This is a genomic window from Alteromonas antoniana (assembly GCF_019249295.1).
Lineage (GTDB): Bacteria > Pseudomonadota > Gammaproteobacteria > Enterobacterales > Alteromonadaceae > Alteromonas > Alteromonas antoniana.
This window is the reverse complement of sequence record NZ_JAESDH010000006.1, coordinates 57672-173014: the sequence shown is the minus strand read 5'-3', so window position 1 is coordinate 173014 and position 115343 is coordinate 57672. Positions and strand designations below refer to the sequence as shown.

Here is a 115343-nt window from a genome sequence, read left to right as displayed (position 1 = left end):
ATAGGTTCCGTGCTATGGTAAACCCAGTGACTGTAAAGCGAAAGCCATTTGACTATGTTAACTCCACGATTGTTCCTGCCGATGTCATTATTTATCGCGATGTGCAGTGTATTGAGCGGCTGTACCATTCCCGATACCACGCCGCTGAAAACATCGCGGGCAGTAGAAGAGGGCGCATACGCTGCTGATATCTCGCCGGATGGATCGGTTAGCGTGGTGTCGGGAGTAAACAATGGCATCAACGTGTGGGAGACTGGCGCACAGACACCGACGTTTCAGTGGAGTCATCAGGGCGGAGCCGACAATACCGTTGTTCTGGTACACATTTCCGCAGACAATCAATACGCCGTAACCGCAGACCGCACCGCTTTTGCATTGTGGAATATGAACAATGGTGAGCCTGAGGGCTTCTGGCGAATCGATGAGTCGACAATACGCGATGTCGCGGTGACTGATTCGGGACGAGGCATTCTGGTGGGCCGCTCAAACGGCAAGGTAATGTTTTTCGAGCCTCAGAGCCAGCGTCGCCTGGAATTTATGGGGCACCAGGAAAAAGTGAACAGTGTCGATATCTCCCCTAACGGCAGGTTTGCCTTAAGCGGCGGCAATGACTACACGGCGTACCTGTGGAGTACCGAAAGCGGGCAAATTATTCATACGTTCCATCATCCGACCCGAGTCACGCTGGTGGCCTTAGATGACCAGGGCAGATACATCTTTACTGCCGACAGCCAGCAGAAATCTCAAATCTGGGACGCACAAACAGGTGAACCCATCAGCAACTTGCAGTATATTGCGCGTCAGAAAATATTCACCGACGCTGTTTTCTCAAAAGATGGTAAGTACTTGCTAACCGGGTCGCCTTCCCGTCGTATCTTCCTGTGGGATGTGCAGTCTGGCGAACAACTGGAATCTTGGGAAGTGGAACCCAGAAAGGATCAGAGTCCGCCAACGGCTGTGGTCTATGGCGTCGGCTTTATCGATGATCACCGCATACTATCGTTAAGCAGCAGCGGCCTTGCAGAAACCTGGGAAGTAAATCATGACAAGTAATGACGCCGCAGACGCCTTGAAACAGGCACAGCAACAAATTGAAGAGCTTGAGACAAAGGTGGCTTTTCAGGAACATACCATCGACAGCCTCAACGACGCATTGACTGCACAGCAAAAGCAACTGGACGATTTGTCGTTTAAGATGAAGCACGTTATTGACCGCGTTAAAACCATGCAAACGTCGAACATCGCCAAACAGTCAGAGGAAACGCCGCCTCCGCACTATTAATACTCACTCTGACGTTCACTCACTCAACGTCATGGATTGAACGCATTTTTAAAAAGGGGATATGGCTTCGAGCGATAATGCGTTTCGCCCCAAAAAACCTGGCATGCCGTCTAAGCGCTTCGCACCGAAAACTCGCATAATTACAGCTTTCGCACCTGCACCCTGAACGCATGCTTCAAGCGCCAGCAGCGTCACCAGCTTTATCTGTTTCCGGTTCGGAGTCCGTCTGCACATCATCCAGGGTTATGCTGTTTTCCAGACTGCCCTGCATAGCTTTGATAAACGCGTTTTTTAATACGCCGCCGAGGGTACTGAGGGTGTCAGTTTCAGGCTCGCTGAGTGACCCTTCTATCGGGATCCGCGTTGCTATTTGATCCTCCGACTGGTTTTCAAACAGCTCGGTCACAAACGCTGACGCCATTTCACCGATAGCCTCCAGGGGACCGTCACCATCGCGTACGATATCGCCTTTCCAGGAAAACACTTCTACATTATGGATAACCGGCTTTGCGTAACCCGTAATGCTGCCATTATCGGCCGCCAGCTCCATAGCGAATTCCAGCGAACCGGCTTCAAGATCAAATGGCGCGTAAGTGTCCAGCAGGTTCCTGAAATTAACCAGCGCCACATCGCTGGCCTCCACATTAATATCAAACGTGGGTTTTGCGGTGCTGGGATCCATTGAGCCAGATGCCGAGATATGCCCTTGTTCAGCGGTCTGACCCGTAGCATTCAGCGTCGCTACCATGTTTTTGGACAGGTCACGGCTGTTAACCACATTACGCAGGATCAGTCGGATATCGTGTAATGAGATATGTATTTCAGGAGAGGTGTCAGGATTGTGAAAGGCCACTATGCCGTTGTAGATGTCGAGGCGGTCGATTTTCAGTGGAAAAAGCTGGTTGGCGATAGTTAACCAGTTTTCGTTTCTGCCAACCTGACTTCTAGCCTGATCCCGGCCATCAACAAAGTTGATTTCCGGTTCGCGAATGATTACCGAGCCGACTGCAGAGCCGTCAAGCAATGCAGACCAGAGTAATGAAAACTCAACATAATTTGCCTGGAACAGCGGTTTATCTACTTCACCGTTATCTTTATACAGCAGCACATTTTCCAGTGAGTAGGCGCCCCGCCATAACATCAGATCGACATCGCCTACTCTGCCGCTGTACGAGCCAGGCTGACTGAGTGTTTTATTGATGTACCACTGGGCAGCGTAAGGCATGGCCATGCGCACTGCGAGCAACAGCAATGCAATCACCAGAACCGTGTACAGCCAGAATTTGCGTGTCATACACCTCGCCTCGTCAGATAGCCGTATTACGGCAGTCCGGAAAGTTATTGTACTGGCAGGTAGCTTCAATTCCCGTGCCACTGCCGTTTTCATAATCAGTTGGCTCCAGCGACAGATAACTGGCTGAAGGTAGCGAATATTGTGAAATACTGCCTTTGCCTTATCCGACGTGGCTTGCGTAACGCGTTACTTCAGCAAAGCGTATAAGCGCGTACGACATGTTTACGTTGGGCGGCTTAAAGGATGGGGGGATGAATTGGTCGCGGATATAGCGGGAAACCTTTCACACACTTGGTAAATTGGTAACGATGCTGTTATTCCGGTTTGAATAAACCGATCACGTTCTCCTGTTCCCGGGTTTGAGACTTAACAGCGTCATCTGTCTGTGCCTCAGAATACCCGCATTTAACGCATTCCAGTTTCTCAACGTTGTTTTCAAAGTACAACGAAATGGTATCCAGCGCCTGACACTTTGGACAGGTTGCGCCGGCAATGAAGCGTTTTTTCACTCGTTTTTGCATAATACCTCAACGCGTGGGAGCAGATTAATTACAACTGCATGGCAGCAGCAAAAGATAATTCATCAGGAAAGTTATCCTGATGAATGAGGCTGTAATTATACCGCAATTTACCGGCGCATGGCATTAACACGGTGTAATCCCGCAGCGTTGTCGTGGCAAAAAGGTGATATCGGGGAGAAAAGATGCGAAAAACCCTGTATGACAGGCAGATTGTCTAAGCAAGAGTATTAATCGAATCTGGTAGATTTGATATGATACGCGACCCTGATAATGGCCGGATGTAAGTACCCATGATAAAGCTGACAGATGTTACCCTGATGCGGGGACGCAAAGTCCTGTTAGATCACGCATCTGCGCAGGTATTTCCCGGCCACAAAGTTGCGCTAATCGGCGCCAATGGCTGTGGGAAATCCAGTTTATTTGCCCTGCTCAGAAAAGAGCTGAGTGTGGATACCGGTGAGTGCCACGTGCCCTCGCAGTGGCGCATCGTGAGTGTTGCGCAGGAAACTCCCTCTTCGGATCGGGTTGCCATCGACTACGTTATTGATGGTGATAAACACCTGCGCGCTCTGCAGGCAGAGTTGACCGATGCGGAAGAGAAAGAAGACGGCGACGCCATTGGCCGCGTCCATGGTCAGCTTGAGCAGGCCGGAGCCTATGACGTAGAAGCCCGTGCAGCGACAATTCTGGCCGGTCTTGGATTCAGTTCCCGTCAGCTGACTGCGCCGGTCAGTGATTTCTCGGGAGGCTGGCGTATGCGCCTGAATCTGGCGCAGGCACTGTTGTGCCCCTCTGACTTATTATTATTAGACGAGCCCACTAACCACCTCGACCTGGATGCCGTGATCTGGCTGGAAAAATGGTTGCAGCGTTACGACGGTACGTTGCTGCTGATATCACACGATAAGGCATTCATTGACAGCACCGTACAGCATATTCTTTCGGTAGAACAGCAACAACTGGTGAACTATACGGGGAACTATTCTGCTTTCGAAACCCAGCGTGCTGAGCGCATCAGACTGCAGAATATCGAGTACCAGAAGCAGCAGGATAAGATTGCGCATCTTGAATCATTTATTACGCGGTTTAAAGCCAAGGCCAGTAAAGCCAAACAGGCGCAAAGTCGTATAAAACAACTCGAGAGGATGGAAACCCTGCTGCCAGCCCATGCCAGCAGTCCGTTTAATTTTGAGTTTGAAGCGCCAACCGCGTTGCCTAACCCGCTGGTGCAAATGGAGTCAGTGAAACTCGGCTACGGCGATCACATCGTGCTGGAGCAGGTGCAACTGAATCTGGTGCCGGGAAGCCGTATCGGTCTGCTGGGTCGCAACGGACAGGGTAAATCGACGCTGATCAAGCTGCTTGCCGGCGTGCACAACCCTATGTCCGGGATATTTTCCACAGCCAAAGGACTGAACGTCGGCTACTTTGCACAGCACCAGCTGGAAACCCTGGATCCAAAGGCATCCGCGCTACTGCATCTGCAACGGCTGGATGAAAAGGCCACAGAGCAAAGCCTGCGTGATTTTCTTGGCGGCTTTGGCTTCCACGGTGATGAAGCGCTGGGCGCTGTGGCGCCGATGTCTGGTGGCGAGAAAGCCAGATTGGTACTGGCTCTGATTGTGTATCAGAAGCCCAATCTGTTGCTGCTGGACGAACCGACTAACCACCTGGATCTGGAAATGCGCCATGCACTGAATATGGCGTTGCAGGGTTTTAGTGGCGCGATGGTGCTGGTGTCTCACGACAGGTTCTTACTGGCCTCGGTGTGTGAAGACTTTTATCTGGTTGATGGCGGCCGTGTTGGCGCATTTGATGGTGACCTGGACGATTACCGGCAATGGATCCTGGCGCAGCAAAATGAAGAAAAAGCAGCTGAAAAACCGGAGCAGCCAAAAACTGATCGTAAGGCAGAAAAGCGTCGGGAAGCGGAGTTCAGGCAGTCAGTGGCGCCATTGAAGAAGGCCATAGAAAAGCATGAAAAGGCGATGGAAACCTTGTCCGCAAAATTGTCAGACGTCGAACAGGCTCTCACGCGAACTGAGTTGTACGATGAGGCCAACAAAGCTGAGCTGATGACGTTGTTGGATAAACAAAGCTCGACTAAACAGGCGCTGGAAGATGAGGAAATGGCGTGGCTGGATGCGCAGGAATCACTGGAGCTGGCCAGAAAGGAGTACGACCATGCCAGCTAGTCTGACTCAGGAAGCGTTCTGGCAGTACAGCGTTCGATTATACGAGCGAGAAGATGTGGCATCACACTGTCTGTCGTTGCAGGATAACTATCAGGTCAACGTTAACTTATTACTTTTGGTTTGCTGGTGTATGAAGAGCAACGCGATAGTGACGTTGCCAGCTATACAATCGCTGTCTGATGCGATAAAAGACATCGATAATCAGCTACTTGCACACCGTGGAACTCGTCGCGCCTGTCATCCCGATAACGGTGGCGATAAAGCGCTGTATGATGAGCTTAAATCTCAGGAGCTGGAACTGGAGAAGCGATGCCAACAGGTGTTAGCGGAAGCATTCAATGCCATAGAAGCGCAACAATTTGAAGGGGATGCCGTGAACCCCAGTATTGTGGCTCTGATACATTTTTACGGATTAAAAAACAGGCAGGATGCAAGAGCCAGCCTCACGTATTTAATGACACAGGCAAAACTGGCCTGATGCCACGGTTGGTACAAGAATAAACTATGACGAAGATAAGCTTATCTCACGGACAGATTATTAAGAGTTGTTTTCGTGCCCCTGCCTGGGCCAGAAACCGGCACATTCAGACGATTTGGCCGCGCTTTATTCAAAAGCGTATGCCGCTGAAATACACGATGGAAAGGCTGGAACTGCCGGATAGCGATTTTATCGATATTGCATGGGGACCTCAGCCTGAAAAGCCCACCGGCATAGTGGCTATGTTTCACGGACTGGAGGGCAGTATTCGTTCTCACTATGCAAACGACATGATGGCTTCTCTGAGCCGACATGGCTGGCAGGTTGTGATGATGCACTTCCGGGGATGCAGTGGTGAGCCAAATCGCTTGCCGCGCGCCTATCATTCTGGCGAGACAGAGGATCCTTCCTTTTTTCTTGAGTGGTTGAGTACGCGCTTTCCGGCACTGCCAAAAGTGGGGATCGGCTTCTCGCTAGGTGGCAATATGTTGCTTAAACTGCTGGGAGAAAATCCCGCTCAGAAATGGCTGAATGCCGCTGTGTCCGTGTCGGCGCCTCTGAAGCTGGCAGAATGTGCACAAAGCATTAACCAGGGCTTTTCGCGGGTATATCAGAAATATCTGTTAGCCAGTATGAAAGCTACGCTGAAGCGAAAAATGGAAACGATCGACTACCGTAGTCTTATTCAGCTGAAACGGGAAGATGTCGATGCCATTCAGGACTTCAGGCAGTTTGACGAACAGGTAACGGCACCGTTGCATGGTTTCAGAGATTCGGCTGACTACTATGAAAAATGCAGTGCATTTCACTATCTCAGCGCGATCCACTGCCCTACGCTGGTACTACACAGCATAGACGACCCGTTTATGAACCACCTGATCGTGCCTGAGGAGCAGGATCTCGCTCGGCCGGTCACGGTGGAACTGAGTGAGCAGGGCGGCCATGTGGGTTTTATGCAGGGAAATGTACTCAAACCCACAGTATGGCTGCACGACAGAGTCACAAAGTTCGTAAAAGCGCATCTTCCGGTTTTGGACGATGCGAAGTATCAGGAGGCAAAATGATAATTCCTATTCAGGAGCTGTCGGCAGAGACATTAAGAAATATTGCTGAGTCTTTCGTTTTGCGCGAAGGAACGGATTACGGTGATGTGGAAATGAGCTTTGACGACAAAGTTGAGCAGGTTCTGGCGAATCTGAAAAGCGGTGAGGCCGTTTTACACTATTCAGAGCTTCATGACAGTATTGATATCAAGTCAAAAGACGCCTTAATGGACGAGGACGATAACGCAGAGTCTGATACCAGCCTTTAACGCGTAACTCTCCGTATGCCTTGCTGGCAAAAGTTTATCTAAAAGTAAGTGGTAACAAACAAAAGAGAAGCGACCCGACCGGTCTGAGGAGAAATGCCGGTCAGGTCGCGTTGTTACCAATCACCGTTAGGTAACGGCGGTTGGTATAACCACAAGCGGGTGATCCGCAGTGTCACCCCCGGTTAAGGTTAAAACGCGTAGCGCGCAGTCACCTGCATGATGTCAATCTCATCAATGACTTCGTAGCTGGCACCTACAGCCCATTGCGGCGTAATGTAGTAGTTTCCACCAAACTTAAACGTTGCATCGCCTTCATCAACGTCGTAGTAGCCAATTTCACCCATCAACTCAACCTGTTCGGTGATCATCGAGCGTAAGCCCGCACTCACGCTATATCCGGTGTCGTCATAGCCGTCTGAATCAACACGTTCCAGATTCGCGCCAAAGTAGGCATCCGTGGTGCTGTTCACTGGCAGGCGATAGCCACCGCCCACAGTCAGCATATTAAAATCAAAGTTACCCTCCTCAAAGAAGCGGTACTCGCCATTGAGGTAGACATTCTGATTCAATGCGTATTTTCCTTCTATTGCCAGACCGTCTGGCTCAAACGACTCATTACCGTCAAAGTCCATCTGGGTATAGCCGCCTTCTACGTACTGCCAGTCTGGCGAGGCTGCCGCAACGCCTGACACGGTGATTGCCAGTGCGCCAGCCAGTAAACTAATCGATTTACGCATATTCAAGTACTCCTTTTATCTCTTGTTCCTGATGACATCAGCAAATCTCCTGCCAGTCACAGAAATCTCATCCGCAACTCATGCTAAAGCATTAAAATTTAAAAGTATTTTATTTTTCTCATACTTTCAGATTAGACGTTACATGTGCGCAAAGGCGAAGAGAACAGGTCTGGCAGACGACATTCTGTCGCAAAAAAACAACACTCACGTGGTGTGGCGAGTGTGATGATGAGGTAGCGCGTGTCATTTAACGACGATTCGCGCTCTGAAATCAGTCTCTATTCTTATGATTTTAAATAAAAAAATAAAAAATACAGGCGCTATGTCGTCAGTTGGATCAGCACTTGCAATCAATCGGTTCCACTGAGGAGGAGGACTTATGGCAGGAAGACAGAAACCCGTTCAGAATCGTAACGCCGCTACGCAATTAGTGCGTGGAGTGCCGCGTACGCTGCGCGCGTCGATGCAGTCTCTTGCTGTCTGTGCCACGCTCTCAATGATGCTGTTAACTGCGAACAGCGCCGCGCAAGACATCGACTCCGATAAGATGCCGGGAGAAGCCGCACCTATATTACAGTCGGTGATTGATGATGCGATGCAATCTGCTCAGGATGATTACACGGCAGACGATCACGACCTGCATCAGAAGTTAAAGTCAATGGATTATCAGGCTTACCGGGCGATCCGATTTGATGCACAGAGCAGCCTGTGGCGGGACAAGAATGACTATGAAATCCAGTTCTTTCATCCCGGCTTTTTGTATGAGAAGCCGGTATCGATCGTCACCGTTGACAGAAAAAACCAGACACAGCCACTTTCATTTAACAGCGACATGTTTCGCTATGAAGACAGCGCAACCAAGCTGAAAGGCCTGACTACTGAAAAATCAGGATTTGCAGGGTTTCGTGTCCACTACCCGATAAAAAACGATCAGTATAAAGATGAGTTTGCTGTGTTCTTAGGTGCCTCGTACTTTCGCCTGGTAGGAAAAAATCAGGTCTATGGTATTTCAGCGCGCGGACTGGCAATTGATACCGCCTTACCGAAAGGCGAAGAGTTTCCCCACTTTACTAAATTCTGGCTGATTGAGCCGGTAGCCGGTGAACCCATTACGGTGTATGCACGCCTGGAAAGCCCGTCGGTCGCCGGTGCCTATAAATTTGAAATTACGCCCGGGACGGATACGACCGTGGCCACTCAGGCGTGGCTTTTTGCCAGAGAAGACGTTGAGAAACTTGGCATCGCGCCGTTCACCAGTATGTTTCTGTATGGTGAAAATACGGAAAAAGCCCACGACGATTACCGTCCGGAAGTCCACGACAGCGACGGTGTCATGATGAAAACCCACAATGACGAAGTCATTTGGCGGCCGCTGACGAATCCAAAAACCTTACAAATTACCTCGCTAAGTGATACCCATCCGAAAGGGTTCGGCATGCTGCAACGCGATACGCGCTGGGAGAACTACCTGGATGCCGAGGCCAATTATCATCTGCGCCCGGGGCTGTGGGTTACGCCGGAACACGGTTTTGCAAAGGGTCGACTGGAACTGGTGGAAATTCCAACGCCATCAGAGACCCACGACAATATCGTGGCGTATTGGGTACCGGAAAAGCCGCTACTGGAAGGGGAGTCGGCCTATTTCGCCTACACACTGGCTACGGTAGAAGGCAGTAAAACCGCCGCTGAGCTGGCGAATGTCGTGCATACGCGTCAGGGAGCAAGTGTTCTGCCCGGCGAAGAGGTCACAGAGGAGACCCGAACCCGACGCTTCGTCGTCGACTTTTCGGTTCCCGAAGATAAGCAAATCGATCCACAAGGGTTGTCACTGTCGCTGTCTGCAGCGCAGGGCAAGACCGTTCAGCCCCGCACCTACCTGGTGAACGGCGGCAAAAACATCAGAGTCACATTTTTACTTGAGCCAGATAGCTCATCGGCGGTTGATATGCGCATGTACATCAACTATCAGGACCAACGTATCAGCGAGGTGTGGAATTATGTCTACCAACCGAAATAATCCTTTGGTTTCTTCCGATGCCCCGTCGTCGGTCGCAAACCGCGATTCAGTCTTAATGACGGTGGCACAAAAAGCGCGTCTGTTTATTATGGCGCTGCTGGTGATCCCAACTACCGCGTTAGCAGGCTGGAGTTTGTATGAAATCTTCCGTCCTAATGGCGTTACTGAATTAGAAATTGCGCAGCTCGGGCTGGCGCTGATGCTGTTTGGCTGGTTGTCGATGGCATTTTGGACCGGCATTATCGGTTTCGTATTGCAACTGTTGCGAATTGATCCCCTAAGCCTGAAAAAGCAGCTTGCTACACCGGCGGGAACCGCACCGCTTTCTCAGCGCCATGCGGTGGTGATGCCGGTATACAATGAAGACACCCAGCGCATTATGGTGGGATTTGAGGCCTGTGTCAGGGAGTTGGTGCAATCTGATGAAGCCGACAAATTCGATTTCTATATGTTAAGTGATACCCGTGATGAAGCTATGGCAGAGGCTGAGCTTCGTGCGTGGCAGCGGCTTACCACTCGTCTGGGCGCTTACGCAGATCAGCTTTTTTACCGCCGTCGCGAACAGAACAGTCACCGTAAGGTGGGTAATCTGAAAGACTTCTGTGAGCGTTGGGGAGCACGTTACGAGTCGATGATTGTACTGGATGCCGACAGTATTATGACCGGTGAAAGAATGCTGGATCTTGCCCGCCGCATTGAAAAAAATACCGATACCGCGCTGATTCAGACGATCCCTATGCCGGTACGTCAGGATACATTTTTTGGACGGTTCGTACAGTTCGCTGCACACCTGTACAGCCCAATGCTGGCAACCGGTTTGTCGTTCTGGCAAACCGACAGTGCAAACTACTGGGGTCACAATGCCATTATCCGCATTGCCCCGTTTATGCAGCATTGCGGCCTTCCGACATTGTCCGGCCGCGCGCCATTTGGCGGCGAAGTATTAAGTCACGATTTTGTGGAAGCGGCGCTGTTGCGTCGTGCAGGCTGGCAAGCTTACTTGCTGACCGATACCACGGGCAGTTATGAAGAAGTCCCCAGTAATATGGTGGACTACGCAGTGCGGGACCGTCGCTGGGTTCAGGGCAACATTCAGCATCTTGGATTGTTGAGTGTGAAAGGCCTGAAAACCACCAGCCGGCTGCACTTCCTGTTTGGGGCGTTCGCCTACATCTCCTCTCTGGTGCTGTTTTCCATGTTAGCACTCGGTACGGCGGACGCCCTAATTCGAGCAACGTCTGCGCCGCAGTTTTTCAGCTCTCAGTATCAGTTGTTCCCAGACTGGCAAATTGCCCGACAGGACATGATGATGGTCACAATGTGGGCCACCGCAGCACTGCTTTTCCTCCCCAAAATACTCGGTATTGTCCTGGCATTGATCCAGCGCCGGAATGACTTTGGAGGGGCACGAAAGCTGTTATCCGGTGCGGTTGTCGAACTAGCAATGGCCGTACTTATCGCGCCTCTGATGATGTTTTACCACAGCTATTTTGTGCTTAGTGTGATGGTGGGGCACTCTGTAAAATGGGAAGCGCAAGCCCGCGAGGGACGAATGGTGCCCTGGTCAATAGCGCTGAGACATACTCAGTTAATGAGCTGCCTGGCAGTGGCCTGGGGTGTTACCACCTGGTACTTCACGCCATCGCTGTTTATGTGGCTATTGCCCGTACTCAGTGGAATGGTGCTGGCGGCACCGATCATTCGCCTTAGCAGCAGCGCAGGCTTCGGCCAGGCCGCTCGCCGTCTGGGGATATTTGTCATTGATCAGGAAGCGCGTGAATGTATGGCGTTAAAGCGGGTACGGGTCGGTATGAAACACTTTGCCTTAACACGTCAGCAGGCGGTCGTTCCTGCATTACCTGAGCCGCACTGGACACCTATGGTCACGCAGGCACTTGATGCAAGTCCGCTTCCGATGAGACCGGCAATCAATCCGGCAAACAGCTAAGGAAGAGGTAGAAAATTTCTGTAGTTACCCGGCGATTTCTGAAAATGCCGGGTCAGGATGTTATCCCGTGCGCGATGATGGGAGCTTACCTACCGTTGCGAATTGGTCTTATGGAGCCAAACGCACAAAAGAAAAGTAATGGCGTGCTGGCGTCGCAGGGAAAAGCTGCCGGCACCTGTCGCGCCGGCATCTCGGGTTTTATTTCGTAAACGTTGCGGTAAAGGTTACCGGGACTGTGGTTGTGATGCTTTTCAGTCCGGCGATTTCTCGTAGAGACTCTACGCCGCTCTCAAGTCCGAAGTCAGCGACATTCAGCAGTGAAGGCTGTGTTGTGCTTACTGACACCGTGTTTTCATCGACGTGGCTCACGGCAATGTGGAACGTTACTGGTGCTGCCATGCCGTGCAGGCTTAGCATGCCCTCTACCGGACCAAGCTGCACATCGCCGGCTTTCCCGGAGAGCATCGCTTCGGGCAAAGAAGCTTCAAACGTGGCCGATGCAAATTCCGAAACGTTAAACAGCATCTCTTTCATACGGGAGTTGCGAATATCAATCCCGGTGTCTACCGACGACAAATCGATGTCGACTGTCAACTCACCGCTGCTGGTCACGCTACCTGATAGCGAGGTGAATTGATGCACCTCTGTTACCTGAGCATTTTTCGTAGACAGGAAATGCAACGCGGTTTGCTCCGCGTCCAGTTCCCAGTCTGCGGAGGCGCTGGCTGCCACAGAGGATAAAGCGAACCCGATTGCAGCACGTTTGATATTACGAGCCAGCGAGGTGTTGCGGTTATTACTGATTTTCATACTGAATTATCTCCTGCCATGGCACCCGCTGATCGCCCATGACGACAAAGTCAGGGTTTTCCAGCGTGTGACGTTCGTTGTAAGTCAGCGGCTCAAAATTTGCCGCCATAATACGGCCGCCTGCTTCAGAAATGATGCATTGCGACGCGCCTGTATCCCATTCACCGGTAACGCCAATACGCATAAAGACATCCGCTTTACCCTCAGCAATAAAACACGCTTTTAATGAGCAACTGCCCAGTGGCAGCGTTTGATACACTCGTTTGGCGCATAAACGTGATAACACTTTATCGCGAGACTGGCGGCGACTGATCGCAATCATGACCACGCTGCTTTTGGGATCCTCAAGCTTACGCACATGTATCTGGCGCTCACCCAGCGGACACTCTTTAAACGCGCCCTGCCCTTCGCTGGCGTAATACAATGTTTGTCCCGGTGGCCAGAATATTACGCCAATAACCGGTTTATTGTTCTCTATAAGGGCAATATTTACTGCAAAATCGCCACTGCGTGCGATGAACTCCTGCGTACCATCGATAGGGTCAATTAACCAGTAACGATCCCAGTGTTCACGCTCATCAAGCCCGGCATTCTGATTTTCTTCGGACAGAATAGGAATATGCGGCGTGGCCTCTTTCAGGCGTTTATTAATAATATCATTGGCAAGATAATCGGCGCTGGTGACCGGCGAGTCATCGTCTTTCTGATAAGCGTCGAAATCGCCGTTATCGTATATGGCAAGCACCGCTTCGCCAGCTTCGCGGGCAATCGATTTTGCCAGTGTCAGAAGGCTTTCGTGGGAATCTTCAGGCATAGGTTATTGCTCCTTAAGCCACTTTTGCGCAAGCAGAAGGGCGGCAATACATCGCGCTTCAATAAAGTCTTCACGCGCCAGCAGCGCATCCGCTTCTGCAAGGGGCCAGGTCACAACCTCAAGGGGTTCCGGCTCATCGCCGGGAAGCCGCTTCTCATAGAGGTCCCTGGCAATCACAATGTTCATGGTGGCATTAAAAAAGGTAGGTGCCATGCTGACCTGATGGATATCGTGAAGTTCATTGGCACCGAAGCCCGCTTCTTCCTGCAGCTCACGGTTTGCAGCTTCAAGCGGGCTCTCACCGGGGTCAATCAGGCCTTTCGGAAAGCCTAACTGGTAGGAGTGGGTACCGGCGGCATATTCACGAATGAGGACCATGGTGTCAGCGTCCAGCATGGGAACGATCATTACCGCACCGCGATTGGTTCCGGCCATGCGCTCAAACTGGCGTGTGGCGCCGTTAGAGAACTCCAGGTCAACCTGCTCGACTCTGAACAATTTACTCCGGGCAACAATTTCCCGGTGATGGATTTGGGGGAGTGGCTTGTCTGGATCAATATTTCGCATGTCTCTCGCTACAACTTTCGTTATCATGGCGGTCTGTCATTAAGCTTACTGTATTATAAGGAAAATCGCTTGCCATTTCTGCCCTGGAATGAAATCGATACTGTCTTGCTGGATATGGACGGTACCCTGCTTGATCTACGGTTCGACAACCACTTTTGGATTGAGCACCTGCCGAAAAAGCTTGCAGAAAAAACCGGAGAGCCACTGGAAGTTTGCCGGGCGAACATGCTGGCCCATTACGAGCGGGTGTCGGGCAAAATTCAGTGGTACTGTCTGGATTACTGGGCAGAGGAGCTCCAGCTGGACATCATGGCAGCCAAGCGCGAAGTCGAGCATTTAATTGCCATGCGGGAAGATACTATCCCCTTTCTGGATGCGCTTCATGATAGCCACAGAGAAGTGGTTCTGGTGACCAATGCGCATCCTGGCAGCCTGTCGCTGAAGATCGAGCATACCAAACTGGACAGCCACATTGATAACCTCATTTCTACCCATGAATTTGGTGTGACCAAGGAGTCACAGCTGTTGTGGGAAAAACTTCAGGCACGGCTGGGATTCGACCCGGCAAGAACGCTGTTCGTGGATGATAGTCTGACCATTCTGCAGGCAGCAAAAGATTTCGGTATCAAACATCTGTTGGCGGTGAGCAACCCTGACAGCCAGCTGCCGGCAAGAGACATCGATACGTTTCCCGCTGTTTCTGACTATCGCTTGTTACTTGACGATATCCGGCAGCATCCCGGTAGCGCTGGGCATAAGGAGTAGTGTGATGGCTGATTGTTTTGTCGGTTCCAAAAATCCGGTGAAAGTAGAAGCCGCAGAGTTTGCGATTGGTGACATGCTGGAAATGCCTCTGTTTACTGTCGGCCTGGACGTCAAAAGTGGCGTTGCTGAACAACCGTTGACGTCACAGGAAACGCGCCAGGGCGCAATAAACCGTGTGGAAGCCTGCATGGCATTGATGAGAGAAGATTACCCTGATGCCTGGTATGTCGCGATAGAAGGCGGTGTGGATGTCTTCGAAGATGGTCCCGCAACCTTTGCTTATGTTGCGATTTGCCATCGGGATAAATGGTCAGTCGGTCGCAGTGCAAACCTGCCATTGCCGCCCTCAGTATTCCAGGCGTTACAGGAAGGTAAAGAGCTGGGGCCAGAAATGGACAGATTATTCGATACCAAGAATATTAAACAGCAAGGGGGCGCGATTGGCCTGCTGACCCACCACCGAGCCACCCGTCAGTCGGTTTATGAGCTTGCGATTACGCTGGCGCTGGCGCCGTTTAATTTCCCTGATTTGTATTAGTAAAAAAACGCGCCGGCATGAACTCAACGCCGACGCGCGAACTGACCCCTGGTTCGGCTGGTTGCATTTATCCCTCTTGTCAGCTTTCCTGATTACTGGGAGTCGCTGGCTGCTCACGCAATATGAGAGGTTGCAGCGTTACGTTCCAGGCAGAGGCGAACGCCTTTGCCTGCGGATCCTGCCTTGCACCACCCTGTCGCAAGGCTCGCTGAGTGGCTATTGATTACGTCGCCTCTTCTGTAGCTCATGACGAAGTAAACCCGATAGTCCCACATCCGCGGGAAGATAAACATTACGCTGTCCGAATGCGAGCCGCATTTTCCCTCTCTATTTTGCACGGCTTTGTATTGACGGGTGCTGACAAAACCGCGTCTTGTCGCACTTCTGACATGAAAAACTTATCTTTGAGTTCGTAATCTTTACTGCATTTCCTGTTCCCGGGTGAATACCGTATTTATCAAATTTATTTCTTAAGTAACTGATAAAAAGGAGATAACCGTTTTTTTCCGGTTTTGGCCTTGTAGTTGCACTCTCACTGACACGTTAAATTCAGGAGGAATGACTGATGAGCGAGACAGTAACAACTTACAACCCCGCGACCGGGGACAAGCTGGACCATTATCACTTATTGTCAGAAGAAGACGCAAAAGCGGCAGTGGATCGAGCCCACGAGGCGTATCTTACCTGGCGAACTACCAGTTTTGATTTACGAGCAAAATTATTGAACAGCCTGGCTGACCTGATGGAATCGCGCAGCGATGACCTGGTAAACCTGATGACAAAGGAAATGGGAAAAATTGCCAGTCAGGGTAAGCAGGAAGTGGAACTTTGCGCGGAAATCTGCCGGTATACCGCAGAGCATGGTGAAGAGTTTCTTGAAGACGAGAACAAAGTATTTGAAGGCGGTCGTGCTGTGATCAGCTACCAGCCGATAGGTGTGATCCTTGGTATTCAGCCATGGAACTTCCCGCTATATCAGGTTATCCGATACAGCGTCTCAAATATTATGGCCGGCAATACGACGGTGCTTAAACACGCGCGCAATGTATTCGGCATGGCAGTAGCCATTCAGCAGCTATATGAAGATGCAGGTTTTCCGAAGAATGTGTATCAGTCGCTACTTATCGACGGTGAAACCGCCAACTCGCTGATTAATCATGACAGCGTTCGCGGCGTAACCTTTACCGGCAGTGATGAGGTTGGTAAACAAGTCGCAAAAGAAGCGGCCAGTTTATCGAAAAAGACAGTAATGGAGTTGGGTAGTAACGATGCCTTTCTGGTATTAGAAGACGCCGATATCGATCATGCTGTGAAAATGTGTATTCAGGGCCGGGTTATTAATAACGGTGAAACCTGTGTTGCCGCCAAACGGTTTGTTGTCGTCGATGCGGTTTACGATGAATTCAGGGAAAAGTTTGTTGCACAGTGTAAGAAGCTGAAAATGGGCGACCCGACCAAAGAAGATACCGATCTTGGTCCGATGGCCCGTAAGGACTTGCGCGACGATCTTCACGATCAGGTGATGGAGTCGGTAAACGCGGGTGCAACTCTCACGCTGGGCGGCGAAATGCCGGACTCAGACGGGTATTTCTATCCGATTACCATCCTTGAAGATGTCGAGCCGGGAATGCCCGCCTACGATGATGAGCTGTTTGGGCCGGTAGCGTCGCTGATCCGCGTACGTGATGACCAGCAAGCCATGCGCGTTGCCAATGACTCTCGCTACGGATTAGGCGGTGGCATTTTCAGTCAGGATACAGACAAAGCGCTGAGACTGGCAAAAGATGAATTCGACACCGGTATGGTGAATATCAATGGCTACAATCTGGCGAAACCAAACCTGCCGTTTGGTGGTGTCAAAGACAGTGGTTACGGCCGTGAGCATGGCGGTTTTGGTATTCGCGAATTTGTGAACATTAAGTCGATTATGGTTGCTGAGTAATCCTACGCACCATGCTTAACGAAAAAAGCCGGGATAGTCCCGGCTTTTTTATGCGTGTTTTACGTATTACTCACTGGCGCAAGGCTTGTATCAAACCGGGAATAATACGTGAACAGCTCACTGGCAGATATTACAGATCAATCTGGATATAGCCCTCAGGGCCAGGTTGTCCAAAGAACCGGGACGCCTGATGCACTTCTTCTGGCAGGCTGTCATCGGGTTTGAAACGTCCCTTAACTCCCCTCACATTGAAATCTGGTGCAATGACGGCGTTCATTGTCAGACCCAACATATTGGGCTCGTCTACATCAATAGCAATATCATCGCCATTGCAGGCAAGCTTCGCGGTATAATTGCCAAAATCAATCGGGCCTTTGGTACCGGCTACGGTTGCGTTCAACCAGTCGCCAAAGCCTTGAAGCGACTCGCATGACGGGCCGAAAGACAAGGTCTCCAGACGCACACGGAAGCGGCCACCGGCGTTAACCGGAAGCGGCAACGGAACCTGTGCCAATACTCTGTCTACTGGTAAAAACAGTAAAAATCCATCAGATTCTACGTGCTGTAAATCAAATACGCTGGTGGATACCGGACCTTCAAATGCGATGGCATCAGCATCACGGAAATTGCCGGCATCCAGTGTCACACTGATATCGCCGATAAGCAGCGCCCACGGATTAACATCCCATTTGATGTCATACACCGGCAGGCCATTCACCACGAGCGTTTGCGCTTTACCCTCCCACACGGTACCAGTCACACCAGAGACAGACACATTGCGGGGTAGCTCCATTCGCCCCACTACCTGGCTGGCTGGCAAATACGCAATGAGGAAGAAAAGGAATGCCAGTATGCCACCGACAATCCATCCAATACGTGACTTCATGCTTTTCCTAACTGTAATCGACGAATTTTGATGTGGCCTTCCACATCGGCTTCAGCTATATCAGCCTGTAATATGACGATGCCCATTTTTTCCATAGTCTGGAGCCAGGCCAGGACGTCATTGAACGGGGCCTGATCTACCCATACCTGCAGTTCGTCCCCTTGCGGCTGCATGCGGGAAATCGCTATGTTGTGCTGATTTGTCGTGCGATTCACTGCCTGCGGTAAACTGCCGGAAAAGCTGGTGTTTCCCGTAGTACTGCGACGAAGTTGCTGAGCGCGAGTGGCGCTGTCCTTTACCCAGGTCAGAAGTGATTGCTGGTTGTCCAATAACTGTCGTTGTTGCTCGATACTGGTGGTAAGTGGCGACCAAATGCCCCAATAAAAAATGGCAACCACGACAAACACGCCGCACAGGATGACAAGTTGCTGCTCGCGTTCGGTGAGGGCGCGGAATTTATCAAGTAATGCCTTCACGAATTACTCCTTATTGATACGCTGCCAATCACGCCGTCGTCACGATTATTAATCGCTCCCTGCTCAACAACAAAGCCTGCGCCTTCCGCAATGCGGCGAAACTGCTCGAGAGCCTCAAAGCTGTCGCCTTCAGCCTGGATCCGGATTTCAGTGCGGTTAGCGTCGAAGCGCAGCGTTTGCGGCTTCACATTGGTGGCGTCGAATGCGCCAGCCAGCTGATCGAGCATTACCAGCATTGAAGCAGAGCCGCCGCCCTGTTCCAGTTTGGCTAACTCTGAACGGACCTTGCGGCGAACGTCGCGATACATACCGATATTCGGAAACCCGGCGTCTACGGTGTCACTGATTTGCGTGCGCAACGCCTCGTTCTGGTCTTTTAGCTGATACAGCGTGATGCTTTTGTCTACCAGCGCCGTAGTCAGGGCCAGCACTGCCAGAACGGCGGCAACGCGCCACTGATGCCAGACGCCGCTGCGCTTTTTGCGTACTTTGTACTCGCCCTGCAGCAGATTGAATTTGCACTGCATGGCTTCTTTTGCCAACACGTGCATAGGTAATTCCAGCGGCGCGGATTGCTGCTCGGTATTGGGGATGCCGGAAATGTCCAGTTCAGAGTAATTCGCGATGCTAACCGGGGTTTCACTCTGCTTTGCGTAATGGGTGAGTAACGGCAGCATCCACTGGGTTTCGCCCTGCATCCCCTTCCAGCTGTCTTCCCGCAGTAAGATCTGTTCGCCGAGTGTCAGTAGCGCCCAGCCGCCTTCGTGTTCCGGTACTGCAAGGACATCTGGCAATATGGTGTCGCAGTAAAGTCCCGCCGATGCCAGCCAGGTTTGCCAGGCGTCCATCTGCTCATGGGAGACGACAGCGACAGCCTGATGATTCGCCTGTTTTGGCCCCATGGCAAAAAACTGCTTACTGATATCGGTCGCAAGCTCATCTTCCAGCATGAACGGAATGGCGGACAGAATTTTACGGCTGGCTTTTGGCGGCAGCTCCACCCACTTCATCAGAATATCGCTGGTAGGCGCCAGGGCTATCACCGGGCGCTGGCCTGCGCGTTCAGACAGTGTGCTTAACTGCTGGGCATCCGCAAGCTCGCCGGAGGCGATAATTTCCTCTTCGGAACTGGACCAGACCAGCCAGTGGACCGGGTCTGTGGCTTTTGAGCCCAGCCTGACCAGAAGTTGTTCCATTAATCTACTCCTCCAAACTCGCGCCGCAGCACGCTGACCACACCCGACTCTTTGGCATTAAATAAGGTCGACATGCTAAATGATGCCTTATTGTAGCGGGTCTTGGTATGCAAAATAAAATACTCTGTGGTGACGGCTATCCAGTCACGCTGCTCCTGAGTCAAATCCAGGGCTTCTATGGCCGGTTCTGCTAAAAAAGCGCCGGCATCATCCCAGCCCTCTTCAGGACGGCTGGACAATAAATTGGCAGCCTGTTGTAGCGACAGGCCGGTGATCCCGGCAAGTAATGCTGCGCGCTCAGGCGGGATCGTGTTTACGTTAATTTTCAGCGTATCTACTTCAGGCAACACACAAATCAGCGGCTCAAGCGCAACCAGCAACCCCGCTTCTACCCCATTCACCAAACGCAATTCAGATTGTGCGGTCATCAGCGAATTGGCTGCCAGATACGGATGTTCCCGCGACTCATATTCGCTGTCTTCAGCGCCGTAAGGACGCATCATGTCGTCTTCATCCAGCCAGTCTGCCAGACTGTCACGCAGGGTATCAGCAGTATAGCTGTCGATATTCAGTTCGGTGGCAAGCAGCATAGTATGAAACGCCTGCATCGCCTGGGTCACGTTTTGCTGGCCGCTATTCGGCGATGTCGTCCCGCCCGCCAGTGCGTTTAAATTAAAGCAGCTTTGCATGTCTTCCAGCCGCGCATTCAAACCACCCCCATCCAGTGGATAGGTGAACTCCTGCGCCCAGGGTTGCTGCAGTGTAATTTTATCGCCGGTTTCCTCCATTAGCGTACTGATCGATTTACGGGCGAAGGCTTCTGCTCCCATGGCGTACCAGTACGCCTGATTGTTATCTTTGATATTCATGGTGCGCTGTACCTGCAACTGCAGGCGACTACCCATTTCTGTCGCCAGTACCGCAACCAGCGCGACGATCATCAGCACGATCATCAGTGCCACACCTTGTTGTCGCTGTATTGACTTCACAGTGACGCTCCGCTTAAAACAAATTCACGCCGAATGCGTCCGAAATCGTCGCTGACAATTTCAATGGCGACTGCGCGGGGGAGTGCGGTGCCGGTGTAGCTTTCAGACCAGTTTAATTCGTCATCGTCCATTGACCTGGTGCGGGTGGCCTCATTGGCAATAAATTCCACTTTGAAATCAGTAACGTTTTCCAGCAACACCCGGGTTTTGGGCTCAAAGCCAATTACGTTATCGACGTAATTGCTGTAATTTCTTTCTAATTTGCCTTCATTCAGGCGGTAAGCCACAGGCTGCATTGTGCTGCGCGGCAGCATCATTTGCGGGTTATCCCAGCCACTACGGACGAAACCAATAAAACCGGCATCGCTGTCTTCACGAGTGCCTCCGGTCATAACGATTTCCTGCTTTTCGCCGTTGTGACGGACTGCGCGCGGCACAGCCTGCTGAATATCACGCTCTATGGTGATCATAGTGCGCTGTAATTGCTGCAGTTTTTCAAAGCGCGATTCGGATAATTCGTTACTGTCGATCACGGTGGTCAACAACCCCGTGGAAGCCAGGCCTATCAGTGTGAAGATAGCCATGGCGATCAGGATCTCAAGTAAGGTGAATCCGCGGGCGTTCAATTTGTCAGCGCCTCTTTTTTGGGCTTGGCGACAAAGGTGGTTACCGTTACCAGGCTACTTTCATATTGTTCATCCAGACCTACCGTAACATCGACTGCACGTAAGTCATCGTCATTGGTTTTCTTTACCGTTTGTTGCCAGAACCAGGTGCGATCTGCCATTTCCATGCTGCCTTTTTCATTGTTTTTAGGCGGCCAGGTGTCGGTAAGTTTAAGTTGATTCATGCGGTTGCTGGCAACCCAGTTGGCAAAGGTAATTTCCTCTATCTGCCCGACGCTGCTCAAGTGATCTCCCGCGGCTTTTAAAATGGCAGAGCCGGTCAGCGCGAAGATCAGCAGCGCGACCATGACTTCTAACAGGGTCATTCCCGAAAACCGTTTCATGGTTCCGGATCCTCCAGCGGGCCTTCCAGTTCCAGCGGCGGCATGTCTTTATTCATTAGCCGGAAGTACGCCGGATCCTCGCCACCAAAATCGGGCTCATAATTAAACGTCAGGCTAAATGGCGTGATTTCGCCGCTGGACATAATCAATATTTGTGGCGGCGGCAGCTTCTTGTCTTCCTCGTTACCAATCTCGACGCCTTCGTCGGACACGCTTAAGGTCTCGTCAAACAGGTCACGGTCAAACAGGCGGTCTTCCACGTCCCAGGGCAAATCATCGAGGTTCAGAGTGAATGAAAAGGGCTCAGGTAATTCGTGGGGTTCGTAAATCTCTTCACCTTCCAGGCGCTGCCATTCGTCTTCGTCGTCCAGATAAACAAAGTAGTACTCGCGGTCAGCTTCTTCTATGCGAAGGCCAAGCTGTTGCTGGTTAAGCACTGCAAAGTCACTGGCCATATCGACAATAACCTGAACTCGTTTGGCCTGCGCTTTTAATAAATCGCTTTGGCTGGCACCAAACGCGTTAAACATGACGTAACCTGCCGCCAGCCCCATGAGCAACAGCACCAGCATGACTTCTAAGAGAGTAAAGCCACGCATTGGCGCGGCTTTACGGCAGGAGTATGGCATGTGTTATCAGACTAGTTCAGGTATTCGTTTACGTTCCAGTTGCCAATATCATCGTCTGTTCCTGGCTCACCATCCGGGCCATTTGAAAAGATGTCGATATTGCCCAATTCTCCCGGGCTGATCAGCGCGTACGGGTTGCCCCACGGATCTTCCGGCAGACGTTTGATAAAGCCTTCATCAGGATAGTTACGCGGGATTGGGTCGATAGTAGGCGCAGTGACAAGCGCGTCGAGACCCTGTTCAGTCGTTGGGAAGCGGTTGTTTCTAAGCTTGTACATTTCCAGCGCGCTTTCCAGTTGCTGAATGTCCACCGCGGCCTTTTTCAGTTGCGCCTCTTCCTGGTTGCCCAGAATTTGCGGCGCCACCATTGATGCCATGATACCGATGATAAGCAGTACCACCATTACTTCTATCAAACTGAATCCAGAGGTACGGGTTAGATTTTTCATTAAATATTCACCATGTTGTTCAATGCGAGTATGGGTTGAAGAATCGCCATTACGATAAACAGGACGATGCCTGCCATAGACACGATCAGTAATGGTTCAAAGACTTTAAGTGAGACACCAACCAGCGCCTCAAATTCCCTGTCCTGATTATCTGCTGCTCTGCCCAGCATCTGCTGAAGCTCACCGGACTTTTCGCCCGAGGCAATCATATGCATCATCATCGGCGGAAACATCTTTGTGTTATCCAGCGCGGCGCGCAGGCTGGAGCCTTCTTTTACGTTAATTGCCGCATCCGAGACCTGATTCTTGATGTGCTGATTTTCCAGTACGTCGCTGGAAATACGCATCGACTCAAGCAGCGGCACGGCGCTGGCTGTAAGAATACTCAGGGTTCGGGCATAACGGGCGGTGTTCAGGCCGCGCGACACCTTACCAATCATCGGCAGGGTCAGCAGCAGGCGGTGGTAGCGTAATTTCATGGCTTTTTGCTGTAGCAAACGCTGCACCAGCACCACCAGAATGGCAAGCACAGCCACCATGATCAGGCCATAATCCTGTAACCAGGTGCTGATACTGATCAATACCTGCGTGATAGTGGGTAAGTCCTGACCCATGTGGTCAAACTGCCCGACAATTTTGGGCACCACCACGGTGAGCAACAGCAACACGATGCCCAGCGCGAAAAACATCATCAGCGATGGATAAATTAACGCCTGAATAATCTGGCTACGGGTTTGCTGACGCTTTTCAGTATAGTCGGCTAGGCGGTTTAATACGGTATCAAGATGTCCGGATTTTTCGCCTGCCGCCACCATGGCGCGATACAAATCGTCAAATACGCTGGGAAACTCAGCCAGTGCATCCGCCAGGCCGTGACCTTCTACCACCTTACTGCGCACGGCCATCATCATATTTTTCTGACGTGGTTTTTCACTCTGTTCGGCGACAGCCAGCAAGGCTTCTTCAATAGGCAGGGCAGATTCAACCAGCGTGGCTAACTGGCGGGTTAACAGAGCTAAGTCTGAAGCAGAAATACGCGGCTTAAACAGCGTAAAACGGGCTTTGTTACCCGATGAGGTGCGCTCAGCGACCTGCTCCACTTCCATGGGGATCAGGCCTTTCTCTCTTAACTGTGCGCGAACCTGTCGGGCGTTATCGCCTTCAAGCACGCCACTGGTATTTTTGCCACGGTGATTGACCGCCTTATAAGCAAATGCGGCCATATTAGTCTTCTCTGGTTACCCGAAGGACTTCTTCCAACGAGGTAATTCCTGCCAGTACCTTGCGGCATCCGTCTTCGCGAATGCTTGGCGTCGTTTTGCGGATATGTTTTTCGATAGCCTGCTCACCATGGCCTTCATGCATCATGTCGCGAATGGCCTCATCGACCATCAGTAATTCATGAATACCCGTTCTTCCACGGTAACCGGTTTGATTACAGGCGGCGCACCCTTTCGGCGAGTATATTGTCGGCCTGGAGGCAATATCATCCATGCCCAGAATCGCCACTTCCTGTTCGGTAGGAGAATGAGGAGTCTTACAGTCAGGACACAGTGTACGCACTAACCGCTGCGACAGTACCGCAAGCAAACTGGATGACAGCAAAAACGGCTCAATGCCCATGTCTTCCAGTCGCGTAATAGCGCCTGCGGCGGTATTGGTGTGCAGGGTAGACAACACTAAGTGGCCGGTCAAACTGGCCTGAACCGCAATTTGCGCCGTTTCAATATCCCGGATCTCACCGACCATCACCACATCCGGATCCTGACGCAGTATGGCGCGCAAGCCCCGTGCGAATGTCATATCTACCCGTGGATTGACTTGTGTTTGCCCGATGCCGGCCAAATCAAATTCAATAGGATCTTCCACGGTCAGAATATTGCGGTCTTTTGAGTTAATTTCAGACAAGCCAGCATACAGGGTGGTACTTTTACCCGACCCTGTTGGCCCGGTGACCAGAATGATGCCATGAGGTTTGCGGATAAGCGTGGAAAAATGGTCGCGATTGACCTTCGTCATGCCCAAATCTTCCAGATTCAGGCGCGCATTGTTTTTATCCAGCAAACGCAATACCACGCGCTCGCCGTGACTTGATGGCATGGTGGATACCCGCACATCTACCGCGCGGCCCGCAATACGCAGTGTAATTCGGCCATCCTGGGGAACGCGCTTCTCAGCAATATCCAGCTTCGCCATTACCTTGATACGTGACACCAGCATCGATGACAGCTTGCGGTTCGGGCGCAGGATCTCGCGCAGCACGCCGTCTACCCGAAAACGCACCACCAACTGGTTTTCAAACGTCTCGATATGAATATCTGACGCCCCTTCCTTGATCGCTTCGCCCAGCATGGCATTTATCAGCTTGATGATCGGTGCGTCATCTTCACTGTCCAGCAGATCTTCGGTGTCAGGCAGTTCTTCCGCCAGGGAAAACAGGTCGCTCTCGTTGCCGAGGTCTTCCATTAACTGCTTGGCAGCAGAGCTGTCACGCTGGAAAGCCGACGTTAACAGATGCTCGAACTGATCAGCCTCTATTTCCTTTGGTACAAAAGGTTCGCCGAAAAAGCGGCGAATTTCCGCGAAAATAGAGAAGGGCGTTTCAACGGTGTAGTAGAGTACAGCCGGTGTTTCATTGGTTTCCAGTAATACGTGATTACGCTTGGCAAAACCAAAGCTTAGCTGACGAGGACCGCCGTCCTCATCAGGAATCATTTCTTCGTCAGTCATGGCATCAAGCGCTTGTTCCTGCGCTTCAACAGCCACGCTGGTGAGCTGTTCGTCGTTATTGGCCATGATTATTCGTTACCCTCTTCTACCTCGTCCAGATTCTCTTTTTCTGTGAGGTATTCCTCAAAGGTCGGTGGCAACGCCAGTTCATCATCCCAGTCCGGCATGCTTGGGCCATCGGAGAATGGCATCAGTGACACGCCTTCCTGCTGACGCTTCAGCTGCAATGCGCGAATATAATTGTATTTGCGATGACTGATTGAATTCATGGTAGCGCCGTCACGAACAATCGTCGGCTTTAAGAACACCATCAGGTTACGTTTACGTTTGCTGGTAGACGTTGTTTTGAACAGGTGTCCAAGAATAGGAATATCGCCCAGCAATGGCACCTTGGAGACTGACTCCTGAACATCTTCGTCAATCAGACCGCCCAGCACGATAGTGCCGCCATCATCCACAATCACCGTGGTTTTGATTTCACGTTTGTTGATTGAAATGTCTACCGAGGTTGCACCGCTGACACTGGAGACTTCCTGTTCAATCAGCATTTGTACCGCGTCACCTTCATTTATTTGTGGTGTGACTTTCAGTTTGATACCCACTTCCTGACGATCGACGGTCTGGAACGGGTTAGAGTTGTTGTCGCCGGTGGTGGTGCCGGTAATGATTGGCACTTCCTGACCCACAATAAAGAAGGCTTCTTCATTATCCATGGTCGTCAGATGCGGGGTGGCCAGAATGTTTGAGTTGGTGTCTGTGCTTACTGCCTGTACAACCGCACCCCAGCCATTTTCAATCACGCCGGCGATCAGGCCGTTGGCGCCACCCAACAGGTTTGCCAGTGGTGTCAGGTTACCTTCAATCGTTTCCGTCGAACGCACTACTTCGCCGTTGGCGGTAACATTGGTGCGTTGGACTTCGCGGTCTTCTGCCTGGCGTAGCGCTACGCCCAATGCACCCACAGGTACAACACCGTTATTAAACTGCGTACCACCGCCTTCTTCAGACACCCACTGCACACCCAGTGTGGTGCCGTCGCCTTCAAAGATTTCAACGATAATGGCTTCTACCTGCACCTGCGCACGGCGAATATCCAGCTGGCGAATGACATCTTCCAGCGAGCGCATCATGTCTGGCTCGGCGGTAATGACCACGGCGTTGGAATCTTCGTGGGCGTCGATACTGATTTCGCGGTTAGAGCTGCCACGACGACTTTGCTGACCGTTTTGTTCTTCTGCCTGAATACTGGCCGACACACCCTGCAGTACCTTCACCAAATCTTCCGCTTTGGCGTAATTTAAGAAAATAACCCGGGTATTGCCGTTAGATTCCAGTTCCTGGTCCATACGCTGAATCAGGTTAATCAGTCGCTGACGGGCTTTCACATCACCGCTGACAATCACAGAGTTAGTACGATCGTCAGCTACAACACGCGGCTCTGACTTGGCACCTGTATTGGCTTTGCCCTGAGACTTGTTGATAGAGTCAATGATACGCACCATTTCAGACGCGGACGCATAGCGTAGCTTAACGATTTCGACTTCTTCGTCGCCAGCGCGGTCCACGCGCTCAATGATTTCAACTAAACGGTTTACTACGGCGGCACGGCCGGTCAGCATCATGACGTTAGACGGGTCGTGGCTCACCACGTTTCCGCCGCCAGCCTGATCGTTCAGCTGGCGTAAAATCGGCGCCAATTCACGTACCGGAACATTATATACCGGCACAACCCGGGTGATAAATTCGTCACCGTCGCTGGCTTTGTCTTCTACCACCGGAATGTTTGACGTTTTGGCGTCTTTGGAACGAACCACTTTCAGAATACCGCTGGGCATTTCCACCACGGCGAAGTCGTACACCTGCAACACGTTGAGGAAGAACTGATAGTATTGGTCTTCGTTCAGCATGTCGTAACTGCGCACGCTGATTTTGCCGCGCACGTTGGGATCGACGATGATCGTGCGCTCTAAGTTTTTACCGACGATATTAATGAATTCGTTGATGTCGGTATCTTTAAAGTTTGGCATGTATTCGGCTGCCGTCGCCGAGGCGCACAGTACTGCTGCGCACAATGCAGTACTTAGCTTAGAAAACAATGAATGGCTGGCTCGCCTCATAATTCTGTCATCCTATTTCTTATTCTAGCTCGGGCTCTGGCAAATCCAGATAGATGGTTGCGTATTCGCCATCCCGAATAATTGTCAGCTCGATGGTCTGAGAGTTACGCAGTTCTGATAACGCTTCCTGCGACTGCTGTAAATCCGTCAGATCCAGTCCGTTGATCTGCGCAATCACGTCCCCTGCCTGGAGCCCTGCAGACTCAAACAAGGCAGGATCTTTCCCCGGTTTTACCTGATAGCCCAGTAGCTGACCATCTTCGGTTTTCGGAGAAATGGAAATATAGTCTGTGAAGTTTGCCGGATTGCCTCGCAAGGTTTCGGTGACTTCTACGGCGTCTTCACTCAGGCGACGATTGTCTGGCTCATCATCTTCTACCGGTCGGACGACTTGCCGCTGGCGTTTACGGTTCGCTTGTTCATAATCGATACCATCGAGCATCAGAGTTTCGTGCTGGCCGCCGTTTTTAATAATTACGCGGTCACGAAACACCTGTTGCAGCGTAGCGTTGGTACCCTCAATCTTTTCACCCAGCCCATACACGTTCTGCACATTACGGTTTTCGATAATCGCGGTGCCTGCTTGTTCCAGCGAACTTGCGACAACGCCGGTCAGGGTAAGGTTCAACCGGGTTTCCGGTGCATCGGTTACCTGCGTGGTTTCGACAGGCTGTGGCGATGCTGTTGCGTCGCCAAATAAATTTAGCTGTTGTAAACGCCGTACATTGACCCCACTTTGGCCACTTGCCGTAACCGTAGTGTTAGTCGCTGACACAGAAGGTGTCGCTGACAGCGTTGGTTCAGGTATAATTCGCCACACCATGCTGGCGGCGAATGCGAGCAAATACAGACTGAGCAGCACTACAACCAGCAAGTGCAATTGTTTTTGATGCTGGTTGAAAAAGGTGACCAGAGATTGTGAATTGATTTTATCGAGTGTCATGCTGTCACGATGGTACTGCTTTAAAAGTGAAAATTAGGTTAACCGCGCTTTAGCCGACCCATCATAGCCTAGTAGGGGTGAGGGTCACAACACTAAAGCCAGACAGTTACGAAATTATTACATGGGCCAACACGAAACTGACAATACATCACAAAAAGTACGGCTGGACAAGTGGCTGTGGGCGGCACGCTTTTTTAAAACAAGAGCGCTGGCCAGAGACATGGTGCAGTCTGGAAAAGTGCATTACAACGGGCAGCGCAGCAAGCCGGGTAAGGTAGTGGAAATCGGTGCTATGGTTAAAGTACCGGCAGGTTGGGATACCAAAGAAGTCGAAATTCTCGGGCTTAGCGAAAAGCGACTTAGCGCCACACTGGCACAGGAACTTTACACTGAAACGCCGGAGAGCGCAGCCAAGCGTGAAGAAAATCAGGCCGCCCGCAAGTTACAAACGTTTCATAGTCCTAAGCCCGAAGGCAGGCCGGACAAAAAACAACGTCGGGAAATTATTAAGTTTAAACATCAGTAATCGTGTGCGGCAAATAGCGGAATCGCTTATGCGATATCGCGACACAAGCGGGCATCACGTTTAGCATAACCGTGCCGAAGCTAGCATAACCATGCCGCAGCATTACCGATGTCAGTATCATTGAACAGGATATGAATTTACATGAGTCAATTTGATCAGCTTCACCGCTTTATCTTTAACAACGTCAGTGTTCGCGGCGAAATGGTCAGGCTGGACAACAGTCTGAACCATATAGTGCACAGCTATGAATATCCGGTACAAATTCAGCGCCTGCTAAGTGAAATGGCTGCAGCCACCTGTCTGCTTACCGCCATACTGAAATTTAAAGGTGAAATCGGGTTACAAATCCAGAGTCAGGGGCCGGTGCAGTATGCCGTCATTAACGCTACCCATGACCAGACATTACGCGGTGTGGCGCGTTGGGACGAGGAGTTGAGCTCACTGCCAGAATCTTTCGAGGCATTATTATCGAAAGCTGTGCTGGTGATCACTATCACTCCCGAAGAAGGCGAGCGTTATCAGGGCGTGGTGGCGCTGGACAAGCCTACGCTGGCGGAGTGCATTGAAAGTTATTTTGATCAGTCTGAACAATTGGCCACGTCGGTACGGTTAATGACGGATCTGAGCCAGCCCGACAATGCGAAAGCGGCGGGGTTGCTGTTGCAGGTCATGCCAAAAGAAGCAGGTGCGACTGACAGAACCCAAACCAGTGAATTTGATCACCTTTCAACGCTGACCGATACGTTGACGGAAGAAGAAATGTTTGCCCTTCCTGCACAAGACATTTTGTATCGTTTGTACCACCAGGAAGAAGTAGAGATGTTTCCTGCGCAATCGGTTTCGTACGCCTGCACCTGTTCCCGGGAACGCAGCGCGGAAGCGCTACGCAATGTAGATAAAGCCGAGTTAATGGACATCATTAGCGAAGAAGGCGCAATCAAAATGAACTGTCAGTATTGTCACACGGAATACCGGTTTGATGCGATTGACGTAGAGGCCATACACGGCGGCCATTTTGGTGAAACGCCAAGCGGTCAGTAGATATTAGCGTTATATCGCTTCCGGTGAGTTAACAATTAGCCGTCGATGCGGTTATTCAAAAAGGCACGTTTAACGTGCCTTTTTTCGTTTGTGTACTGTCGTTACGGAACAGTCTCTGTGTTCGCCACTCATCATTCTGATGGCGTGTTGAAAGTTTTCTTTATTGGTTACAGTTTGCGTGGTTTGTTTTATTTAATATTTATCAGTGTCTTATGTTTATTTCTTCTGGTTTGGCTCCACTTTTAATCCCTCTTTCTGTAACTTGTTCCGTAATTTAGTTAAATAAATAGTCGCTATGCGGAAGTTTGATGTTGCTGTGGCCCTTTAATTATATACAATTGGCGTAGGCGGTAATTTTGAAAGTCTGATTGAAAACTTTAACGTGGGATAACGAAAATGACAGCAGCGGCTACATTGGATAATGCCAAGGCAGTGTCACCTATGGTGGATCTGTCGTCGGCTGAATTAATAGAGATTGCGTTACAGCGAGGGGAAGGAAAGCTGGCTGCTAATGGCGCACTGGTGGTTGAGACCGGAGTAAGAACCGGCCGTTCACCGGCCGATCGCTTTATTGTGAAAGAAGCACAAACGGAGAACGATATCGACTGGGGAAAAGTAAACCGCCCCTTCGATAGCGACAAATTTGATGCGCTCTGGAGCCGGGTAGAAGCTTTCCTGAATACACAGGAACACTTTCTGTCGCATTTACAGGTAGGCAGTGATCCTGCTCACGCGCTTCCCATTAAGGTTCGAACGCAAACAGCGTGGCAACATGTCTTTGCCCGCAACCTGTTTATCACTCCAGAGCAGTGGAATCCAAACGCTGACTCCCCCTGGCAGGTAATGAATGTGCCGGGGTTCACGTGTGTGCCGGAGCGCGACGGCACTAACAGCGACGGTGTGGTGATCATCAACTTTGCCGCTAAAAAAGTGCTGATTGCCGGTATGCGTTACGCTGGCGAGATGAAAAAAGCCATGTTCTCTGTTCAGAACTTCCTGCTGCCGGGCAAAGAAGTTTTACCCATGCACTGCTCAGCGAACGTGGGTGAAGACGGGGATGTGACCTTATTCTTCGGGCTGTCTGGTACCGGGAAAACCACACTGTCAGCGGATCCTAAGCGCTTTCTTATCGGCGATGATGAGCATGGCTGGGCACCAGGTAGTGTGTTTAATATTGAAGGCGGGTGTTACGCCAAATGTATCGACCTGTCACAGAAAAACGAGCCGGTAATTTGGGATGCGATTAAGTTCGGCACCATCTTAGAAAATGTCGTGTTGGATGAAACGCGCACACCGGATTATCACGACACGTCTCTGACGCAAAATTCACGTGCGGCATATCCACTTGAGCATATCGCTAAGCGTGTCGAAGAGAACCGGGGCGGCGAGCCGCGTTCGGTCGTATTCCTGACGTGTGATGTCAGTGGTGTACTGCCACCGGTGTCCGTATTGTCTGAAGAAGCGGCTGCATACCATTTCTTAAGTGGTTACACTGCGAAAGTCGGCTCAACCGAGATCGGCTCAACGGCCGATATCGAATCTACCTTCTCTACCTGCTTTGGTGCCCCGTTCTTCCCGCGTCCGGCAGGCGTGTACGCGGAGCTTCTGATTAAACGTGTTAAAGCCTTTGGTGCCAAGGTCTATCTTGTGAACACCGGCTGGACCGGGGGCCCTTACGGCACCGGCAAGCGTTTCGACATACCGACTACCCGGGCCATTATTGATGCCATCGTCAGTGGCGAGCTGGCTGATGTAGAAACACAGCATATTGACGGACTTAACCTTGATGTCCCAGTGGCTGTTCCGGGTGTTGATCCTACACTGTTGGTGCCTAAACAAAACTGGGCACAGCCAGAAAAATATGACGAATATGCAGATAACCTCATCAATGCGTTTAATGATAACTTCGTAAAATACGATGTCAGTGACGCTATTGTGAAGGCCGGTCCCGGCAAGTAACCCTTCCCAACGTTCATCACCCTCATGTGATTGAATTTTGCCCGCTCAATTGAGCGGGCTTTTTTTTATCCTGCATTCAGGTTAATCGATAACGGTCATTTACCGGTTGGTACAGGATACGCGGCCAACGTCCGATCATTATCCAGTAATACCGACAACCATCTGTAACATGGGGAAAATCGGCCGGTATGACTTCGGTGGCAGTATAAAAACCGTAATGATGGCTGACCTGCATGTCATCGCTATGACTTCACAAATGGCAGAATTTGGCTTGTCATACAAATAGGTTTTGTAGTCTAATGTAAACGTTTCCACCTGTTGTGACGGTCAATTGCCTTTATCAGCATATCGTCGTACTGTTGGAAGAAGCAGCCAATAATTCAAATCAAAACGCTACCCTGCCCGGTTTTAACGCCACATTACATTCTGAGTGCATCGTGCTCAGAATGGCTGACATTTTCTGTAACTGTGAATAAAGGAGACTGGATGAGTCGTCGTCCCGCCACCACCGTAATTTTTGCCGGATTTTTCCTGCTGGGTATGCTGTTTATTCTGTGGGGGATCCTGCTGCCGGATATTGCCCGCGATCTAGCAATGTCAGAAGTGGTCAGCGGCGCGCTGTTTTCGCTTTTTTCACTGGGTATGATGAGCGGCGCCATTCTCGGCGGGAAGTATGCGACCCGGTTTGATTTTCTGTTCTTGCTGGCCTCGCTGCTTGTCATCGACACTGTGCTGTTGCTTATTCTCTCTGTGCTCACGCAGTGGCAATCGGTACTGGTCATGGTATTTTTTATCGGCGTCATCAGCTCAAGTATGATCACCATCGGCCACACATTGATTGCACAGATGTTCGCCGAAAAGCGCTTTGCCATGATGGGTGTGATGGACTTTATGTTCAGTCTTGGCACGTTCGCGTCTTCTTTCTTTGTCACGCTGCTTTACATGGCGGAGCATAACTGGCGCCTGCCCATACAGGTGCTGAGTCTGGCGATGCTGGTGGTGGCGGGCTATGCCTTGCTGGTAGCGCGCACGCAGCGCAAAGTCACAGCCGGTAAACCGAAACCGCCAAAGCAGTCGCTGGTATTTAAAGATATTATCGCCCAACCGGTGTTTCTGTTCCTTGCATTAGCCAGCTTCGGGTACGGCGCGGTTGAGTTCGGTAATGCCAACTGGTTTGTCAGCTATGCGCAAAACGGCATTGGCTACAGTGGTGAGGTGTCTCGTAATCTGCTGGCTTGCTTTACGGCCGGGATGGTTATCAGCCGGCTCGGCTTTGCGCTGTTGCTGCGCTGGTTCAGCGTACACCGTCTGATTGTGGTGATGGCGACACTGGGACTGACAGGCGCACTCGTCATTAAGCTTGCTGATGACCTGTACGGACTGGCAGGTGGCAATCTGTTGCTGGGCCTGGGTATCGGCGGTCTGTTTCCATTGATGCTGTCGGCTGCGATGAGCCTGAGCCCCGAAAAGGGCCCCGTGCTTTCCGGAATCAGTATGGTGGGTAACACAATAGGCGTTCAGGTGGCATCATTCAGCACCGGACTGTGGGCAAATTTTGCCCCTCTGACAACGGCATTCTGGGTTATCCCTATCGCCGGCGTCTGGCTGTGGGTCTGCGCATTCGGGTATAGTCGTCTGCTTAAGGCGAACGCCGCAGACAGGCCTGACGAAGAGTAGTGGTCAGCGGCGAAAAGGCAGCCAGAATTCGGCGACCAGGCCGCCTTCCGGGTGATTCCGCAATGTGACATTGCCATCGTGCGCATCAATGATGCGTCGGGTAATGGCCAGACCTAACCCTGAACCGGTTGAGCCTCTGGCCTTGTCTCCCTGAGCAAAAGGCTGAAAAACCGCATCCAGATCTTTTTCCGGAACACCGGGACCAAAATCCCGGACTGAGCACACTACCCGTTTTTGCTGCGTATCCACCCGGCTACTGATAACGATATGGTCTGAGCCGTAGCGAAAGGCATTTTCAATCAGATTATCCAGTACCCGTTTAATCGCAATACGGCGCAGGCTTAGCGACGGTATATTCTGCAATGCCAGTTCGATATGGTGACTTTCTTCAATATGACGTGCCTGGGTTAGCTCCTCAATTAATTCGTTGAGATTCGTATTCTCTCTGACTTCTTCCCGGTCTTGTCTGGCATATTCAATGAACTGATCGATAATGGCGTTCATGTCTTCGATATCATTAATGATACCTTCCTGGATCCACTCCTGGTCCTCCGGCATCATTTCCGTCGCCAGGCGGATCCGGGTCAGGGGTGTACGCAGGTCGTGTGAAATGCCGGCCGTCATCAGCGCGCGATCGTTTTCAAGTTGTCGTATCCCCTGATTCATGCGGTTAAAGGCCCGGGTAACCTCTATCATTTCGCTGCTGCCCTGCTCAGCCAGTGGAGGAGGGAATTCCCCTTTCCCGACCTGCAATGCGGCACGCTGCAGCGCCTGAAGAGGCCGGTTCATTCTGCGCACAAACAGCCATCCGCCTGCCACACTCAGTATACCAATGACCATCAGATACATTGTCAAAGGCGATATGTTGGCTTCGCTTAGCCCGGAAATAGGCACCGCGATCCAGTGATCAGGAAAGCGCTCCAGCGCTATCCAGACCAGATAGGGGGAGTCGCTGCCGGTTGTCGTACTGATGCGGACTTCCGCTTTTTCTGCCAGCTGTTCGCTGACCTGCGCTGACATAAAGCCGTAGTACGTTGAGTTACGCAGCCCCTGTTGCATGGATTGTTCAGGGGAAAGGACTTTGATGCCGGTACGCTCGGTGAATACTTGTTGCTTAGCGGGTTCTGCCGTAAGCATGTCGCTGGCCAGGATCCCTTTGACCTGAGTGGCAAGCAAACTGTTTATCTGTTCGTAACTGGGACGAATGAAGTAGTAGGTCACTGACAGGTAGGACACAACCTGATTAATCAGCAATAAAATGCCGATTAATAATACCGTCTGACCGAAGGCACTTCTGGGGACGAATCGCATTAAGAACGTCTCGTCTTATACCTGCTCTCCGTCGGGCACAAACACGTAACCTAATCCCCAGACTGTCTGGATATAACGAGGGCTGGCAGGATCTTTTTCTAACATGCGTCGCAGACGCGAAACCTGTACGTCAATGCTACGCTCCAGTGCACTGTAATCACGTCCGCGTGCCAGGTTCATTAACTTATCCCGGGACAATGGTTCGCGGGGATGCGTCACCAGCGACTTCAGCACCGCGAATTCACCACTGGTCAGTGGCATTGGCGTGCCGTTAGCACTCATTTCACGGGTTGCCAGATTCAGTTTGTATTCGCCAAATTCAACAATTTGCTCATCACGGGAGGGGGCTCCCGGCGCTTCGGAGGTTTTACGGCGCAATACTGCTTTCGCTCGTGCCAGCAATTCGCGCGGATTGAATGGTTTGGGAAGGTAATCGTCTGCGCCCATTTCCAGGCCGATAATGCGGTCAACTTCATCGCCTTTCGCAGTCAGCATGATGATAGGCATGTCGTTTTCTGACTGACGGATACGTCGGCAAATAGACAGGCCATCTTCACCGGGAAGCATAAGATCCAGCACCATCAAATGAAAATTCTCGCGCTCCAGCAAGCGATTCATCTGCTCACCATCTGCTGCTGTTCGAACCTGAAAGCCCTGCTCTACCAGATATCTCTCCAGCAGGCTGCGCAGGCGCATATCGTCATCTACTACCAGAATTTTTGAGGTTTCCTGACCCATTCTTTTATCCGCAAGGTTTCTTTTTCCTGTCTCACTATAACCACATAAGGGAAAAGACAAAAGCACAGAAGTGTTGCGGAACTTGCCGCTTTGTTACAAATGGTTTCATACTTGACTTGCAGACCGCAGACCGCAGACCGCAGACCGCAGACCGCAGACCGCAGACCGCAGACCGCAGACCGCAGACCGCAGCTATCGGAACATCAGAATTTCAGGCTTAACAGCGCGTTTGGGTTCATCAGGCCGGCCAGCGTATCTTTATACACCGACAATACATTATTCACGCCTTCAAATTTCTGTTCGTAGTAGGTTTGCGTCGTATTATCAGAAAACAGCTTCCAGGATTCCGCGTAACGCGAGAGAAAGCCTTCATGGCCCCATTCCTGCTGCAGATGCTTGACGTGTGCAGGCGCGAAGAAGATGTCTGCCTTGAGGCCGGCGCGATCGGGTTTGGTTTTTGACTGCCAGTCGGTCGCGCCGATCAGCGTGATACGATCCAGTGCGTTTCCCAAATGACGTTTCAGCGTGGCAAGCATCTCGCCATTGGCGGCAAAATCAAGTAACCAGTAACTGTCGTCACCAGAAAGCTGGTCCGCGTCGCTGTAGGTTATGACATCATCATAGCAGTTAGAGTCGCATACCATGTCCCGGTTTGCTTTGGAAGTGAGCCCGATAATGCGAAAACCGGACTGGCGGTTATCCCGCTGGTGGCGCATCAGACAAGCACAACCGGTGGCGGTTTTACTGGACGCGCTGGAAATCAGAATGACCGATTGTTCAGCATTATTGTGTACGAATTCGTCAAGAACAAACGACGTCATAAATAAGGGACGAAAGGCCTGTTGCCAGACTTCTCTGTCAAGATTGTATGCTGGGTCTGCTGAACATCGGAGGTATTGATCGTACACCGGACTGATACTGTTACGGTTTGGATGAACGTCCTTAAAGCCGTGTTTGGCTACGTTACCGGCACGAATCACCCAATGGGATGCCATCGGCAGGTAACCGAAAATACGCTCACCTTCCTCAATATCCGGGTGCATGGATCGCTGCACGACCGCAAAGCCCCAGACCGGGATAATCCCGTAACCAGCGCCAGCGGGGAAAAAGCCCCAATACCCCATTTTTTCGCCCATAGAGGCGTACGTGATGTTGTTTGCGGAGAACCCGAATTGTTCTATTTTAAGGAGAACATCATTTTCTCCGAGAACATCGTCACTGAGTGAGTCCTGAACGACTTTTGTGTCGTTCAGATCCTGCTTGTCTACCCAAATTTGTTGCGTCGAAAGGCTCATGAAAAGTCCTGTTTATTTCGACAGACGTGAGTAAAAGCACAGTTCCGTTTATATGCTTTAGTCCGAAGGTCGGCGTTAATAAAGAATATAACAACCTGTATAGAATAATTTTTAGCACAACATATTGATCGAGAATAAATTTCTTTTAGTTATGTTGTGCGATAAATGGCACGCTGAAAGCGTTCATGAACGGCTACCGAGTGGCGTGACGATGAAGCGAATCTGAAGACCTCCTGTCACCAGTGCTTACTTGTCAGTGTTCTAACCCAATAGCGTTGTTGGCAGCGTGTACTACGCGATGTAACGACCACACTACGTGAAGTCACGGGGCCTTGTCTACCGTTGCACGGATTCTTCACAAGCCAAACGCCGGCTGTCGCCGGCAGATATCGTCACACTTTATCATATCGCGTTTGTTGCTTTGAGATCCGCAGCTACAGCGATATCTCCAGTGCGGGCAGGGCAAACATGGTAAGCCCATACACCAGCGCATACCCTACAGTGTATGATATCAACAGCAGAAGCGTAAACTTGCTGTAGCGGGCAAATGTCAGTCCTTTTACTTTACTCATCGTCACAATACCTGCAGCGGAGCCGATTACCAGCAACGAGCCGCCTACGCCAACTGCATAGGTCAGTGTCATCCATTCAGCCGTGTTCATGGTGATATTGGCCTTAAGCAGTGCCGCGGTCAGTGGCACGTTATCAATCGCGGCGGATATGACGCCCATAACGAAATTCGCCAACACCGGAGGAAACATTTCATAGACAGAAAGGAAGGCGGTTAACGCGTGAATATGTTCAAGCATACCAACCAAAAGCAACACGCCTAAAAAGAACAGCAGCGTATCGAATTCGATATAGCGAATGTAATCAAGAATGGGATCGTTATCGTCATCGTCTCCCATAAAGGTGGCAATCAGGAACATGACGGCCATACCCGCTAAGAAGCTCAGCATGGGCGGGATTCCGTACAGCACATTACCTGTAAGCGTTAAAATAATGGTTAACAAAAACGTGCCCGCAATGACATAGTCTACCGGCCGGGTAGCATGGCGTGTTTTGCGCAGTGTGACTCGCCCTGTCATGCCAAATGACAACAGACTTGCCATTACCATGACGGCGCTGAACGAGGGCAGTAATAACCACAATAACTGGGTGATAGTGACTTTGCCCTGCATGAATATCATTAGCGTTGTCACGTCACCGGTAATCAACGACACACCACCGGAGTTGACGGAAAACACCACCAGAACGGCAAAGCGCAGTGTCTGGTTAAACGGCAGGCCTAAGGACAATACCATCGCAACAGAGACCAGTGTGGCGGTAATATTGTCAGCCAGTGAGGAGAAGCAAAAGCTGAAAATCGCGGTGATAAACAGCAGTGCTTTTAACGAAATTTGCCGTGGCATCACCACGTTCAGCATGTTTTCAATCAGACCCTTGCGGTTCAGATAGGCCACGAACGTCATGGCGGCCACCAGAAACAGCCAGAGTGTGGATATCTCAGTGATGTTGTGAGTGAGATCGTGTTCTACACCTGGGAGGAGGGGGCCATGGTCCGCGCTGATAAACAGCAGGATCCAGGCAAGGGTGCCGAAAAATAAGGTAACTTTGGCTTTGTTAACGTGAAGTACTTCTTCAAAAATTACGCCGATTAGGGCCAGAACGGCAATGGCAATTAACACATAATCCAACATGTGAGAGTCCGGTTACCGCTTTTCACTGACCTTGCATTGATGGCCGATGCCAGCAGAGGGCTGACCAAACACGCAACGAGACACGCGAAAGACAGTGAAAAACGAAAATAAAAACCACCAGCAGGGGGCTGGCGACCTGACGTGACCGTCAGCACCAGGGTAAATCCGCCACGCTGCAGGCGGTAATGCTTGTGCATGCGTGGGATCTAAGCAGGAAATGCCTGTGTGCCTGCGTAGTTTACGCCGGTTGCGGCATGATTCAAATGACAGGCGCGACAATTTGTGGGATTTTCAGGTTATGTTCGCCATAGCGGCTTATTATGCACCGCCGTTATGAGATGTGATCAGCACCTATCATTGCAGATTGGCCTTACGCAGCCGCGAATGTCTAAAGGTCGGAAAACAGCATAATGAATGGCTGTGTCTGGTTTGCAAACGCGACTATCTGTCGCTAACCCAATCCATCTGATGGCCGGCGCGACGCTTTTTCTCCAGCAGATCTTCAATCAGCGGCGTCAGGATAAGCTCCATGGCCAGCCCCATTTTTCCGCCTGGCACCACAATGGTGTTAATCCGTGACATAAAGGCGCCATCAATCATCTGCAGAAGATAAGGATAATCCACATTTCTCATTTCCCGGCGAAAGCGCACAACGACGAAACTCTCATCCTGAGTGGGGATTTCTCTGGCGCTGAACGGGTTCGAGGTGTCTACCGTAGGCACCCGCTGAAAGTTTACGTGTGTGCGCGAAAATTGCGGCGTAATGTAGTGAAAATAGTCATCCAGACCGCGAACAATGCTGCTCATCACGGCTTCCCGGGAGTGTCCGCGATCGGTAGTGTCGCGCACGATTTTCTGGATCCATTCCAGGTTCACGATGGGAACCATGCCAACCAGCAAATCGACATATTTGGCGACGTCATTTTCTTCGGTTTTCACGCCACCATGCAGGCCTTCATAAAACAGTAAATCGGTATTTTGCGGCAAGTCCTGCCACGGTGTGAAGGTGCCCGGCATTTGATTAAACGGCACGGCATCATCAAAAGTGTGAAGATACTGTCGAAACTGCCCGGTGCCGGTGCTCCCGTATTCCCGAAACAGGCTTTCCAGTAACTCAAAATCGTTTGCTTTGGGGCCAAAATAGCTGATGTGTCTGCCCTGTTCCTGCGCCTTGCGGATCTCTACTTCCATTTCCGGTCGGGTAAAACGGTGAAAACTGTCACCGCCAACCACCGCCGCATTTACCTTAAGGTTACGAAAAATATGGCGTATCGCGTTGGTGGTTGTGGTGGTGCCGGCACCGGAAGAACCCGTGATGGCAATAATTGGATGTTTTACAGACATAGTGTCTCTTAGGGCAAAAACCGGACTCTAGTTATAAGCCTCTGCCAATGAATAATCAAGGGCAGTCCAAGGTCAGTCAATAAGGAAAACTGTCGGCAACGGTGTCGAATCAGGCGCTATCGCCCGCTTTCCCGTCACCTTTGCCGTTATTCACTGTGGAGTGGTGATGTTTCAATAGCTTGATAATCAGCTCTGCCTCTTCTTCGTCCAGATCCAGCAGGCCGCGAATTTTCTCAAGGTGCTCAGTTTCGTGTGCGGTTAGCTTGCCATCGGAGATCGCCGCTTCTACGACTTCACGGAACCGGTCACGGCGGCGCTGTAACTGTGCGGTAAAGCTGGAAGACAGGATACCCGCTGGCAAAGCATACAAGCCAACGCCAAGTAATGTGATCAAGCCACCAAAAACACGACCCAGTGGCGTTATGGGCACTACATCGCCATAGCCCACGGTGGTGAGCGTCACCAGCGACCACCACATCGCGGCAGGAATACTGCTGAACTCTTCCGGTTGCACAGAGTGTTCAATGTAATAAATGCCGGTCGCGGCAAACACCATCACAATAAACAGCACACTTACTGCGGCAAGCAGCGTTTTCGCTTCGCTTCGCAGAACTTCCATCAGTGTCTGCATAGAGCGGGAGTAGCGCCCCAGCTTAATCAGACGGGTGAGCCGGAATAGCCGCAACATACGCAAATCAATGGCGATAAACATACTTAAATAAAACGGAATAATCGCTATCAGATCGATAATGGCCATTGGCGAGCAGGCATACTTCAGTCTGATTTGGCTATCGCTTTGTTCGCCGTTATTGAAATCGGGTGACTCCGGACTGGTCCAGATTCTGGCGATGTATTCGATGGTAAAAATAATCACAGAAATCGCTTCGAATATCCGCAATTCAGGCAACCAGTCGGCCGCTATCCCAGGCACGGTTTCCAGCATCATGGCCACAACGTTTAACGCGATAAGGACAATAAGCAGGTAGTCAAACAGTCGACTGGGCCATTCGCCAGACTGATTTTCATGGTAGGGGCGTAAAATACGAAAGCAGGCTTGTCTAAACGGCTGGTGCCTCATGGCGGTGTCCTGTCCGTGTGCTGATTTGTATGCACAGCAATTTATGTATTATTCTGAGTTGAGCGGATGCCGGCACAGTATCATCTCGCCAGAGTGACGGGCGTTTATGTTCCTGTACTGTCGCCTTGTCGTTCATTGTTGCCATATTGCAAAGATAATGTCTACTGCCGCTAAATGGCAGCGCCGACGAAGCAGCTTATGGAGTCAGTCAAATAAAGCATAATCAGGCCACCACCACAGCGCCTTATCGCTGCGTCATTATTGATACCGAGTTTACGGCCTGGGAAGGGTCCGCGCAGCGACACTGGTCTGGTGACAATGAGCACAGGGAGCTGATCCAGATTGGCGCTGTGAAGCTCACAATGACGCCCTCATCCTGTCTGGTGTCTGAGCGGCTTAATATTCTGGTAAAGCCGGTAATAAACCCAGCCTTAAGTGACTACATCATCAATCTCACCGGGATCTCGCAATCTATGGTCGACGAGCACGGCGTCGATGCGGCGTCGGCAATGACTACGCTTTATCACTTTTGTGAAGACGGGCACCTTCCGGTTTGGAGTTGGGGAGCGGATGAGCGTGTACTTAAAGAAAACGCTACACTGGGCGAGTTCGCGCTGCCAACGTTTACTAAGGGTATCAGGAATCTGCAAGCGTTACTGCAGCATTATCAGGTGCCTGAAAGTGAAAAAGCCAGCGGTGAGCTGGCTTCTGCACTACAACTGCAGTTAAGCGGACATGCACATAACGCACTGTATGACACCGAAAGTATTGCGGCTGCGATGTCACACTGGCTGGCTACCCAGACTGTCGATCTGCAATGGATACGGCAGGCCCGTTAACCCTCTGTCCCCCATAGGGAGAAGCCTTTCAGGGCGGTGGTTACTTACGCCTGACTTTCGCGCGCAATCGCACGGTGAGCGATGTCAGTGCGATAGTACACATCCTGCCAGTTTATCTTAGCAACCAGTTCGTATGCCTGTTGCTGCGCCTCGGTAACATTGTTACCCAGTGCTGTTGCACACAGCACACGCCCTCCGCTGGTCACGACGTTGCCGTCTTTTAATGCGGTGCCAGCGTGAAATACCTTACCGTCTAACTGGGCGGCATCGTCAAGGCCACTGATTACGTCGCCTTTATTGTAACTGCCCGGGTAGCCCCCGGCAGCCAGCACGACACCCACAGCAGCACGATCATCGAAAGCGATGGTTTTGCCATTTAACTGGCCCTTGCAGGCATCGATACATAGCGGAACAAGGTCAGATTGCAGACGCATCATGATAGGTTGAGTTTCCGGATCGCCGAAGCGGCAATTGTACTCAATTACCTTTGGCGTACCGTCTGCCATGATCATCAGGCCCGCATAAAGAAACCCTACATAGGGATGACCTTCCGATGCCATACCGTTTACGGTAGGCATGATTACCTCATCCATAACACGCTGGTGGATGTCCGGGGTGACAACTGGCGCAGGTGAGTAAGCGCCCATACCACCGGTGTTTGGTCCCTTATCGCCGTTTGCAGCGCGTTTGTGATCCTGGCTGGTGGCAAACGGCAGTACGTTTTTGCCATCCACCATCACGATGAAAGAGGCTTCTTCGCCGTCCAGAAACTCTTCAATGACCACACGACTGCCCGCGTCGCCAAACGCATTGCCTGCCAGCATATCTTTGATGGCGTCTTCCGCTTCTTCAAGCGTCATGGCGACAATAACGCCTTTACCGGCAGCCAGGCCATCCGCTTTCACCACAATGGGTGCGCCTTTCTCGCGTACATACGCAAGGGCAGGCTCAATGTCGGTAAAGTTCTGATATTCAGCTGTGGGAATATCGTGGCGTGCCAGAAAATCTTTGGTGAACGCTTTAGAGCCTTCTAACTGAGCGGCTGCCTGAGTCGGACCAAAAATGGTCAGACCGGCAGCGTCAAAGGCATCCACTACCCCTGCTACCAGCGGCGCTTCTGGCCCCACAATGGTCAGCGCAATGTCGTTGTTCCGGGCAAAAGTTAACAGGCCTTCGATATCTTCAACGCCAATGGCGACATTCTTCAGTTTCGGCTCGTGTTCAGTACCGGCATTCCCCGGTGCTACAAAGACGGTTGAAACGTCAGAAGATTGTGCGGCTTTCCAGGCAAGCGCATGTTCGCGGCCACCGCCGCCAATAACAAGTACGTTCATCAATGATTCCGTTTATGCTTCAGGTTTTACAAATTTAAGTGTCATGCGATTACTCTCGCCAATAGCAAGGTACTTCGCACGGTCTTCTTCTTTTAATGCCAGTGTGGGCGGCAACGTCCAGACACCACGTGGGTGGTTAGCGTTATCCATCGGGTTGGCATTGATATCACTGCTGGCTTCCAGTTCAAAACCGGCAGCTTCTGCAGCGGCAACCACAAAGTCACGCTTCATGTAGCCGCTTTTCTCCATATCCTCATCACTGCCTGATGACGGCATTTCGTGCTCTACCACGCCCAGCACACCGCCAGGCTTGAGCGCTTTAAAAAACGCTTTAAACGAATTTTCCACACCGTCTTTTCCGGCATTCATATACCAGTTATGCACGTTACGGAAAGTCAGTACCGCATCCGCCGTGCCGGCTTCAGTGATTTCCAGCGCGGCCTCAGGGTGAAATGCGCTAACGGTGATACCGGCGTAAGGAGGATGTGTCTCTACACGCTCGTTAAACTTCTTCAGTGCGTTTTTATAGTAATCACGCGTGCTGTCGTCCACAAAGAAATGTGCGGCAACCAACTTACCATTGTCTTTCAGAAGGTTCGCCAGAATATCGGTATACCAGCCGCCGCCTGGCCAGATCTCAATGACTTTCATATCTGGTTCAATACCGAAAAAGCGCAGCGTTTGCTGCGGGTTACGATATTCATCACGGGCTTTGGCTTCAGCGCTGCGATGCTCGCTTTTTACGGCTTCAGTAATGGGATCGGCGTTGACTGAAGTCACAGCCATTGCCAATGTCACGGCGGTCAAAATTCGCTTCATTGTCTTCATGGTTATTGTTTCCTTTTTTCTGTCTGGGGTCAGGAGCTTGATATAATCGGGCTTCACTTAAGACAGCATAAAGTGAGGCGTAATTCATACCCGTTGTTGGTATCAAATGATCACCTGGCTGTGCACCATTCTTCATCATCACTGGATAGCAACATACGGATAGCGCGTTCGCTTTCGCGAATGTCATTAGCCTAACCGAGCAGCAGGAAAACACCAGCTTTTCGTCGGCAGTCGGTCGTGTTTGCCTGACGACCGGCTGCCACACGTAATTTTGGCTTAGTGACGGAAGTGGCGCATGCCGGTGAAGACCATGGCGATGCCATGTTCGTCTGCGGCGTCAATTACTTCCTGGTCGCGCATCGAGCCACCTGGCTGAATAACGGCTTTTATGCCCGCCTCTGCTGCGGCGTCAATACCATCACGGAACGGGAAGAAGGCATCAGATGCCATCACTGAGCCCGCCACTTCCAGATTTTCATCCGCCGCTTTGATGCCGGCAATTTTCGCAGAGTATACGCGGCTCATCTGGCCTGCGCCCACGCCGATAGTCATGCCGCCTTTGCAGTAGACAATGGCGTTCGATTTCACGTATTTCGCCACTTTCCAGCAGAACATCAGGTCACGTAGTTCGTCTTCTGTAGGCTGGCGTTTAGTCACGACTTCAAGGTCATCCATTTCCACCATGCCAAAGTCACGTTCCTGCACCAGCAAACCGCCATTCACTCGCTTAAAGTCATACCCGTCGGTAAGTTGGCCATGCCAGTCACCACATGCTAACAGACGTACGTTTTTCTTCGCTGCGACTACCTCTTTGGCGCCATCTGAAACAGTAGGCGCAATAATCACTTCAACGAACTGACGGTCAACGATGGTTTGCGCGGTGGTGGCATCCAGTTCACGGTTAAACGCAATGATGCCGCCAAATGCCGAGGTTGGGTCGGTTTTGAATGCGCGGTCGTAGGCTTCCAGAATGCTTTCGCCAATCGCCACACCGCAAGGGTTAGCATGTTTCACGATAACACAGGCTGGCTGGTCGAATTCTTTCACACACTCAAGTGCGGCGTCAGTATCAGCAATATTATTAAATGACAGTTCTTTACCCTGAAGCTGTTCAGCAGTCGCCACAGAAGCTTCCTGAATGTCATTCTCAACATAGAACGCCGCAGACTGATGACTGTTTTCACCATAACGCAGGTCTTGTTTCTTGCTTACCTGAATATTGTAGGTACGCGGGAATTCACTGTGCTCGTGGTCACAGTCGTCTTCACACTCAACGGCATCAACCTTTGCTCCGAAGTAATTGGCTATCATGCCGTCATACTCTGCGGTGTGTTCGAAGGCTTTAATAGCCAAATCGAAACGAGTTGCATAGGTCAGTGAACCGCTGTTGTCGTTCATTTCTTCCAGCACACCGGCGTAATCTTTGGCGTTAACCACAATGGTCACGTCTTTATGATTTTTCGCCGCAGCACGCACCATTGTAGGGCCGCCGATATCGATGTTCTCGATAGCGTCTTCCAGTGTGCAGTCTTCTTTAGCCACGGTTGCTGCAAACGGGTACAGGTTCACTACCACCAAATCGATAGCAGCAATGTCGTTTTCTTCCATTACCGCTTCATCCTGTCCGCGACGGCCCAAAATGCCACCGTGAATTTTCGGATGCAGGGTTTTCACACGACCGTCCATAATCTCAGGGTGCCCGGTATGAGCTGACACTTCTTTTACCGCCAGGCCAGCTTCGCTTAACAGCTTGGCAGTGCCGCCAGTCGATAGCAGTTCAACGCCAGCCTGGCTAAGCGCAGTGGCGAACTCAACAATGCCGGTTTTATCAGAAACACTTAAAAGCGCACGTTTGATGGGTTTAGGTGTATGCATAGTGTGTATAGCTTTCTTTATCGAGAGTGTGAAACAAAAAGAGCACCGAAAGGTGCTCTTGGGTTGGGCGAAGCCCAGAAATCTTAGTTCATGCCGTACTGCTTCAGCTTCTTACGCAGTGTGCCGCGGTTGATGCCCATCATGATGGCCGCGCGGGTTTGGTTGCCGCGGGTGTAGGTCATGACTTCTTCCAGCAGCGGTGCTTCAACTTCTGCCAGAACCAGTTCATACAGGTTGTCGATATTGGCATTGTCCAGTTGCTTGAGGTACTTGTTAACCGCCTGCTTTACAGAGTCGCGCAGCGGCTTTTGAGCTTGAGTTTGTGAAGGCGTAGTTACTGTCGTGGTAAACGGAGAAGTCACATTTTGATCGAACATAATACTTTCTTGCTCTTTAGTTAGTCATCACTATGCTGCGGGGGAAATCTGTCGGGTTTCCCGCTTATGCAGCGATTGAAAATAATCGTCAAGTGCGTTGAGCTGGTCATCAGCCTGCTCAATGGCATTAAACGTTTTACGAAACTGACGTTCCTTATCATGCTCCGCGAGATACCAGCCCACGTGCTTCCGGGCTATTCTTACCCCGGTAATGTCGCCATAAAAGGCGTGCACGTTCGCAACGTGTTCATGTAACACCTGATGTTGTTCAGACAATAAAGGTGATGGTAGGTTCTCTCCGGTTTCCAGGAAATGCAGGATTTGTTTGAAAATCCAGGGATTTCCCTGAGCACCGCGACCAATCATCACGCCATCTGCACCAGTGTATTCCAGCACTTCTTGTGCTTTCTGCGGCGACGTTATATCGCCATTGGCAATAACCGGAATAGACACAGCTTCTTTAATCTTGCGAATTGTGTTGTATTCCGCCTCACCCTTGTACATACAGGCACGGGTTCTGCCGTGAACTGCCAGCGACTGTATGCCGTTTTGCTCTGCAATGCGGGCAATATCTACCCCATTACGGTTTTCTGTATCCCAGCCGGTACGAATTTTTAATGTCACCGGTACGTCTACTGCGTCCACCACGGCTTTCACAATAGATTCCACCAGGTCGGGGTATTGCAACAGCGCCGAACCAGCCAGTTTTTTATTGACCTTCTTCGCCGGGCAGCCCATGTTGATATCGATGATTTGTGCACCGTTACTCACATTAAACTGCGCCGCTTGCGCCATCAGCTCCGGATCCGCGCCGGCAATTTGTACCGAACGAATACCGCTTTCCCCGGCATGGTCCATCCGTGACATCGATTTTGCTGTATTCCACACCCGAGGGTTGGACGACAACATTTCTGACACCACCAGGCCAGCACCCATTCTTCTGCATAGCTGTCTGAAGGGACGATCAGTCACTCCAGCCATCGGGGCCAGCATCAGATTGTTATCCAATTTGTATGGTCCGATTTGCATAATAATACACCAACTGCTGTGCAGAAAATAATCACCCGGCTGAAACGGGGCGCTAAGTGTACGCGTTTTCGCAAGGCTTGAAAAGGCTAAAAATCACACAAAATTTATGTTTTCGGTCTTGACAGAATGATTTCATTAGGCATTTTGTATGATTTTACCCGAAACGTGCGCGCCCCCGTAACTAAAGGGGCGCAGCCGTGTTAGCGGTTTGTGAAAAGGGTGTATGTCAAGGTGTATTACCCTGTGACATTGTTGTTCAACGCGGGTGACAAGTCAGACCGGCGACAGGTAAAAAGCCGGCGTAAAAATCAGACGGATCTACGAATTCCTGAGACACGTGCCCAATCGCCATCGATGGCGCTGGGTTCGAGATCAAAATCACGGGAATATGCTGCTTCGATGCGTTCGACCTGCTCAGCCAGTATTCCGGAAAGCACCAGTCGCCCCCCTGGTTTGCAGTAAGCGGTGATCACATCCTGAAGGTCAATCAGCGGTCCAGACAAAATATTCGCCATCACGACATCGGCTTCAAGCGCCGGCTGATCCTGGGGCAAAAATACCTCAAGGCGCTGCTCTACATCGTTGCGCCGCGCGTTTTCCATCGATGCCTGCAGTGCTTGAGGGTCAATATCGATACCTACCACCCGCGTAGCGCCAAGTTTCAGAGCAGCAAGCGCCAGGATGCCCGAGCCGCAGCCAAAATCGACCACGGTATTGCCAGCTAACTCCAATCCATCTAACCAGCGCAGACACAATGATGTTGTGGGATGCGTGCCGGTACCAAACGCCAGACCCGGGTCGAGCATCACGTTCACCGCATTTGGGTCCGGAACATCCCGCCAGCTTGGACAAATCCACAGACGCTTACCAAATTGCATGGGATGGAAATTGTCCATCCATTCACGCTCCCAGTCTTTATCTTCCAGTGGATCTAACTTGTACACAAAGTCTGGCCCCAGCAGCTTTGACTGCGTTAAGCGTTTGACGATGGCCTTCATATCGTCGGTGGCCTCAAACAATCCCACTACCTGTGTATCTGGCCACAACAAGGTTTCTCCGGGTTTGGGCTCATACATAGGGGTATCTTTCGCATCGACAAAGGTGACGGCTTGTGCACCATTGGCTGAGAGCATACCGCCAATGGATTCTGCATGCTCGGCAGACGTATTAATGCGCAGTTGTAGCCAGGCCATGTGTGATTTCCCAATAAGTAAAGACACCGGATTGTAGCAAACGCAGGGAGTGTCGAGAAACTATTAGGGCTAACATGCTCTGAGAAAAGCTTCACGGCAATGAATGCAGGTCGGCTGGTATTCGCATTTTGGCAAAGGTAGTCAATTGGACGTTGCGTTCACCAATCAAGGCGATACACTGAAGTTAAGATTTAACCAATTTGCCCGATATGCAGCACGTTGTTTTACTGTTGTTTTGCGTCTTATTATCTGTTCCTGCTGCTGCCCGGCAAATTGATGTCCTGGTAGGGTGGGACAAGCCACCCTACGTGGTTGCCGAGTCGCATAGTGGCTTCGAGCTGGAGCTGGTGCGCCAGATTCTGGCAGAGCTCGGTCATGACATCCTTCCTATTTATGTGCCTTTCGGGCGAACTCCCCGGTTGATTAATGCACGTGGGGCCGATATCGGTCTGACGATGAATGCCCGTCACCCTATCGACGATGCGATTCTGAGCAACGTATATGTCGTTTATCAAAATGTGGCGGTCACTCTCAAAAAGCGTCATCTGATGATAAGCGAAATTAATGATTTACGGAGCTATTCCGTCGCCGCCTTTCAAACGGCCAGCCATGTTCTGGGGAAGGAGTACCGCGAGGTGGTCAGTCAGCACCCCAGCTACATCGAAATCCCTCAGCAATTCAGGCAGGTAAGGCTATTGTTAGCAGGAAGTGTCGATGTGGCAGTCATGGACAGAAACATTTTTTCCCATCTGCGCAGCAAAGAGCCCGCTGAGCTTCAGGCAGAAGTGGACATCCATACGCTGTTTGGGGTAAGTCCTTACCGTGCCGCCATCGTTGACGATGAATTACGCCGCCAGTTTAATCAGACACTGGCGACGTTTATGGAAGATGGTCGCTATCAGGCATTAATCGACCAGTTTGGGCTGGTCAACCTGATGAACGATATTCCGGCTAACCGGTTTAGCGAGCATCCATAAATTCACGAATATCCTTCACCAGCTTATTCAGCGACGGCTCATGGATATACATCATGTGGCCGGCTTCATAATAGTGCATTGACACCCGGTCAGTATCGATACCGTGGTGTTGCATGGAATATTCTGTAGCGAAAAACGGGGTTGCCATGTCGTAGTAACCATTGGCAATGAACACACGAAAATCTTTGTTCTGGCGCATCGCGCGGGACAGATTCGGTGTCATCGCTAAAAAGCCCTGACTGCGTGGGCTGCGGCCTACAAGCCAGTTCCAGTTACTGAACACTTCACCTGACAGCACGTTATACTTTTCTTCACGCAGCGTATCCAGTTCGGTGGCCATGTAGTGCTGTAATGCTGCAGTGTAAGCACCATCAATAGCGTAGGAAGACGGATCAGCTTCAAAACGACTGGTAACTTTCACGGCATCTTCACCCAGGTAGCGACTATCAAGGCGGCCTACCACCTGTCCGCGATCACGCAACAGTTCTTTCATAAACAAAAATTCATTGATGCGCATGTCCGTCTGCTTCAGATAGGTCTTACTCAAACCGGTAAAGCGATGAAGCTGATCAATCACATGTTGCTCTTCCTGTTCGGAGGCCAGGCCGCCTTTCAGCAGCACCGTCGCGTAGTCAGTCAGTGCAAAATCCCGAACCTGTTCAAGAAAGCTTTCGAGACTGTCAAACGCGCTCTTATCAGGTAGCGCATTGTGGTACCAGGCTGTCGCCGCAAAGGTGGGTAAAAACGTGATGTGAGGTAAGTCGTTGCCATCAGTGAAATCCCCTGTCTGGAAGTCCAGAATTGAAGAAATCAGTAATACACCATTCAAGTCGATGCTGCCCCAGCCTTCCTGCAGCGTTTTGACCATCGCCGCTGCCCGCGTTGTACCGTAGCTTTCTCCTGCCAGGTATTTGGGTGAATTCCAGCGTTTGTTCTTTGTGATGTACACGCGGATAAACTCAGACAAAATATCGGCATCTTCCTGCACACCCCAGAAATCTTTACCTCCAGCTTCACCTAATGGCGTTGAGTAGCCAGTGCCTACCGGATCGATAAACACCAGATCAGCGATGTCCAGCAGACTGTCTGGATTCGTTTCAAGCGGAAATGGCGGTGCACCCACCTGCTCGGCATCGCTGGGCAGTACCACTTTTTTGGGACCAAACAAGCCCATATGCATCCACACACTGGATGAGCCAGGGCCGCCATTGAACACAAACATTAACGGACGGGTGCTGCGGTTATCCACATCGTCGCGAATATACGCGATGCTGAATATACTGGCGCTTGGCTTACCTTCTTTATCTTTGAGGTGAGTATCGCCAGCATGCACCGAATATTTCACCGTTTTGCCGTTGATCCGTGCTTTGTGCTGGGTCACTTTCATGACAGGTTCAGCATCGGCGGGGGGGGCTTTTTCTTCTGCGGCAGTGACGCCGGCGGACAGCATCAGACTGCCAAGCAGCATGACTATCGTAAGGTACTTGTTGGTTTTGAACATAGTATTGAGTTCCGGGTTATTGTTTTTATTAAAGACTGCCAGAGCCGGCGCAGCGCAACAACGTATCGTCGTTAAAAATAGCAGTAAATCAGATTGATGGTTGCTGATATGTTGTTCTGGTCAAAGGCGTATTTGCATCCTCTCCGATGAAATGTGGAACATGCGAGTCTCGACGCCGCGTCAGGCCCCGGACTACACTTACAATAAATACGGCCGTTACCGAAATGAGCGGAAAACGACGTTGCGCCGTAGAACGCTCAACATACCGAACAAAAGTAAATGGGAAGCTGCTATGAAACAAGGCGCGTTGCGAGCTGGCGTTATTATCGGTTTATTCTGGTGTCTGTTGGGATGTTCTGCATCCGGGGTGTCATCACCGGACACCCCGCAGGCGAATACCGAGGCTGCCACGGCGAAAGACACTGCTTGGCTGGATGAAACCGCGGTAGCCCAGGCCGCAGCCATTCAGCGTCGGGAGCTGACATCGGAAGCGCTGGTGCAAGGATATCTGGCAAGGATCCGCGACCTGGACGGCAACATCAATGCGGTACTCTCAATTAATCCTGACGCCCTTCAGGAAGCCAGAGACCGTGATGACGCCATCGCTAAAGGACGCTCGCTGGGGCCGCTTCACGGGATCCCCGTGTTGGTGAAAGACAATATCGAGACCCGGGAGCTGCCGACAACGGCAGGATCAATGGCGCTGATAGACAATGATACCGGCCGTGACGCCCCCATTATTGCCCGCCTCAGAGCTGCGGGTGCGATTATTCTGGGTAAAACAAATTTGTCGGAATGGGCAAATTTTCGGTCTGAATCATCGATAAGCGGATGGAGTGCAGTCGGCGGGCTGACCCGCAATCCCCATCTACTGAACCGCACCGCCTGCGGTTCTTCGTCGGGATCAGGCGCGGCAATGGCTGTCAGGCTGGCCTCCCTGGCTATCGGCACCGAGACCAACGGCTCCATTATCTGTCCGTCGGCAATGAATGGTGTCGTCGGGTTTAAGCCGTCGGTGGGCTTTTTGTCCCGTCGGCATATCGTACCTATTTCACATACGCAAGACACCGCCGGCCCGATGACTACGAGTGTGCTGGACGCAGCAGTCATGTTTCAGGCAATGTCCGGCGCTGATAATCAGGACAAGCTAACCATACAAGCCCCCACATTTATGCCTCCCGCCGACAGCCTGACAACGGGGCGTCTGGAAGGCGTACGTATAGGCGTGATGCGGTATCGACAAGGGGACAACCCGCACGTGTTATCCGCATTTAATGACTCGCTTGCTGTATTGGAAGAACACGGTGCGCAGCTGGTGGATATTGCGGACTTTTCACAGCCTGAGAGTTTCTGGCCTGATTCCTATCAGGTACTGCTAAGTGAATTTCACCACAACATCAATGCGTACCTGGCATCGTCCCCTGCCGACTTGCCCGCCCGGTCTCTGACCGAACTTATTGAATTTAATGCCGGTTCGGACAGAGAAATGGTCTTATTCGACCAGGATATTTTTACCCAGTCGCTTGCCGCACCTGAGATAGACAGTCCCGCCTATCGTGATGCGTTGTCACTTATCCGCACTACGGCAAGAGACAAAGGCATTGACGCACTACTTAAAGACAACAATGTCGATGTGCTGGTTGCGCCCTCAAACAGCCCCGCTTTTCTTATCGATACCATTTACGGAGACCATGCTCCGATGGGATTTATCGGCATTGGCTATCTGGCTGCCATTGCCGGCTATCCACACCTGACGTTGCCGGTGGCAGAAGTAAAAGAATTACCGGTAGGGCTTAGCGTTATCGGAGGCCAGTGGCAGGATATGAAGGTACTGATGGTGGGTTATCAGCTTGAGCAGGCACTGGGTTTTACGCCTCAGGTACAACTTATGGAAAGCCGGATGCAGGCTCATCCTCAGTGGTTTTCTTCGCTAACTGATGGTGAACGTGAAACAAAGTAGTGAGCTGATATGCAAGCGCAAGGTTGCCCAGATAAGAAGCGTCAATGTAGCGAAAAGGGAAATAAAAGATAAACGGGTAATGGGAGCATTGCGGAGCAGACGAGCTGTTTCCGCAATGCCGGGTGGGAACACAGTTTAGTTAGCTGGGGCGCTTCACCCACGCACTACACCAGCCCTCAGCGGCAACCAGCTTGCCAGGGAAAATTGCACAGGGACGGTGCTGCTCACCGTCACTGCCCTGAATGTACATGCAATTCGCACATTTCTGGCCTGAAGTCGTAGACGATGGCGTATAGTTCAACGCTTTTGCCGTTGGGTCGTCAGCTTGCAGCTGCTCCTGAGCATTTGCACGTAATGCAACGCCACCCAGTGTCATACCAATGACGGTAGATCCTGTTAACTTGAGGAAATCACGGCGATTTACGGATTTCATAGGTCTCTCCAAGCTGATCGAAACGATAATGATTCTTTTTTATTCAACGCTAAACACGCAAAACCCGCCAAAAGGCGGGTTTTCAGTCTTTATACTTATACCTGCAAAATCTGGATCTGGCAAAGGCAAAGCCAGATTAGTTTGATCTGCATTAATAATCGTGCAACCGCTCCGCAATAAAAAAGAAAAACAGCGTTTTTGCTTTTAATTAGATACTCAGGTTACCTTTCAGTTCCCTGCGGTGATTTTTTCTTAACAGGTTGATCAGGCTTGGCATATTCAAACTGCGCCAGGCGTTGGGTTTGATGATAGCTGTCGAGACCGGAAATACAGGCCGAGCCCAGCGCTTCAATATCCACATAGCCGTCATTGTGCATGGCATCCCCTTTCACAATAACCTCCTGGATGTTCCCAATTACCAATACCGTGTCATTTTCCAGCGTGAAATGCTCAGAATACGTCAGTCCAATTTGTAGCCGGCTTTCCAACACGTAAGGCGCAACGCATTCTGGTGAATACCATGGGGTTAAACCGCATTCAGAAAACTCGCTGACGTCCGGTTCAAACCGCGCTGAGGTCTGGTGAGCCTTATCAATCCAGTCAGTGCCGACATGATTAATGGTGTAGTGCTTAGCTGATAGTATATTTTCCAGCGTGTCGCGAACCACAGTGTGGGGGCGTATCAGCATACCCAGCAAAGGCGGGTTAGCGCCAACGTGAAAAACAGAGCTGATGATTGCCAGGTTTTCCGCTTTGTCACTGCGTGTGCCCACGACGTTTGCCGATTTGAACCCCGACAAACTGTTGATAAAATTTGCCCGGTACCGCTGCGCCATGGCATCGATATCGGCGGTTGAAAAATGATGTTCAGATGGCTCAGTCATTTTCCCGCTCTGCGTGCAATTCCAGATCCTCACCGCTACCGGTAACGGTAATTTCAATGGGCTGACAGCAGATCTGGCAATCCAGCACCTGAACTTGTCCTACATCGTTTATTTCGTCAACTTCGAAATCATTCGGTGCCATACAGTAAGGGCACGAAAATGTCATCGCTCGGGTAAGGCTCATAAAGTACCTCGCCTTTTAAAAAAGAATAAACTGGTTTACGCCCTGTTGCCGTAAAGAGATTGAATCCGTCACAAAAAAGTCTGATGAGCAGAGAGCAAAAAATTGGAGTATGTCCCCTTTGCTACCGCAATGCCCGGTTGACCTTTCATCACCTGATCCCGAAAAAAATGCATCGCCGCGCCCATTTCAAAAAGCGCTACACGAAACAAAAGCTAAACGAAGGCATTGCAATTTGCCGGCAGTGTCATGATGGTATTCACCGGTTTTATTCAGAGATGACGCTAGCGAAAACGCTGAATACGCAGAAAGCGTTGCAGCAGGACGTGGATCTGGCTAACTATTTTGACTGGGTGAGCAAACAGCGGATCCGGCTTGATTATTAGAGCTGTATAAATATACACTATTGTTGGCAGCCCCCTCGACCCGGTTAGTTCCGGTTGTCAGGGTTGCAGGTGTGCTCCCCGGGATCCGCGGGGATGGCAGTATTACAACACGAGAGAATTCATCCCGTTATGCGCAAAACGTTACCGGCTCGCTACTACCTTGACCATTTCCATGAATTCCTGCGGTTTTTTGAAGGCCAGAGTGGTGTTCTTCTTGATACTGCCAGCCGCGATTTTATCGATAACTTCATAGCCCTTCCCGAACCTCAGCAATGTATCGTTGTGCGGGCGGCCTCAAGAAAGTATGCAGTGATAAATCGCAATCACTTCAACTACGATGAGATAGCGCAACCGCAGGAACAGATAGATGTGTTGATCGCGCAGGAGTGGTTTTTGTCGCTGGACGCGGCACCAATCTGGGATGTGGTGTCGGTATTGAATAAGGCCGACATTATCGAGCTACTGGCTAACTATCAGGATATCCGTGGACTTTCAGGGCAAAGCAAAGCGGCGCTCAGTCAGCTTCTGGAGCGGCAAATTACTCAGCATGGCTGGCCTGATAGTTTTTCCTGCTCGCATTATCTTTACTGCGCCTTCGATCAGCCATTGCGTTTTTTGCTGTTTTTATACTTCGGCAATACCAAGGGGCGGCTGAATCAATTTTCCATGCGCGATCTTGGCATTATGCGCACTCGCGCCGACAGCGCAGCAAGTGCTGATGTTGCCAGGTTTGATAACGCCGAAGAGGCAGCCGCGGCCTGGTATTACGCTTATCATACCGACACGCTCCCGTATCTGAGCAGTGCAGAGCTGCGCGCATTGGCAGAGCAGACTTTGCCTGAAGCTGACAGCGCCGTTGGTCAGCAATTACAGGACCGGTATTGCCTCAAGCTGGGCCAACTGTTGCTAACCGAATTTCCGCCACTGGCGCTCTCGGTACTGGCCAGGGGGCAGGGTGATCAGGCAAAAGAAAAGTGGTTACGAGAGCTGTATAAATCCGGCGACAAGGCGCAGGTGAAATCTGCCCTTGAAGAGATTATTGATAATCCCGGCTCCGATACCCTGTTAACCTTTGCAGAAGATTTTTACGCCAGAAAGTTTCATAAAAAACGTACCAGCGCCCTCACTGACATGCTGCGCAATGCCAGTCGCACACTGGCGCTGGATGAAAGTCAGAATCAGCAGGTGGAGCGTGGGGTCATTGCCTGGTACAAGCGCAGAGGAATAACAGCATGGAGAACAGAAAACCGGTTGTGGCGGGTATTATTCGGTCTGACATTCTGGGACTTATTATATTCGCAGGAAGCACTGGTAAACGAATTTGACCGCCGGCCTCAGCCGCTCAGACATAACGATTTTTACGACCAGTATCATATTCAGATAGATGCGCTACTGGATGCGCTGCCAACCGCCGATAGTATGCTTGAACACGTTACCCGACAGGCAGCTGCTCACTTCGGAAAGGTTAACAGTCTGTTTATGTGGAGCCAGTCCTTGCTGGACACTCCCCGGATATTGCTGACGCAGGGAGATTATGAAGCCGTAAAGCGGTTACTTGTGATGATGTGTCGCGACTTTAAAACTCTGCGCGATGGTTTTCCTGACATTATGGTATTGGACACTACCCTTCGGTTTGAAGAAATTAAAGCGCCGGGGGATCAGCTTCGCAGAAATCAGCTGATGACTATTCAGCGACTACAGCAGGCTGGTTTTGATGTGACCATTACGCAGGTTAACTGGTACCGCGATCCAATGCAGCCCTATGCGGTGGTAGATATTGAAACTACCGGCGGAAATGCCGCTTACCACCGGATAACGGAAGTCGGGATCGCCAAGGTCATAAACGGAGAAGTGGTGGACGAATGGCAGTCGCTTATTAATCCGCAGCGTCACATCCCATCTGCAATAACACGTCTGACCGGAATTTCTGATGAGATGGTAGCAACGGCACCGATTTTCGCCGAGGTGGCCGAAGCCATTGCGCAGTTCACGGAAGACTGTGTGTTTGTGGCGCATAACGTGAATTTCGATTATGGCTTTATTAAGCAGGAGTTTGCGCGACTGGAGCAACACTATCGCCGCCCGAAGTTATGTACTGTCAGAGAGATGCGTAAAGCGTGGCCTGGGCTGGCTTCGTATTCGCTGGCAGCACTGACCTCTCATTTCGATATTGCGATGGAGCGTCATCACCGCGCGCTGTCAGATGCTAAAGCCGCCGCGTCGCTGCTGCTATTGTCCCAGCAGAAGCGTGACTGAACCACTTTTGAGAGCCTGCGTATAGGTAATCACGCAGTCATTCTGATGTAATGTAATTGATGAATAAAAAAGCCCTGACAAGTCACCTTGAAGAACATGAAACTTCAAGGATAATTGAAATGGCGTGGGAAGACCGGACGCCGTTTGAAGCCATCGAGTCGCTTTTCGGGCTATCTGAAAAGCAGGTTATCGCTCTGATGCGCGCCAGGCTAAAGCCACAGGCCTTTCGTAACTGGCGGGCACGGGTAAGCGGCCGCAGTACAAAGCATAAAGCGCTGCGCCCTGAAGGCGTCTCACGAGGATACTGCGTGTCACAGTACAAACCACAGGGCGCAAATAAATAAGCTCTGCCAGCGGCTTATTAATCAGGGTCTAGGCGGTTTTGGCGGCAATGTCACTGCGGGCAGCAACAGTGCCATCAGTTGCCGTTTTAATGGTGTGGGAAACACCCGCGCGTTATCTGTTTTCTCAATTGCTTCAGCGTGCCTGACTAATTCAAGCAATCGCAGGAAGCGTTCGTCGCGCGCATAGAACGTTTCAAGATCAGCCATGATGATTTCAATCATCTCGCTGACAGGGCGTGCGTCCTGCTGAATAATTTGTCTGGCGACTTCGCGTTTGACAAGGCTCTCCCATTCGGCGCGATAGCTTCCGGATAATCGCTCCGGAAACTCACGAAGTTCTGCGATATCTTTGTCAATACTGACCCCTTGCGCAGCACTATCGTAGTACAGCCTGAGAGCAAGCAGTACGTCGATGGAAAGTCGTGATATTGGTAAATGACGGGACATCAACTGCACCCGCGATGACATATATCCTCCTCTTGTTGTTATATACAAAGGCTGACTGAAAACGCATCCTTTGAAACGGCCTGCTGACAGTGATTTTTTTGTTTATGCAGTGTCGCAGAATTAATGATAAAGGATGAAGAGCGTGATATCAGCCAGATTAAAAAAACGTAACCATGATGCTGTGAACTGACGCATATATGTATGCGTAAATCACTATGCACTGTTGACAGTGTGTACGCGTTCTTGCTGTTTGGCCCACCTTTCGGTGGGCCTTTTTTTTAGCTTTCGACACTGCACCAGACAATCCATAACCGGGCGAGTCGGCGATGCCGTGATTGAAGCTAAACCTAAAGAGCGTTAATCCTTATCGAGTGACACCGCGATGCCGGTAAGTAAGCGGGTTGTGCTGTCTACTACGTCAAACCTGACAAACCACTCCATATCATCAACAGCGTTGATGCGGCCGCTAAGTTCTGCAGAAAACCCATGACCGGTTCCTAAAAAATCTTCGGTCAGTTCTGCCCGGGGACCAATGCCTTCACTGACATAAGAGTAATGGGCAAAGTAAGACAGAGGGGTGTTATTAATGGCGAAGTCGCCTGTAAGACCGGCAACGGTTTTGGAATCAGGTTCATCCAGGCGTCGGATGAGTTCGAAAAACAGCGTGTGGTTCAAGCCGGTTTTATAACGGTATTCACCACGCAGAAAATTACCCCCCGTCATTCTCTCCAGGCTTAGTTCGTAACTGTGGAAATCATTGATCTTTGTGGTGTACTCCACCTCGATGTAATTGGCTTGTTCGGGTAAGTGCAGTGCTTTCGCCGGGTCCGTTTCATCCAGTTCTCCCACCACAATATCCAGCAGACTGTCGCTGTCCAGCTCAACTACCTGACGTATACCGGCAATCCAGCCATCTTTTGATAAGCCCGAGGAGGATACCCGGCCTTTGTACGTGGGTATGATGCCGACTTCGGTTTTTCCCCATGAGGACGTGTGGCGAACGTAGGCGCGCCGGACGTAGATTTTCTGACTGTTGCCGTCGCCAATGGTGTTGTGACTGGAGCCGAAATCATCGCCTGTTACGATGAAACTGTTCACACTCCAGCTGCCATCGTCATCAAAGGTCCACTGTGGATAATAACGGATACGGTATTGATTTCGATGATCCCGGTCTGAACGGTCATCAAAACGCGCCTGCAAATCCAGCCTGTGAGAATACCCGGCAGCGCTGTCAGTGTCGCTGTTCTGAGCCAACGCCACCACCGGACTTGCACAAAACAACACGGCGGTAAGGAAGCGATACATAGTTATTAACGTCCCTGAAAAATAAGAAGTCATCATTATACGAATGATTGTGGCAGAAAGCTGAACGGGAATAAAAAAAAGCCGGCATCAAGCGTGCCGGCCTATGAAGTGGGGTACTAAGCCCGGAGGGTATAAACCAGAGAGGTTTAAAATCACATGAGAACGTAAAAAGACAAGAGCTGCCCTTTCACGTCTTGGATAGTAGCTTAAGGAATTAATTTGCAAAATTTAATAAAATTGATTGTTTTAATCGAATTTATAGAAAAGAAGCAAAATGCACGATAAAGACCATAACGCAGATACGGTAAAATAAAGTGGCAGAGTGGGGAAACCAGATTAAGATTACATTAACCCCCTTATGTAACGTAGCGTGCGGAGTTGTCCGATGGGTAATCATGGTTCAATTAAAACGAAACTGCTGATCATCATGATTGCTCTTGTCAGCGTTTGTGCCATTGTGCTGGGAAGCATCGCGCTCTTTAGCCTGAACAGCCTTTCGAGTCGACAATTACAAAGTATTGAAAGTGAGCTGGAAACGCAGATCGTAAAATCGATGCAGCAAAGTGCACAGCGTGCGGCGCAGCAAGCATCCTCACTATTAAACGCCAGTTTCACGCCGGTCCAGGCGCTGGCATCGATTTATGCAGACACCGCGACACCCTCGGCAAACCTGTCCAGAGAAGATGTGCAACAAATGGTGGCCTCTACCTTATTGTCAGTTGACGCTGCCAGTGCACTGTATGCGCAGTTTGAGAACAATGCCTATGACGGTCGCGATTCTGAATTCCGTAATGCCGGTGTACACAGCACGCCAATAGGCAGCCTTGAAGTCTACTATGTAAAAGAAAACGGCCAGGCTGTGCTCTATCCGGTGGATGATCCGCAGGAGAAGTATCTGGATACCCGCGATGAGAACGGGGTTAGAGAGGCCGAGTGGTACCTGTGCAGCAAAGATCTGCGGCGGGCCTGCGTACTTGACCCCTATCTTTATGAAATAGAGGAAGGTAACGAAGCACTGATGACGACGTTGACCGCACCTGTGTTAAAGAATGGTCAGTTCCGGGGGGTAGTGGGCATTGATATTAATTTGCCGGTGTTGCAGCGATGGGTATCTGACTACAGCAAAACATTGTTTAACGGCGCCGCTGAGCTCACGCTATTGAGTCAGCGTAATATGATTGCTGCATCAAGCGCTTACCCTGACGATCTTGGCAAGTCCCTCGAAAAAGTCGCGCCCGCACTGAGCAGCGCATTAAAAGGCGGTGCAGAAACGCAGATGGGGGACACTTACTGGCGTGCGACCTACGCTTTCGATATCGCCAATACTCAGGAGCGCTGGACCATGGTGGTAGCAGTCCCTACGTCAGTGGCGACGGCATCACTGCAAACAATGGAAAAAGAAGCTGAGTCCAGTTATGGCCAGGCACTGACCACGCTTTTGGTACTGGCCGGATTGTTTATTGTTATCGCCATTGGCATTTCTTTGTGGGTTGCGCGCTCCATTTCTCAGCCAATTTCCGCGGTGGCTTCGTCCGTATCCACCCTCGCCTCCCAGGAGGGCGATCTCACCCAGACGCTGCCTGCCCAGCGATATGCAGAGCTGATAACGCTAGCAAACGGACTAAACGCCTTTATGCAGAAGCTGGCAGAAATGATACGCGTGTCTAAACACAGTGCACAGGCGCTGGTCAGCGAGTTAGATCAGTTAACGTCCAGTGCGACGCAACTTGAGAGTCGTACCGGCAAACAGCAGCATGAGCTGGACAATATCGCTACTGCCGTTACGCAGATGTCGGCAACCGCAACGGAAGTGGCATCACTGGCAGCCGGCACGGCGGCAGATACCCAGTCGTGCAATACCATGCTGCAGGGTACTCAGCAGGCGTTGTCTTCTAACGTAGAGCATGTAAATGGGCTGTCCCGGGAAATCCGTCAGTCTGCCAGCGAGGTAAATGACGTTGCCAGCAAAACCGACGATATCACCAGTATTCTCACCACAATAGAATCTATTGCTGAGCAAACCAATCTGCTGGCACTGAATGCAGCGATAGAAGCTGCCAGAGCAGGCGAGCAAGGACGTGGCTTTGCAGTAGTGGCCGACGAAGTTCGTAATCTGGCGGCCAGAACCCAGACATCCACAGAAGAAATCTCTCAACTTATTACGGAATTGCAAAGCCGTGTTAAACGCTCGGTGACGTCACTGGAGGCAATGCAGAGTTCAGTAGCTGATACTGTATCGCAAACCCAAACCAGCTTTGACAATGTCAGCGATACGCTGGCGCGGTTAGCCAGTATCAGCGACAGTGTTAGCCAGGTTGCCACGGCCGCTGAGCAACAGAGCCACGTGAGTAATGACATCAGTAAACGCGTTGTTATGGTCAGTGATGATAGTCAGGACTTGGCAAAACTGGGCAAGGTACTGAACGACGTGAACGCCCATATCAACGCGCTTATCCATGATATGAATACGCAGCTTAGCCGCCTTCGTGTGTAGCGTTTGATTGCGCTCTGCCATGGTGCAGACAGCGATTTAGATCAGACTGATATGCTCTGTCATGCTCAGCTACATCTTACTTCTGGTGTTAACTGACAGCAAAGCTTGCGAGGGGTGGAACAGAAGAACGTCTTTGACCAAGGTAGCCACAGAAATAAAAACAGGCGCATTGCGCGCCTGTTTTTGTCATTGTCAGGCCATGCCCAACTTCTTTTCCAGATAGTGGATGTTGGTTCCACCAGCAAAGAAGTTTTCATCAGCCATAATTCGGCGTTGCAGCGGAATGTTGGTTTTGATCCCGTCAATAACCAGCTCATCCAGCGCGTGACGCATTCTGGCAATCGCTTCGTCACGGCTTTCACCGTAAGTGATCAGCTTACCAATCATCGAGTCATAGTATGGCGGTACAGTGTAACCGGCATAAATATGTGAATCCCAGCGAACGCCCAGGCCGCCTGGCGAATGAAACATATCAATTTTGCCCGGACTTGGCACAAACGTCTGCGGATCTTCCGCATTGATACGACATTCAATGGCATGACCACGGATCTGAATTTGCGACTGGTCTATGGATAGCGGCTGACCTGCTGCAATGCGCAGCTGCTCTTTAATCAGGTCGACGCCGGTGATCATCTCAGATACCGGGTGCTCTACCTGAATACGGGTGTTCATTTCGATGAAATAAAACTCGCCGTTTTCATACAAAAATTCAAATGTTCCGGCGCCACGATACCCTATTTCGATACAGGCACGGCGACAGCGATCGCCAATTTTATTGCGCATCTGCTCAGAAACACCAGGTGCTGGCGCTTCTTCAACCACTTTCTGGTGACGACGCTGCATGGAGCAATCGCGCTCACCTAAGTGAATGGCATTGCCCTGACCATCGGCAAGCACCTGAATTTCCACATGACGTGGATTCTCCAGGAATTTCTCCATATACACGGTAGGGTTACCGAAAGCGGCACCGGCTTCTGCCTGTGTGGTTTCGATAGCCTTGATGAGCTCGCCTTCATTGCGAACAACACGCATACCGCGACCACCACCGCCACCGGCAGCTTTTACGATAATCGGATAACCGATGCGCTTAGCAATGGTTTTGTTACGCTCATTGTCTTCTGTCAGAGGGCCGTCAGAGCCGGGTACACAGGGTACGCCAGCTTTTTTCATCGCATTGATGGCCGACACTTTGTCTCCCATCAGATTGATGGTCTCCGCTGTCGGGCCGATGAAAATAAAGCCGCTTTTTTCTACTGCTTCAGCGAAATCGGCATTCTCTGCAAGAAATCCATAACCAGGATGGATTGCAATGGAGTTGGTGACTTCCGCCGCCGCAATGATGCGTGGAATGTTAAGGTAACTTTCTGTGGCTGACGCTTTACCAATACAGATAGATTCGTCAGCTAACAGAACGTGCTTGAGGTTTTTATCCGCAGTGGAATGCACCGCAACGGTTTTGATGCCCAGTTCTTTACAGGCACGCAAAATGCGAAGTGCGATTTCCCCACGGTTTGCAATGAGTACTTTATCTAACATGATAATGTGCCCGGTTATTCAATGATGAACATGGGTTGGTCAAATTCTACCGGATCCTGATTTTCCACCAGGATTTCTTTAACCACACCGGCTTTGTCAGATTCAATTTGATTCATCATTTTCATGGCTTCAACGATACACAGCGTATCGCCCACTTTCACGCTCTGGCCAACTTCAACGAACGCTTTTGCCGTTGGTGAGGACGCGCGGTAGAAGGTGCCTACCATCGGTGATTTGACGACGTGGCCGCTGGGAGCCGCCGGTTCTGCCGGAACTTCCGGTGCTGCAGGTGCAGACGCCGGCGCTTGCGGAGCCTGAGGCGCTTGCGGTGCTGCGAAGCTGTAATTCATAGGGGCTGCGACGCCAGAAGGGCCGCGGTGAATGCGCACAGACTCTTCGCCTTCGGTGATTTCCAGCTCGGCAATGCCGGATTCTTCAACCAGTTCGATGAGCTTTTTAATTTTTCTGATATCCATGATCTGTCTCGTATTACTTTGTCGTTGTCTGTAAGTTAATGGCAGCCGTCAGAGCCAGGGAGTATCCGATAGGACCCAACCCCAGAATGACGCCTGCGGCTATATCTGAAAGATAAGAATGATGACGAAAAGGTTCGCGGGCGTGCACATTGGACAGATGCACCTCGACAAAAGGAATCGATACACTCAACAGCGCATCCCGCAGCGCAATGCTGGTATGAGTAAATGCGCCGGGATTGATGATGATAGCGTCAACGGTGCCAAGAGAATCATGTATGCGATCAATAAGCGCATACTCGGCATTTGACTGAAAATGAGACAAGCTGACTCCGGCAGAGTCTGCCTGTGCCGTTAAGTCATCGACGATGTCCTGTAATGTCTGGTGACCGTATTTATCCGGTTCACGCTGTCCTAACATATTTAAGTTAGGCCCGTTAAGTAACAAAATATTCATTAAAATGATGCTATCTTTCGACAAAGATCGGGTTATTTGTCATTTCAACAAAAAAACACTGCTGTTGCACGAAAAAAAGCCAGTTACAGCCTTATCGTTTTTAATTAACGAGTGATTATAGACGTACATACAAATTTCGCAGCAAAATACTGGTCTAATCAGGGGATATCGCCGCAAAGTTCATGTGCATATAGACGTTAGTCTACAAGCACAGCAAACTAGGGCATCGAAAGCTCTGTATTGAAGCTGACAGGAACAGAGTCATACCGGCCATGAGGTTTTGCGATGTATACGCCAAAGTGCAAATGAGGCTGTGATGAGAAGCCGGTGTTGCCGGTATAACCAATCAGCTGACCGGTTTTGACCGTATCACCGCGAGACACTGCCACTCCATCAAAGCGCAAGTGATAGTATTCACCGGTTGTGCCATCATCGTGCAGAATCGCCACATAGTTCGCATGTTTTGCCAGCGACTTCGACGGACCGCCAAGCTGCCCGTCGGCTTTGGTATCAATAACAATGCCGCCTCTGGCCGCCAGTACTGGGGTTCCTTCAGGTGCATCAAAGTCAATGGTGTAACGGGACGCCCCCTGATGACTGTAATTGCCATTGAAACCCTGGATAACCGGATAGTGTGATACGGGTTGTAGTGGAGGAGCGTAGCGGATGTCGTCATTGTGAACGGCTGCCAGTGTGCCTGGCGTCCAGCGGACCCGCATATCCTGCCAGAAACGCCGGACGTTGCGAACGCTGCCAAGCAGGCGTTGCTCCGAGGCGCGCAAATCAACAGTAACGTGAGGCTTACCTACCAGTTGCGGAGCATATAACGAGAGAACCACGGGTAACCCGGACACGTTCTCAACAAGCAGAGTCGCCCGGCTTCCGTCCGGCTCTGTGGAAAGACAAAAGCGGTCATCAAAACAGCGCTGACTTCCGTAGGCCGGCAGAGCCAAAACAATCGCTATCCAGATGAAAAGAATACGCAAAACCTGCCCCCTGACTCCTACCCTGCTGTTTGCAGAACGATAAAGCTGAACCACCAATCGCCAGGGCTCTGGCAGTACAGAGCCCTATTGACGCGGCTAACAGATAACAGCGATTATGTAGATTACGCCGGCTGGCTGACTCTAGTTGTTATCTAACACCTTTTTAATGTGGGCAGCAAACGGATCTGCCCGCATGAAGCCGGTAACCCGGGAGCCTTTTATTTCATTCCCCTGTTTATCGAAAAACAAAATGGTGGGTAAGCCAAGCACATCAAATTCTTCGTTAAACGCCAAATTGGTCGGCGTGTTATCGGTTAAATCAATTTGCATCCACACGGTGTCACTGAGTGCGTCAACGACCTGCGGCGCCGGGAAGGTATACTTCTCAAACTCCTTACAGGCCACACACCAGTCGGCGTACAAATCGACCATCACGGTTTTTCCCTGCGCGTTAGCGGCAGCCACTTTGGTGCGTAAATCGTCAACACTTTTTACTACCATAAACTCAGGATGAGCGTTTGATGCTGTCGCTGAGGTTCCTGCAGTGCTTCCGTGACTGCTGCCAAAGAGTGTCTGGTAGCCAATCATTGCGCTACCAAACAGACCTAAGAAAATGACCAGTGTACGGACACCTTTCGCGAGCGAAGGCGATGACGCCTGATTCATCACGCTGTAATAGGTGAAAGCCATCAGGCCGACGCCAGCCCACAATAAATCGGTATAGTTGCTGTTCCACAAACGCTCAACAAACAGCACTGCTACTGCCAGCATCATGAAGCCGAAGGTCACTTTCACGATATTCATCCAGTTGCCCGCTTTGGGCAGTAGTTTTCCGCCCGTCATGCCGAACAGAATAAGCGGGATCCCCATGCCCAGGCTCAATACGTAGAGGGAGATAAAGCCAAGCGCCATGTCACCGGACTGTGCGATAAACAACAGAATGCCGGTCAGCGGTGCCGTTGTGCATGGCGATGCCACCAGGCCGGACAGCACACCCATGACAAAGACGCCAATAACGTTGCCACGTTTCTGATCGTTGCTTAAGTTGTTCAGACGGGATTGCCATGACGAAGGTAATTGCAGCTCATACGCGCCAAACATCGCCAGCGCAAGTGCCAGGAACAACACAATAAATACCGAAAGAATAATCGGGTGCTGAAGCGCCGCCTGAAACTGTACCCCTGCCGAAGCCACCACAAGACCAAGCAGCGAGTAGGTGATCGCCATACCCTGTACGTACACAAACGATAACCAGAATGCTTTAGACAGTTTAATTTCTTTGCCCTGGCCAATTACAATGCCGGACAGAATGGGATACATCGGAAAAACACAGGGTGTGAACGCCAGGCCTACGCCCAGTGCGAGGAATATCAGCAACGTCCACAGCAGGTTTTCATCATCCGCCAGCCGCTCGGCCAGCGTGAACTGTTCCGATTGCGTGCTGCCGCTTTGCGCTGCATCGCTTCCGGCCTCTGCGGGAGCTGGCTCAGACCCCGCGCCCACCGCTTCAAGGTAAATCACTTTGGTGGTGGGTGGATAACACAGCCCGGCATCGGCACATCCCTGGTAACGTAGCTTTACCACGCCATCCTTTACCGATTCCTCGATAGGAACCGTAAAAGTGACGCTGTCGTAATACACTTCCGTGAGGCCAAAAAACTCATCCTGTTTTTCTTTACCTTCAGGTAACGATGGCTCGCCAATGGTGGCGTTTTTGGTGACCAGCTTAAACTGATGCTTATACAGGTAGTAGGCATCAGCAATGTCAAACGTCACCGTCAGCACGTCATCGTTTTGCTCAAAGTCGAAAACAAAGGCTTCTTCAACCGGTAAAAACTCGGGCTCGTCACTGAACAGATCGGCCATCCCTCCACTTTCGACTTGCGCTTTGCAGGCAAAGGGGAAGGCGATGAATATCGCCATCAGAACGAGTAAATAATGTCTTGGCTTCATGCAAGTTTCCTGATTACTGCTTATTAATTAACAGACGTTGTCAGCCAGTTTACGTAGGCATCGCTGCCAGAAATTTCATCCATAACTAACCATTCCATCACATCATACGGGTGCAGATCTTCAACACAGATATAGGCATCGTTGACCTTGTCATCAGTGGTTTTGATTACCAGCTGAAATTCTTCGCCTTGCTGTAAAGCGCCTTCCCACTTATAAAATGACGTTACCGGCCCGGCAATATTGACGCACGCTGCTAGGTGGTCTTCCACGAGTCTGGCTGCGATCTCGCTGCCGGTTTTTTTATCGGGTACGGTGCACAATGCAATTTTAACTGACATGTTTGCTCCTTAAGACCTTGCGGGCTTTGATATTCTTTCAGAAATTCAGTGTAACATGAGAACGACTTGTCGGCGCGACAGCACCGTTGGTCGGTTCTGCACGTAGGTATGATTGTGATTATGAGAAACTCCCCCATGTAGGAGTAAAGTGTATTGCCAGCGTCTGGCGTGAAGCATGTGTTTGTGTGCTCATTACTATGTTGTGCTGGTATTACACAAAACTGGCCCCGGATCCGGGCCAAAATGAATTTTATGAGGTGCTGATTTGCGCATTCTTTTTTTATTATTTGCCATTATGCCTATCCTTGAGATAGCGCTGTTGATTCAGGTAGGCGGCATCATCGGTGGCTGGAACACGGTTGCCCTGGTTATTATCACAGCTTTTGTTGGTGCTTATCTTGTGCGCCGTGAGGGCTTCCAGACCCTGCAGTCTGCACAGGCGAAAATGCAGCGAAACGAGTTGCCGGGTAAAGAAATGGTAGAAGGGCTGATGCTGGTGATTGCCGGTGTGCTACTGGTCACTCCCGGATTGATTACCGATATCCTTGGCTTCCTATTCGTGATTCCCGGCAGCCGCCACATGCTGGCAGCGCAACTGTCCAAGCATATGAAGATGCGGGTTGTTACCCAGGGCGGATTCGGTCAGGCCGGTAATTATCAACAACCTGGTAACGATCCTTTCAGGAAGCGCGATCCATCCGGTAACGGCAACGTGTTTGAAGGCGAATACGATGATAAAACCCGGCAGGACGATCCGGATAAGCGCCTGAAGTAACCCAAGTTCTGAACCTCAGGAGCAGCCGGGTTGCACGCGAATCTAAAACATTCGTGGCAGCTAGCCTGGCTGGCAACGCGTTGAATGAAAAAAAATGCGTTTTTTTCACAAAAAGCCCTTGAGATTGTCAGGGTACTCCCCCATTTAACCACGCAGAAAAGATTTTAACGCCCGGCAACGGGCATTCCTAGGTATCCGGTGCACAGTGTTGTGCATCGATCACAACTTAAAACTTGAATAGTTGAATTTTCAGGAGATTTGAAAATGGCAATTCGTCCTTTACATGATCGCGTCATCATTAAGCGCGCAGAGCAGGAAAGCAAGTCTGCTGGTGGAATCGTACTGACTGGTTCTGCTGCAGAAAAATCTACGCGCGGTGAGGTTATTGCTGTAGGTAACGGTCGCATCCTTGATAACGGCGACGTTAAAGCTCTGGATGTAAAAGTAGGCGACACCGTTATTTTCAACGACGGTTACGGCGTGAAAACAGAGAAGCTGGATGGTGAAGAAGTTCTGATCCTGAGCGAAAGCGACATTCTGGCAATTGTTGAATAAAACACGATATCCGTTAAACGAATTTAGAGGAATTAAACATGGCAGCTAAAGAAGTACGTTTTGGTGATGACGCCCGCACAAAAATGCTGAAAGGCGTTAATACTCTTGCAAACGCAGTAAAAGTAACCTTAGGCCCTAAAGGCCGTAACGTTGTTCTGGATAAGTCATTCGGCGCGCCTACCATCACTAAAGATGGTGTGTCTGTAGCGAAAGAAATCGAGCTGGAAGACAAGTTCGAGAACATGGGCGCACAGATGGTTAAAGAAGTAGCGTCTAAAGCGAACGACGAAGCGGGTGACGGTACTACTACGGCAACCGTTCTGGCGCAGGCTATCGTAACTGAAGGTCTTAAGTCAGTGGCTGCGGGTATGAACCCGATGGATCTGAAGCGCGGTATCGACAAAGCCGTTATCGCTGCGGTTGAAGAACTGAAAAACCTGTCTACTGATTGTGCTGACAGCAAGTCTATTGCTCAGGTAGGTACTATCTCTGCAAACTCTGACTCAGAAGTGGGTGAGATCATTGCACAGGCAATGGAAAAAGTTGGCAAAGAAGGTGTTATCACTGTTGAAGAAGGTCAGGCTCTGCAAAACGAGCTGGACGTGGTTGAAGGTATGCAGTTTGACCGCGGTTACCTGTCTCCTTACTTCATCAACAACCAGGAAAACGGCACTGTTGAGCTGGACAACCCGTTCATCCTGCTGGTAGACAAGAAAATCTCTAACATCCGTGAACTACTGCCTACACTGGAAAACGTTGCGAAAGCCGGTAAGCCTCTGCTTATCATGGCGGAAGACGTTGAAGGTGAAGCGCTGGCAACACTGGTTGTTAACAACATGCGCGGTATCGTGAAAGTGGCTGCGGTTAAAGCTCCGGGTTTCGGTGACCGTCGTAAAGCGATGCTACAAGACATCGCGACCCTGACTGGCGGTACAGTAATCTCTGAAGAGATTGGTCTGGAGCTGGAAAAGGTACAGCTGGAAGACTTAGGTACAGCGAAGCGCGTTGTTATCAACAAAGACAACACCACTGTTGTTGACGGTAACGGCGACGAAGCGGCTATTGAAGGTCGTTGCTCGCAAATTCGTGGTCAAATTGAAGAATCTTCTTCTGACTACGATAAAGAGAAACTTCAGGAGCGTCTGGCCAAGCTGTCTGGCGGTGTTGCAGTCATCAAAGTAGGTGCTGCTACTGAAGTAGAAATGAAAGAGAAGAAAGACCGCGTTGAAGATGCACTGCATGCAACTCGCGCTGCGGTTGAAGAAGGTGTGGTACCTGGTGGTGGTGTTGCCCTGGTTCGTGCGGCGTCACGCCTGGTTGACCTGACTGGTGACAACGAAGACCAAACCGTTGGTATCAAACTGGCTCTGCGTGCAATGGAATCTCCACTGCGTCAAATCGCAATCAACTCAGGTGCAGAAGCATCAGTAGTGGTTAACGAAGTGAAGAACGGCGAAGGTAACTACGGTTATAACGCAGGTAACGACACTTACGGCGACATGCTGGAAATGGGTATCCTTGACCCAACTAAAGTGACTCGTTCTGCACTGCAGTTCGCAGCGTCGATTGCTTCTCTGATGATCACGACTGAAGCGATGGTGGCTGAACTTCCAAAGGAAGACGCACCAGCAATGCCTGACATGGGCGGCATGGGCGGAATGGGCGGCATGATGTGATCCACCCATTAGCTAACGCTAATTAAGAAAAGCGCTCTTCGGAGCGCTTTTTTTTTGCCGTTTTCCCGTATAATTGCCACTGAGTCGAGCGAGAAAGAGTAAAAATTATGGCAACTGCATCCGCACTGCATATTCTGGTAAAAACAGAAAAAGAAGCCTTATCGATTTTAGACCAGCTTAAAAAAGGCAAAAACTTTGGTAGCCTCGCCAAACGTTATTCTACCTGCCCATCGGGTAAGCGTGGTGGTGATTTGGGCGAGTTTCGCCGCGGGCAAATGGTAAAAGCTTTTGATGATGTTGTGTTTAAAAAAGAAGTGCTAAAAGTGCACGGGCCGGTAAAAACGCGCTTTGGCTACCACCTGATTAAAACCTTGTATCGCAGTTAGTGCCACCTGCTACCCATCTCAGATGTAACTCTTTATATCGCCTGTTCTGCTTTTCATAATCACACGTTTTAAATTATTGCTAAGTAGTACTATCCAAAGACGAAGTTTTGCTCTACTGTTTATGGACGTCTAAATGTCCAGACGGTTGCCTAAGGAGCTCGACATGAAACCGGAAACGATTGCACTGCACGCAGGCTATACCAGCGAAGAAACTACCAAAGCCGCGACTACCCCTATTTATCAGACCACGTCGTTTACTTTCGATAATACACAGCATGGTGCTGATCTTTTTGATTTGAAAGTACCAGGCAATATCTACAGCCGGATCATGAACCCCACCAATGCGGTATTGGAGCAGCGTCTGACGGAACTGGAAGGCGGTGTCGGCGCCCTGGCTGTGGCGTCCGGTATGGCAGCTATTCGTTATGCGATAGAGGCGATTGCCGAGGTAGGCAGCAATATCGTGAGTGTCGGGCAGTTATATGGCGGCACGTACAACCTGTTCGCACACACCTTTCCGCGCCAGGGCATACAAACTAAATTTGTTCAGGCGGATGATTTTGACGGTTTGGCCGACGCCATCGATGAAAATACCAAAGCCGTGTTTTGTGAGTCTATTGGTAACCCCGCAGGTAATGTGGTTGATATCGCCCGCTGGGCTGAAATCGCACACGCCGCCGGCGTTCCGCTCATTGTCGATAATACGGTAGCAACCCCGGTGCTATGCCGGGTATTCGACCACGGCGCTGATATTGCCGTGCACTCGCTTACCAAATACATTGGCGGGCATGGCACCACCGTTGGCGGCATTATCGTTGACTCAGGTAAGTTTGACTGGGCTGCCCATTCGGATCGTTTCAGCATGCTGACCACGCCGGATCCCAGCTATCACGGCGTCACCTATACCGAAGCTCTGGGGCCAGCTGCCTACATCGGACGCTGTCGTGTGGTGCCGCTGCGAAATACCGGCGCGGCGCTGTCAGCGCAAAGCGCGTTTAATATTATGCAGGGACTGGAAACGCTGTCGTTGCGCATGGAACGACATTGTGAAAACGCCGAAAAAGTTGCCGCTTATCTTAAGCAGCATGAGGCGGTCAACTGGGTCAATTACGCCGCCCTTCCTGAAAGTGAGCACTTCGAAACGTGTCAGCGGATCTGCGGCGGAAAAGCGGCCGGCATTATCAGCTTCGGTATTAAAGGCGGCGTGCCTGCCGGGTCTAAATTTATCGATGCGCTTGCGCTTATTCTGCGTCTGGTTAACATCGGTGATGCGAAATCCCTCGCCTGCCATCCGGCCAGCACAACGCACCGTCAGCTAAACGCTGAAGAACTGGCCAGCGCCGGTGTCAGTGAAGATATGGTGCGCATTTCCGTAGGTATTGAACATATCGACGATATTATTGCGGATATTGAGCAGGCGCTGTCAGCCAGCCAGCGATAGGCGGTAACGCCGGGAGGTCAGTACATTACAGGATTGCTCGCTTTTCCCGGCCTGTCTGCCTTCTTTTGACCGAGATATGCCTGTGTACCCCTTTTGCTTTTTGGGTTTATACACTCTGGCGTGCATAGCGCATATTTCAAATATCACAACATTACCGCAGCGACCCTGTCTTCGCTGCGGTAACGTGCTGAGGTTCAGCCGCAGTAACCGTTATTCCAGGCTTGCACGTTATTACCTGCAAACTGGGCCGCAAACTGCTTGTCGGTGCGACCGCAGGGGAACGTGGACAGCGCGGCACCTAACGATGCTTCCACAAAGTCGCGGTTTACCGGTCGTGAAGGGTCGCAGCCCGGACTAAAATGGTTAACGCGACACAGCGAACGGTCAAAAGCAGCGATGCCGAGGAAAGCATCGGATCGCACAAGCAGCGTTTCCATAACGTAGGAATTGAACATGGGAGGCTGCCAGAGTGTGGCCGAGTTATACAGCGTTGCAGACTTTCTGTTGGCGACAAGGCCATCGTTTCTTACAAAAGGTTGCAGGTAACTCCAGTTGGGATCAACCTGAGCAACCAGTGTGTCATTCTCCAGCAGCATAGATTCAAAATTAACTGACACCTGCTGAGCATGCATCGGGCCAGAAACCTGCGCTCCGGCCAACCGCATTTCTACGCTACCATCATCGTTGTAAGCTCTGCAGTGGTTACCGGACTTTTCTATTTCCCACCCTTGCGGGATGGCAAATGCGCCGCCGGAGGCTTGATGAATATAAATATCAAAATCTGGGTTTATATTCGGGTGACCGGCATAATGACCCGCACTGATAAGCTGAGAAATGCCCATTGGTGAGTCCGAGGTTTGATACAACTCGCTGAGGCTTCGGGTTCGCATTTTTCTGAAAGTAAACTGGCCGCAGCTGATACTTTTTCCCATATTAATATCGGTGTCAGCCGAAAAAACGCGGGACGCGGTAAGTGTCCCGGCTCCTGACGCCTGCCCCGATATGTCCAGCTCGCTACCCGACATCAGGTGATAAAAGTTTTTAATCGGTACGCCCCAACTGATACTGGCGGTGCCGCTTTCCAGTCCACCATCTGCAATGCCCACTACCTCGCCGTTTTTGTTCAGTATCGGGCCGCCGGAAATGCCGGGGATCAGGTGACCATCGAAGCGCAGGATTTCAAGATCGACAGACGGCATGCCCACCTGCTTTATCTGCGTGATGGCCTTGTCGTTCAGCATGTCCGCCAGCCGGTTACTGCCAGAGGTCACGCGCAACTCGGTGTCGTCCATGGTTGGCGCATTCGCTTCGTAGCCTATAACGATAAGCCGCTCGTTGTATGCAGGCTGTATGTTAGAACGGGTAAGTACGGCATGGGGAAGCGCCGCACTCAGCTTTAGCACCGCCATATCGGCTTTCTTATAGGTTTTCAGAACGCTTGCCGATAGCGTATTGCCGGAGTCTTCATGATATACACTGAACTTCTCACAGCCAGCGATGACGTGCAGTGCAGTGACAACTTGGTTTTCGCTACCGTAGAGAAAACCGCTGCCATTCTGGGCATCGTCCACGCACTGTCTGGCCTGAACCCGGACAACAGACTTTTTCACTTCTTTGAGTGTGTCTGCGTCTATTGCTGCTGTTGTCTCAAACGCAGCAACGCTGAGTGCCGTTAGTAAATAACATGCTGTTTTTATCAGGCCTCGCATAACACCCTCCATATCGCGTTGACAATATCTGCTTGTGACTCAGCGCGGCTACTTTCAACGATGTCGGCAATATCGGGCCACGGTGCGTCTTCGGCACGAGCCGCGCTTATCCACTGGGAAACCGTCCGGTTTCCGGATTTCAGGTTGTTACAGTGTGTCGAACTGGTGCCTGATGAGAGTACGGTACGGGGGCCGGGCACAGAGATAATTTCGGCTCCGTCCGGTTTAATACCCAGCCGCGCAAAGGCGGTATAAGCACGCGCAGCTTCTTCGGTATAACCGGCACTCTGCCACTGGTTAATCTGTTCGCTGATAGAAGGGGCGAGAAGATCCTGCACGCGCAGCAGCAAGCCGCAGAGTAAGGCCAGGGTGGCAAAAATACCGAATCCCATGATCCTGAAACGCTGTTGTTCAACCAGTTCAGGTTTAGCTTTGGTAAGTCCTAAGACGGCGGCGAGAATGGCAGCAATGGCACTGATTGCAGTACCTACGACCGATGCGGTAGATAAACCAATAAGTAGTCCTGCAAGCGCCCCAACGCCGGCTCCCGCTATGAAGTCTTCCACTTTGCTCATTTACTGTTCCCTGCTAATCCTGGCAGAGCGTTACGCACGATGGGTCAAAACTTTACAATCAAGAACAGCAATATCGTTGGGTTATAAGAACAAGTTTTTATGTTACGCGTTCACGGCGTCACGCTTTTATTTAGGTAAGGTGCGAATACGTCTATGGTCGCTCAGACATGCAGCCACGCACCTTCTCTAGTTTGGTCTGTGTTTCTGATTAATTCCAGATTCTTTTTTTGGTTTAGAACAGGAAGTATTTTGAGGGGACGGGGCGGCGATTATGGTTAAGTGTGGGGAGCTGTCCGAATTGCTACTTTCCGCAGACTTGTCAGTATTCAGAGTTCGGGCTGCTAGCAAACCGATAGCGTAGTTTTGCTTAATCGCCTTGTTCGCTGGTATCCGCCGGCATCCATTTCTCTGCGCATACCCCCTTTTTTACGTAGCTTGCATATGGGCTGTCATCTCTATGCAGATGGCGGGCTATCGCTTTTGCATGATCCACAGTAATAAACGCCGTTTCAGCGGCATTGCCATCATCATCCAGCCTGAAGTATTCCGAGGTAAAGGTAGTCAGGTAGAGTGCGTTTTCCACGCCTGTATCGGTAAGACGCACACGGGTGACGGCTTTAAAACGTGCGGTATCATCGGCGAGCGTCAGAAGTTTTTTATAAAAATATCCGGTATCTGTCTGACGTTGCGAAAACACGTTCAGTGTTCTGATAAGTTCTGCAAGGTCGATAGCTTCGCGCTGTAACATAAAGTCATGATGGGTTTCTTGCGGGTTATCTGCGCTTTGACCCGCGGTATAGGCTTGCTTTTTTGCCAGCTCGTCAAGGAAACGCTGTCCCTCTTCTGCATAATCGACCAGCGCCCTGGTATTCATTTTTACGTAATAATCGCTGATGCCGGCTGGCACAATATCAAACAAACGGATATCGGGGGTTACCGCGGCTTTTTTCTCAGGCTCCTGAGGGCCCCTGGCCTCACAGCGCTCGGAAATAAAGTAATAGTAATCACCGGCACGCATCGCCTGCGCAGCAGAGATGTTGAGAAAAGAGAAAAGAATAAGCAGTGCGAAACAGCGCTTTCGGTTTTGCATAAGGGAATCAGACAGCAACAATAATGTCGTCAGTGTAACGTGTTTTCAGCCTGTATAGCGATAGTGTTGATACCACTCAGTGCCGGCGTGAGTACAGACCGCACACCAACCCCTTCTTCCCGCACATATTGCTGCATGTAACTATCCTGAATATCGCCAGATCCACGCCATTCACATAAAAAACATTTATAGCGTTGAGGTTTTGAATTAGCCCGGTGAACCAGCGGACTTGCCAATAGATACGGTTGATGCGCAATTATTCAACAATATTATTCTCTGCTTTTATATTTATTTTGCATAACATTTATTCAATCATTAATGGATTTCCATTCCGAATGATTGACATAATGTATTGAAATAGCCGGTACGGTATGAAGAGTGTCATCCTCAGGGAAGCCTGATCAACTGGAGAAAATCATGAAGATCCTGATTTTAAATGAGGCAAAGCAGGCTTCAGAGTCTGGCAGCGAGGAAAGACGCTGCGCCGTATCACCGTCGAGTGTGATGCGTTTGAGTCGGAAAAATGTAGAAATTTTGGTCGAGACTGGTGCAGGGGTATCCAGTCATTATTCAGATTCTGAATTAAAAGAAGCGGGGGCTTCTATTATAGATGATGTGAATGAGGCCTTAAGCGAAATTGATGCGCTGATATGCGTGAATCGTCCGCCTGCGGAGATGATCACCAAGCTGAAGCCGGGTACGCTGGTTGTCGGGCACATCGATCCCTTTTTCCAGCAGCCACTGGTAACACAATTAAGTGAAAGCGGTATGACGACAGTGTCTGTCGAGATGATCCCGCGTTCTTCCCGTGCTCAGAAGATGGATGCTCTGAGCTCTCAGGCCAGTCTTGCCGGTTACGTTATGGTAATGCAGGCGGCCACGTACCTCCCCTCCATTCTACCCATGATGATGACGCCGTCAGGTACCATCAAGCCTGCGAAAGTCTTTATTATCGGTGCCGGTGTAGCCGGACTGCAGGCAATCGCCACAGCCAAACGGCTAGGCGCAAATGTGCTGGCGTATGATACCCGACCGGTCGTGGCAGAGCAGGTTGAGTCGCTGGGCGGTAAGTTCTTAAAAATTGATATCGGAGAAACCGGGCAAACCAAAGATGGTTATGCTAAAGAGCTTACCGACGAGCAAAAGCAAAAACTGCAGGATGCCCAACGCGATGCCATTACCAGTTCAGACATTGTAATTACTACCGCACAGTTGTTCGGACGAAAGCCGCCGGTGTTAATTAACAAAAGCACGCTGGAAATGATGAAGCCGGGAAGTGTGGTGGTAGATATGGCTGCACAGTCTGGCGGTAACGTTGAAGGCTCTGTACCTGGCGAAACGGTTGACGTGAAAGGTGTGAAAGTCATCGGAACGGGCAACTGGAGTCAGCAGGTGGCGCGTGCGGCAACAGACATGTACGCCAACAACATCTTCAACTTGCTGGATGAATTTCTGGATGATGAGAGCGGGACGTTTAACCTCGATTTAGAGGACGACATTCTGGCCGGCTGCGTTATTACGCACGATGGCAACATCATAAATGACATGCTGAAATCAGCCTACGAAGGAGCCTGAGATGGAAACGATTTATCTGCTGTTTATTGTACTTCTGGCAGCCATGCTGGGCTTCGAGCTGATCCGAAAAGTCCCCGCGACGCTGCATACACCGCTGATGTCCGGTTCTAACGCCATCTCCGGTGTTACGCTGGTCGGCGCTTTGGTGGCATCTGGGTCAGATAATAATTTACTCACTACCATTCTGGGCACTGCAGCGGTCGCGCTTGCCAGTATTAACGTCGTGGGAGGGTATCTGGTTACTGACCGTATGCTCGGCATGTTCAAGAAAAAAGACAAAAAATAGGAGGTGACACGTGACGAATATAGCAACCACAATTAATCTCGCTTACGTTGTCGCCGCAGCGTTATTTATTCTTGGCCTGAAACTGCTAAGTCATCCCTCTACAGCGCGAAAGGGCAATATGATTTCCGCGCTGGGTATGTTGGTGGCGGTAGTGGTGACCTTACTGGATCGCGACATTATCAGTTATCACTACATCGTCTTGGGTGTCGTGATCGGCGGCGCCTATGGCGCGTGGAAAGCACGCTCTGTGCAAATGACGCAGATGCCGGAAATGGTATCCCTGTTTAATGGTTTTGGTGGTGCCGCCTCGTTGTTGCTGGGCTGGTCAACGGTAAGCGCTATGACGCCATTTGCCATTAATGCGTCTGGCAATTTTGTTTTTATCACTGTGCTGTTTACCTTGCTGGTGGGCGGCGTGACCTTCTCCGGTTCCGTAATAGCCTGGGGAAAGCTGTCTGGTAAGTTGTCTTCAAAAGCCGTGATTTTTACCGGTCTGCGAGAACTTAGCATTCTGCATCTGGTGGGGATGGCAGTGGTAGGCTATCTGTTTGTTACCGACCCGGCTAATCCGCTGTGGCTGTATATCGCCATTGCGCTGGGTCTTAGCTTTGGTTTGTGGGCCACTATTTCCATTGGTGGTGCTGACATGCCGGTAGTTATCGCACTGCTGAACAGCTACTCCGGTATTGCTGCGTCTGCGGCGGGGCTTGCCGTGGGCAACACCATACTCATTGTCACGGGTCTGCTGGTGGGAGCATCGGGACTAATTCTGACAAACATCATGTGTAAAGCCATGAACCGTTCACTGATGAACGTGCTGTTATCCGGTTTTTCCAAACCGGTGGAAGCAGGCGAGGCTATCACTGGCGAAATTAAAGTGTTGTCTGCGCAGGACTCGTTTTATGTGCTTGAAGCGGCACAGGCTGTGTTGGTGGTTCCGGGTTACGGTATGGCCGTAGCACAGGCACAGCATGCGGTACGTGAACTGCAAACGTTGCTGGAAGAAAATGGGTGTACCGTCGACTACGCCATTCACCCGGTAGCAGGCCGTATGCCCGGACACATGAATGTGCTGCTGGCGGAAGCCGATGTGCCTTACGATCAGCTTCATGAAATGGACGATGTGAACCCGCGTATGGAAAACTACGATGTGGTGATCGTCATCGGTGCCAACGACGTGGTAAATCCTGCAGCGAAAGAAATGAAAGGCAGCCCGATTTACGGCATGCCGGTGATAGAGGCCTATCGTGCGAAGACGGTATTCGTGCTTAAGCGCTCTGCCAATGCCGGGTTTGCCGGGGTGGACAACCCGCTTTTCTTCAAGGACAACACCCGCATGGTGCTGGGCGATGCGAAAGAAACCATCAACAGCATAATTCGCGAGTTTGGTGACGATTAATCAAACGATAACGGGTAAATGAAAAGAGCCGGCTTGCCGGCTCTTTTACGTTATACCGGCACGTCTGCGGTTACCAGAACCCAATCAGAATAGCGCCCATGGCTGCAAACAACAGGCCGCAGTAGACCCGATAATCGCTATACCAGTGGCAAGGGGTGTCAGGCGCCATCATATCGGGCTGATATACCAGCGATTCGACATCTTTTTGCTTGCCAAACTGTGACGCGATAAGCAGGACAATTGTACACACAACGAACATCACGCCTACGCCGATAGAGAAGTGAATATTTACTACGCCTGCCTGTCTGAGTAAGAATAATCCAATGCCCAGCGCAAAGCCGGAAAGTAAGGTAACGAATGCACCGTTGCCGTTGGCCTTTTTATAAAACACGCCAACCAGAAACAGCGTAGCAATTGGCGGCACAATGATCGCAAACATTTGCTGCAGGTAGTTCCAGAGTCCGCCGAAGTCGGCAATAAACGGTGCCCATACTGCCGCTATCAGCATGATAACGACCGTGGTAACCCTGCCATAGGTGGCAATGGTTTTCGGTGCAATATCCGGTTTAGCCGGTTTGATGAAATCGACTACCACCAGCGTTGAAGCTGAGTTCAGCGTCGAATCAACGGTTGACATGATGGCGGATATCAATCCGGCCATCACGATGCCAACGACTCCCACCGGTAACACTTCTGAAATCAGGGTGGGGAGCACCATATCGCTGTTTGTGATGCCGGGCAGCAAACTGATGGCCATCGCGCCGGGCAGTACCATAATAAAAAGCGGCAGTATTTTCATAAATCCGCCAAGTAATGCGCCCCAACGGGCATGGTCGATATTTTTTGCTGCAAGCACGCGCTGGGTGACATACTGGTTAGTTACCCAGTACCAGAACCCCAGTAACGGTACGCCAACCAGTGTGCCGAGCCATGGCAAAGTAGGGTCGTCCATTGGGCGGATCACCGACAAGTGACCTTCAGGTACGGAGGCCGTTACTGCCGACCAGGAAAAGTCCAAATCGGCAAACAGCATGTAGGTCAGAATGGAACAGCCTGCAATCAGAATGATGGCCTGCAGAGTATCGGTATATACCACGGCTTTGAGACCACCGAAAGCGGTGTAGAATCCGGCAACCAGAGCCAGCACCAGTGCGGTGTACCATAATTCAAACTGCGGGAAGAACACCTGCAATACCACGGCCCCCGCGTACAGGCCGCCCGCGGTGTCTACCAATACGGAAATGAAAATTGTCACTGCAGAGAAGATCTTCCGGGAGCGCACATCATAGCGAAGCTCAAGGTATTCGGGCACGGTAGTTATTCTGGCCCGCAGGTATAGCGGAATAAATATCGCCGCCATCACAATGAGAGGCACGCCGGATAACCACTCATAATTGGAGGCTGAGATCCCGGTACTGTAAGCCGCACCGGACAGACCAATCAGCGTAGTGCTGGATATGTTGGAGGCAAACAGTGAACAACCGATGATGCCCCATGTCAGACTGCGTCCACCTAAAAACAAATCCTCGCCGGTTTTGGTCTGTTTCCCGACCCAAATACCAATGGCAAGAACGATGACAAAATAACCGGCGATAATCCCTAAATCAATCTGGCTAATGCTATCAGTCATGTTAGTTCTCTTCGTTTACATCCGTTGTTTTTATCTCAGCAAAAAAGGCCTGATATGCAGGCAGGGTGAGTGTGTTGTTCTGAAGGCTGCTGTGAAAACCATGTCCCTGCAGTACCTTTAGTGCCATATCAGGTAGCGTAAGGGTTGTGCTCGTGTGGTTTAAATTGATGCATACCAGCATTTTCTGCCCGGGGGCTTCCCGCAGCCAAGCCAGCCCCAGACTGTCATCAAGTAATGTCAGTGATCCTTTGACCAGCGCCGGCTGTGCCTGACGCCACAGAACAAACCGTCTTATGGCATTGAGTGTGCTGTCTATGCGGGTATCCTGCTGTTCAACCGCCAACGCCAGATGACGTTCGTCTGTTGGTAGCCAGGGCGATGCAGTGGTAAAGCCACCGTGCTCTGCGTCTGTCCATGGCATGGGTGTGCGGCAACCGTCACGGCCTTTGTAATCTGGCCAGAAAGGCTTGCCGTAGGGGTCGACAATATCATCAAAGGGAACGTTGGCCTCGGGCAGACCAAGTTCATCGCCCTGATACAGGCATTGCGTTCCGTTCAGGCTACTCAGCAAAGCCATGGCCACAAGGGCATACGCTGCATTATCTGTGTCTTTACCCCATCGTGTGGCGACACGAATTACGTCGTGATTTCCAAGCGCCCAGCACGGCCAGCCCGCCTGATTATCTCCGCTGAAGGCGTCAATTACTTTTCGAATATGTGAAGGACTGGCATCATCGGAAAGCAAATCGAAGGTGTATGCCATGTGCAGTCTGTCGTCGCCATTTGTGTAGTCGCGAATAATATCCAGCGCATACTCGCCGTTAACCTCTCCCATGGTCATGGTGCCAGGATAACTGTCCATCAATTCACGCATTCGCTTCAAGAAGTCCAGGTTTTCGGGGCGCGTCATATCGTAAATGTGCTGTTGGCGTGCATACGGGTTCTTCGGATCGACACCCACAGTCGATAACTCACTCTCGGGGAGTTCAGGATTATCTCTGAGTGCGGCGTCGTGAAAATAAAAGTTTGCGACATCCAGCCTGAAACCATCCACCCCTAAATCCAGCCAGAATTGCAGCGTGCCCAATTGCGCGTCCTGTACTGCCGGATTGTGAAAATTCAAATCAGGTTGTGATGTCAGGAAGTTATGCAGGTAGTATTGCCCGCGAGCTTCATCGAACGTCCAGGCGCTGCCGCCAAAAAATGACAGCCAATTGTTAGGCGGCGAGCCATCGGGTTTCGGATCCGCCCATACATACCAGTCGGCTTTGGAGTTGGTTTTCGACTGGCGGCTCTCCTGAAACCAGGCGTGTTGATCCGAGCTGTGGCTAATCACCTGATCAATGATAATTTTCAGGCCCAGCTTGTGAGCATGATCAAGCAGCACTTTGAAATCTTCCAGCGTGCCGAAAATCGGATCGACGCTGCAATAGTCGGCAATGTCGTAGCCGAAGTCCTTCATCGGAGAAGTAAAAAACGGAGAAATCCAGATAGCATCGACACCCAGCGATGCCACGTATTCAAGCTTTTGGGTAATGCCGGGTAAATCCCCGATGCCGTCATTGTTTGAATCAAAAAAACTGCGGGGATAAATCTGATAGATCAGCGCCCCTTTCCACCACTGTGACATGACCAATAACCCCAACATATAAATAAAAGGTTGCAGCAAGTGTAGTTGAAAGCGAGACGTTTAAAATCTAAAAGGCAACTTAATTGTTCTGAAAAATCACTTAAAAAGAACGTAGCTACAGGCGCCGTGGGCAGCTTTCCCTGATATGTAGCTCGCTGGGCAGGCATTGGTTTTCCTGACGGATGTGCCCTAAGAAAAGTTCAGCAGCAATCCATCCTTTCTCGCGGTGCGGTTACGCAACGGGAGATCTGAACAGTCATTACAATCTTTTAACAATCAGTTGGAAATTCCCGCAGAACTGTACAAACCTTAATCACACCAACAATGGTTTACATGACAACGACAGGCACAGTCATTAATTGCCTGAGGGCGTTAACAACAAGGAAGTGCAATATGAAGCAAGCTATTTTCTTTTTTACTCTGTCTGTTCTGGTTTGCGGCTCTGCTGCGGCGAGAACCTTCGAAATGGATCGGTGCGAAACCGCCGATTGTGCCTCCTTATTTGAAAGATACCATACCTACGCCCGAACCCATGCTGACGCGGCTGCTATCCTGGGCGACATGTACCTGAATGGCTATGGCACAGAGCCGAATGAAGAAGAAGCGCTGAAGTTATTTAAGAGAGCGGCGCGCTGGCGCTCTATGCAGGGCATGTATAAGGCTGGTCAGTTGATGATAGAAAGTGACGACCCGGACGAGGTAGAAGACGGCCTGGATTATCTCAGAAATGCCGCGAAACGAGAGCATCGGAATGCTAAGTTTCTGCTGGCAGAAGTGTACTCAGACCCTAAATACGGCCTGTTGGATTTAGAAGAAGCGGATATCTGGCTGGCCGAGTCAATTGAAGACGGACATCCGTTGGTGAACTTCCCTCTGCATCGTTTACAGGGCGAAGGAAAACTTACGCAAGCAGATTTTCCACTTACGCTGGCTAAGGTGGATGAGATGAATGCCCAGTACGAGGCAATGGATAGTGAAGAAGCCAAAGCCAATCAGGTGGTGTTGCGCGAAGCGCCGGCTGATGACAAATACGAAGTGATTACCGTAAATGGTCCGAAGCTGGAAGAAATGCTGACCTGGGGGTTATCAATATTCAGTACCTCAGATAATGACATTCGTCAGCGCGCAACCGGAACCCGTATCCGGGGCAAGACCTGCGATGATTTGTGGAACTGCCGATCTGTATTTAAAACCCGGTTCAGAAGAAAAATTTCCTACGAAATACAGTAATTATCCCAAAGCAGCGTGAAGACGCTGCTTATTTGGAGTGCAAGAACGCGGTGCACGTTTTGAGTATGTAAAACGTCACAACGCGTTTCTGCGTTCCTTGTGTGAATTATTTAACACCTGAAATCACAATACTGCCGACTGCCGACTGCCGACTGCCGACTGCCGACTGCCGACTGCCGACTGCCGACTGCCGACTGCCGACTGCCGACTGCCCAGAGTGCAGAGCTCAGTGCCTTATGGCTACAGCGTTTTTATTTGTAACCAGGAAGAACTGGCTGGTGAGCCGTTACTTCTGACCTCCCGCAGAACCGCAAACCTTGTTTTCATCCTTTCTACTGCCGGTTAGCTATGTTCAGGCTTTGTTCATCCTTTTGCTGTTTGACTAGATAGTGAATCACAAAAGAAAGGGATAACTGATGAGAACGCTAATATTATTTGGACTGCTATTACTGGGAACCGCCGCTCAGGCCGACACACTCCAGTTTGGTAAATGCGACAGCAACGATTGCCAGAAGCTGTTTGGGATGTACCAGAAATACTCCCGAACTCATTCCGACGCGGCGGTGCTGTTAGGCGACATGTATCTGAATGGCTACGGCACCGAAGAAAATCAGCGTAAAGCGTTAAAATACTTCAAACGCGGCGCCAGTTGGGGCTCGCTGCATGGTCGTTACAAAGCCGGCCTGATGATGCTTACGTCAGGCGATGCTGATGACAAGGAAACGGGGCTGAAGTATCTGCTAGATGCTGCGAACCGTGGCCATAAACATGCGACATACTTTGCCGGCGAAGTTTTATCGAATCCTGAGTTTGGCGTTGTGGATCTGAAGCGGGCCGATGGTTATCTGGCTACGTCAGTTGAAGCCAGTTACCACGCCATAAACCAAACATTACTGAGGCTACGTGAAGATGGGAAACTGAGCACTGAAGTATTGCCCGAAACCATGGCGGCTATCAACAAAGCCAACGCGTCCGATGAAACGTCAACCGATGCTAAAACTACAGTTAGGAGCGCGCCTGCATCTGATAAGGCGTTCGAAGTGGTTACCGTTAACGGGCCGGACCTGCAAAAATTACTGTTATTCGGCTTACAGGAGTTTCGGGATAATCCGAACGATATTAACAGCACCAGTACCGGCACACGCATACGCGGCCGTACCTGTAGTGAAGTGGCTAACTGTAAATCCGTAGATTTGGAAGAGTTTCAGCGCTACATCTGGTATTTCATTAAATAACAACACACCATTTTATAATGAACTTTTAATGGGGCCGCTGCAGGATTTGCCTTATCATAGCAATCACAACTCATGTGCGACATCAGGCAGCTCGCCCTATTATGCCAACCCCTTCATTTTCGATAAAAACCTGCGGTAACTGCATTCTGATTAAAAAGTCTGAAGAGTGGGATCTTAAAACCGATATTGCTTATCTGAGTGCACTTTGCAATGAAATGAACAAACGTAAGGGCAAAGCGTTTTACGTGGTAGCCGATATGCGGAACTGGAGTGTGCCAGACGCCGTGAAGCAATCGAAAACCAAGGTAGCAATTACAATGGACCGGCGGAATCAGAAAGGCGAAATCTGGCTGCTAAGCGACATGGCCGCTGCCGACCATCTGCTTTCGTTTTTTGACGGTGAACCATTTCCTCTGGAGCGGGTAACCACTAGTGACGAGTTGTTAGCGTGGATCTCGCCGCGGGTAGCGGAAAGTGTATCGCAGGAAATCGCACAGTGGTTGCCAAAACCGGTCTGTTAATCACGCAGAGTTTTTAATGAAAATCCGTTGATTTTCATAGCGTCCACGCATAGCTTGACTATAATACGCCGCATTGTCGGGCAAGGTCCCTGCAAGCATTTACAGATGGCGACTCTTTCCTGTTGCGAGATTCGCTGTCCGGCGGTTGGGTGAGGCCCGACAGAACAGTTAAACATGCAGTGCAACATCGTCTGCCAACTGCAAATCGAGGTGAAGAACATTGTCAGAATGGAACATTGAAGAGGCTGAACGAGTCTACGGCGTTTCGCAATGGGGCGGTGGCTATTTCCGCATTGGCGAAAATGGCAACGTACAGGTGACGCCGGTCCCCGAAGATACCAGCATCAGTATCGACTTTCAGGCGGTAATTGATGATATCCGGGAAGAAGGCGTACAGTTCCCCGTGGTTGTGCGGTTTCATGATGTGTTGCGTTCACAGGTCGCCAGCCTGAACACCAGTTTCAGAAATACCATCGAAGAAGCGGAGTATCAGGGTCAGTACCAGGGGGTTTATCCGGTAAAAGTCAACCAGATGCGTGAAGTGGTTGAAGAGATCGTTGACGCCGGTACGCCGTTTAATTATGGCCTGGAAGCAGGCTCTAAAGCCGAACTGCTTACCGTACTGGCGATGAATACCAATGAAGACTCACTGACTATTCTCAATGGCTACAAAGACGACGAATTTATGCGTCTTGCGCTACTTGGCAGAAAATTAGGCCGTAAAATTGTGGTTGTGGTGGAGAAATACACCGAACTGCTGTTACTGGTAAAAGTAGCGAAAGAGCTTAAGATCGAGCCCATCATTGGGGTCAGAGCCAAAATGACGGTAAAAGGTCGCGGTAAATGGGAAAGCTCGGGAGGCGAGCGCGCCAAATTTGGTCTTACCATCACCGAAATCATTAAAACCGCACGCTATCTGGAAGAACAGGGCATGGCTCACTGCCTGAAACTGCTTCACTTCCATATCGGCAGCCAACTCACCGACATTCGTGCTGTTAAAGAAGCCATGACCGAGGGTGCCCGCATTTATGCAGACCTGCACAAGATGGGCTTTCCGCTGGATTACGTTGATGTTGGTGGCGGCCTGGGAATCGATTATGACGGCAGTAATTCAACAAACGAATCATCGCGCAATTACAGCATGCAGGAGTATGTCGCTGACGTCGTATACGGCATGAAAGAAATGTGTGACCTGGAAGGCGTACCGCATCCTAATCTGGTGAGTGAGAGTGGTCGCGCCATCACGGCACACCACAGTTGCGTGATCACCGAAATTGTTGGTGAGATTAAGTCAAACAGCGCCAGTATCGATACTGATGCCAAAGAAGACGAACACTTTTTTGTCAGAAACATGCGCGAGCTTGCCGAGACCTTTGATCAGCAGACAAATATGCAGGAAGTTTACAACGACGCGTCGCAATACAAAGAGCAGGCGCTGGATGCATTTAAACTGCGTGTGCTGACGCTGGAAGAGCTGGCGAAAATTGAAACCCTGTACTGGGAAATTATGACCCGCCTGCACGCCTACTATGCCAATGCCGAGTATGTGCCGGAAGAACTTCAGGAACTTGATTACAGCCTGTCTTCACAATATCTGTGTAACTTCTCGGTATTTCAGTCTGCCGCAGATACCTGGGCAATCGACCAGCTGCTGCCGGTAGTGCCTCTGACACGCATGAATGAGCGCCCGGAAGTCAATTGCTCGCTGGTGGACATTACCTGCGACAGCGACGGTAAAATCGATCAGTTTTCCATCGGTCGTGAAATCAGCGACGTGATCCCTATGCACAAACTGAGAAAAGGCGAGCATTATCATGTGGGCCTGTTTCTGACTGGCGCGTATCAGGACGTGATGGGCGATATGCATAACCTGTTTGGTCGTCTGAATGAGGTTCACATCTACAGCTACGATGATGATCCACAGGATTTTTATATTGAGGAAGTCGTGAAAGGCTCTTCGGTGGAAGATGTCCTGAATATCATGCAATACAACCCCCGCGCCATGGCGTCGGATGTTAAGCGTTTGATTGACAGGCAAATCTCACTGGGTAACTTTAATCCCAGAGAAGCGGTCAAGTGGACAGATTTTTACGAAAACTGTCTGAATGGCTACACCTACTTAAAGCCATAACCGACACACCATAAAGCGCTACTTCTGCTGGTTAGCGAAGTAGCGCTTCCAGAACTCTGCGGTAGTCGAGTTGATCATATTTGACTCCGCGTTCATCAGCATCACATACCCTGCCCCGGACTCCGGCGCAAAGGCCACGTCAGCGCGATAGCCTTTTACCCAGCCGCCATGATAATTGATGCGATGCCCGTCGAAATCATAAATTCGCCAGCCAAGGCCATAGTGCGCCTCATCAAGATGTCCACGCCATCCGCGACGATAGGTTTCACGGCGTGTCACTACGCGCGGTGTAGTGACTTTTTCTATAATCTCAGGCGTGACCACCGTGGGAAACTCACCAAGTAACGCCTGCAGATAAATGGTCATATCCCGAATGCTGGCATTAACGCCAGCAGCTGGCGTAAAACGATAATAATTGCTCTCGACAAGCCCTTCCCGCCACTTATTACGCGCGATAGCAATATGTGGGCGGGCCCATTCCTTCGATGACAATAACGCGCCTTTCCCTGCGCTGGCAGTGCGCATCCCCAGCGGCGTAAAAAGCTGAGTCTGAAGTTGCCGGTGATAGGAGGTGTTCTGGCTGGTCAGGTAGTATTCAATAGCCCCGAAAAGTGCATTCTGATAGGTGTAGCACTCGCCCGGCTTACAAATGGGCTCCAACTCTCCAAGTTGTTCGAGCACGCGTCGAAGCGGGTAATCGGCCTCAATCAGATTGTCATAGGCGTTGGGCATAAAACCTGAAGACTGGCCGACAATATGCTGTAACTGCAGGCCATTCATGCCATTCCCGCTAAAATCGATATCTGGTGTGAGCTCTGAGATAGGCGTAGACAGCGGCAGAATATCCTGTTCGTGCAGCTTTGCAGTGAGAATGCCGGTAAAGGTTTTAGATACCGACGCCAGCCGGAATACAGTGTTCTCTGTAATTCGTTCGCCGCCACGATGGGTTCTGCCAAACACGAATACCTTTGGGGTTTCACCCTGCTGATAATAGACAAATGTGTAGCCAGGCACCTGATATTTGATTGCCTGACGTTTCACATAGTCGGCATACTCATCAATCCAGTTTTTGGCAGATACGGACGCTGAAACCAGCAGCATAATGAGCAGCAAGGCCAATGTGAATACTGGACGGGTGAACATGGCGAAGGGTGTGGGCAAGGTCGCTCCTGATTATTATTATCACCACCATCCCTTGAGGCGATGTGTTATTTCCAAGGGGCTGCTGATCTTTACTGTCCATTTTTGCAGCGGTCTGTGCCATCTGGACAAGGCGGATGTTCAAAGGTCTGGCGGGCCCAAACCGAGAACATTCAACGCGGTATAGATGGCACACTGGCACTGCCCGAGGGGGTCGTCATGGGAGCCTTTTACGCTTTGTCACCGTTCTTTAACTCAGCCCACCGGGCTTGCAGAACTGGTTCGCGATTAAAAGGTTTCTATCCAGACCCAAATGTGTACAGCAAAGATCAACAGCCCCTCGCTATTATGCGTATGGCGCAGGGTATAATCAACCTGCAGCCAGTGTGGGACTCGTCTGCCCTACTATAGTTCACTGTCAGTTCCGATTTTGACGCGTCCGTCTGATATATTCAGCGTATGATGGCATTGATGCATTTTCATACCAGGGCAAATGTAATGACTCAATATACCGCTAGCGATTACTCTCAGGCCAGAATGAGTCGCGATCCGCGCTTTGATGGCGTGTTCTTTGTGGGGGTGACATCTACCGGTATTTTTTGTCGGCCGGTATGCCCGGCAAGGTTGCCCGCGGAAAAAAATGTGCGCTATTTCGAGCATGCCTCTCATGCTCTCCGCGAAGGTTTCCGGCCTTGTCTGCGATGCCGGCCAGACAGTGCGCCAAATTCTTACGCCTGGCTGGGTGTGCAGACAACCGTCAGGCGCGCAGAAAAGTTGTTAAGTGCCATACCGGCGCAGTCAGTGTCAGACATTGCGGCTCGTCTGGGTATCAGTGAACGCTACTTAAATAAGTTGGTGAATACTCACTTTGGTGTTTCGCCCAAAACCTATCAGACCATGCAAAAAGTTCTCTTTGCCAAGCAGCTGTTGCAGCAATCTGCGTTACCGGTGGAGCAAGTAGCGCTGAGCTGTGGCTTTGAAAACGCCAGAGCGTTGCAACGGGCGGTGAAGCAGTATTGTAAAGTGACGCCTGCGTCGCTTCGCAAGAGACACGAACCTGTGGGGCAAGTGCCGACACTGACGTTGTTCTTACCTTACCGCCCTCCTTATCAGTGGCAACAGGTGCGCACATTTTTGCAGCAGCGGGCAGTAGCAGGCACAGAAACTGTCACCGATAACACCTATTGGCGTTGCCTTGGCGATGCTGACGGGGGCGGTTATGTACTGGCACAGCATCGCCCTGACAGACATGGCTTTGCGGTAACGGTGTCAGTAGACAACCTGCACTTTACTCACAAGGTTATTGCCAGCCTGTCCCGGGTTCTGGATTTACATGCCGATCCTCAGGCTATCCGCCACGCGCTGAAAAATGCCGGTATTCCCGATACCCTTATTGCAGAGGGACTTCGTCTGCCGGGTTGCTGGAGTGCTTTTGAAGCAGGATGTCGCGCCATTCTTGGCCAGCAGGTGAGCGTAAAAGCCGCCATCAATAAGGTGGCAACCTTAACCCATGAACTTGGCGAGGTGACGTCACTGGGGATTGCGTTTCCCTGCGCAGAGTCGGTGGCTGAGTCTGAACTGACCTTTCTGAAAGTGCCGGGTGCCAGAAAGCAGGCGCTGCGGGATTTTGCCCGTTATTGTGTTATGAATGCGGAGATAGACGTGAACGACGTACTCGCCTTGAAAGGAATTGGTCCCTGGACCGTAAATTACCTGCAAATGCGTGGGCACTCAGATCCGGATATATATTTGGAAGGCGACCTGATCGTGCGTAAAATTGCGGCGCAGCATGCGCTGAATCCGGAAAATGCGCATCCCTGGCGAAGCTATTTAACCATGCAGCTATGGCAGCTGGCCTGATATTGATAGGGAAAAAAGATGTACTCTCAAAGCTTTCGTAGTCCCTGTGGCAACCTGACAGTCAGTGCCAGTGAACGTGGCGTCACGGCAGTGACATTTACCGGCAACCGGCTGCAAAAAGATCAGCCTGGTGGTATCACCGCGCTGGCCTGTGAACAATTGCAGGCCTATTTTGCCGGAGGCATTACTCTCTTTGACTTGCCTCTGGACCTGCAGGGTACCGATTTTCAACAACGTGTCTGGCGGCAGCTACTGCGTGTTAACTATGGTGAAACCGCCAGTTACAGCGACATCGCATTGCAGCTGGACAACCCCAAAGCGGTGCGCGCCGTGGGCATGGCAAACAGCAGAAACCCCATCGCGATTGTTGTACCCTGCCATCGTATTATCGGTAGCAATGGTTCGCTAACTGGCTATGCGGGCGGGCTGGAACGAAAGCGGTATCTGCTGAACCTGGAAGGAGTAAAGATCTGACATGGGAATAAAGCACATTGTGGCGCTTGTTGTACTGGCGGCGATCTGGGGCGGCTCGTTTATGTTTATGCGGGTGGCTGCGCCAGAGTTCGGCATTTACGCCTTAGTCGAGTTTCGCACGGTTCTGGCCACATTGGTGTTGTTGCCATTTCTGCTGGCGACCGGTGACTGGCGCAATATGTTTCGCGACTGGAAGCCCATTGCTTTAGTGGGCGCAATCAATACCGCGATCCCTTTCGTATTGTTCAATTACGGCAGCCTGCATCTTGAAGCCGGTGTGCTGGCAATTCTAAACGCGACAGCCCCGATGTTTGGTGCACTGGTGGCGTATTTCTGGTTAAAAGACAGGCTTACGCCAGTTGCCGTAGGCGGATTGATACTCGGCTTTGCCGGCGTCGCGGTGATCAGTCAGCAAAAAGTGGGCAGTGGTGAGGTCAGTTTTCTTCCCATTTTAACGGTACTGATAGCGACAGCATGTTACGGCCTTGCAGCAAGCATGATTAAAAAATGGCTGACAACCACGCGACCCCTTACCATCGCCACCGGCAGTCAGTTGATGGCATCGGTGTTGCTGCTTCCCTTCGCGCTTACGACTTTGCCCGACAGCATGCCTTCAACAACAGCATGGCTAAATGCCACGGCGCTGGCCGTTGGCGGAACCGGCATTGCCTACATTCTTTACTTTTATCTCATTGGAAGTGTGGGACCGGCAAAAGCCATCACGGTAGCCTATCTGGTACCGCTGTTTGGGATTTTCTGGGGGCTGGTGTTTCTTAATGAGACGTTGTCAGTGCAGGCCATTACCGGCGGGATCATGATCCTTACCGGTGTCGCACTTACCACTGGGGCAGCCGGGCTGTTACGTCAGCGACACAAACGTGGCAAGGTTCCCGGTACCGGTTAAACAAACCCATTTTGTATTTATCTGTGTTCACTCAGCGCGTGAATACGGGGGGTATCACTACCTACAGCTTTCAGAGATATCACGCCCGCGCAGGTTGATACCTATCCTGCCTGGGGTCAACAGACTCCAGGGGATAGCAAGCCCTAATCAATAAGCTGTACGCGAACCAGGTTGCAACCATCGCGACGCGCCTGGTACAGCGCATCTTCTGCATGCGCGGTAACTTCATTCATCGGACGCTTACTGGCGGTAAAAGACACCCCGAAAGAGCCGGTGATTTGCAGCTGAGGGTGACTGGAAAGCGGCGCGGATGTAGCCAGTCCATGACGCAGGTTTTGCGCGATTTCGGTGGCTTCGTGCGGACCGGTGTCGGGCAGAAAGATAATAAACTCCTCACTGCTCCAGCGTCCTATCACATCGTCTTCGCGGGTATGCGAAGACAGGAAGGTTGCCACCTTGTCTAATACTTCATCACCGGTGTTGCGACCATAGGTATCGTTGATGGTAGAGAATTTATCGATATCAACGAGGATCACGCTGATGGACTGCCTGCGCTCGGTGAGGTCGTTATAAATGGGTTCAATGTGATTGCGGTCCGGAAGCCGGTTGGCATTTCTGACAATCAACTCGGGCTGCATATCGCGACGGAAGTAATACAGCAGGTTGTAAATAAGTAAAAACAGCGAGAAAACGACAATCAGCAGAGTGACTACACTGAAGATGAACGCCTGAGAAATTTCCGCCTGTCGATCATCCAGCGGGCTCAACAGGTATACCGTCCAGTTAAACTGATTAAGTTTTACTTCAGCAATCAGATAGTCCTTCTGGTCAATGGTGATCAGCTTGTTGTTAAGGGCTCGAAGGCTCTGGGTGTCTTCCGGCAAGCTGGCGAACCAGGGCAATTCTTCCAGATTGGTAAAATCCGAGTATTCGGCAATCAGATTACTGTCAGACGACAGCATAATGTCGCCTTTATCATCAACAAACAGAAAATCGTAACCGTACTGTTGCTTATACACGTCGAAAATATTGATAAAGCTGTCCAGGCTTTTACCTACGCCGAAAAAGCCAAGAAACTGTCCGCTGTCGTCATATATTTTGATATCAATATAAAAGTGCGTGTCTTCCCATTTGCCTATGTCCGCAACGGTATCTGCATCTCTGTCTTTATACTTGAAATACCAACTGACTTTGCCTTCTTCAAGCTTGCGTTTTTCGCCATACGAATGATATTGCATCCGCTCTTTTTCACTGGCGATGAAAAAAGTCAGGCCGAATTCGTCTTCCAGACGCAGCAATGTGTTCATTACCCGCTCTTCATCCAGCGTGTCAGCCTCCATAAGTTCGATCAGTTCCTGTGACTTTCCAAGCGCTTCAGCAGTATGAAGCGGCTTTAGGATCTGATCGACAATCAGGGAAATCGCGGGCGATAGGGATTGCTGCTGGGCACGGCTTTGCTCTGCCACAATTTTAGAGATACTGAAGTGCACCAACGTGACGATGGCGATAACAACGACGGCAAAAAGTAGAAGTATGCTTCTGTGAAGGGTCCTGAAGGCGTTCACTGACTACTCGCGCTCCCTGGCAAATCTGAACGTTTATTAAAATATGGCGATGCAGGCTGTGTTGTCATCACAGACACTTCGAACCGTATAGGCGATTTCTTATAAGTATACCTGCTCAAAAGGTGAACTACCAGATGGAATGATGAGGAAGAACGCATCTTTTAGCACAGTGCGTGGTGTAAACGCTGACATCCGGGGTGGGCTTGGTTACACTATCAGGGTTTTGTATTAACACATCGAATAAAAGGACATCTCATGGCGTTTTCTGTGGTTATTCTGGCAGCGGGTAAGGGCACCCGGATGAAATCAGCATTGCCGAAAGTGTTGCATCCGGTAGGCGGATTGCCAATGGTGCAACGCATTATCAACACCACACAGGCAATGGATGCCAGCCGGATACATCTGGTATACGGACACGGCGGCGATCAGCTTAAAGCACAGCTGGAAGGTGACAACCTTAACTGGTGTCTGCAAGCCGAGCAGTTAGGTACCGGGCATGCCGTACAACAAGCCGCAGATGCCATCAAAGACGATGAAGATGTGTTGATTCTGGTAGGCGATGCGCCGCTTATCCGCCAGGAAACGCTGGAGCGCCTGAAGGCGGTCAAAGCAGAGTGCGACCTGGCATTGCTGACTGTGGAATTGGAAGACCCAACCGGAATGGGGCGGATCATCCGTGAAAACGACAACATCACAGCGATTGTCGAGCACAAAGATGCCACTGATGACCAACGCAAAATTCGCGAAATCAATACCGGTATGATGATGATGGCTGGGGCTGACCTGAAACGTTGGCTTGGCGAGTTGCGTAATGACAACGCGCAGGGAGAATATTATCTGACTGACGTGATTGCCATGGCAGCCGCTGAGGGCAAGCAGATACAGGCTGCACAGCCAGATGCGCCGGTAGAAGTGGAAGGCGTCAATAACCGTGCACAATTAGCCAACCTCGAACGCGCGCTTCAGGCCAGGCAAGCCCATGCGCTGATGATGGATGGCGTGACGCTGGCTGACCCGGCCAGACTGGATATTCGCGGCACGGTGACGGCCGGACAGGATGTCGCGATTGACGTGAATGTGATTTTACAGGGCAATGTAGAACTGGGTGACGGTGTGATCATTGGTCCTAATTGTGTGCTGACAAACTGTAAGATTGGTGCCAATACGATCATCGAGGCCAACTCGATTGTTGAAGATGCCCAAGTGTCCTCCGCCTGTACTATTGGACCCTATGCGCGTCTGCGCCCGGGCGCGGTCATGAAAGACGGCAGTAAGGTGGGTAATTTTGTAGAAATGAAGAAAGCCGTGTTGGGTGAAGGCGCGAAAGCAAACCACCTGACGTACCTGGGTGATGCCGAAGTTGGACCCAGGGCCAATATCGGTGCCGGCACTATTACCTGCAATTACGATGGGGTAAACAAATCTAAGACCATCATTGGTGAGAATGCCTTTATTGGTTCAAATTCTTCACTGGTCGCGCCGGTCAAAGTTGGTGACGGTGCCACAGTGGGCGCTGGCTCGGTGATCACCGGTGAGGTTGAAGCTGGCGCACTGGCCGTTGCCAGAGGAAAACAGCGCAATATTCCTGACTGGCCTCGCCCTACCAAGAAAGCGTAGTGTTAACACCTTGCTCAGGCCGCCTACAGGCCTGAGTATACCTTTCCTGTCCGTCGGGAGTCTGATATGCGTTGCAGGTGTGGTAACGCGCGACGACTCCGGCAATGCCGTTGCTGGCACTTCTCGCTGATATTGATGCGTGGGTGTATCATAATGAAGCAGTACACCGCCTTTGCAATACCCGAAACATTCTGGCTACGGAGCAACTATGGCAATCTCTACACTGTTGGTGGGCTTTGGCTTTTCTGCAACGACCTTCCATTTACCCTTTCTGCGCCATCTTGAGGCCTTTTCTCTGGCCGGAGTCGTGTCTTCCCGACCCCAGGACGTAAAAGATAGCGAGCCTGAAACACCGGTATTCCCCACGCTGGAAGATGCACTCAACGCGAAACAGTTTGATTTAGTGATCATCACTACGCCGAATCATCTGCACGCAGACCAAGCCAGACTGGCGCTGAACAATGGGTGTCATGTACTGGTGGAAAAGCCTTTTACGCTGAGTGTAGATGACGCTCAGGCGCTGGTTACTCTGGCGAAAGAGAAAAGCAAATGCCTGAACGTGTATCAAAACCGACGTTTTGACGATGACTTTCTGACCATCAGTGCATTGATGGCTTCCGGGGTGTTGGGAGACGTAAAGCGGGTTGTAAGCCGTTTCGATCGTTTCAGGCCGAAACCCCGAGATCGCTGGCGCGAAAACGCCGGGCCCGGCAGTGGGATATTCTGGGACCTCGGGCCGCATCTGATAGACCAGGCTCTGCAGTGGTTCGGAATGCCGCAAAGCGTGACGGCCACGGTATTGCCGTTACGGGAAGGCAGCGAATCGGATGACTTTTTTGAGGTTATGCTGCGTTATCCGACACAAGTTGTGCAGTTGGGGAGCTCCCCTTTTCAGGCTGGTCAGACTCTGCGCTTTGATGTTCAGGGTACCCATGGCAGCTTTCGCAGCCTGGGTCTCGATCCTCAGGAGAATCAATTGCGCGAAGGGCTGCCGCTTGACGACAGTAGATGGGCACACCGTGCAACCGCTGCGTGGGGCGAGCTGTCACTGGAAAGTGGCCCAGAGTACGCCGAGCTAAAGCCCGGTAATTATCTGGCATTTTTCCGCCAGCTCGCGCAGTCCATAGAAACCGACGGTGAGGTGCCGGGCCCGGCAGAGGCAAGTTCGGTAGTGGATGTTATCCGCATTATCGCGTTAGCGCAGCAATCGACAGAGCAACAAAAAACCATCAGCGTTGAATAATTGAGCAAAATAACTTGTAATTTGAAACCAAATGCCTTTTAATTCGTTTCACTTTGTAAGTTGTAGTGTTTCGAAATGAAAGTTAGCAGTGCGGAAGCGCGTCGCAAAGACATCGTTGATAAGGTGAAGCAGCAGGGTTTTGCCTCAGTGGATAACCTTGCTAAAGCGTTTGACACCTCTGAAGTGACAATTCGAAAAGATTTGGCGACACTGTCCTCTCGCGGCCTCATTCTTCGGCAAATGGGAGGCGCGGTACCTATGCCTTCGGGTGCCGTATCAACCGACGCCGCGCCAGCTAAATCGCACCTCGGCGAAGCGGCAGCCTCACTGATTCGTGATAAGCAGAAGCTCATTATTGATTGCGGATCTACTACCGCCGCGCTGGTACCTTTCCTTCATCGCTTTTCATCCCTCATTGTTATGACAAACGCCCTGTCGGTAGCCAATGTGCTGACCGCCAGCGATGCGGAACCCACTGTGCTAATGACGGGGGGAACCTGGGATGCAAATTCACAATCTTTCCAGGGAGCAATGGCTGAGAAGTTGGTAAGTGCTTACAATTACGATATCGCTTTTATTGGCGCATCCGGCATTGATGTCGAGCGCGGCACGACTACGCTTAACGAGTTGACGGGACTGACCCGGGCCATGGCGGACGCTGCCACCACGGTAGTGATTATGGCTGAGTCATCCAAAGTAAAAAATAAAATGCCCAATGTAGAATTATGTTGGGACAAGGTTTCCGTATTAATTACCGATGATCAGCTTTCAGATGCGCATCGGAAAATCATTGAACAGCATGGCGTGGAAGTAATAACCGCTGCGTCAAAAGGAGTATAAGTATGTGTGGAATTGTTGGCGCGGTCGCCGAACGTAATGTTGTAGAGATTCTGCTGGAGGGCCTGAAACGCCTGGAGTACCGTGGTTATGATTCGGCAGGTGTTGCGCTGTTGCAGCAGGACGGCACCTTGTCTCGTATTCGCCGCACCGGCAAAGTACAGGAACTGGCGGATGCGGTTGCTGAAGGGGAAGCGCTGGGCACCACCGGTATTGCTCATACTCGCTGGGCCACCCATGGTGGCGTGACCGAAAAGAATGCACACCCACACTTTTCTCCAGAACGTGTTGCTGTTGTACACAATGGTATCATTGAGAACTACCAGAGCCTGCGTGAGTCGTTAACCTCGAAAGGCTACACTTTTACCAGTGACACCGATACAGAAACCATTGCTCATACCGTGCACGAAGAACTGAAAAGTGGCTGTGCGTTGCTGGCCGCTGTGCAACATTCCGTGAAGCAATTCCATGGTGCTTACGGCACGGTGATCATGGATAAAGAAGACCCATCGCGTGTGGTTGTGGCTCGCTCAGGCAGTCCGCTGGTCATTGGTCTGGGGCTGGGTGAAAACTTTATAGCTTCTGATCAAATGGCGCTGCTACCGGTAACCCGTCGTTTTATCTTTCTGGAAGAAGGCGATGTCGCTGAGATCACCCGCCGTGAGGTGAATATCTTTGATAAAGACGGCAATCCGGTCGAGCGCGATGTGGTTGAGTCGAACATCGAGCATGACGCCGGAGACAAAGCCGGTTACCGCCACTACATGCTCAAGGAAATTCATGAGCAGCCCACCGTTGTGCGTAACAGCCTGCAGAACCGCGTGGATGATAATGGCTTGACCGCAGACATCTTTGGTCCGGGCGCAGATGAGATTTTCCGCGACGTCAAGCACGTTCAGATCATCGCCTGTGGCACCAGTTATCATGCAGGAATGACGGCGCGTTACTGGCTTGAGCAGTACGCAAATGTGTCATGCGGCATCGAGATCGCCTCTGAATTCCGCTATCGCAAGTCAGTGGTTCATGAGAACAGCCTGCTGGTAACCATTTCTCAGTCTGGTGAAACCGCCGATACGCTGGCCGCATTGCGCCTTGCCAAAGAGCTTGGCTATATGTCCTCGCTCACTATCTGCAACGTGCCCGGTTCGTCGCTGGTGCGTGAATCTGACCTGGCCTTTATGACCCGCGCCGGCGCAGAAATTGGCGTTGCTTCAACCAAAGCGTTCACTACTCAGTTAACGGCGTTTCTGATGCTGACACTGGCCTTAGGTGAACACAATGGCATCAGCGCAGAAGATAAAACCTCAATCGTCAGCTCGCTGCACAGCCTGCCAGCCAAGCTGGAAGAAACCCTGGCTATCACGCAGGGCATTGAGGATCTGGCTGAAGAGTTTGCTGACAAAAACCACAGCCTGTTTTTAGGTCGTGGTGATCAGTACCCCATTGCGATGGAAGGCGCGCTGAAACTGAAGGAAATTTCGTATATTCACGCCGAAGCTTATGCTTCAGGTGAGTTGAAGCATGGTCCGCTGGCACTGATTGATGAAGAAATGCCGGTGATCGTGGTTGCGCCTAACAACGAGCTGTTAGAAAAGCTGAAGTCAAACGTGGAAGAAGTGAGGGCACGCGGTGGCATCATGTATGTATTCGCGGATAAAGATGCAGCATTCAGCAGCGACGAAACCATGCGTGTCATCAACGTGCCGCATTGTGAAGGCCCGATAGCACCCATTATCTATACAATTCCACTGCAGTTATTGTCGTACTATGTGGCGCTGATCAAAGGAACCGATGTGGACCAGCCTCGAAACCTGGCGAAATCGGTAACGGTGGAATAGGAAAGAAAAAGCAGGCTCGCCGGAATTGTGGGATAGTAATAAAGTCTCATACACAGTATTAAAGTGTCATACTTGGTAATATAGTTTCATACCGCATTGATCAATTTGAACCAACACCACCGCGAAGGCGGTGGTGTCCTTTGAGCGGACTTCGGCGTTCAGAGATAATAGTGGTCTGTAGTGGTCAAGTCATTTTGGCCACACCGTTGTAGCTATTCCAGTAACGTTTCTCCGATTCATTCGGCGTTAAACCACCGTTGTATGAATGCGGTCTAAGTCGCAAAATTGAAGTTTAAAAATCACACAGGTGGTGCAGCGGTTTAATTCAGCGCTAAAATGCGAGACTTATTCGTGCCTTCCTTAGCGGTAGCAAAGGCCAGTAATAGAAATACTGTAGTGGCAGACTAAACCCGAACACCGTTTTAAGTGGTAGCATTACACTTAATAACGAGGTGTTCAATGAGAAGACAAAGACGGTCATTCAGTCCGGAATTTAAACATGATGCAGCCAGCCTGGTGCTCGATCAGGGGTATAGCGTTCCCGAAGCAAGTCGCGCTGTAGACGTTCATGAAAATACCCTGCGCAAATGGGTTCAGCAACTTAAGTCTGAACGCGGCGGTAGCACACCGAAGTCCAAAGCTCTGTCGCAAGAGCAGCAGCGTATTCAGGACCTGGAGGCTCGCGTGAACCGTCTGGAACGAGAAAAGACCATTCTAAAAAAGGCTACCGCACTCTTAATGTCCGACGACCTGAAGTCCACGCGCTGATAGACCGGTTGAGGGTCATGAATCAACAGAATTGGTCTGTTCAGCTTTAGGTTTTGGTGTCAGTAGTTATTACGAACGACGAAAGCGACAGCGGCTGATTGGTGCTAAACGGCGTATTCTGCGCGCCAGAGTGAAGCGTCTGTTCGATAAGAGTCGTCAGTCTGCTGGCACACGAACGCTTGTTGATATGCTTCGCGATGAAGGCATCGTCATGGGCCGATTCAAAGTAGGTCGGCTGATGAAAGAGCAAGGGCTGATGAGCAAGCAGCCGGGTAAGCACGCTTATAAAAACGTGCAGGTTGAGCGGCCAGATATCCCTAATTTACTGGACAGGGAGTTCAATGTGGAGCAACCCAACCAGGCCTGGTGCGGCGATATCACCTACATCTGGACAGGCTCAGCATGGTATTACGCAGCCGTCGTGATTGACCTGCATACCCGCAGAGTTATCGGCTGGAGTATGTCACACCGACCGGACGCGGAGCTTGCCGCAAGAGCTTTAGATATGGCGTACGAGCTGAGAGGTAAGCCAAAAGGCGTGATGTTCCACAGCGATCAGGGCTCTCAGTACGGCGCTCGTAAATTCAGACAAAGGCTGTGGCGTTACAAGATGAGCCAGAGCATGAGTCGCCGAGGGAACTGCTGGGACAATAGCCCAATGGAACGCGTGTTCAGAAGTCTGAAATCAGAATGGATGCCATCAACCGGCTACTGTTCGCCTAATGAAGCAAAACGAGATGTGGGATATTACCTGATGAATTATTACAACTGGGAAAGACCGCATCAATTTAACGATGGGCTACCACCGGCAAAAGCGGAAGAATTAGCTAAAAAGGTGTCCGGGTTTTATTGACCACTACAAACAGATTCTGTGTAACTGCCAGTGTTAAATGATCGGTGAGCCGTTCTTCAAATTCAATCATAAAACGGCTCATCGCTTGTCGCTAGTTCCGTATTGGCATTGTCCACTTCCCGTTAACGACTTAATGGCAATATGGCTGTGAAGGTCGTCTTCTGCTCGCTTGACTCCACTCGTATACGGCCTCTGTTCACTTCCAATACCGAGCGGGCGATGGTTAATCCTAATCCAGCACCTTGCCCATCACGATTACGGGATGGGTCGGCACGGTAGAAACGATCAAAAAGTCGTAAAAGCTGAGTTTCGGGGATCTTGGGTCCTGGGTTTGAAATAGAAATCTGTGCTTCTTTATGCACCATTTGAATAGCCACGGTCACTTCGGCATAATCTGGTGCATACCGAATGGCATTGGACAACAAGTTGCACAGCGCTTGTCGGAACATCGATTTATCACACATTATCTCACCATTGTCGCCAAGCAGTTGGATATAGATGTGCTTTTCTTCTGCCAAGAGTTCAAAGTACTCAATTAATTTGCCGATCTCTTTGTGACAGTCAATCACCTCAGCTTTGGGCTTGACTAAACCGTGCTCTGTTTGTGCAAGTAACAACATGTCACTCACCATTTTCGACATTCGCTCGTACTCTTCTAAGTTGGAATACAAAATTTCAGAGTAATCATTTGTCGAGCGCGGCTGATTGAGAATGACTTGGGTCTGTGTGGTTAGGTTAGTGATAGGCGTTCTTAATTCATGTGCTATGTCAGCAGAAAAATGAGACAGCCGCTCAAAGCCACTTTCCAGCCTTTCTATCATTGCATTGAATGACTCAACGAGGTTAGCAAGCTCCACCGGGACGTCAGTGGGATCTAGCCTGATATCTAATTTGTCTGCCGTGATGGACCCAATCTTACGGCTTAGTCGCCTTAATGGTGAGTGACCTCGATAAACGGCAAATCGAGCAACTAAGATCGTAATAATACCGGACAGTACAATTATCCCCCAGAGTGTTTTCTCAAATTCCTCCATATAGTTCATATGAAATTTCATGTTCGAGGCAACAATGATTTGGTAGTGCTTGTGACTTTGTGCCGCTTGAATAGGCACTATTACTTCTGTTGCCCTTAACATATTCTCACCGTCAAAAAAGAGGCTCAACGTTGATGGCGTAATATGTTCAATTTCATATGCAACTCCGGGATATTTTTCTAAATCCACACTATCACTAGTAAAAACAATCTCGTTGGCTTCGTTTTTGACTAAGTAGTAGACACCATGATGCCCTGAGACTGCTTGGAATAATATGCTGGAGGGTGAGGTGCCTTGAGTATAGGCTTGGTTAAGTTTACGTTTAACTGCTAAAAAAACTTCATTAAGTTCATCAGCATCTTGCTCTGCAAAGTGTTGGGCGATAGATTGCTTTACCATTAAACTAATCAATGTCAGGCATAAAAAGATAGTGATCCCTACAAATACCGTGACGCGAAAGGCGAGCGAGCTTGGTCGCTTCGTTAGATCCTTAAGATTCATTAATACACATTTTATATCCCATCCCACGCACAGTCTGAATGAGCTTTGGTGAAAAGTCATCATCGATTTTTGCTCGAAGACGTCGAATGGCGACATCAATGACATTGGTATCGCTATCAAAATTCATATCCCATACTTGAGAAGCAATAAGAGAACGCGGCAACACCTCGCCTTGGCGTCTCACCATTAATTCTAATAACATGAACTCTTTAGTTGTCAGGTTTAACGTGCGCCCACTTCGCGTGGCAATACGCGAAGGAATGTCGAGCTCCAAATCGGCTATGTGTAAAATATTATTGGGAACGGACGTGCCGCGGCGGATCAACGTACGCACACGCGCTAGCAGCTCAGCAAATGCAAACGGCTTCACTAAGTAATCATCTGCGCCGAGCTCTAAACCTTTAACACGGTCATTCACATGATCACGAGCAGTAAGAAAAAGAACCGGTGTATGATTGTTAGACTCTCGTAACGATGACAATATTTTCCAACCATCGATATCAGGCAGCATGACGTCTAAGATGATCAACTCATATTCACCGAGCATGGCTTTGTGATGGCCATCGAGGCCGGTCCGAACTAACTCAACAACAAAGCCCGATTCGGCAAGGCCTTGTTTGATGTAGTCTCCAGTTTTTGTTTCGTCTTCAACGACTAATATTTTCATGCGATGTTACACCCGTGTTACTTATGATAAGCCCGCTTACATTATTAATGTACGTAACGAAACCGTGAAACGAAACACCTACTATGTAGGTCGCTTTGTAATTTCGCTAATGTCCCGTAATCTTAATGCTGAGCGCTATCAAGATGTTAGCCCTTAGGTCGCTGATTATGGAATGAAATCCTTGCCTTTGATCTATGATAATCCGTCTAATTGCATTTATTACCGAATTGTAATGTAGGGGTAATCTGGTTGTCAGGCGAGGGTGCTAACATCATCAGCCATTAATAAACAGTCATTGACTGCTGTCTGTCAAACACCAAGGAATGACGAGACCGTGAAAAGCGCCTTCATTCACTTAATTATAGTTATTGCATTGCTCAGTGTGCAAATGAGTGAGTCATTTGCATTCGCGCAAATGCCATGCAGTGACGAAATGGTAGCGGAGATGGATCTCGGATCTCACGATATGCACAGCGCTCATGACATGATGAAACACTCGCAAAGCGATGATATGAATGATTGTTGTCAGCAAGATTGCTGTTGTCCAATGGCGATGTTTCATATTGGTCTTCTCTCTAGTCAAGCTCATTCGTCACCCGAAGGCGTGTCGCTGAGTATTCAGTCTCTTAATTCAAACCTAAACCAAATCTTTTTAGGTGGATTGCAGCGCCCTCCGAAACACTCTCTCATTTCAGCAGGATAAGTCCGTCTAGAATCCGGGCAATGATATCGCTTGTTGGTCGAATGATCATAGCAAGCCATTTATTTAAACAATAGAAATGAGAAAGTAATTATGTCAATTATTACGCATCGCTCGATGTGGATAGCGTTGGTGTTTGCACTGTTTTTATCAGCATGTACCGACTCAATACAGATAAATAATGATTCGGATGCAGTTGCTGAATCCCCGGTAGCTTCCTTAACAGTCTACAAAAGCCGTTCTTGTAAGTGTTGCCAAAAGTGGGTGAACCACATTGAAGAGCACGGGTTCGACACGGACGTATCCAATGTTACATTAATGTCTCGAATTAAAGACAAATATGGTGTTGCGCCTAATTACCGTTCGTGTCATACGGCATTGTCCCCAGACGGTTTTGTTTTTGAAGGTCACATTCCAGCAAAATTCATTCAGCAATTCTTAGACAATATACCTGAAGGCGCCATCGGACTCAGTGTGCCGGCTATGCCAATTGGGTCACCTGGTATGGAAGTCGGTGATCAATTTCGTCCTTATCTTATTCTGCAACTCAATGACGATGGCAGCGCAACCACTTATGCCGAAGTTAACTCGTATGAGGAGCAATTCTAATGAGACGCTTTTCATTTCATGTCATTGTACTAATGACGCTTTTGAATACTGGGCTCGCCCAAAGTCAAACCAAGTCGGTATTGACATTGGAGCAGGCTGTTGAAATCGCGATTAACAACGATCCTTGGCTTGTAGGCAGTGAGTATCGCGAGCAAGCCATTGTTTCAAGTAGCGTGGCAGCCGCTAGTTTGCCGGACCCGGTAGTTAATATTGGTTTAGCGAACTTACCAACAGATGGATTCGCATTCGATCAAGAACCCATGACGCAACTTAAGGCAGGGGTTTCACAGATGTTCCCCAGAGGGGATTCGTTAGATATTCGTTCTCGTCAATTAAGAGAGCAAGCCGCCGAGCACCCATTAATGCGTGCTGATCGCATCGCCCGCACACGTGTGCAGGTCTCTGATATTTGGCTTGAAATTTATCGCGCGCAGCAGAGTATTAAGCTAATCCATCAAGATAGGGCATTGTTTGAGCAACTCAGTGACATTGCCAAAGCGAATTATGCGACCGCCCTTGGACGCGTGCGACAGCAAGACATCATTAGGGCAAAGTTAGAATTGACGCGGTTAGAAGACAGATTAACAAAACTACAAGCACTGGAAGAACGCGCCACAGGTAAGTTATTGGAATGGATCCTAAAAAACCAGCAGTCTGCACGCCAACTTGGCTTTGATGCATTTAGCGCGTTGCAGTTGCCTAATACATTACCTGCCATTGCAAAAATCACTGACAACACGTTGTTAATGGTAAAAAGGAAAAACCAACAACAGCTCGCGGAATTACTCGCAGATCACCCTTATATTTTATCCATTAATCAACGTATCAGAGCGAGTCAAACCGGGGTTGAGTTAGCTAAAGAAAAATACAAACCCCAATGGGGCGTAAATGCCAGTTACGCTTTTCGCGATGATACCCCGGCAGGTGCAAGTCGAGCTGATTTCTTGTCAGTCGGTGTTAGTTTTGATTTACCTATTTTTACTGAAAACCGTCAAGACAAAGAAGTCTCTGCAGCCGTAAATCAATCAGAAGCCATAAAGACTGACAAGTTACTCGCACTGCGCGAAATGATGTCTGCCATCCAGTCGTTATACGCTGAGCGAGAACGTTTAACTGACAGGCAATCGTTATACAACGACGAGTTATTAGCACAAATGCAAGAACAAGCAGATGCGTCCTTGAATGCCTACACCAATGATGACGGCGATTTCGCCGAAGTTGCTCGCGCGCGTATCGCGGATTTGAATGCGCGTATTGATGCATTGGATATCGATGTGGATCTCGTCAGAACAAACATTCGACTTAATTATTACTTCAATACCACCGCAGGTATTTCCAAGACTCAATTCGGAGAACAATAATGAATAACACGAAAGCCATTATTTTAGGATGTGTTATCGGCGGTGCAATGACTGCGTTAGCATATACATTCCTACTTCCTTCTGATGCACCATCTAACGCAGCAGGGCAAAGCACAGAACCCCAGCCACTCTATTGGGTGGCACCGATGGATCCCAATTACCGTCGTGATGAACCGGGTAAATCTCCGATGGGAATGGATCTCGTCCCCGTTTATGAGGAGAGCACGGGAGGTAATGAAGGTCCGGGAACCATTAGCATATCACCCAATGTAGTTAATAATTTAGGGGTAAGAACAGCATCGGTTCAACGCCGCTCGCTGCATGTCCCTATTCGTACGGTTGGCTATGTGCAATACAATGAAGACACCTTGATACATATCCACCCACGCGTTGAAGGTTGGGTAGATACACTGCATGTGAAAGCCTCGGGTGAGTATGTCAAAAAAGGCGAACCATTGTATTCGCTCTATTCCCCTGAATTGGTCAATGCGCAAGAAGAGCTGCTGCTCGCGATGCGCCGCGGGAGCGACGATTTGATCAGTGCTGCTCGCTCGCGATTAGATGCGTTGCAAATGCCAAATGAAGCGATTCAGTCCTTAATGTCGAGCAAAAAAGTTCGTCAAACGATCACTTTTTCGGCACCGCAAACCGGGTTTGTTGACAATTTAAATATTCGCGAAGGATTCTTTATCAAGCCAGGCAATACCCTCCTATCCATTGGTGCGTTGGATGAGGTGTGGGTTGATGCTGAAATCTTTGAACGGCAATCCGCGCAAGTCACTGTCGGACTTCCCGTCACAATGACGTTGGATTTTTTACCCGGCAAAACATGGGAGGGTGAGGTTGATTACGTCTACCCCACGCTTGAACAGAGCACTCGAACGCTGCGGGTTCGGTTACGCTTTAAAAATGCCGATTACGCGCTTAAGCCGAACATGTTTGCCCAGATCACAATACATTCAGAATTTGACTCTGACAACGTTCTTGTACCATCAGAAGCGGTTATCAGAACCGGCACGCAAGATCGTGTTGTCTTGGCGATCGGTGACGGGCAATTCAAGTCCATCGCCGTAGATGTAGGTCGAGTGGTAGAGGACTACACTGAGATTACAACAGGTCTCATCGACGGGGATCAGATTGTCACCTCTGCACACTTTTTACTCGATTCAGAAAGCAGTATCAGTTCAGATTTTAAACGGATGGAAGCACCTGATGCACTCCCGTCGTCGGTTTTTACCGAAGCCACCATCACCGATGTTCGGGCCTCACATAACATGATAACAGTGAACCATGGCGCCATCAGTGAATGGGATTGGCCAGAAATGACAATGGATTTTACTGTCGCCAACCACGTAGACCTAACGAGTTTGCGGCAAGGTATGGGGGCGCATATTGAAATCAGTAAAGAAAACGATGGCGAGTATGTGGTAACGACGGTGCACATCATTGACGACAATGCTGATACACAGACGATAAATGGACACAGTATATGGACTGAAGCAACGATTAATTCGGTTATGCCCTCACACAAAATGCTAAATCTTGACCACGAAGCAATTGAAGCGTGGGAATGGCCCGCGATGACAATGGATTTCTTTGTTGCTGACAGTATCGATTTATCACAATTGGAAGCTGGTATGGATTTGCATATTGAAATCACCAAAACCGGTGATAGCGACTATCTGGTAACAACCATCCATGTAAAATCAGCGGAACCAAGTTCAGCGCAAAGCGCAGTGGTGACAGGCACCATTAATGCCATCAATACGCAGTCTCGTGTAGTCAATATTTCACGTGAAGCGATCCCAAAGTGGGATAGGCCTGCGGCAACTCTTGACTTTACCGTGAGCGACGCTATCGATATCAGCCAATTTACGGTCGGTGCTGACATTACATTTACGTTTGAAATCACTGATGGCAACTTTAGGATCCTCAGTATTGAGTCCGAAAGCCAAGATACTTCGATAGATCATAGTAACCATGGAGGAGTATACGAATGATCGCTGCTATTATTCGCTGGTCAGTTGCCAACCGCTTCTTCGTATTGCTGATGACCTTAATTATTATCGGGGGCGGTTTATTTACGGTGAAGAATACACCAATTGACGCATTGCCCGACCTGTCTGATGTTCAGGTCATCATTAAGACCAGTTATCCTGGACAAGCACCTCAGGTGGTTGAAGATCAGGTGACTTACCCGCTTACAACGGCGATGTTGTCGGTGCCAGGTGCTAAAACGGTCAGGGGCTTCTCTTTCTTTGGCGACTCATATGTCTACATCATTTTTGATGACAGCACAGATCTCTATTGGGCTCGTAGCCGTGTACTGGAATATCTGTCTCAAGTTGCTCCCAATTTACCTGAAAATGCTCGGCCACAATTAGGTCCAGATGCAACCGGAGTGGGTTGGGTTTACTTGTATGCATTGGTTGACCGCACCGGCAAAAATGACATATCACAATTACGCAGTCTCCAAGATTGGTTTCTTAAATACGAATTGCAAACCGTTCCTGGTGTGTCCGAAGTGTCTGCTTTAGGCGGTATGGTCAAGCAATATCAAGTTAAAGTTGATCCTGAAAAACTGCGTGCCTATGGGATCCCGCTATCACATATTCAAATGGCCATCAAAAGAGGCAACCAAGAAGTTGGCGCATCTGTTATTGAAATGGCTGAGGCTGAATATATGGTCAGGGCGACAGGGTATATTTCAAGCAAACAAGATATCGAAACGATTCCACTCGGAGTTAATGAAAATGGCACGCCGCTGTTGGTAAGGGATATCGCGGATGTGCAGTTAGGTCCTCAAATGCGCAGAGGGGTGGCCGAGCTTAATGGCGAAGGGGAAACCGTAGGCGGCATCGTTGTCATGCGATTTGGTGAAAATGCTCAAACAACCATTAACGGAGTCAAAGCTAAACTCGAAGATCTCAAAAAAGGATTGCCGGATGGCGTCGAAATTGTCACGGTTTACGATCGTTCCGCATTGATTGAACGTGCGGTAGATAACTTGGCCTCTAAATTGGTAGAAGAATTTATCGTCGTTGCCCTAGTGTGTATCGCGTTCTTATTCCATGTGCGTTCCTCGCTGGTTGCAATTATAAGTATTCCTGTCGGGATCATCACGGCAATTATCGTGATGTATATGCAAGGTATCAATGCGAACATCATGTCCTTGGGGGGGATAGCAATTGCTATTGGTGCAATGAGCGATGGGGCCATTGTCATGATCGAAAATATGCATAAGCATATGGAGCGAACCCCGCTGACAAAAGAAAATCGATGGCGGGTAGTGATAGATTCAGCGTCTGAAGTCGGTCCTGCGCTGTTTTTCAGTTTGTTGATTATCACAGTTAGTTTTGTACCTGTCTTTACGCTAGAAGCGCAAGAAGGCCGGATGTTCTCGCCGCTTGCATTCACCAAAACATATGCGATGGCCGCTTCTGCAGCGCTCGCGATCACACTAGTGCCAGTTTTGATGGGGTACTTTGTACGCGGTAAGGTACTTGCGGAGCATAAGAATCCTGTTAATCGGTTCCTGACGTTTTTATACATGCCAACACTTAAAGCGGTATTACGTTTTCCCAAGTTGACCATGCTGGTCGCCGTAATTGTATTGGGTATTGGCCTTTGGCCAATTGATAAGATCGGTAGCGAATTTATCCCGCCGCTTGATGAAGGTGACTTGATGTACATGCCGACGACTTATGCCGGTATTTCGATAGGTAAAGCTCGCGAGTTATTACAACAAACCAATAAACTGATCAAGACTGTTCCTGAGGTCGAAACGGTGTTTGGCAAGGTCGGGCGAGCTGATACGGCAACCGATCCTGCACCATTGACAATGATAGAAACGTTTATTCAATTAAAACCTCAAGATCAATGGCGTGAAGGCATGACGACCCAGGATCTGATCAAAGAATTTGATGCTGTGGTTAATTTGCCGGGGTTAACGAATGCATGGGTTATGCCGATTAAAACGCGGATTGATATGTTGGCTACCGGTATTAAGACACCTGTGGGCATCAAGATTGGAGGTCCAGATCTCATGGAAATTCAAAAGATTGGTCAACAAATTGAAACGATACTTTCAGATGTTGAGGGCACGGCATCCGTTTATTCGGAGCGTGTTGCTGGTGGGCGTTATGTCAAAGTCGATATCCAACGTGAAAGGGCCGCTCGCTATGGTCTTAACATAGCAGACGTTCAACAAGTTGTTTCTAGTGCGATTGGAGGAATGAATGTTACACAAAGCGTCGAAGGATTAGAGCGCTACCCAGTGAATATTCGATATCCACAATCATATCGCTCATCACCTGAATCATTGTCATTGTTGCCTATTGTCACACCACAAGGCAAACGCATTGCGTTGGCTGATGTCGCGGATGTGTATATTGAAGATGGTCCCCCAGGCATTAAAAGTGAAAATGCACGCCTTAATGGCTGGGTGTATGTGGATATTGATGGTGTAGACATTGGCTCTTATGTCGTCGCAGCGCAGCAGGTCGTCAGTGAGGAGCTGGTATTGCCTGCAGGATACTCCATAACGTGGTCGGGACAATATGAATATATGTTGCGGGCAAAAGAAAAATTAACCTATGTAGTGCCATTGACTTTAGCCATTATCGTGATCTTGTTATACCTCAACTTCCGCAATTTTATTGAAGTAGCGATCATCATGGGAACGTTGCCTTTATCGATGGTCGGTAGTATTTGGCTTATGTACTTAGAGGGGTTTAACTTTTCAGTGGCAGTGGGCGTTGGCTTCATTGCATTGGCCGGGGTCGCTGTCGAGATTGGCGTCATTATGCTGGTGTACTTGAATCATGAGTACCAGGCGTTAATCGACAAATGCAAAATGGACGGTATTAAACCCACCGTAGGAATGCTAACCGAAGCCGTATTGCATGGCGCGGGTTTGCGTGTCCGGCCAGTCATGATGACGACCGCAACCATTATATTCGGACTATTACCGGTACTTTATGGCTCAGGTACGGGGTCTGAAGTGATGAGTCGTATCGCTGCGCCCATGGTGGGCGGGATGGTCAGTGCGATTTTATTGACGCTACTTATTTTACCAGCCATTTATTTAATATGGCGAAAACAGCAGCTCAAAACGATGAGTAATTGGTAGTTATGCGTCGCCTTGCTCGTCGGTTACACCGATACCTACTGTTGATTGTCGGTGTGCAGATGCTCCTCTGGTCAGTGAGTGGACTCTACATGGTCTGGTTTGATATCCACTATATTCATGGCGATCATTTCATGAAAAGCTCGCCCGCGCTTTCATCATTGTCAACGGTAAACGTTGGCTTTGATGAGATAGTCGCTCGCTACCCTGATGCTAAGTCAATCGTTTTGGGCAGTGTGGGGGAGATGCCGGTTTACCGATTAACCCTCACCAGTAAGACGCACCTGATCAGCGGCTTATCTGGAGACATCATCCAACCGTTGTCAGACAAACAAGCCGCCGCCATCGCAATGTCCAGGTCAAGTCGGTCGTATGAGGTCGACAATGTGACCTTGCTGGGTGAAAACGAAGAGGATAGTGCGGTTGGGCAACGAGGACGTCCATTATGGCGAGTTGAATTTAAAGGCGCACTTGCGCCAACATTTTACGTCAGTCAAGACACAGGTACGGTTGAATATATTCGACATGCCCCTTGGCAAGTATTTGATTGGTTATGGCGCCTCCATATTATGGATTACCAAGACGGTGAAGACGTTAGTAATACACTATTAGTGAGCATGACTATCATAGGGCTGTTGGCCGCATTAGCAGGCTTGCTATTGCTGCCTTATTCCTTTTCGTCATCGCGAAAGGCAGCTGACTGAAATGTTCTGGCGGATCATTCACAAATACCTTGCATTGATTGTGTTTTCACAATTAATGGTTTGGCTCGCTACGGGTTTTTTACTCGGACAGGCTGAGCACAGTAAACCGCTCTCCAGAATCGCAAGTGACGCTATTGCAGGAAGTGTATTAACGCAAAACCTAATATCCGTCGAGAACGTCCTTATACGCTCACCCAATGCGCTCTCTATTGAGCTGCTTAGCTTATTGGGAAACCCGACCTATAAGGTTATGACGCACTATGCAAGACATGCCCATGAAAGAGAGTATGAGTTAATAGACGCGATAAAGGGAAATAAAATAGAACTAACAGCGAACGATATCCGTGATCTGGTCAACAATCAGTTCCGGTTAACTTCGCCTATTCAAGATTTGCGCCGTGTTGATCCGCCGATAGAGCATCTACCCAAAGAGCGACAATCGGTTTGGCATGTTCGTTTATCAGACAGAGAAACGACACACATTTATGTCCGAGCATCAACAGGGGAATTAGCCGGCGTCGTCGATAGCAACAGGGAATGGACAAACTTGTTGATGCTATTGCACTTTATGGATTATCAGAACACCGGCTCATTTAATCACTGGTGGATCAAGGCTCTCGCGTTACTGACTGTGCTGTTGAGTATTTCAGGAATTACGTGGCTGGTTAGCCTCGTTAAAAATAAGCAAGTATTCATTGGGTGGTGGTATAGAAAGCAAGACTTAGTGGTACGAAATCAGCAAGGTTACCTCCAAAACGTCGTTGCTAAGGACAATGAATCACTTCTGGATTGCCTACAGCATAACGCCCTTTCTATTGAGTCAGTATGTGGGGGAGGGGGAACATGCGGCCAATGTATTGTGCGTCTTGATCCATCGGCTGCCATTTCAGTTGCAGAACGATACCGCTTATCTCAAGACAGGTTGTTGTCCGGTTATCGTTTAGCTTGTCAGCAAAACACTGATTTGAAAGGCAACGTTCAGCTTGTAGAGTCTCCAAACCCCAAAACAGTATCATGCGAGTTGCTCTCAAACACATTCATTACACCCTTTATCAAAGAATTAAGATTTAAATATCAAGGCAGTGTTCCACTGGATTTTAAGCCTGGCAGTTTTGTTCAATTCACGATTAAAGAAGGTCAATCTTTAGCGTTTCCGAAAGACTTACCGAGACGCTATCAGCCTTATTGGCCGCGTTTTGAATCAGCTACATTTTCCCATCCAAACACTGTCAGGCATTATTCAGTTGCAAACCGAAATGATGGTAGTGGCGTGCTTACATTCAATATAAAAATGCAACCGGCACAATCTAACAACCAAAGACCTGGCATCGGTTCTTTTCACCTTGGTAATTTAAGCATCGGCACGGTGGTTGATATAGTTGCGCCTCGAGGGGGATTTAACTTACTTGATGACCTTGGTGTACGAGAAATTGTGTTGGTCGGTGGGGGCTCGGGTATAGCACCTCTAAAAGCTCTAATCGATGAACTAATATTTGGCTTGCATTCGACACTGCCTATAACCCTCTTTTATGGCGCCAAACACCCTGTTGAATTGGCAAATCATTGCTGGTTAAAAGCGGTTGAAACACAGCATTCCAATTTCTCCTATCAACCTATCGTGTCTAACGCGTCTTCTGTTTGGTATGGACAGGTGGGCCGCGTACAAACGCCGTTGAATGCATTTGTGTCTGCGCACCGTAGCCTCCATCGATGTTTGTTTTTCCTCTGCGGTCCTCCGGCAATGATGAACGATGTAACCCAATTACTATTACGCTACTCCGTCAATGAAAATGCTATACAAATCGATTCATTTTCACCATTTACTACTACTTAAAACTACCGAGGTTTATTTATGAAAACACTATTGTCAACGTTCTTACTGACCGCTCTTTTCTTGAGCACAAGCAGTTATGCTCACACATCGTTGAAAACGTCCATGCCAAAAAACAATGCGATGTTAATGTCATCGCCTCCACAATTGTCCGTTGTTTTTACTGAGCCAGTTCGTTTGGCCAAATTGACGTTAAATTCTCAAAACGGCGAGCCTGTCGACTTTAATTTTTCTCCATCGATGGAGTCTAGCACTTTCTTTAATTACGACTTACCGACGTTATCGCCGGGTAACTATACCGCACAGTGGATGTTACTTGGTGAGGATGGGCACAAAATGGACGGTTCATTTGACTTCATGGTTCACGGAAGCAAGTCCATGCAAGATGACAAAAAAGCCCATAGTCAACACAAAGACCATTAAAGAGGAAGATTAAAATGGCAATTTGGGAAGTATTGATCCTATCCACCAAGCTTACTGTCTATCTAGGACTGTCGGCGCTTTTGGGCGGATTTCTTATCCTTCTTTTAGTGCCATTTAGCCTGGAAAAACAATCTCACGCTCGTCTGCTTCTGCAAGCTCATATTATTAAGTATATGGCTATGTTTGCTTTAGTTGGTGTTTTCGCGACTACGTTGGATTTCTTTTTCCAAGTGGGGTCGCTGTCTCAAACGGGTTTCACAGGCATGTTTGATCCGGTCATGCAACGTATGGTTGCACAATCTACTTTAGGGACTATTGCAATAAGTCGGCTGTGCATATTCATCGTCGGCATTGCTCTTTGTGGATTGTTTTATTGGCAACTCGCTCGCAAAAAAACGCCTCATTTTATCGTGACTCTTCTTGGTGCAATAATTCTTTGGGGGAGCGTTGGATATGTATTCATGCTTTCCGGGCATACCGTGCAACTGGAACGTTCATATGGTTATGCATTAGCTGTGCATGTGATCATCGCGCTAAGCTGGATGGGCGCTCTTTGGCCGTTGTCAGCAGCATGCCTACACCTATCGCCTACACCGCTTTACACTCTGATGCGGCAATTTGGTCATCTTGCTATAGGACTGGTGAGCCTGCTGATCCTTGCCGGCACTCTGCTAGCATGGGAGCTAGTTGGTTCTGTAGGTAATTTATTCAATCAAATCTATGGACAAAGCCTGCTGTTAAAGCTGGGCTTTGTCAATGCGATCCTGCTGCTTGCCGCATGGCATAAATTAAAATTAACGCCCAAGCTTTTAACGCACAGTAACGCAGCGATAGACATGCGCCGTTCGATTCAAATTGAAATGCTCATTGGACTATGCATTTTTCTGATCACCGTTGCTTTGACTACTGTTCTTGGTCCTCAATCTTAACTTTGGATTTATATGAAAATTAATTACGTTTTAACGACTGTTTTATCTATTGCGCTGCTTTCATTTAGTACGTTTGCCCATGAGCCACCCAAATCAATAGAGCGCTCTGCAACTCACTTCAGTGGTTTGGATACTGCAGCGGGTCGCAGTGTGCTCGCTTATCACGAAGCATTATCTAATGGCCAAGCGGATGACGTCATGAGTGCATTGACATCCGAAGTCATTATTTTAGAGGGATCGCGAATAGAACGCAGTGCCGAAGAATATCGGCAACATCATTTACACGCTGATATGCGATTTTCTGCGGCTGTCAAAACCACAACAATTGAACATCATGTTCGCGTTTATGGGGATACGGCGGTCTCAATTGCCAGAAGCCACACCCTTGGCACATACAAAGGTAAACAAATTGATAAGCAAGGAAATGAAACACTGGTACTTAACCTTATCAATGGTCATTGGAAAATAAGTCATATCCATTGGTCCCATTAACACTTTAATTTATAGGAAAACTTTAAATGACGTTACTTATACGAATCTCACTCGTCCTGATGTTAAGCACAACTACACTGGGCGTCTTTGCATCACAGGCAGATGAAGACAAAGCGACGATTGAAGAAATTATCATTGCTATTGAAAACGGTTGGGAGTCGGGCCAAGGACGGCCTTTTTATGAACACTATCTCGACCATAAAGGTGCTCGATACATTGAATCAGGCGGCCAAAACACAGGATTAAGTGATCTCGTCGAAAATCATGTGGAGCCAGAGAAAGAAGTACTCAAACGCCTCACCATCGATATATTGGATATGGA

103 protein-coding genes and 1 pseudogene (1 of these 104 only partly in view) are annotated in these 115343 nt (G+C 50.1%); 53 read left to right on the top strand and 51 right to left on the bottom strand.

Annotated features, from left to right (window positions below):
* Positions 1 to 81: 81 nt before the first annotated feature.
* Entirely contained in the window at positions 82 to 1053 is a 972-nt protein-coding gene (locus JKP77_RS07190; RefSeq protein WP_218310549.1) for a WD40 repeat domain-containing protein, read from the top strand.
* Positions 1043 to 1282 carry a SlyX family protein gene (locus tag JKP77_RS07185; protein WP_218310498.1) on the top strand — a complete coding sequence of 80 codons (240 nt, stop codon included), beginning with the start codon at positions 1043 to 1045 and terminating at the stop codon, positions 1280 to 1282. The genes JKP77_RS07190 and JKP77_RS07185 overlap by 11 nt, the downstream gene beginning before the upstream one ends.
* 175 nt (positions 1283 to 1457) lie before the next feature.
* Here the strand turns inward: JKP77_RS07185 and JKP77_RS07180 are convergent, their stop codons facing one another.
* Positions 1458 to 2576, bottom strand: a complete 1119-nt coding sequence (locus JKP77_RS07180; protein WP_218310497.1) for a DUF748 domain-containing protein — start codon at positions 2574 to 2576, stop codon at positions 1458 to 1460.
* A 314-nt stretch (positions 2577 to 2890) separates the two neighbouring features.
* The gene (locus JKP77_RS07175) at positions 2891 to 3097 is read right to left on the bottom strand and encodes a YheV family putative zinc ribbon protein (protein WP_218310496.1); all 207 of its coding nucleotides are present in this window, start codon (positions 3095 to 3097) and stop codon (positions 2891 to 2893) included.
* 290 nt (positions 3098 to 3387) lie between these two features.
* On the opposite strand from JKP77_RS07175, the gene JKP77_RS07170 reads away from it, so the two are divergent.
* From JKP77_RS07170 to JKP77_RS07155, 4 genes are read left to right on the top strand one after another with little or no spacing between them, the layout of a single operon-like run.
* Positions 3388 to 5292: an ATP-binding cassette domain-containing protein gene (locus JKP77_RS07170; RefSeq protein WP_218310495.1), complete on the top strand. Its 1905-nt coding sequence runs from the start codon at positions 3388 to 3390 to the stop codon at positions 5290 to 5292.
* On the top strand, positions 5282 to 5770 hold the full coding sequence (locus JKP77_RS07165; protein ID WP_218310494.1) for a TIGR02444 family protein: 489 nt from the start codon (positions 5282 to 5284) through the stop codon (positions 5768 to 5770). The genes JKP77_RS07170 and JKP77_RS07165 overlap by 11 nt, the downstream gene beginning before the upstream one ends.
* 26 nt (positions 5771 to 5796) lie before the next feature.
* Entirely contained in the window at positions 5797 to 6834 is a 1038-nt protein-coding gene (locus JKP77_RS07160) for a hydrolase (protein WP_218310493.1), read from the top strand.
* Positions 6831 to 7082 (top strand): YheU family protein, encoded by a 252-nt coding sequence (locus JKP77_RS07155; RefSeq protein ID WP_218310492.1) that lies wholly within the window; start codon positions 6831 to 6833, stop codon positions 7080 to 7082. The genes JKP77_RS07160 and JKP77_RS07155 overlap by 4 nt, the downstream gene beginning before the upstream one ends.
* A 188-nt stretch (positions 7083 to 7270) precedes the next feature.
* On the opposite strand, the gene JKP77_RS07150 is transcribed toward JKP77_RS07155, so the two are convergent.
* Complete coding sequence (locus JKP77_RS07150) at positions 7271 to 7819, bottom strand: outer membrane beta-barrel protein (RefSeq protein ID WP_218310491.1); 549 nt, start codon at positions 7817 to 7819, stop codon at positions 7271 to 7273.
* Positions 7820 to 8198: 379 nt separating this feature from the next.
* Here JKP77_RS07150 and JKP77_RS07145 point away from each other — a divergent pair, with 379 nt between their 5' ends.
* The gene (locus JKP77_RS07145; RefSeq protein ID WP_246601115.1) at positions 8199 to 9836 is read left to right on the top strand and encodes an OpgD/OpgG family glucan biosynthesis protein; all 1638 of its coding nucleotides are present in this window, start codon (positions 8199 to 8201) and stop codon (positions 9834 to 9836) included.
* 55 nt (positions 9837 to 9891) lie between these two features.
* Positions 9892 to 11784: a glucans biosynthesis glucosyltransferase MdoH gene (gene mdoH / locus JKP77_RS07140; RefSeq protein WP_338024848.1), complete on the top strand. Its 1893-nt coding sequence runs from the start codon at positions 9892 to 9894 to the stop codon at positions 11782 to 11784.
* 198 nt (positions 11785 to 11982) lie between these two features.
* On the opposite strand, the gene JKP77_RS07135 is transcribed toward mdoH, so the two are convergent.
* The 3 genes from JKP77_RS07135 to nudE are packed head-to-tail and all read right to left on the bottom strand — an operon-like array spanning position 11983 to position 13975.
* Positions 11983 to 12594, bottom strand: a complete 612-nt coding sequence (locus JKP77_RS07135) for a YceI family protein (protein WP_218310489.1) — start codon at positions 12592 to 12594, stop codon at positions 11983 to 11985.
* Positions 12581 to 13408, bottom strand: coding sequence for a 3'(2'),5'-bisphosphate nucleotidase CysQ (gene cysQ, locus JKP77_RS07130; protein WP_218310488.1), 828 nt, complete (start codon positions 13406 to 13408; stop codon positions 12581 to 12583). The genes JKP77_RS07135 and cysQ overlap by 14 nt, the downstream gene beginning before the upstream one ends.
* Positions 13409 to 13411: 3 nt before the next feature.
* A complete protein-coding gene (nudE, locus tag JKP77_RS07125; RefSeq protein ID WP_218310547.1) occupies positions 13412 to 13975 on the bottom strand; it encodes an ADP compounds hydrolase NudE in 564 nt (187 codons plus the stop codon).
* A gap of 69 nt (positions 13976 to 14044) precedes the next feature.
* On the opposite strand from nudE, the gene yrfG reads away from it, so the two are divergent.
* The 3 genes from yrfG (at position 14045) to JKP77_RS07110 (ending at position 17220) form a co-directional block, all read left to right on the top strand.
* A complete protein-coding gene (gene yrfG, locus JKP77_RS07120; RefSeq protein WP_218310487.1) occupies positions 14045 to 14740 on the top strand; it encodes a GMP/IMP nucleotidase in 696 nt (231 codons plus the stop codon).
* 4 nt (positions 14741 to 14744) lie between these two features.
* Positions 14745 to 15278 carry an inosine/xanthosine triphosphatase gene (gene yjjX / locus JKP77_RS07115; RefSeq protein ID WP_218310486.1) on the top strand — a complete coding sequence of 178 codons (534 nt, stop codon included), beginning with the start codon at positions 14745 to 14747 and terminating at the stop codon, positions 15276 to 15278.
* A 565-nt stretch (positions 15279 to 15843) separates the two neighbouring features.
* On the top strand, positions 15844 to 17220 hold the full coding sequence (locus JKP77_RS07110; protein WP_218310485.1) for an NAD-dependent succinate-semialdehyde dehydrogenase: 1377 nt from the start codon (positions 15844 to 15846) through the stop codon (positions 17218 to 17220).
* A 130-nt stretch (positions 17221 to 17350) separates the two neighbouring features.
* Here the strand turns inward: JKP77_RS07110 and JKP77_RS07105 are convergent, their stop codons facing one another.
* The 12 genes from JKP77_RS07105 to gspC are packed head-to-tail and all read right to left on the bottom strand — an operon-like array spanning position 17351 to position 28644.
* On the bottom strand, positions 17351 to 18106 hold the full coding sequence (locus JKP77_RS07105) for a type II secretion system protein N (protein ID WP_218310484.1): 756 nt from the start codon (positions 18104 to 18106) through the stop codon (positions 17351 to 17353).
* Positions 18103 to 18582, bottom strand: a complete 480-nt coding sequence (gspM, locus tag JKP77_RS07100) for a type II secretion system protein GspM (protein ID WP_218310483.1) — start codon at positions 18580 to 18582, stop codon at positions 18103 to 18105. Before gspM ends, JKP77_RS07105 begins: the two co-directional genes overlap by 4 nt.
* Complete coding sequence (gene gspL / locus JKP77_RS07095; RefSeq protein ID WP_218310482.1) at positions 18579 to 19778, bottom strand: type II secretion system protein GspL; 1200 nt, start codon at positions 19776 to 19778, stop codon at positions 18579 to 18581. The genes gspM and gspL overlap by 4 nt, the downstream gene beginning before the upstream one ends.
* Entirely contained in the window at positions 19778 to 20767 is a 990-nt protein-coding gene (gspK, locus tag JKP77_RS07090) for a type II secretion system minor pseudopilin GspK (RefSeq protein WP_338024844.1), read from the bottom strand. Before gspK ends, gspL begins: the two co-directional genes overlap by 1 nt.
* Entirely contained in the window at positions 20764 to 21393 is a 630-nt protein-coding gene (gspJ, locus tag JKP77_RS07085; protein ID WP_218310481.1) for a type II secretion system minor pseudopilin GspJ, read from the bottom strand. Before gspJ ends, gspK begins: the two co-directional genes overlap by 4 nt.
* Entirely contained in the window at positions 21390 to 21776 is a 387-nt protein-coding gene (gspI, locus tag JKP77_RS07080; RefSeq protein ID WP_218310480.1) for a type II secretion system minor pseudopilin GspI, read from the bottom strand. The genes gspJ and gspI overlap by 4 nt, the downstream gene beginning before the upstream one ends.
* Positions 21773 to 22405, bottom strand: a complete 633-nt coding sequence (gspH, locus tag JKP77_RS07075; protein WP_218310479.1) for a type II secretion system minor pseudopilin GspH — start codon at positions 22403 to 22405, stop codon at positions 21773 to 21775. The genes gspI and gspH overlap by 4 nt, the downstream gene beginning before the upstream one ends.
* Positions 22406 to 22416: 11 nt before the next feature.
* The gene (gene gspG, locus JKP77_RS07070; RefSeq protein ID WP_218310478.1) at positions 22417 to 22854 is read right to left on the bottom strand and encodes a type II secretion system major pseudopilin GspG; all 438 of its coding nucleotides are present in this window, start codon (positions 22852 to 22854) and stop codon (positions 22417 to 22419) included.
* Complete coding sequence (gene gspF, locus JKP77_RS07065; RefSeq protein WP_218310477.1) at positions 22854 to 24077, bottom strand: type II secretion system inner membrane protein GspF; 1224 nt, start codon at positions 24075 to 24077, stop codon at positions 22854 to 22856. The genes gspG and gspF overlap by 1 nt, the downstream gene beginning before the upstream one ends.
* Position 24078: 1 nt before the next feature.
* Complete coding sequence (gspE, locus tag JKP77_RS07060) at positions 24079 to 25650, bottom strand: type II secretion system ATPase GspE (protein ID WP_218310476.1); 1572 nt, start codon at positions 25648 to 25650, stop codon at positions 24079 to 24081.
* Between the two features lie 2 nt (positions 25651 to 25652).
* A complete protein-coding gene (gene gspD / locus JKP77_RS07055) occupies positions 25653 to 27704 on the bottom strand; it encodes a type II secretion system secretin GspD (RefSeq protein ID WP_218310545.1) in 2052 nt (683 codons plus the stop codon).
* 16 nt (positions 27705 to 27720) lie between these two features.
* Positions 27721 to 28644: a type II secretion system protein GspC gene (gene gspC / locus JKP77_RS07050; RefSeq protein ID WP_218310475.1), complete on the bottom strand. Its 924-nt coding sequence runs from the start codon at positions 28642 to 28644 to the stop codon at positions 27721 to 27723.
* A 121-nt stretch (positions 28645 to 28765) separates the two neighbouring features.
* On the opposite strand from gspC, the gene hslR reads away from it, so the two are divergent.
* The 4 genes from hslR (at position 28766) to JKP77_RS07030 (ending at position 33847) form a co-directional block, all read left to right on the top strand.
* Positions 28766 to 29170, top strand: coding sequence for a ribosome-associated heat shock protein Hsp15 (gene hslR / locus JKP77_RS07045; protein ID WP_218310474.1), 405 nt, complete (start codon positions 28766 to 28768; stop codon positions 29168 to 29170).
* A 141-nt stretch (positions 29171 to 29311) separates the two neighbouring features.
* Positions 29312 to 30211 (top strand): Hsp33 family molecular chaperone HslO, encoded by a 900-nt coding sequence (gene hslO / locus JKP77_RS07040; RefSeq protein ID WP_218310473.1) that lies wholly within the window; start codon positions 29312 to 29314, stop codon positions 30209 to 30211.
* 396 nt (positions 30212 to 30607) lie between these two features.
* On the top strand, positions 30608 to 32170 hold the full coding sequence (locus JKP77_RS07035) for a phosphoenolpyruvate carboxykinase (RefSeq protein ID WP_218310472.1): 1563 nt from the start codon (positions 30608 to 30610) through the stop codon (positions 32168 to 32170).
* 486 nt (positions 32171 to 32656) lie between these two features.
* A complete protein-coding gene (locus JKP77_RS07030) occupies positions 32657 to 33847 on the top strand; it encodes an MFS transporter (RefSeq protein ID WP_218310471.1) in 1191 nt (396 codons plus the stop codon).
* Positions 33848 to 33850: 3 nt separating this feature from the next.
* Here the strand turns inward: JKP77_RS07030 and envZ are convergent, their stop codons facing one another.
* The 6 genes from envZ to JKP77_RS07000 all read right to left on the bottom strand — a co-directional run bounded on the left by envZ (position 33851) and on the right by JKP77_RS07000 (position 41313).
* Positions 33851 to 35158 carry a two-component system sensor histidine kinase EnvZ gene (envZ, locus tag JKP77_RS07025; RefSeq protein ID WP_218310470.1) on the bottom strand — a complete coding sequence of 436 codons (1308 nt, stop codon included), beginning with the start codon at positions 35156 to 35158 and terminating at the stop codon, positions 33851 to 33853.
* 15 nt (positions 35159 to 35173) lie between these two features.
* Positions 35174 to 35896 (bottom strand): osmolarity response regulator transcription factor OmpR, encoded by a 723-nt coding sequence (ompR, locus tag JKP77_RS07020; RefSeq protein ID WP_218310469.1) that lies wholly within the window; start codon positions 35894 to 35896, stop codon positions 35174 to 35176.
* 203 nt (positions 35897 to 36099) lie between these two features.
* Complete coding sequence (locus JKP77_RS07015; protein ID WP_218310468.1) at positions 36100 to 37191, bottom strand: DUF2855 family protein; 1092 nt, start codon at positions 37189 to 37191, stop codon at positions 36100 to 36102.
* Between the two features lie 434 nt (positions 37192 to 37625).
* On the bottom strand, positions 37626 to 38891 hold the full coding sequence (gene nhaD / locus JKP77_RS07010) for a sodium:proton antiporter NhaD (RefSeq protein WP_218310467.1): 1266 nt from the start codon (positions 38889 to 38891) through the stop codon (positions 37626 to 37628).
* Positions 38892 to 39332: 441 nt separating this feature from the next.
* Positions 39333 to 40235, bottom strand: a complete 903-nt coding sequence (locus JKP77_RS07005) for a phosphoribulokinase (protein ID WP_218310466.1) — start codon at positions 40233 to 40235, stop codon at positions 39333 to 39335.
* A 109-nt stretch (positions 40236 to 40344) separates the two neighbouring features.
* Positions 40345 to 41313 (bottom strand): ion transporter, encoded by a 969-nt coding sequence (locus JKP77_RS07000; protein WP_218310465.1) that lies wholly within the window; start codon positions 41311 to 41313, stop codon positions 40345 to 40347.
* 164 nt (positions 41314 to 41477) lie between these two features.
* On the opposite strand from JKP77_RS07000, the gene JKP77_RS06995 reads away from it, so the two are divergent.
* A complete protein-coding gene (locus JKP77_RS06995) occupies positions 41478 to 42152 on the top strand; it encodes a 3'-5' exonuclease (protein WP_218310544.1) in 675 nt (224 codons plus the stop codon).
* 44 nt (positions 42153 to 42196) lie between these two features.
* On the opposite strand, the gene purD is transcribed toward JKP77_RS06995, so the two are convergent.
* The 6 genes from purD to prmA all read right to left on the bottom strand — a co-directional run bounded on the left by purD (position 42197) and on the right by prmA (position 48788).
* Complete coding sequence (purD, locus tag JKP77_RS06990) at positions 42197 to 43486, bottom strand: phosphoribosylamine--glycine ligase (protein ID WP_218310464.1); 1290 nt, start codon at positions 43484 to 43486, stop codon at positions 42197 to 42199.
* A 12-nt stretch (positions 43487 to 43498) separates the two neighbouring features.
* Positions 43499 to 44314, bottom strand: a complete 816-nt coding sequence (locus tag JKP77_RS06985; protein ID WP_218310463.1) for a class I SAM-dependent methyltransferase — start codon at positions 44312 to 44314, stop codon at positions 43499 to 43501.
* Between the two features lie 276 nt (positions 44315 to 44590).
* Positions 44591 to 46189 carry a bifunctional phosphoribosylaminoimidazolecarboxamide formyltransferase/IMP cyclohydrolase gene (gene purH, locus JKP77_RS06980; protein ID WP_218310462.1) on the bottom strand — a complete coding sequence of 533 codons (1599 nt, stop codon included), beginning with the start codon at positions 46187 to 46189 and terminating at the stop codon, positions 44591 to 44593.
* A gap of 83 nt (positions 46190 to 46272) precedes the next feature.
* Positions 46273 to 46566, bottom strand: a complete 294-nt coding sequence (gene fis, locus JKP77_RS06975) for a DNA-binding transcriptional regulator Fis (protein ID WP_018982332.1) — start codon at positions 46564 to 46566, stop codon at positions 46273 to 46275.
* A 30-nt stretch (positions 46567 to 46596) separates the two neighbouring features.
* Positions 46597 to 47595: a tRNA dihydrouridine synthase DusB gene (gene dusB, locus JKP77_RS06970; protein ID WP_218310461.1), complete on the bottom strand. Its 999-nt coding sequence runs from the start codon at positions 47593 to 47595 to the stop codon at positions 46597 to 46599.
* 308 nt (positions 47596 to 47903) lie between these two features.
* Positions 47904 to 48788 carry a 50S ribosomal protein L11 methyltransferase gene (prmA, locus tag JKP77_RS06965; RefSeq protein WP_218310460.1) on the bottom strand — a complete coding sequence of 295 codons (885 nt, stop codon included), beginning with the start codon at positions 48786 to 48788 and terminating at the stop codon, positions 47904 to 47906.
* 209 nt (positions 48789 to 48997) lie between these two features.
* On the opposite strand from prmA, the gene JKP77_RS06960 reads away from it, so the two are divergent.
* Complete coding sequence (locus JKP77_RS06960) at positions 48998 to 49765, top strand: substrate-binding periplasmic protein (RefSeq protein ID WP_218310459.1); 768 nt, start codon at positions 48998 to 49000, stop codon at positions 49763 to 49765.
* Here JKP77_RS06960 and JKP77_RS06955 read toward each other — a convergent pair.
* Positions 49749 to 51266, bottom strand: a complete 1518-nt coding sequence (locus tag JKP77_RS06955; protein WP_246601114.1) for a S10 family peptidase — start codon at positions 51264 to 51266, stop codon at positions 49749 to 49751. The genes JKP77_RS06960 and JKP77_RS06955 overlap by 17 nt on opposite strands.
* Before the next feature lie 292 nt (positions 51267 to 51558).
* On the opposite strand from JKP77_RS06955, the gene JKP77_RS06950 reads away from it, so the two are divergent.
* Positions 51559 to 53226 carry an amidase gene (locus tag JKP77_RS06950; protein WP_218310458.1) on the top strand — a complete coding sequence of 556 codons (1668 nt, stop codon included), beginning with the start codon at positions 51559 to 51561 and terminating at the stop codon, positions 53224 to 53226.
* Positions 53227 to 53365: 139 nt separating this feature from the next.
* Here the strand turns inward: JKP77_RS06950 and JKP77_RS06945 are convergent, their stop codons facing one another.
* The 3 genes from JKP77_RS06945 to JKP77_RS06935 form a co-directional block, all read right to left on the bottom strand.
* Positions 53366 to 53659 (bottom strand): high-potential iron-sulfur protein, encoded by a 294-nt coding sequence (locus JKP77_RS06945; RefSeq protein ID WP_218310457.1) that lies wholly within the window; start codon positions 53657 to 53659, stop codon positions 53366 to 53368.
* Positions 53660 to 53880: 221 nt separating this feature from the next.
* Positions 53881 to 54543, bottom strand: coding sequence for a flavin reductase family protein (locus JKP77_RS06940; protein WP_218310456.1), 663 nt, complete (start codon positions 54541 to 54543; stop codon positions 53881 to 53883).
* The gene (locus tag JKP77_RS06935; RefSeq protein ID WP_218310455.1) at positions 54536 to 54727 is read right to left on the bottom strand and encodes a zinc ribbon domain-containing protein; all 192 of its coding nucleotides are present in this window, start codon (positions 54725 to 54727) and stop codon (positions 54536 to 54538) included. Before JKP77_RS06935 ends, JKP77_RS06940 begins: the two co-directional genes overlap by 8 nt.
* A gap of 83 nt (positions 54728 to 54810) precedes the next feature.
* On the opposite strand from JKP77_RS06935, the gene JKP77_RS06930 reads away from it, so the two are divergent.
* The 3 genes from JKP77_RS06930 to JKP77_RS06920 all read left to right on the top strand — a co-directional run bounded on the left by JKP77_RS06930 (position 54811) and on the right by JKP77_RS06920 (position 57710).
* On the top strand, positions 54811 to 55110 hold the full coding sequence (locus JKP77_RS06930) for a hypothetical protein (RefSeq protein WP_218310454.1): 300 nt from the start codon (positions 54811 to 54813) through the stop codon (positions 55108 to 55110).
* Between the two features lie 93 nt (positions 55111 to 55203).
* On the top strand, positions 55204 to 57366 hold the full coding sequence (locus JKP77_RS06925) for an exonuclease domain-containing protein (RefSeq protein ID WP_246601113.1): 2163 nt from the start codon (positions 55204 to 55206) through the stop codon (positions 57364 to 57366).
* 59 nt (positions 57367 to 57425) lie between these two features.
* Entirely contained in the window at positions 57426 to 57710 is a 285-nt protein-coding gene (locus JKP77_RS06920; RefSeq protein ID WP_218310453.1) for a TIGR03643 family protein, read from the top strand.
* 21 nt (positions 57711 to 57731) lie between these two features.
* Here the strand turns inward: JKP77_RS06920 and JKP77_RS06915 are convergent, their stop codons facing one another.
* Positions 57732 to 58178, bottom strand: a complete 447-nt coding sequence (locus JKP77_RS06915; protein WP_218310452.1) for a hypothetical protein — start codon at positions 58176 to 58178, stop codon at positions 57732 to 57734.
* A 336-nt stretch (positions 58179 to 58514) separates the two neighbouring features.
* Positions 58515 to 59462, bottom strand: coding sequence for a hypothetical protein (locus JKP77_RS06910; protein ID WP_218310451.1), 948 nt, complete (start codon positions 59460 to 59462; stop codon positions 58515 to 58517).
* A gap of 385 nt (positions 59463 to 59847) precedes the next feature.
* On the opposite strand from JKP77_RS06910, the gene JKP77_RS06905 reads away from it, so the two are divergent.
* On the top strand, positions 59848 to 61956 hold the full coding sequence (locus tag JKP77_RS06905; protein ID WP_218310450.1) for a methyl-accepting chemotaxis protein: 2109 nt from the start codon (positions 59848 to 59850) through the stop codon (positions 61954 to 61956).
* A 192-nt stretch (positions 61957 to 62148) separates the two neighbouring features.
* On the opposite strand, the gene accC is transcribed toward JKP77_RS06905, so the two are convergent.
* From accC to cutA, 6 genes are all read right to left on the bottom strand, one after another.
* The gene (gene accC / locus JKP77_RS06900; RefSeq protein WP_218310449.1) at positions 62149 to 63492 is read right to left on the bottom strand and encodes an acetyl-CoA carboxylase biotin carboxylase subunit; all 1344 of its coding nucleotides are present in this window, start codon (positions 63490 to 63492) and stop codon (positions 62149 to 62151) included.
* Between the two features lie 14 nt (positions 63493 to 63506).
* Positions 63507 to 63968 carry an acetyl-CoA carboxylase biotin carboxyl carrier protein gene (accB, locus tag JKP77_RS06895; RefSeq protein WP_218310448.1) on the bottom strand — a complete coding sequence of 154 codons (462 nt, stop codon included), beginning with the start codon at positions 63966 to 63968 and terminating at the stop codon, positions 63507 to 63509.
* Between the two features lie 13 nt (positions 63969 to 63981).
* Positions 63982 to 64422 carry a type II 3-dehydroquinate dehydratase gene (gene aroQ / locus JKP77_RS06890; protein WP_218310447.1) on the bottom strand — a complete coding sequence of 147 codons (441 nt, stop codon included), beginning with the start codon at positions 64420 to 64422 and terminating at the stop codon, positions 63982 to 63984.
* A gap of 218 nt (positions 64423 to 64640) precedes the next feature.
* Positions 64641 to 65408 carry a M23 family metallopeptidase gene (locus JKP77_RS22525; protein WP_274608633.1) on the bottom strand — a complete coding sequence of 256 codons (768 nt, stop codon included), beginning with the start codon at positions 65406 to 65408 and terminating at the stop codon, positions 64641 to 64643.
* Between the two features lie 141 nt (positions 65409 to 65549).
* Positions 65550 to 67331: a protein-disulfide reductase DsbD gene (locus JKP77_RS06880; protein WP_420840058.1), complete on the bottom strand. Its 1782-nt coding sequence runs from the start codon at positions 67329 to 67331 to the stop codon at positions 65550 to 65552.
* A 53-nt stretch (positions 67332 to 67384) separates the two neighbouring features.
* A complete protein-coding gene (gene cutA, locus JKP77_RS06875; protein WP_218310445.1) occupies positions 67385 to 67699 on the bottom strand; it encodes a divalent-cation tolerance protein CutA in 315 nt (104 codons plus the stop codon).
* A 265-nt stretch (positions 67700 to 67964) separates the two neighbouring features.
* Between cutA and JKP77_RS06870 the strand changes: the two genes are divergently transcribed.
* The 5 genes from JKP77_RS06870 to JKP77_RS06850 all read left to right on the top strand — a co-directional run bounded on the left by JKP77_RS06870 (position 67965) and on the right by JKP77_RS06850 (position 72532).
* Positions 67965 to 68474 (top strand): FxsA family protein, encoded by a 510-nt coding sequence (locus tag JKP77_RS06870; RefSeq protein WP_218310444.1) that lies wholly within the window; start codon positions 67965 to 67967, stop codon positions 68472 to 68474.
* A 264-nt stretch (positions 68475 to 68738) separates the two neighbouring features.
* Complete coding sequence (locus JKP77_RS06865) at positions 68739 to 69029, top strand: co-chaperone GroES (RefSeq protein WP_044058480.1); 291 nt, start codon at positions 68739 to 68741, stop codon at positions 69027 to 69029.
* 38 nt (positions 69030 to 69067) lie between these two features.
* Positions 69068 to 70705 (top strand): chaperonin GroEL, encoded by a 1638-nt coding sequence (gene groL / locus JKP77_RS06860; protein WP_218310443.1) that lies wholly within the window; start codon positions 69068 to 69070, stop codon positions 70703 to 70705.
* Between the two features lie 107 nt (positions 70706 to 70812).
* Entirely contained in the window at positions 70813 to 71091 is a 279-nt protein-coding gene (gene ppiC, locus JKP77_RS06855; protein ID WP_220100096.1) for a peptidylprolyl isomerase PpiC, read from the top strand.
* 163 nt (positions 71092 to 71254) lie between these two features.
* A complete protein-coding gene (locus tag JKP77_RS06850) occupies positions 71255 to 72532 on the top strand; it encodes an O-acetylhomoserine aminocarboxypropyltransferase/cysteine synthase family protein (protein WP_218310442.1) in 1278 nt (425 codons plus the stop codon).
* 194 nt (positions 72533 to 72726) lie between these two features.
* Here the strand turns inward: JKP77_RS06850 and JKP77_RS06845 are convergent, their stop codons facing one another.
* The 3 genes from JKP77_RS06845 to JKP77_RS06835 all read right to left on the bottom strand — a co-directional run bounded on the left by JKP77_RS06845 (position 72727) and on the right by JKP77_RS06835 (position 75906).
* Positions 72727 to 74241, bottom strand: coding sequence for a S1 family peptidase (locus JKP77_RS06845; protein WP_218310441.1), 1515 nt, complete (start codon positions 74239 to 74241; stop codon positions 72727 to 72729).
* Positions 74229 to 74816, bottom strand: coding sequence for a hypothetical protein (locus tag JKP77_RS06840; RefSeq protein WP_218310440.1), 588 nt, complete (start codon positions 74814 to 74816; stop codon positions 74229 to 74231). The genes JKP77_RS06845 and JKP77_RS06840 overlap by 13 nt, the downstream gene beginning before the upstream one ends.
* Positions 74817 to 75183: 367 nt before the next feature.
* Positions 75184 to 75906 carry a hypothetical protein gene (locus JKP77_RS06835; protein ID WP_218310439.1) on the bottom strand — a complete coding sequence of 241 codons (723 nt, stop codon included), beginning with the start codon at positions 75904 to 75906 and terminating at the stop codon, positions 75184 to 75186.
* Positions 75907 to 76323: 417 nt separating this feature from the next.
* On the opposite strand from JKP77_RS06835, the gene JKP77_RS06830 reads away from it, so the two are divergent.
* From JKP77_RS06830 to JKP77_RS06820, 3 genes are read left to right on the top strand one after another with little or no spacing between them, the layout of a single operon-like run.
* The gene (locus tag JKP77_RS06830; protein WP_218310438.1) at positions 76324 to 77481 is read left to right on the top strand and encodes an NAD(P) transhydrogenase subunit alpha; all 1158 of its coding nucleotides are present in this window, start codon (positions 76324 to 76326) and stop codon (positions 77479 to 77481) included.
* Between the two features lies 1 nt (position 77482).
* A complete protein-coding gene (locus JKP77_RS06825) occupies positions 77483 to 77767 on the top strand; it encodes an NAD(P) transhydrogenase subunit alpha part 2 (protein ID WP_218310437.1) in 285 nt (94 codons plus the stop codon).
* 10 nt (positions 77768 to 77777) lie between these two features.
* Positions 77778 to 79166 (top strand): NAD(P)(+) transhydrogenase (Re/Si-specific) subunit beta, encoded by a 1389-nt coding sequence (locus tag JKP77_RS06820; RefSeq protein WP_218310436.1) that lies wholly within the window; start codon positions 77778 to 77780, stop codon positions 79164 to 79166.
* A 70-nt stretch (positions 79167 to 79236) separates the two neighbouring features.
* Here the strand turns inward: JKP77_RS06820 and JKP77_RS06815 are convergent, their stop codons facing one another.
* Both JKP77_RS06815 and JKP77_RS06810 read right to left on the bottom strand, forming a co-directional pair.
* Positions 79237 to 80796, bottom strand: a complete 1560-nt coding sequence (locus tag JKP77_RS06815) for a sodium:solute symporter (RefSeq protein ID WP_218310435.1) — start codon at positions 80794 to 80796, stop codon at positions 79237 to 79239.
* A gap of 1 nt (position 80797) precedes the next feature.
* A complete protein-coding gene (locus JKP77_RS06810) occupies positions 80798 to 82426 on the bottom strand; it encodes an alpha-glucosidase (RefSeq protein ID WP_218310434.1) in 1629 nt (542 codons plus the stop codon).
* Between the two features lie 393 nt (positions 82427 to 82819).
* Between JKP77_RS06810 and JKP77_RS06805 the strand changes: the two genes are divergently transcribed.
* The 4 genes from JKP77_RS06805 to speA all read left to right on the top strand — a co-directional run bounded on the left by JKP77_RS06805 (position 82820) and on the right by speA (position 87543).
* The gene (locus JKP77_RS06805; RefSeq protein WP_218310433.1) at positions 82820 to 83656 is read left to right on the top strand and encodes a tetratricopeptide repeat protein; all 837 of its coding nucleotides are present in this window, start codon (positions 82820 to 82822) and stop codon (positions 83654 to 83656) included.
* 416 nt (positions 83657 to 84072) lie between these two features.
* Positions 84073 to 84891, top strand: coding sequence for a tetratricopeptide repeat protein (locus tag JKP77_RS06800; RefSeq protein ID WP_218310432.1), 819 nt, complete (start codon positions 84073 to 84075; stop codon positions 84889 to 84891).
* A 101-nt stretch (positions 84892 to 84992) separates the two neighbouring features.
* Positions 84993 to 85412 carry a hypothetical protein gene (locus tag JKP77_RS06795; RefSeq protein ID WP_218310431.1) on the top strand — a complete coding sequence of 140 codons (420 nt, stop codon included), beginning with the start codon at positions 84993 to 84995 and terminating at the stop codon, positions 85410 to 85412.
* Positions 85413 to 85632: 220 nt separating this feature from the next.
* Complete coding sequence (speA, locus tag JKP77_RS06790) at positions 85633 to 87543, top strand: biosynthetic arginine decarboxylase (RefSeq protein ID WP_218310430.1); 1911 nt, start codon at positions 85633 to 85635, stop codon at positions 87541 to 87543.
* Positions 87544 to 87561: 18 nt separating this feature from the next.
* On the opposite strand, the gene JKP77_RS06785 is transcribed toward speA, so the two are convergent.
* Positions 87562 to 88686, bottom strand: coding sequence for a serine hydrolase domain-containing protein (locus tag JKP77_RS06785; RefSeq protein WP_218310539.1), 1125 nt, complete (start codon positions 88684 to 88686; stop codon positions 87562 to 87564).
* Positions 88687 to 89181: 495 nt separating this feature from the next.
* On the opposite strand from JKP77_RS06785, the gene JKP77_RS06780 reads away from it, so the two are divergent.
* The 3 genes from JKP77_RS06780 to JKP77_RS06770 are packed head-to-tail and all read left to right on the top strand — an operon-like array spanning position 89182 to position 91921.
* On the top strand, positions 89182 to 90543 hold the full coding sequence (locus JKP77_RS06780) for a DNA-3-methyladenine glycosylase 2 family protein (protein ID WP_246601111.1): 1362 nt from the start codon (positions 89182 to 89184) through the stop codon (positions 90541 to 90543).
* Positions 90544 to 90561: 18 nt separating this feature from the next.
* Positions 90562 to 91017: a methylated-DNA--[protein]-cysteine S-methyltransferase gene (locus JKP77_RS06775; protein ID WP_218310428.1), complete on the top strand. Its 456-nt coding sequence runs from the start codon at positions 90562 to 90564 to the stop codon at positions 91015 to 91017.
* Position 91018: 1 nt separating this feature from the next.
* Entirely contained in the window at positions 91019 to 91921 is a 903-nt protein-coding gene (locus JKP77_RS06770; protein WP_218310427.1) for a DMT family transporter, read from the top strand.
* A 143-nt stretch (positions 91922 to 92064) separates the two neighbouring features.
* On the opposite strand, the gene JKP77_RS06765 is transcribed toward JKP77_RS06770, so the two are convergent.
* Positions 92065 to 93486, bottom strand: coding sequence for a sensor domain-containing diguanylate cyclase (locus JKP77_RS06765; RefSeq protein WP_218310426.1), 1422 nt, complete (start codon positions 93484 to 93486; stop codon positions 92065 to 92067).
* 255 nt (positions 93487 to 93741) lie between these two features.
* Here JKP77_RS06765 and glmU point away from each other — a divergent pair, with 255 nt between their 5' ends.
* The 5 genes and pseudogenes from glmU to JKP77_RS06740 all read left to right on the top strand — a co-directional run bounded on the left by glmU (position 93742) and on the right by JKP77_RS06740 (position 100642).
* Positions 93742 to 95103, top strand: coding sequence for a bifunctional UDP-N-acetylglucosamine diphosphorylase/glucosamine-1-phosphate N-acetyltransferase GlmU (gene glmU, locus JKP77_RS06760; protein WP_218310425.1), 1362 nt, complete (start codon positions 93742 to 93744; stop codon positions 95101 to 95103).
* 208 nt (positions 95104 to 95311) lie between these two features.
* Positions 95312 to 96346: a Gfo/Idh/MocA family oxidoreductase gene (locus JKP77_RS06755; protein ID WP_218310424.1), complete on the top strand. Its 1035-nt coding sequence runs from the start codon at positions 95312 to 95314 to the stop codon at positions 96344 to 96346.
* Between the two features lie 75 nt (positions 96347 to 96421).
* Positions 96422 to 97186, top strand: coding sequence for a DeoR/GlpR family DNA-binding transcription regulator (locus JKP77_RS06750; protein ID WP_218310423.1), 765 nt, complete (start codon positions 96422 to 96424; stop codon positions 97184 to 97186).
* Between the two features lie 2 nt (positions 97187 to 97188).
* Positions 97189 to 99021, top strand: coding sequence for a glutamine--fructose-6-phosphate transaminase (isomerizing) (gene glmS / locus JKP77_RS06745; RefSeq protein WP_218310422.1), 1833 nt, complete (start codon positions 97189 to 97191; stop codon positions 99019 to 99021).
* Between the two features lie 459 nt (positions 99022 to 99480).
* Positions 99481 to 100642, top strand: a pseudogene (locus JKP77_RS06740) (IS3 family transposase).
* A gap of 122 nt (positions 100643 to 100764) precedes the next feature.
* On the opposite strand, the gene JKP77_RS06735 reads toward JKP77_RS06740, so the two are convergent.
* Both JKP77_RS06735 and JKP77_RS06730 read right to left on the bottom strand, forming a co-directional pair.
* Positions 100765 to 102177: a heavy metal sensor histidine kinase gene (locus JKP77_RS06735; RefSeq protein ID WP_218310421.1), complete on the bottom strand. Its 1413-nt coding sequence runs from the start codon at positions 102175 to 102177 to the stop codon at positions 100765 to 100767.
* The gene (locus tag JKP77_RS06730) at positions 102167 to 102844 is read right to left on the bottom strand and encodes a heavy metal response regulator transcription factor (protein WP_218310420.1); all 678 of its coding nucleotides are present in this window, start codon (positions 102842 to 102844) and stop codon (positions 102167 to 102169) included. The genes JKP77_RS06735 and JKP77_RS06730 overlap by 11 nt, the downstream gene beginning before the upstream one ends.
* A gap of 334 nt (positions 102845 to 103178) precedes the next feature.
* Between JKP77_RS06730 and JKP77_RS06725 the strand changes: the two genes are divergently transcribed.
* From JKP77_RS06725 to JKP77_RS06675, 11 genes are all read left to right on the top strand, one after another.
* Positions 103179 to 103547: a hypothetical protein gene (locus JKP77_RS06725; protein WP_218310419.1), complete on the top strand. Its 369-nt coding sequence runs from the start codon at positions 103179 to 103181 to the stop codon at positions 103545 to 103547.
* Between the two features lie 90 nt (positions 103548 to 103637).
* On the top strand, positions 103638 to 104153 hold the full coding sequence (locus tag JKP77_RS06720; protein ID WP_139758053.1) for a DUF411 domain-containing protein: 516 nt from the start codon (positions 103638 to 103640) through the stop codon (positions 104151 to 104153).
* Positions 104153 to 105514, top strand: coding sequence for a TolC family protein (locus JKP77_RS06715; RefSeq protein WP_123324646.1), 1362 nt, complete (start codon positions 104153 to 104155; stop codon positions 105512 to 105514). Before JKP77_RS06720 ends, JKP77_RS06715 begins: the two co-directional genes overlap by 1 nt.
* On the top strand, positions 105514 to 107514 hold the full coding sequence (locus tag JKP77_RS06710; RefSeq protein WP_218310418.1) for an efflux RND transporter periplasmic adaptor subunit: 2001 nt from the start codon (positions 105514 to 105516) through the stop codon (positions 107512 to 107514). Before JKP77_RS06715 ends, JKP77_RS06710 begins: the two co-directional genes overlap by 1 nt.
* Complete coding sequence (locus JKP77_RS06705; protein ID WP_139758056.1) at positions 107511 to 110645, top strand: efflux RND transporter permease subunit; 3135 nt, start codon at positions 107511 to 107513, stop codon at positions 110643 to 110645. The genes JKP77_RS06710 and JKP77_RS06705 overlap by 4 nt, the downstream gene beginning before the upstream one ends.
* 89 nt (positions 110646 to 110734) lie before the next feature.
* On the top strand, positions 110735 to 111346 hold the full coding sequence (locus JKP77_RS06700) for a peptidase (protein ID WP_231401117.1): 612 nt from the start codon (positions 110735 to 110737) through the stop codon (positions 111344 to 111346).
* Position 111347: 1 nt separating this feature from the next.
* The gene (locus tag JKP77_RS06695; RefSeq protein WP_218310417.1) at positions 111348 to 113180 is read left to right on the top strand and encodes a 2Fe-2S iron-sulfur cluster-binding protein; all 1833 of its coding nucleotides are present in this window, start codon (positions 111348 to 111350) and stop codon (positions 113178 to 113180) included.
* A gap of 18 nt (positions 113181 to 113198) precedes the next feature.
* Complete coding sequence (locus tag JKP77_RS06690; RefSeq protein WP_071978933.1) at positions 113199 to 113600, top strand: copper resistance CopC family protein; 402 nt, start codon at positions 113199 to 113201, stop codon at positions 113598 to 113600.
* A 14-nt stretch (positions 113601 to 113614) separates the two neighbouring features.
* Entirely contained in the window at positions 113615 to 114529 is a 915-nt protein-coding gene (locus JKP77_RS06685; RefSeq protein WP_139758058.1) for a copper resistance D family protein, read from the top strand.
* Positions 114530 to 114541: 12 nt separating this feature from the next.
* Positions 114542 to 115021 (top strand): YybH family protein, encoded by a 480-nt coding sequence (locus JKP77_RS06680; RefSeq protein WP_117316848.1) that lies wholly within the window; start codon positions 114542 to 114544, stop codon positions 115019 to 115021.
* 26 nt (positions 115022 to 115047) lie between these two features.
* Positions 115048 to 115343, top strand: the 5' portion of a protein-coding gene (locus tag JKP77_RS06675) for a nuclear transport factor 2 family protein (RefSeq protein ID WP_117316847.1). It continues 190 nt past the right edge of the window; the window shows 296 of its 486 coding nt (coding positions 1-296); it begins with the start codon at positions 115048 to 115050; its stop codon lies off the right edge, out of view.

What these genes read in the sequence shown, in the direction of transcription:
- JKP77_RS07190 (WP_218310549.1), top strand. Translation starts at nt 82, where the DNA reads ATGTCATTATTTATCGCGATGTGCAGTGTATTGAGCGGCTGTACCATT.
- JKP77_RS07185 (WP_218310498.1), top strand. Translation starts at nt 1,043, where the DNA reads ATGACAAGTAATGACGCCGCAGACGCCTTGAAACAGGCACAGCAACAA.
- JKP77_RS07180 (WP_218310497.1), bottom strand. Translation starts at nt 2,576, where the DNA reads ATGACACGCAAATTCTGGCTGTACACGGTTCTGGTGATTGCATTGCTG.
- JKP77_RS07175 (WP_218310496.1), bottom strand. Translation starts at nt 3,097, where the DNA reads ATGCAAAAACGAGTGAAAAAACGCTTCATTGCCGGCGCAACCTGTCCA.
- JKP77_RS07170 (WP_218310495.1), top strand. Translation starts at nt 3,388, where the DNA reads ATGATAAAGCTGACAGATGTTACCCTGATGCGGGGACGCAAAGTCCTG.
- JKP77_RS07165 (WP_218310494.1), top strand. Translation starts at nt 5,282, where the DNA reads ATGCCAGCTAGTCTGACTCAGGAAGCGTTCTGGCAGTACAGCGTTCGA.
- JKP77_RS07160 (WP_218310493.1), top strand. Translation starts at nt 5,797, where the DNA reads ATGACGAAGATAAGCTTATCTCACGGACAGATTATTAAGAGTTGTTTT.
- JKP77_RS07155 (WP_218310492.1), top strand. Translation starts at nt 6,831, where the DNA reads ATGATAATTCCTATTCAGGAGCTGTCGGCAGAGACATTAAGAAATATT.
- JKP77_RS07150 (WP_218310491.1), bottom strand. Translation starts at nt 7,819, where the DNA reads ATGCGTAAATCGATTAGTTTACTGGCTGGCGCACTGGCAATCACCGTG.
- JKP77_RS07145 (WP_246601115.1), top strand. Translation starts at nt 8,199, where the DNA reads ATGGCAGGAAGACAGAAACCCGTTCAGAATCGTAACGCCGCTACGCAA.
- mdoH (WP_338024848.1), top strand. Translation starts at nt 9,892, where the DNA reads ATGACGGTGGCACAAAAAGCGCGTCTGTTTATTATGGCGCTGCTGGTG.
- JKP77_RS07135 (WP_218310489.1), bottom strand. Translation starts at nt 12,594, where the DNA reads ATGAAAATCAGTAATAACCGCAACACCTCGCTGGCTCGTAATATCAAA.
- cysQ (WP_218310488.1), bottom strand. Translation starts at nt 13,408, where the DNA reads ATGCCTGAAGATTCCCACGAAAGCCTTCTGACACTGGCAAAATCGATT.
- nudE (WP_218310547.1), bottom strand. Translation starts at nt 13,975, where the DNA reads ATGCGAAATATTGATCCAGACAAGCCACTCCCCCAAATCCATCACCGG.
- yjjX (WP_218310486.1), top strand. Translation starts at nt 14,745, where the DNA reads ATGGCTGATTGTTTTGTCGGTTCCAAAAATCCGGTGAAAGTAGAAGCC.
- JKP77_RS07110 (WP_218310485.1), top strand. Translation starts at nt 15,844, where the DNA reads ATGAGCGAGACAGTAACAACTTACAACCCCGCGACCGGGGACAAGCTG.
- JKP77_RS07105 (WP_218310484.1), bottom strand. Translation starts at nt 18,106, where the DNA reads ATGAAGTCACGTATTGGATGGATTGTCGGTGGCATACTGGCATTCCTT.
- gspL (WP_218310482.1), bottom strand. Translation starts at nt 19,778, where the DNA reads ATGGAACAACTTCTGGTCAGGCTGGGCTCAAAAGCCACAGACCCGGTC.
- gspI (WP_218310480.1), bottom strand. Translation starts at nt 21,776, where the DNA reads ATGAAACGGTTTTCGGGAATGACCCTGTTAGAAGTCATGGTCGCGCTG.
- gspH (WP_218310479.1), bottom strand. Translation starts at nt 22,405, where the DNA reads ATGCCATACTCCTGCCGTAAAGCCGCGCCAATGCGTGGCTTTACTCTC.
- gspG (WP_218310478.1), bottom strand. Translation starts at nt 22,854, where the DNA reads ATGAAAAATCTAACCCGTACCTCTGGATTCAGTTTGATAGAAGTAATG.
- gspF (WP_218310477.1), bottom strand. Translation starts at nt 24,077, where the DNA reads ATGGCCGCATTTGCTTATAAGGCGGTCAATCACCGTGGCAAAAATACC.
- gspE (WP_218310476.1), bottom strand. Translation starts at nt 25,650, where the DNA reads ATGGCCAATAACGACGAACAGCTCACCAGCGTGGCTGTTGAAGCGCAG.
- gspC (WP_218310475.1), bottom strand. Translation starts at nt 28,644, where the DNA reads ATGACACTCGATAAAATCAATTCACAATCTCTGGTCACCTTTTTCAAC.
- hslR (WP_218310474.1), top strand. Translation starts at nt 28,766, where the DNA reads ATGGGCCAACACGAAACTGACAATACATCACAAAAAGTACGGCTGGAC.
- hslO (WP_218310473.1), top strand. Translation starts at nt 29,312, where the DNA reads ATGAGTCAATTTGATCAGCTTCACCGCTTTATCTTTAACAACGTCAGT.
- JKP77_RS07035 (WP_218310472.1), top strand. Translation starts at nt 30,608, where the DNA reads ATGACAGCAGCGGCTACATTGGATAATGCCAAGGCAGTGTCACCTATG.
- JKP77_RS07030 (WP_218310471.1), top strand. Translation starts at nt 32,657, where the DNA reads ATGAGTCGTCGTCCCGCCACCACCGTAATTTTTGCCGGATTTTTCCTG.
- envZ (WP_218310470.1), bottom strand. Translation starts at nt 35,158, where the DNA reads ATGCGATTCGTCCCCAGAAGTGCCTTCGGTCAGACGGTATTATTAATC.
- ompR (WP_218310469.1), bottom strand. Translation starts at nt 35,896, where the DNA reads ATGGGTCAGGAAACCTCAAAAATTCTGGTAGTAGATGACGATATGCGC.
- JKP77_RS07015 (WP_218310468.1), bottom strand. Translation starts at nt 37,191, where the DNA reads ATGAGCCTTTCGACGCAACAAATTTGGGTAGACAAGCAGGATCTGAAC.
- nhaD (WP_218310467.1), bottom strand. Translation starts at nt 38,891, where the DNA reads ATGTTGGATTATGTGTTAATTGCCATTGCCGTTCTGGCCCTAATCGGC.
- JKP77_RS07005 (WP_218310466.1), bottom strand. Translation starts at nt 40,235, where the DNA reads ATGTCTGTAAAACATCCAATTATTGCCATCACGGGTTCTTCCGGTGCC.
- JKP77_RS07000 (WP_218310465.1), bottom strand. Translation starts at nt 41,313, where the DNA reads ATGAGGCACCAGCCGTTTAGACAAGCCTGCTTTCGTATTTTACGCCCC.
- purD (WP_218310464.1), bottom strand. Translation starts at nt 43,486, where the DNA reads ATGAACGTACTTGTTATTGGCGGCGGTGGCCGCGAACATGCGCTTGCC.
- JKP77_RS06985 (WP_218310463.1), bottom strand. Translation starts at nt 44,314, where the DNA reads ATGAAGACAATGAAGCGAATTTTGACCGCCGTGACATTGGCAATGGCT.
- purH (WP_218310462.1), bottom strand. Translation starts at nt 46,189, where the DNA reads ATGCATACACCTAAACCCATCAAACGTGCGCTTTTAAGTGTTTCTGAT.
- fis (WP_018982332.1), bottom strand. Translation starts at nt 46,566, where the DNA reads ATGTTCGATCAAAATGTGACTTCTCCGTTTACCACGACAGTAACTACG.
- dusB (WP_218310461.1), bottom strand. Translation starts at nt 47,595, where the DNA reads ATGCAAATCGGACCATACAAATTGGATAACAATCTGATGCTGGCCCCG.
- prmA (WP_218310460.1), bottom strand. Translation starts at nt 48,788, where the DNA reads ATGGCCTGGCTACAACTGCGCATTAATACGTCTGCCGAGCATGCAGAA.
- JKP77_RS06960 (WP_218310459.1), top strand. Translation starts at nt 48,998, where the DNA reads ATGCAGCACGTTGTTTTACTGTTGTTTTGCGTCTTATTATCTGTTCCT.
- JKP77_RS06955 (WP_246601114.1), bottom strand. Translation starts at nt 51,266, where the DNA reads ATGTTCAAAACCAACAAGTACCTTACGATAGTCATGCTGCTTGGCAGT.
- JKP77_RS06950 (WP_218310458.1), top strand. Translation starts at nt 51,559, where the DNA reads ATGAAACAAGGCGCGTTGCGAGCTGGCGTTATTATCGGTTTATTCTGG.
- JKP77_RS06945 (WP_218310457.1), bottom strand. Translation starts at nt 53,659, where the DNA reads ATGAAATCCGTAAATCGCCGTGATTTCCTCAAGTTAACAGGATCTACC.
- JKP77_RS06940 (WP_218310456.1), bottom strand. Translation starts at nt 54,543, where the DNA reads ATGACTGAGCCATCTGAACATCATTTTTCAACCGCCGATATCGATGCC.
- JKP77_RS06935 (WP_218310455.1), bottom strand. Translation starts at nt 54,727, where the DNA reads ATGAGCCTTACCCGAGCGATGACATTTTCGTGCCCTTACTGTATGGCA.
- JKP77_RS06930 (WP_218310454.1), top strand. Translation starts at nt 54,811, where the DNA reads ATGAGCAGAGAGCAAAAAATTGGAGTATGTCCCCTTTGCTACCGCAAT.
- JKP77_RS06925 (WP_246601113.1), top strand. Translation starts at nt 55,204, where the DNA reads ATGGCAGTATTACAACACGAGAGAATTCATCCCGTTATGCGCAAAACG.
- JKP77_RS06920 (WP_218310453.1), top strand. Translation starts at nt 57,426, where the DNA reads ATGAATAAAAAAGCCCTGACAAGTCACCTTGAAGAACATGAAACTTCA.
- JKP77_RS06915 (WP_218310452.1), bottom strand. Translation starts at nt 58,178, where the DNA reads ATGTCATCGCGGGTGCAGTTGATGTCCCGTCATTTACCAATATCACGA.
- JKP77_RS06910 (WP_218310451.1), bottom strand. Translation starts at nt 59,462, where the DNA reads ATGTATCGCTTCCTTACCGCCGTGTTGTTTTGTGCAAGTCCGGTGGTG.
- JKP77_RS06905 (WP_218310450.1), top strand. Translation starts at nt 59,848, where the DNA reads ATGGGTAATCATGGTTCAATTAAAACGAAACTGCTGATCATCATGATT.
- accC (WP_218310449.1), bottom strand. Translation starts at nt 63,492, where the DNA reads ATGTTAGATAAAGTACTCATTGCAAACCGTGGGGAAATCGCACTTCGC.
- accB (WP_218310448.1), bottom strand. Translation starts at nt 63,968, where the DNA reads ATGGATATCAGAAAAATTAAAAAGCTCATCGAACTGGTTGAAGAATCC.
- aroQ (WP_218310447.1), bottom strand. Translation starts at nt 64,422, where the DNA reads ATGAATATTTTGTTACTTAACGGGCCTAACTTAAATATGTTAGGACAG.
- JKP77_RS06880 (WP_420840058.1), bottom strand. Translation starts at nt 67,331, where the DNA reads ATGGCGATATTCATCGCCTTCCCCTTTGCCTGCAAAGCGCAAGTCGAA.
- cutA (WP_218310445.1), bottom strand. Translation starts at nt 67,699, where the DNA reads ATGTCAGTTAAAATTGCATTGTGCACCGTACCCGATAAAAAAACCGGC.
- JKP77_RS06865 (WP_044058480.1), top strand. Translation starts at nt 68,739, where the DNA reads ATGGCAATTCGTCCTTTACATGATCGCGTCATCATTAAGCGCGCAGAG.
- groL (WP_218310443.1), top strand. Translation starts at nt 69,068, where the DNA reads ATGGCAGCTAAAGAAGTACGTTTTGGTGATGACGCCCGCACAAAAATG.
- ppiC (WP_220100096.1), top strand. Translation starts at nt 70,813, where the DNA reads ATGGCAACTGCATCCGCACTGCATATTCTGGTAAAAACAGAAAAAGAA.
- JKP77_RS06850 (WP_218310442.1), top strand. Translation starts at nt 71,255, where the DNA reads ATGAAACCGGAAACGATTGCACTGCACGCAGGCTATACCAGCGAAGAA.
- JKP77_RS06845 (WP_218310441.1), bottom strand. Translation starts at nt 74,241, where the DNA reads ATGCGAGGCCTGATAAAAACAGCATGTTATTTACTAACGGCACTCAGC.
- JKP77_RS06840 (WP_218310440.1), bottom strand. Translation starts at nt 74,816, where the DNA reads ATGAGCAAAGTGGAAGACTTCATAGCGGGAGCCGGCGTTGGGGCGCTT.
- JKP77_RS06835 (WP_218310439.1), bottom strand. Translation starts at nt 75,906, where the DNA reads ATGCAAAACCGAAAGCGCTGTTTCGCACTGCTTATTCTTTTCTCTTTT.
- JKP77_RS06830 (WP_218310438.1), top strand. Translation starts at nt 76,324, where the DNA reads ATGAAGATCCTGATTTTAAATGAGGCAAAGCAGGCTTCAGAGTCTGGC.
- JKP77_RS06825 (WP_218310437.1), top strand. Translation starts at nt 77,483, where the DNA reads ATGGAAACGATTTATCTGCTGTTTATTGTACTTCTGGCAGCCATGCTG.
- JKP77_RS06815 (WP_218310435.1), bottom strand. Translation starts at nt 80,796, where the DNA reads ATGACTGATAGCATTAGCCAGATTGATTTAGGGATTATCGCCGGTTAT.
- JKP77_RS06810 (WP_218310434.1), bottom strand. Translation starts at nt 82,426, where the DNA reads ATGTCACAGTGGTGGAAAGGGGCGCTGATCTATCAGATTTATCCCCGC.
- JKP77_RS06805 (WP_218310433.1), top strand. Translation starts at nt 82,820, where the DNA reads ATGAAGCAAGCTATTTTCTTTTTTACTCTGTCTGTTCTGGTTTGCGGC.
- JKP77_RS06800 (WP_218310432.1), top strand. Translation starts at nt 84,073, where the DNA reads ATGAGAACGCTAATATTATTTGGACTGCTATTACTGGGAACCGCCGCT.
- JKP77_RS06795 (WP_218310431.1), top strand. Translation starts at nt 84,993, where the DNA reads ATGCCAACCCCTTCATTTTCGATAAAAACCTGCGGTAACTGCATTCTG.
- JKP77_RS06785 (WP_218310539.1), bottom strand. Translation starts at nt 88,686, where the DNA reads ATGTTCACCCGTCCAGTATTCACATTGGCCTTGCTGCTCATTATGCTG.
- JKP77_RS06780 (WP_246601111.1), top strand. Translation starts at nt 89,182, where the DNA reads ATGACTCAATATACCGCTAGCGATTACTCTCAGGCCAGAATGAGTCGC.
- JKP77_RS06775 (WP_218310428.1), top strand. Translation starts at nt 90,562, where the DNA reads ATGTACTCTCAAAGCTTTCGTAGTCCCTGTGGCAACCTGACAGTCAGT.
- JKP77_RS06770 (WP_218310427.1), top strand. Translation starts at nt 91,019, where the DNA reads ATGGGAATAAAGCACATTGTGGCGCTTGTTGTACTGGCGGCGATCTGG.
- glmU (WP_218310425.1), top strand. Translation starts at nt 93,742, where the DNA reads ATGGCGTTTTCTGTGGTTATTCTGGCAGCGGGTAAGGGCACCCGGATG.
- JKP77_RS06755 (WP_218310424.1), top strand. Translation starts at nt 95,312, where the DNA reads ATGGCAATCTCTACACTGTTGGTGGGCTTTGGCTTTTCTGCAACGACC.
- JKP77_RS06750 (WP_218310423.1), top strand. Translation starts at nt 96,422, where the DNA reads ATGAAAGTTAGCAGTGCGGAAGCGCGTCGCAAAGACATCGTTGATAAG.
- glmS (WP_218310422.1), top strand. Translation starts at nt 97,189, where the DNA reads ATGTGTGGAATTGTTGGCGCGGTCGCCGAACGTAATGTTGTAGAGATT.
- JKP77_RS06735 (WP_218310421.1), bottom strand. Translation starts at nt 102,177, where the DNA reads ATGAATCTTAAGGATCTAACGAAGCGACCAAGCTCGCTCGCCTTTCGC.
- JKP77_RS06730 (WP_218310420.1), bottom strand. Translation starts at nt 102,844, where the DNA reads ATGAAAATATTAGTCGTTGAAGACGAAACAAAAACTGGAGACTACATC.
- JKP77_RS06720 (WP_139758053.1), top strand. Translation starts at nt 103,638, where the DNA reads ATGTCAATTATTACGCATCGCTCGATGTGGATAGCGTTGGTGTTTGCA.
- JKP77_RS06715 (WP_123324646.1), top strand. Translation starts at nt 104,153, where the DNA reads ATGAGACGCTTTTCATTTCATGTCATTGTACTAATGACGCTTTTGAAT.
- JKP77_RS06710 (WP_218310418.1), top strand. Translation starts at nt 105,514, where the DNA reads ATGAATAACACGAAAGCCATTATTTTAGGATGTGTTATCGGCGGTGCA.
- JKP77_RS06705 (WP_139758056.1), top strand. Translation starts at nt 107,511, where the DNA reads ATGATCGCTGCTATTATTCGCTGGTCAGTTGCCAACCGCTTCTTCGTA.
- JKP77_RS06700 (WP_231401117.1), top strand. Translation starts at nt 110,735, where the DNA reads ATGGTCTGGTTTGATATCCACTATATTCATGGCGATCATTTCATGAAA.
- JKP77_RS06695 (WP_218310417.1), top strand. Translation starts at nt 111,348, where the DNA reads ATGTTCTGGCGGATCATTCACAAATACCTTGCATTGATTGTGTTTTCA.
- JKP77_RS06690 (WP_071978933.1), top strand. Translation starts at nt 113,199, where the DNA reads ATGAAAACACTATTGTCAACGTTCTTACTGACCGCTCTTTTCTTGAGC.
- JKP77_RS06685 (WP_139758058.1), top strand. Translation starts at nt 113,615, where the DNA reads ATGGCAATTTGGGAAGTATTGATCCTATCCACCAAGCTTACTGTCTAT.
- JKP77_RS06680 (WP_117316848.1), top strand. Translation starts at nt 114,542, where the DNA reads ATGAAAATTAATTACGTTTTAACGACTGTTTTATCTATTGCGCTGCTT.